Origin of the sequence: Microcoleus sp. B3-A4, assembly GCF_036705385.1 — a bacterium.
GTDB lineage: Bacteria > Cyanobacteriota > Cyanobacteriia > Cyanobacteriales > Microcoleaceae > Microcoleus.
In genome coordinates this window covers 1-115,343 of the sequence record NZ_JAUBUI010000010.1, presented here as the reverse complement: position 1 = coordinate 115,343, position 115,343 = coordinate 1, and the positions used below count along the sequence as shown (strand labels likewise).

General features: G+C 45.9%; 97 protein-coding genes and 2 tRNA genes. 53 read left to right on the top strand and 46 right to left on the bottom strand.

The features are described from left to right. Positions 1-38: 38 nt before the first annotated feature. Positions 39-725, top strand: a complete 687-nt coding sequence (gene bchM / locus QUB33_RS07655) for a magnesium protoporphyrin IX methyltransferase (protein WP_333349118.1) — start codon at positions 39-41, stop codon at positions 723-725. A gap of 260 nt (positions 726-985) precedes the next feature. After that, positions 986-1,378 (top strand): DUF423 domain-containing protein, encoded by a 393-nt coding sequence (locus QUB33_RS07650; RefSeq protein WP_039886547.1) that lies wholly within the window; start codon positions 986-988, stop codon positions 1,376-1,378. A 47-nt stretch (positions 1,379-1,425) separates the two neighbouring features. Here the strand turns inward: QUB33_RS07650 and QUB33_RS07645 are convergent, their stop codons facing one another. Further along, positions 1,426-2,520, bottom strand: coding sequence for a hypothetical protein (locus tag QUB33_RS07645; RefSeq protein ID WP_333349117.1), 1,095 nt, complete (start codon positions 2,518-2,520; stop codon positions 1,426-1,428). A gap of 884 nt (positions 2,521-3,404) precedes the next feature. On the opposite strand from QUB33_RS07645, the gene QUB33_RS07640 reads away from it, so the two are divergent. Further along, on the top strand, positions 3,405-4,838 hold the full coding sequence (locus tag QUB33_RS07640; protein WP_333349116.1) for a phosphoglucomutase/phosphomannomutase family protein: 1,434 nt from the start codon (positions 3,405-3,407) through the stop codon (positions 4,836-4,838). Positions 4,839-5,205: 367 nt separating this feature from the next. Then, the gene (locus tag QUB33_RS07635; protein WP_333349114.1) at positions 5,206-5,481 is read left to right on the top strand and encodes a LapA family protein; all 276 of its coding nucleotides are present in this window, start codon (positions 5,206-5,208) and stop codon (positions 5,479-5,481) included. 14 nt (positions 5,482-5,495) lie between these two features. Here QUB33_RS07635 and QUB33_RS07630 read toward each other — a convergent pair whose 3' ends face one another. The 3 genes from QUB33_RS07630 to QUB33_RS07620 all read right to left on the bottom strand — a co-directional run bounded on the left by QUB33_RS07630 (position 5,496) and on the right by QUB33_RS07620 (position 8,929). Next, positions 5,496-6,485, bottom strand: a complete 990-nt coding sequence (locus QUB33_RS07630; RefSeq protein ID WP_333349113.1) for a hypothetical protein — start codon at positions 6,483-6,485, stop codon at positions 5,496-5,498. A 154-nt stretch (positions 6,486-6,639) separates the two neighbouring features. Continuing rightward, positions 6,640-7,695: a hypothetical protein gene (locus QUB33_RS07625; protein ID WP_333349111.1), complete on the bottom strand. Its 1,056-nt coding sequence runs from the start codon at positions 7,693-7,695 to the stop codon at positions 6,640-6,642. A 559-nt stretch (positions 7,696-8,254) separates the two neighbouring features. Further along, positions 8,255-8,929 carry an Npun_F0813 family protein gene (locus QUB33_RS07620; protein WP_333349109.1) on the bottom strand — a complete coding sequence of 225 codons (675 nt, stop codon included), beginning with the start codon at positions 8,927-8,929 and terminating at the stop codon, positions 8,255-8,257. A gap of 941 nt (positions 8,930-9,870) precedes the next feature. On the opposite strand from QUB33_RS07620, the gene QUB33_RS07615 reads away from it, so the two are divergent. Then, positions 9,871-9,944, top strand: a tRNA-Arg gene (locus QUB33_RS07615). Between the two features lie 72 nt (positions 9,945-10,016). Here the strand turns inward: QUB33_RS07615 and QUB33_RS07610 are convergent. Continuing rightward, a complete protein-coding gene (locus QUB33_RS07610) occupies positions 10,017-10,163 on the bottom strand; it encodes a hypothetical protein (RefSeq protein WP_333349108.1) in 147 nt (48 codons plus the stop codon). A gap of 227 nt (positions 10,164-10,390) precedes the next feature. Between QUB33_RS07610 and QUB33_RS07605 the strand changes: the two genes are divergently transcribed. From QUB33_RS07605 to QUB33_RS07595, 3 genes are all read left to right on the top strand, one after another. Continuing rightward, positions 10,391-11,917, top strand: a complete 1,527-nt coding sequence (locus QUB33_RS07605) for a site-2 protease family protein (RefSeq protein WP_445299513.1) — start codon at positions 10,391-10,393, stop codon at positions 11,915-11,917. A 241-nt stretch (positions 11,918-12,158) separates the two neighbouring features. Further along, on the top strand, positions 12,159-13,109 hold the full coding sequence (locus QUB33_RS07600; protein ID WP_333349104.1) for a PIN domain-containing protein: 951 nt from the start codon (positions 12,159-12,161) through the stop codon (positions 13,107-13,109). Positions 13,110-13,361: 252 nt separating this feature from the next. Continuing rightward, complete coding sequence (locus tag QUB33_RS07595; RefSeq protein ID WP_333349102.1) at positions 13,362-13,922, top strand: hypothetical protein; 561 nt, start codon at positions 13,362-13,364, stop codon at positions 13,920-13,922. 286 nt (positions 13,923-14,208) lie between these two features. Here the strand turns inward: QUB33_RS07595 and QUB33_RS07590 are convergent, their stop codons facing one another. From QUB33_RS07590 to glpX, 3 genes are all read right to left on the bottom strand, one after another. Then, positions 14,209-17,229, bottom strand: coding sequence for a UPF0182 family protein (locus tag QUB33_RS07590; protein WP_333349100.1), 3,021 nt, complete (start codon positions 17,227-17,229; stop codon positions 14,209-14,211). Between the two features lie 223 nt (positions 17,230-17,452). Then, positions 17,453-18,745, bottom strand: a complete 1,293-nt coding sequence (locus QUB33_RS07585; RefSeq protein WP_333349099.1) for a glutamyl-tRNA reductase — start codon at positions 18,743-18,745, stop codon at positions 17,453-17,455. Positions 18,746-18,890: 145 nt separating this feature from the next. Then, entirely contained in the window at positions 18,891-19,928 is a 1,038-nt protein-coding gene (gene glpX / locus QUB33_RS07580; RefSeq protein ID WP_333349096.1) for a class II fructose-bisphosphatase, read from the bottom strand. A 485-nt stretch (positions 19,929-20,413) separates the two neighbouring features. Between glpX and QUB33_RS07575 the strand changes: the two genes are divergently transcribed. Then, positions 20,414-21,031, top strand: coding sequence for a CP12 domain-containing protein (locus QUB33_RS07575; RefSeq protein ID WP_333349094.1), 618 nt, complete (start codon positions 20,414-20,416; stop codon positions 21,029-21,031). 120 nt (positions 21,032-21,151) lie between these two features. Here QUB33_RS07575 and QUB33_RS07570 read toward each other — a convergent pair whose 3' ends face one another. The 6 genes from QUB33_RS07570 to QUB33_RS07545 all read right to left on the bottom strand — a co-directional run bounded on the left by QUB33_RS07570 (position 21,152) and on the right by QUB33_RS07545 (position 28,816). Then, a complete protein-coding gene (locus tag QUB33_RS07570) occupies positions 21,152-21,538 on the bottom strand; it encodes a VOC family protein (RefSeq protein ID WP_333349092.1) in 387 nt (128 codons plus the stop codon). Positions 21,539-21,689: 151 nt separating this feature from the next. Beyond that, positions 21,690-22,361: an SOS response-associated peptidase gene (locus QUB33_RS07565; RefSeq protein WP_333349090.1), complete on the bottom strand. Its 672-nt coding sequence runs from the start codon at positions 22,359-22,361 to the stop codon at positions 21,690-21,692. Between the two features lie 584 nt (positions 22,362-22,945). Then, positions 22,946-23,890, bottom strand: coding sequence for a UV DNA damage repair endonuclease UvsE (uvsE, locus tag QUB33_RS07560; RefSeq protein WP_333349088.1), 945 nt, complete (start codon positions 23,888-23,890; stop codon positions 22,946-22,948). Between the two features lie 236 nt (positions 23,891-24,126). Continuing rightward, on the bottom strand, positions 24,127-24,333 hold the full coding sequence (locus tag QUB33_RS07555; RefSeq protein WP_333349086.1) for a hypothetical protein: 207 nt from the start codon (positions 24,331-24,333) through the stop codon (positions 24,127-24,129). 365 nt (positions 24,334-24,698) lie between these two features. Further along, positions 24,699-26,351: an AarF/ABC1/UbiB kinase family protein gene (locus tag QUB33_RS07550; protein WP_333349127.1), complete on the bottom strand. Its 1,653-nt coding sequence runs from the start codon at positions 26,349-26,351 to the stop codon at positions 24,699-24,701. A 1,343-nt stretch (positions 26,352-27,694) separates the two neighbouring features. After that, positions 27,695-28,816 carry an IS630 family transposase gene (locus QUB33_RS07545; RefSeq protein ID WP_333349084.1) on the bottom strand — a complete coding sequence of 374 codons (1,122 nt, stop codon included), beginning with the start codon at positions 28,814-28,816 and terminating at the stop codon, positions 27,695-27,697. Between the two features lie 439 nt (positions 28,817-29,255). Between QUB33_RS07545 and QUB33_RS07540 the strand changes: the two genes are divergently transcribed. The 3 genes from QUB33_RS07540 to QUB33_RS07530 all read left to right on the top strand — a co-directional run bounded on the left by QUB33_RS07540 (position 29,256) and on the right by QUB33_RS07530 (position 31,576). Further along, positions 29,256-29,960 (top strand): DUF1003 domain-containing protein, encoded by a 705-nt coding sequence (locus tag QUB33_RS07540; protein WP_333349082.1) that lies wholly within the window; start codon positions 29,256-29,258, stop codon positions 29,958-29,960. Positions 29,961-30,103: 143 nt separating this feature from the next. Beyond that, positions 30,104-30,835 carry a cadmium resistance transporter gene (locus tag QUB33_RS07535; RefSeq protein ID WP_333349080.1) on the top strand — a complete coding sequence of 244 codons (732 nt, stop codon included), beginning with the start codon at positions 30,104-30,106 and terminating at the stop codon, positions 30,833-30,835. Positions 30,836-30,949: 114 nt separating this feature from the next. Then, the gene (locus tag QUB33_RS07530; RefSeq protein ID WP_333349078.1) at positions 30,950-31,576 is read left to right on the top strand and encodes a hypothetical protein; all 627 of its coding nucleotides are present in this window, start codon (positions 30,950-30,952) and stop codon (positions 31,574-31,576) included. 345 nt (positions 31,577-31,921) lie between these two features. On the opposite strand, the gene QUB33_RS07525 is transcribed toward QUB33_RS07530, so the two are convergent. The 3 genes from QUB33_RS07525 to QUB33_RS07515 are packed head-to-tail and all read right to left on the bottom strand — an operon-like array spanning position 31,922 to position 33,156. Beyond that, positions 31,922-32,245 (bottom strand): hypothetical protein, encoded by a 324-nt coding sequence (locus QUB33_RS07525; RefSeq protein WP_333349076.1) that lies wholly within the window; start codon positions 32,243-32,245, stop codon positions 31,922-31,924. Then, positions 32,217-32,918: an HNH endonuclease signature motif containing protein gene (locus QUB33_RS07520; RefSeq protein ID WP_333349074.1), complete on the bottom strand. Its 702-nt coding sequence runs from the start codon at positions 32,916-32,918 to the stop codon at positions 32,217-32,219. Before QUB33_RS07520 ends, QUB33_RS07525 begins: the two co-directional genes overlap by 29 nt. Beyond that, positions 32,911-33,156, bottom strand: coding sequence for a helix-turn-helix transcriptional regulator (locus tag QUB33_RS07515; RefSeq protein WP_333349072.1), 246 nt, complete (start codon positions 33,154-33,156; stop codon positions 32,911-32,913). Before QUB33_RS07515 ends, QUB33_RS07520 begins: the two co-directional genes overlap by 8 nt. A 125-nt stretch (positions 33,157-33,281) precedes the next feature. Here QUB33_RS07515 and QUB33_RS07510 point away from each other — a divergent pair, with 125 nt between their 5' ends. After that, positions 33,282-34,160 carry a DNA (cytosine-5-)-methyltransferase gene (locus tag QUB33_RS07510; protein WP_190661434.1) on the top strand — a complete coding sequence of 293 codons (879 nt, stop codon included), beginning with the start codon at positions 33,282-33,284 and terminating at the stop codon, positions 34,158-34,160. A 173-nt stretch (positions 34,161-34,333) separates the two neighbouring features. Here QUB33_RS07510 and QUB33_RS07505 read toward each other — a convergent pair whose 3' ends face one another. The 4 genes from QUB33_RS07505 to QUB33_RS07490 all read right to left on the bottom strand — a co-directional run bounded on the left by QUB33_RS07505 (position 34,334) and on the right by QUB33_RS07490 (position 37,472). Next, the gene (locus QUB33_RS07505) at positions 34,334-35,395 is read right to left on the bottom strand and encodes a mannose-1-phosphate guanylyltransferase (RefSeq protein ID WP_333220138.1); all 1,062 of its coding nucleotides are present in this window, start codon (positions 35,393-35,395) and stop codon (positions 34,334-34,336) included. Positions 35,396-35,419: 24 nt separating this feature from the next. Further along, positions 35,420-35,746 (bottom strand): hypothetical protein, encoded by a 327-nt coding sequence (locus QUB33_RS07500; RefSeq protein ID WP_333349069.1) that lies wholly within the window; start codon positions 35,744-35,746, stop codon positions 35,420-35,422. Positions 35,747-35,824: 78 nt separating this feature from the next. Further along, entirely contained in the window at positions 35,825-36,754 is a 930-nt protein-coding gene (locus tag QUB33_RS07495; protein ID WP_333349067.1) for a trypsin-like serine protease, read from the bottom strand. Between the two features lie 106 nt (positions 36,755-36,860). Beyond that, positions 36,861-37,472: a thylakoid membrane photosystem I accumulation factor gene (locus QUB33_RS07490; protein WP_333349065.1), complete on the bottom strand. Its 612-nt coding sequence runs from the start codon at positions 37,470-37,472 to the stop codon at positions 36,861-36,863. Positions 37,473-37,793: 321 nt separating this feature from the next. On the opposite strand from QUB33_RS07490, the gene QUB33_RS07485 reads away from it, so the two are divergent. Then, positions 37,794-38,696 carry an undecaprenyl-diphosphate phosphatase gene (locus QUB33_RS07485; RefSeq protein WP_333349063.1) on the top strand — a complete coding sequence of 301 codons (903 nt, stop codon included), beginning with the start codon at positions 37,794-37,796 and terminating at the stop codon, positions 38,694-38,696. 194 nt (positions 38,697-38,890) lie between these two features. Here the strand turns inward: QUB33_RS07485 and QUB33_RS07480 are convergent, their stop codons facing one another. Continuing rightward, on the bottom strand, positions 38,891-40,297 hold the full coding sequence (locus tag QUB33_RS07480) for a tetratricopeptide repeat protein (protein ID WP_333349062.1): 1,407 nt from the start codon (positions 40,295-40,297) through the stop codon (positions 38,891-38,893). A gap of 39 nt (positions 40,298-40,336) precedes the next feature. Then, positions 40,337-41,251 carry a tetratricopeptide repeat protein gene (locus tag QUB33_RS07475; protein WP_333349060.1) on the bottom strand — a complete coding sequence of 305 codons (915 nt, stop codon included), beginning with the start codon at positions 41,249-41,251 and terminating at the stop codon, positions 40,337-40,339. A 136-nt stretch (positions 41,252-41,387) separates the two neighbouring features. On the opposite strand from QUB33_RS07475, the gene QUB33_RS07470 reads away from it, so the two are divergent. From QUB33_RS07470 to psbM, 9 genes are all read left to right on the top strand, one after another. Next, positions 41,388-41,774, top strand: a complete 387-nt coding sequence (locus QUB33_RS07470; protein WP_333349059.1) for a DUF433 domain-containing protein — start codon at positions 41,388-41,390, stop codon at positions 41,772-41,774. 3 nt (positions 41,775-41,777) lie between these two features. Continuing rightward, complete coding sequence (locus QUB33_RS07465) at positions 41,778-41,969, top strand: DUF5615 family PIN-like protein (RefSeq protein ID WP_333349125.1); 192 nt, start codon at positions 41,778-41,780, stop codon at positions 41,967-41,969. A gap of 241 nt (positions 41,970-42,210) precedes the next feature. Next, on the top strand, positions 42,211-42,432 hold the full coding sequence (locus QUB33_RS07460) for a hypothetical protein (protein WP_333349056.1): 222 nt from the start codon (positions 42,211-42,213) through the stop codon (positions 42,430-42,432). Between the two features lie 154 nt (positions 42,433-42,586). Continuing rightward, positions 42,587-45,145: a sigma 54-interacting transcriptional regulator gene (locus QUB33_RS07455; protein ID WP_333349054.1), complete on the top strand. Its 2,559-nt coding sequence runs from the start codon at positions 42,587-42,589 to the stop codon at positions 45,143-45,145. Positions 45,146-45,363: 218 nt separating this feature from the next. Further along, positions 45,364-46,131: a methyltransferase domain-containing protein gene (locus QUB33_RS07450; protein WP_333349052.1), complete on the top strand. Its 768-nt coding sequence runs from the start codon at positions 45,364-45,366 to the stop codon at positions 46,129-46,131. A gap of 73 nt (positions 46,132-46,204) precedes the next feature. After that, entirely contained in the window at positions 46,205-47,590 is a 1,386-nt protein-coding gene (locus QUB33_RS07445) for a TIGR03279 family radical SAM protein (protein ID WP_333349050.1), read from the top strand. 141 nt (positions 47,591-47,731) lie between these two features. Further along, a complete protein-coding gene (locus tag QUB33_RS07440; protein WP_333349048.1) occupies positions 47,732-49,627 on the top strand; it encodes a TolC family protein in 1,896 nt (631 codons plus the stop codon). A 148-nt stretch (positions 49,628-49,775) separates the two neighbouring features. Then, a complete protein-coding gene (locus QUB33_RS07435) occupies positions 49,776-50,072 on the top strand; it encodes a 2Fe-2S iron-sulfur cluster-binding protein (protein ID WP_190733006.1) in 297 nt (98 codons plus the stop codon). 292 nt (positions 50,073-50,364) lie between these two features. After that, positions 50,365-50,478: a photosystem II reaction center protein PsbM gene (gene psbM, locus QUB33_RS07430; RefSeq protein WP_006631488.1), complete on the top strand. Its 114-nt coding sequence runs from the start codon at positions 50,365-50,367 to the stop codon at positions 50,476-50,478. A gap of 119 nt (positions 50,479-50,597) precedes the next feature. On the opposite strand, the gene QUB33_RS07425 is transcribed toward psbM, so the two are convergent. Next, entirely contained in the window at positions 50,598-51,449 is an 852-nt protein-coding gene (locus QUB33_RS07425; protein ID WP_333349124.1) for a universal stress protein, read from the bottom strand. 142 nt (positions 51,450-51,591) lie between these two features. Here QUB33_RS07425 and QUB33_RS07420 point away from each other — a divergent pair, with 142 nt between their 5' ends. The 4 genes from QUB33_RS07420 (at position 51,592) to QUB33_RS07405 (ending at position 58,271) form a co-directional block, all read left to right on the top strand. Beyond that, on the top strand, positions 51,592-52,092 hold the full coding sequence (locus QUB33_RS07420) for a YbgC/FadM family acyl-CoA thioesterase (RefSeq protein WP_190661416.1): 501 nt from the start codon (positions 51,592-51,594) through the stop codon (positions 52,090-52,092). Positions 52,093-52,234: 142 nt separating this feature from the next. After that, positions 52,235-53,299: a DMT family transporter gene (locus tag QUB33_RS07415; RefSeq protein WP_333349045.1), complete on the top strand. Its 1,065-nt coding sequence runs from the start codon at positions 52,235-52,237 to the stop codon at positions 53,297-53,299. Between the two features lie 22 nt (positions 53,300-53,321). Beyond that, positions 53,322-54,497: an ATP-grasp domain-containing protein gene (locus tag QUB33_RS07410; protein WP_333349043.1), complete on the top strand. Its 1,176-nt coding sequence runs from the start codon at positions 53,322-53,324 to the stop codon at positions 54,495-54,497. A gap of 306 nt (positions 54,498-54,803) precedes the next feature. Continuing rightward, complete coding sequence (locus QUB33_RS07405) at positions 54,804-58,271, top strand: right-handed parallel beta-helix repeat-containing protein (protein ID WP_333349041.1); 3,468 nt, start codon at positions 54,804-54,806, stop codon at positions 58,269-58,271. A 72-nt stretch (positions 58,272-58,343) separates the two neighbouring features. Here the strand turns inward: QUB33_RS07405 and QUB33_RS07400 are convergent, their stop codons facing one another. From QUB33_RS07400 to QUB33_RS07390, 3 genes are read right to left on the bottom strand one after another with little or no spacing between them, the layout of a single operon-like run. Next, positions 58,344-59,408 carry a DUF6282 family protein gene (locus tag QUB33_RS07400; RefSeq protein ID WP_333349039.1) on the bottom strand — a complete coding sequence of 355 codons (1,065 nt, stop codon included), beginning with the start codon at positions 59,406-59,408 and terminating at the stop codon, positions 58,344-58,346. Further along, a complete protein-coding gene (locus QUB33_RS07395) occupies positions 59,386-60,291 on the bottom strand; it encodes an alpha/beta hydrolase (protein ID WP_333349037.1) in 906 nt (301 codons plus the stop codon). The genes QUB33_RS07400 and QUB33_RS07395 overlap by 23 nt, the downstream gene beginning before the upstream one ends. 14 nt (positions 60,292-60,305) lie before the next feature. Then, positions 60,306-60,752: a SufE family protein gene (locus QUB33_RS07390; protein ID WP_333164065.1), complete on the bottom strand. Its 447-nt coding sequence runs from the start codon at positions 60,750-60,752 to the stop codon at positions 60,306-60,308. Positions 60,753-60,948: 196 nt separating this feature from the next. Between QUB33_RS07390 and QUB33_RS07385 the strand changes: the two genes are divergently transcribed. The 3 genes from QUB33_RS07385 (at position 60,949) to QUB33_RS07375 (ending at position 64,049) form a co-directional block, all read left to right on the top strand. Further along, positions 60,949-61,947, top strand: coding sequence for an iron ABC transporter permease (locus QUB33_RS07385; RefSeq protein ID WP_333349035.1), 999 nt, complete (start codon positions 60,949-60,951; stop codon positions 61,945-61,947). 90 nt (positions 61,948-62,037) lie between these two features. Beyond that, complete coding sequence (locus QUB33_RS07380; protein WP_333349033.1) at positions 62,038-62,823, top strand: ABC transporter ATP-binding protein; 786 nt, start codon at positions 62,038-62,040, stop codon at positions 62,821-62,823. Positions 62,824-63,143: 320 nt separating this feature from the next. After that, positions 63,144-64,049, top strand: coding sequence for an ABC transporter substrate-binding protein (locus QUB33_RS07375; RefSeq protein ID WP_333349031.1), 906 nt, complete (start codon positions 63,144-63,146; stop codon positions 64,047-64,049). Positions 64,050-64,205: 156 nt separating this feature from the next. On the opposite strand, the gene QUB33_RS07370 is transcribed toward QUB33_RS07375, so the two are convergent. Continuing rightward, positions 64,206-64,568 (bottom strand): hypothetical protein, encoded by a 363-nt coding sequence (locus QUB33_RS07370; RefSeq protein ID WP_333349029.1) that lies wholly within the window; start codon positions 64,566-64,568, stop codon positions 64,206-64,208. Positions 64,569-64,893: 325 nt separating this feature from the next. On the opposite strand from QUB33_RS07370, the gene QUB33_RS07365 reads away from it, so the two are divergent. The 3 genes from QUB33_RS07365 to QUB33_RS07355 all read left to right on the top strand — a co-directional run bounded on the left by QUB33_RS07365 (position 64,894) and on the right by QUB33_RS07355 (position 67,353). Further along, a complete protein-coding gene (locus QUB33_RS07365) occupies positions 64,894-65,625 on the top strand; it encodes a response regulator (protein ID WP_333349027.1) in 732 nt (243 codons plus the stop codon). A gap of 6 nt (positions 65,626-65,631) precedes the next feature. Then, positions 65,632-66,231, top strand: coding sequence for an adenylate/guanylate cyclase domain-containing protein (locus tag QUB33_RS07360; RefSeq protein ID WP_333349025.1), 600 nt, complete (start codon positions 65,632-65,634; stop codon positions 66,229-66,231). Positions 66,232-66,417: 186 nt separating this feature from the next. After that, on the top strand, positions 66,418-67,353 hold the full coding sequence (locus QUB33_RS07355; RefSeq protein ID WP_333349023.1) for a fused MFS/spermidine synthase: 936 nt from the start codon (positions 66,418-66,420) through the stop codon (positions 67,351-67,353). Positions 67,354-67,659: 306 nt separating this feature from the next. On the opposite strand, the gene ccmS is transcribed toward QUB33_RS07355, so the two are convergent. From ccmS to QUB33_RS07330, 5 genes are all read right to left on the bottom strand, one after another. Further along, complete coding sequence (gene ccmS, locus QUB33_RS07350; protein ID WP_333344223.1) at positions 67,660-68,091, bottom strand: beta-carboxysome assembly chaperone CcmS; 432 nt, start codon at positions 68,089-68,091, stop codon at positions 67,660-67,662. A gap of 155 nt (positions 68,092-68,246) precedes the next feature. Continuing rightward, positions 68,247-70,043: an ABC transporter ATP-binding protein gene (locus tag QUB33_RS07345; RefSeq protein WP_333349021.1), complete on the bottom strand. Its 1,797-nt coding sequence runs from the start codon at positions 70,041-70,043 to the stop codon at positions 68,247-68,249. Between the two features lie 102 nt (positions 70,044-70,145). Further along, positions 70,146-71,609 (bottom strand): RtcB family protein, encoded by a 1,464-nt coding sequence (locus tag QUB33_RS07340; protein WP_333349019.1) that lies wholly within the window; start codon positions 71,607-71,609, stop codon positions 70,146-70,148. A 453-nt stretch (positions 71,610-72,062) separates the two neighbouring features. Further along, positions 72,063-73,898, bottom strand: a complete 1,836-nt coding sequence (locus tag QUB33_RS07335) for an APC family permease (RefSeq protein WP_333349017.1) — start codon at positions 73,896-73,898, stop codon at positions 72,063-72,065. Positions 73,899-73,965: 67 nt separating this feature from the next. Further along, positions 73,966-74,805, bottom strand: coding sequence for a prephenate/arogenate dehydrogenase (locus tag QUB33_RS07330; protein ID WP_333349015.1), 840 nt, complete (start codon positions 74,803-74,805; stop codon positions 73,966-73,968). 38 nt (positions 74,806-74,843) lie between these two features. Between QUB33_RS07330 and QUB33_RS07325 the strand changes: the two genes are divergently transcribed. The 6 genes from QUB33_RS07325 to QUB33_RS07300 all read left to right on the top strand — a co-directional run bounded on the left by QUB33_RS07325 (position 74,844) and on the right by QUB33_RS07300 (position 81,681). Continuing rightward, positions 74,844-76,406 (top strand): pentapeptide repeat-containing protein, encoded by a 1,563-nt coding sequence (locus QUB33_RS07325; RefSeq protein WP_333349013.1) that lies wholly within the window; start codon positions 74,844-74,846, stop codon positions 76,404-76,406. Positions 76,407-76,502: 96 nt separating this feature from the next. Continuing rightward, positions 76,503-78,065 (top strand): pentapeptide repeat-containing protein, encoded by a 1,563-nt coding sequence (locus QUB33_RS07320; protein ID WP_333349011.1) that lies wholly within the window; start codon positions 76,503-76,505, stop codon positions 78,063-78,065. A gap of 80 nt (positions 78,066-78,145) precedes the next feature. Then, positions 78,146-79,675, top strand: a complete 1,530-nt coding sequence (locus tag QUB33_RS07315) for a pentapeptide repeat-containing protein (protein WP_333349009.1) — start codon at positions 78,146-78,148, stop codon at positions 79,673-79,675. 22 nt (positions 79,676-79,697) lie between these two features. Continuing rightward, positions 79,698-81,206: a helicase C-terminal domain-containing protein gene (locus tag QUB33_RS07310; protein ID WP_333349007.1), complete on the top strand. Its 1,509-nt coding sequence runs from the start codon at positions 79,698-79,700 to the stop codon at positions 81,204-81,206. A gap of 65 nt (positions 81,207-81,271) precedes the next feature. Continuing rightward, positions 81,272-81,484, top strand: coding sequence for a DUF2839 domain-containing protein (locus QUB33_RS07305; protein WP_333349005.1), 213 nt, complete (start codon positions 81,272-81,274; stop codon positions 81,482-81,484). A 125-nt stretch (positions 81,485-81,609) separates the two neighbouring features. Beyond that, positions 81,610-81,681: transfer RNA gene (locus QUB33_RS07300), tRNA-Val, on the top strand. Positions 81,682-81,797: 116 nt separating this feature from the next. On the opposite strand, the gene QUB33_RS07295 is transcribed toward QUB33_RS07300, so the two are convergent. Next, a complete protein-coding gene (locus tag QUB33_RS07295) occupies positions 81,798-83,405 on the bottom strand; it encodes a GmrSD restriction endonuclease domain-containing protein (RefSeq protein WP_333349003.1) in 1,608 nt (535 codons plus the stop codon). Positions 83,406-83,579: 174 nt separating this feature from the next. Beyond that, complete coding sequence (locus QUB33_RS07290) at positions 83,580-83,798, bottom strand: hypothetical protein (protein ID WP_333349001.1); 219 nt, start codon at positions 83,796-83,798, stop codon at positions 83,580-83,582. 139 nt (positions 83,799-83,937) lie between these two features. Between QUB33_RS07290 and QUB33_RS07285 the strand changes: the two genes are divergently transcribed. Then, positions 83,938-84,888, top strand: a complete 951-nt coding sequence (locus tag QUB33_RS07285) for a DNA polymerase beta superfamily protein (RefSeq protein ID WP_333348999.1) — start codon at positions 83,938-83,940, stop codon at positions 84,886-84,888. Positions 84,889-84,933: 45 nt separating this feature from the next. Continuing rightward, entirely contained in the window at positions 84,934-85,710 is a 777-nt protein-coding gene (locus QUB33_RS07280) for a nucleotidyltransferase domain-containing protein (RefSeq protein ID WP_333348997.1), read from the top strand. A 160-nt stretch (positions 85,711-85,870) separates the two neighbouring features. On the opposite strand, the gene QUB33_RS07275 is transcribed toward QUB33_RS07280, so the two are convergent. Both QUB33_RS07275 and cobJ read right to left on the bottom strand, forming a co-directional pair. After that, positions 85,871-86,659, bottom strand: a complete 789-nt coding sequence (locus QUB33_RS07275) for a hypothetical protein (RefSeq protein ID WP_333348995.1) — start codon at positions 86,657-86,659, stop codon at positions 85,871-85,873. Between the two features lie 526 nt (positions 86,660-87,185). Further along, on the bottom strand, positions 87,186-88,940 hold the full coding sequence (cobJ, locus tag QUB33_RS07270) for a precorrin-3B C(17)-methyltransferase (RefSeq protein WP_333348993.1): 1,755 nt from the start codon (positions 88,938-88,940) through the stop codon (positions 87,186-87,188). Between the two features lie 219 nt (positions 88,941-89,159). Between cobJ and bchH the strand changes: the two genes are divergently transcribed. Then, positions 89,160-92,984, top strand: coding sequence for a magnesium chelatase subunit H (gene bchH / locus QUB33_RS07265; RefSeq protein WP_333348991.1), 3,825 nt, complete (start codon positions 89,160-89,162; stop codon positions 92,982-92,984). 98 nt (positions 92,985-93,082) lie between these two features. Here bchH and QUB33_RS07260 read toward each other — a convergent pair whose 3' ends face one another. Beyond that, positions 93,083-93,739 carry a COP23 domain-containing protein gene (locus tag QUB33_RS07260; protein ID WP_333348989.1) on the bottom strand — a complete coding sequence of 219 codons (657 nt, stop codon included), beginning with the start codon at positions 93,737-93,739 and terminating at the stop codon, positions 93,083-93,085. A 326-nt stretch (positions 93,740-94,065) separates the two neighbouring features. Between QUB33_RS07260 and QUB33_RS07255 the strand changes: the two genes are divergently transcribed. The 3 genes from QUB33_RS07255 (at position 94,066) to QUB33_RS07245 (ending at position 98,191) form a co-directional block, all read left to right on the top strand. After that, entirely contained in the window at positions 94,066-95,751 is a 1,686-nt protein-coding gene (locus QUB33_RS07255) for an NAD(P)-binding protein (protein WP_333348987.1), read from the top strand. Positions 95,752-95,920: 169 nt separating this feature from the next. Then, positions 95,921-97,714 carry an N-acetylmuramoyl-L-alanine amidase gene (locus QUB33_RS07250; protein WP_333348985.1) on the top strand — a complete coding sequence of 598 codons (1,794 nt, stop codon included), beginning with the start codon at positions 95,921-95,923 and terminating at the stop codon, positions 97,712-97,714. A gap of 81 nt (positions 97,715-97,795) precedes the next feature. Beyond that, a complete protein-coding gene (locus QUB33_RS07245; protein WP_333348982.1) occupies positions 97,796-98,191 on the top strand; it encodes an SH3 domain-containing protein in 396 nt (131 codons plus the stop codon). A 116-nt stretch (positions 98,192-98,307) separates the two neighbouring features. Here the strand turns inward: QUB33_RS07245 and QUB33_RS07240 are convergent, their stop codons facing one another. Both QUB33_RS07240 and QUB33_RS07235 read right to left on the bottom strand, forming a co-directional pair. Next, positions 98,308-98,868, bottom strand: a complete 561-nt coding sequence (locus tag QUB33_RS07240) for a Uma2 family endonuclease (protein WP_333348980.1) — start codon at positions 98,866-98,868, stop codon at positions 98,308-98,310. 79 nt (positions 98,869-98,947) lie between these two features. After that, positions 98,948-99,925, bottom strand: a complete 978-nt coding sequence (locus QUB33_RS07235) for a hypothetical protein (protein WP_333348978.1) — start codon at positions 99,923-99,925, stop codon at positions 98,948-98,950. A gap of 63 nt (positions 99,926-99,988) precedes the next feature. Here QUB33_RS07235 and QUB33_RS07230 point away from each other — a divergent pair, with 63 nt between their 5' ends. After that, positions 99,989-101,185 (top strand): CapA family protein, encoded by a 1,197-nt coding sequence (locus QUB33_RS07230; RefSeq protein WP_333348975.1) that lies wholly within the window; start codon positions 99,989-99,991, stop codon positions 101,183-101,185. A 201-nt stretch (positions 101,186-101,386) separates the two neighbouring features. Here the strand turns inward: QUB33_RS07230 and QUB33_RS07225 are convergent, their stop codons facing one another. Beyond that, on the bottom strand, positions 101,387-102,136 hold the full coding sequence (locus tag QUB33_RS07225; RefSeq protein ID WP_333348973.1) for a cobalt-precorrin-6A reductase: 750 nt from the start codon (positions 102,134-102,136) through the stop codon (positions 101,387-101,389). 179 nt (positions 102,137-102,315) lie between these two features. On the opposite strand from QUB33_RS07225, the gene QUB33_RS07220 reads away from it, so the two are divergent. Beyond that, positions 102,316-103,134, top strand: coding sequence for a tetratricopeptide repeat protein (locus tag QUB33_RS07220; RefSeq protein ID WP_333348971.1), 819 nt, complete (start codon positions 102,316-102,318; stop codon positions 103,132-103,134). 129 nt (positions 103,135-103,263) lie between these two features. Here QUB33_RS07220 and QUB33_RS07215 read toward each other — a convergent pair whose 3' ends face one another. Further along, positions 103,264-104,052: a TIGR01548 family HAD-type hydrolase gene (locus QUB33_RS07215; RefSeq protein ID WP_333348970.1), complete on the bottom strand. Its 789-nt coding sequence runs from the start codon at positions 104,050-104,052 to the stop codon at positions 103,264-103,266. Between the two features lie 177 nt (positions 104,053-104,229). On the opposite strand from QUB33_RS07215, the gene QUB33_RS07210 reads away from it, so the two are divergent. From QUB33_RS07210 to obgE, 4 genes are all read left to right on the top strand, one after another. After that, entirely contained in the window at positions 104,230-104,541 is a 312-nt protein-coding gene (locus QUB33_RS07210) for a 30S ribosomal protein PSRP-3 (RefSeq protein ID WP_278187374.1), read from the top strand. Positions 104,542-105,069: 528 nt separating this feature from the next. After that, complete coding sequence (locus QUB33_RS07205) at positions 105,070-106,002, top strand: class I SAM-dependent methyltransferase (RefSeq protein ID WP_445299512.1); 933 nt, start codon at positions 105,070-105,072, stop codon at positions 106,000-106,002. A 583-nt stretch (positions 106,003-106,585) separates the two neighbouring features. Next, complete coding sequence (locus tag QUB33_RS07200; protein WP_445299511.1) at positions 106,586-107,314, top strand: Mo-dependent nitrogenase C-terminal domain-containing protein; 729 nt, start codon at positions 106,586-106,588, stop codon at positions 107,312-107,314. A 577-nt stretch (positions 107,315-107,891) separates the two neighbouring features. After that, positions 107,892-108,932 (top strand): GTPase ObgE, encoded by a 1,041-nt coding sequence (obgE, locus tag QUB33_RS07195; protein ID WP_333348966.1) that lies wholly within the window; start codon positions 107,892-107,894, stop codon positions 108,930-108,932. A 355-nt stretch (positions 108,933-109,287) separates the two neighbouring features. On the opposite strand, the gene QUB33_RS07190 is transcribed toward obgE, so the two are convergent. From QUB33_RS07190 to QUB33_RS07175, 4 genes are all read right to left on the bottom strand, one after another. After that, entirely contained in the window at positions 109,288-109,953 is a 666-nt protein-coding gene (locus tag QUB33_RS07190; RefSeq protein ID WP_333348963.1) for a DUF1295 domain-containing protein, read from the bottom strand. A 411-nt stretch (positions 109,954-110,364) separates the two neighbouring features. After that, complete coding sequence (locus QUB33_RS07185; protein WP_333348961.1) at positions 110,365-110,766, bottom strand: hypothetical protein; 402 nt, start codon at positions 110,764-110,766, stop codon at positions 110,365-110,367. A gap of 65 nt (positions 110,767-110,831) precedes the next feature. Then, positions 110,832-112,418 (bottom strand): serine hydrolase, encoded by a 1,587-nt coding sequence (locus QUB33_RS07180; protein ID WP_333348959.1) that lies wholly within the window; start codon positions 112,416-112,418, stop codon positions 110,832-110,834. Positions 112,419-112,709: 291 nt separating this feature from the next. After that, positions 112,710-113,498 carry an RNA methyltransferase gene (locus tag QUB33_RS07175; RefSeq protein ID WP_333348957.1) on the bottom strand — a complete coding sequence of 263 codons (789 nt, stop codon included), beginning with the start codon at positions 113,496-113,498 and terminating at the stop codon, positions 112,710-112,712. 90 nt (positions 113,499-113,588) lie between these two features. Here QUB33_RS07175 and QUB33_RS07170 point away from each other — a divergent pair, with 90 nt between their 5' ends. Further along, positions 113,589-113,744: a DUF2256 domain-containing protein gene (locus QUB33_RS07170; protein ID WP_333131300.1), complete on the top strand. Its 156-nt coding sequence runs from the start codon at positions 113,589-113,591 to the stop codon at positions 113,742-113,744. Between the two features lie 71 nt (positions 113,745-113,815). Beyond that, positions 113,816-114,751: an isoaspartyl peptidase/L-asparaginase gene (locus QUB33_RS07165; protein WP_333348955.1), complete on the top strand. Its 936-nt coding sequence runs from the start codon at positions 113,816-113,818 to the stop codon at positions 114,749-114,751. Positions 114,752-115,343: the final 592 nt, after the last annotated feature.

Genomic DNA, 115,343 nt, shown 5'->3' with positions numbered 1-115,343 from the left:
ATCTAACCGTTGGCAATAACTCAGCAGCAGGCAGATCGATGAATTTGGTAGACGACAAGACTATAGTTAGACAGTATTTTAACTCGACGGGATTCGATCGCTGGCAGCGAATTTACGGCGAGGGTCAAGTCAATAAAGTTCAGCTAGACATCCGCACCGGCCACCAGCAAACGGTGGATACAGTCATCAAATGGCTGCAAGCTGACGGCAATTTGCCCGGGCTTTGTGTCTGCGATGCTGGCTGTGGTGTAGGCTCTCTGAGCATTCCTCTGGCTGACGCTGGGGCAATTGTTTGCGCTAGCGATATCTCTGAAAAGATGGTAGCAGAAGCTTACGATCGATCGACAGCAGTTCCCGGCAAGCTCTACAACATCTCCTTCGCCGCCCAAGATTTGGAAGCTTTAACCGGCAAATTCCACACAGTGATTTGTTTGGATGTGCTAATCCACTATCCTCAAAATAAGGCGGCAGAAATGATCGCTCACCTAAGTTCGATCGCCGAATCGCGACTAATTCTTAGTTTTGCACCCAAAACTTTAGCACTCACCGCCCTCAAAAAAATTGGTGAACTTTTCCCCGGTCCGAGCAAAACTACTCGGGCTTACCAGCACCGCGAAGCTGATATTATCAAAATCCTAGACAACAATGGTTTTGTTATTAACAGAACAGCGATGACTAGCACTAACTTTTACTATTCTCGCTTGTTGGAAGCTGTGCGAAAATAGGTTAAAAATCTCCTCGGCAAAAAAGCTAATTTATTATCAGCCTAGGGTGCGCCCCGCGCACCTTCCCTTCCCAGAGTTACGACAGTGAACCTGCATACTCTGCGATTGCTTCGCGGACGTTCGCAATGAAAAGTAAGGCACGCACCCCGCACCTTCGATATCAACAATTAGATGTTTTTCCCTCTTCCCTCTTTCTTCTTCCCTCTTCCTTCTTCCTTCTTCCTTCTTCTTTCTTCCTTCTTCCCAATGCAATAAATATTATGTCAACATTAATTTTAATTCGCATTTTTATAGCAGCGGCAGCCGTATTCGGAGGTTTATCCGTTGCCGGCGGTGCTTTCGCCTCCCACGCTTTGAAAAATCAATTGAGCGATCGAGCTTTAACCATTTTTGAGACTGGCGCCCGATATCAAATGTACCATGCCCTAGCTTTATTACTCGTCGCTTTACTCTTGAGCCGCGCCCAAGAGTCTCAAACCTTTTTTGCAGTGGCTGGATGGGCTTTTATTGCCGGCACAATCATCTTTTCAGGCAGTTTGTACGCCCTGAGTTTGAGCGACATCAAATGGCTGGGCGCAATTACGCCACTGGGGGGAGTTGCTTTTATTGCCGGTTGGGGATGTTTGGCAGTCGCAGCTTTTAGTTTTAAATAGGCAATTGGTAAATTTGAGGCAATTCCCAATTCCCAATTCCCAATTATCTAATTTTCAAACACATCGCTGGAAAACATCTCAGTCAGAGTACGCAAGTAAGGTACAAATACCGTTAAATCTTCAGCAGGAAGCCGCTCGCATATTTCCCAAAATAAAATCAGCAGCATATCCTGCACTAACTCCCAACTTACATGAAGTTTGGGGTACAACATCACGCAAATTGGAAACAATTCTTGCTGTACGGGGTGAATGCTACCTTCCAAAACGCACCAGCACAAATAGCTTTGAAAAATCTCGACATCCCGGATACCAGAAATTTTAACCTCGCGATCGCTCAAATACCCGCTGCTGCTGCGGTATCCTTGATGCTGGGAACTAGCTCGATCGTACACTGCACTAGCAATCTGAGTCGTGTGCTGCAACAAATGCTGAACGGCTAATAGAGCTCTTGAATTCGGGGGCTGATTCGCCGCAGCCTCGTTAATCTCTCCGTAGGGAATGTGGAGGTAGTCGTCTACAACTTTTAAGTAGGGCGCAAATTCCGCTCGCTCTGAATCCGAAAGACATCCTAACAAGATTTTGCTAGTGTATTGAAACTCGATTGTCACAAATCCCAGCACTAACGGATCTGTCTCTGAGTATTTTCGCCTCACTTTGATAATATCTTTTCCCACCAGCACTGACAACCTGAAAACAGGTTCTCTATCCGCATAAGCGTCTATTGCTTTCTGATATAAGGTACGAGTGTCGGCGGAAATTTCTAAAGGATTAATTAAGCTCTTATCGATGCCGTGCCGCTTTATTTGTTTCCCTAAAAGAGCTTCTACTCTACTCCAAGCTATCTCGCTGGCTAATTTCAGGGTATCTGTCAATTTGTCAACTATTGGGGCTCTATTTCCCTCAAAATTAATTAAATCGAGGCTTGGGAGAATTTGGCGTGGCGCTTTCTTCTCTCGTGTCGCAACGGTACTGTAATATTTTTTTGCCCAGCTAACTGCGAAGGAAGAAACGCTGGCCCCTTTAGCTTTTGGGAGTTTGTCAGTGTCCGGTCGGGTAATACCTTGGGACGCCTGACTTGCGCCCTGTTGAAATTTGTCTGCGGCTGGTAAAGATTTTGAAGATATTTGTGAAATACCCGTCATGATAAACCTCGTTTTTTTATTAAGTCGCACCCGATCGATTCCCCTAATTTTTAACGTTGTTAACTACAATTTTCTGCATTTTTACGCTGACAGTCATCAGCCATTACGCTTAAAGCTATAAGCCATTTGGCTCGACTGCCTGCATCTTTTATAAGCTGCACGTTAATAACGTTATTTATTGTGCGATCGATCACCATCACCCTGTGATCGCGACCCCAATCTATTTTTTTGACGTATAAAGAAGGCTGGAAATAAATTTAATTTGTGTTAAAAACTGAGAATTAAAGTTAAGTCTGCTTAAAAAAAACTGCTGCTTGAAATACCTTATCTTTGTTTTGGAGCGCTTTGGTTGAGCGCCTTCGTTTCTTCAAGAAGCTAGGCTACAGCACGATCTAGGGGTGACTTTGGTTAATTTATTTCTATAGCTGAATTAGAAATGTATTTTTAGTCTGGCGATTGTTAGGAAACCCTAACAAATTTAACGATGGGCTTTTCTAAATAAAAAATTAAATTTGAGATGAGAATCAGATTTATGTGCATTTAGTTAATACCATTGCCAGGGCAGTTTTTTGCGATCGGTTTTTTAGCTTCCCCGTGAAGCGAAGCTATCCCGTAGGGAATCGCCCCCAATCGATCGCCGTCCATTCGATCGGCAAACCACCCTTCAAAATCGGAATTAGCGACTGAGTAGCCCTATCACTCCCACATTTTGCCAACTCTGAGTTTTTCGAGTCCTCTCCCGGAACCCGAAGCCTGTCTCTACAACGATAGGATGAGGTTGATGCGGGTCCCACGGGCGATAGATCCTCACAAACAGCACGGCCAGTACGTCTTTAAGGCTATGGCTTCGGGTAGGATTAGTAGGACGAGAGGAAGTGGATAAAATGAGCGCTAGCAGCAATTCAACAGAAATTAAGTTCGGAACCGATGGGTGGCGGGGGCTGATTGCCCATGACTTTACTTTTGCCAACGTGCGAAAAGTCACCCGGGCGATCGCCAGTTACCTAGAAACCGCTTACACCAAAGACCGCCCAGTTCTAGTCTCCTACGATACCCGCTTTCTGGCAGACGAGTTCGCCCGCACCTCGGCGGAAGTATTGGCAGATTTGGGATGGACGGTGAAAGTGGTCGATCGAGATTGCCCCACACCAGTCATCGCCTACAGCGCCAAGCATCTCAACTCCGCAGGAGCCCTGATGTTCACGGCTTCGCACAATCCCGCACCTTACTGCGGCATCAAATACATCCCCGACTACGCGGGCCCGGCTACCCCGGAAATTACTGATACAATTGTGGCAAATATTGCTGGTGCTTCTGATGCCCCAGCCAAAGGCAGCCACAACGATAAAATCTCCAGTTTTGACCCGAAACCCGAATATCTGAAGTTTCTTTATACTTTGATCGATGTGGAGCGGATTCGCTCTGCTAAGTTGAAGGTGAAGTACGACGCTCTCTACTCGACTTCTCGCGGCTATCTCGACGGCGTTTTGGAACACTGCGGCTGCGAGGTCGAAAGTTTTCATACCTACCGCGACGTGCTGTTTGGTGGTGGAATGCCCGAACCCAAGGGCGAACAGTTAGTTGAGTTGGTGGAAGCTGTTAAGAAGGATTCGGCGGATTTGGGTTTAGCTACCGATGGCGACAGCGATCGCTTTGGTATTGTTGACGAGTTGGGAAATGTCTTGACTCCAAATACTGTGCTGTTGCTGCTGGCGCGTCACTTGGTGAAGAATAAAGGCTTGACTGGGGCGATCGTCCGTACAGTCGCAACTACCCACTTGCTGGACAATTTGGCCGCCAAGTACGGTTTAACAATCTACGAAACCGCAGTCGGTTTTAAATACATCGGCGAAAAAATGCGGGAAACTGCGGTGCTCATCGGTGGCGAAGAATCTGGCGGTTTGAGCGTTTTGGGTCACATTCCCGAAAAAGACGGGATTTTGGCTGATATGCTAGTTGCTGAGGCGATCGCCTATGAAGGCAAACCGCTTTCTCAGCTAGTCGAAGAAGCCATTAAAGAAGCCGACGGCCCGCTGTACAACAAACGTTTGGACTTGCACCTAGAAGAAGCCCACAAAGCAGCCGTTTTGGAATCTTTTACCAAGAATCCCCCCACAGAAGTAGCAGGTATCGGCGTTAAGGAAATCGGCCGCAAAGACGGAATTAAACTTTATCTTGAAGACGGTGGCTGGGTACTGCTGCGGCCTTCGGGAACCGAACCCTTGATGCGCGTTTACATGGAAACCAATTCTGTGGAAAAAGAAAGCCAAGTTGCCCAACACATGGAAAAGGTAATTTCTCAGTTAGAACCTGTTTAATTTTTTACCTATTCCAACGGGGGTTTTTCCCCTAGCGCTTGGGATTGTGAGGTGCGCTTGGCGCACCTTACGTATTTTTGATAACTCTGGCAAAGCCTCTGAACATTAATCATCGATACTGGTGGGCCAGTTATATATGTGCAATACACTTGGATTTGTTTAAGTTTGGGAAGTGTAAATTTATTTATGTTTGTTTAATTTTTAATTAATTAAAAAAATTCTCTACTTTTTCCGTCTCTACTTGACTTTTCCCCTAATGTTATTCTATATTATTAAATAATGGGGTCTTTGCAAAAATAAATTTTTCACACATATTTCAATTATAAAACAAGTATACAAGTTAAATTATTAGCCTGTCAACCCGTTTATGAAAACAATTCCTCTGCTCGTCATTAGTTTTGTAGTAGCACTTTTAGTAAGCGCGATCGGCATTATCTCAGTGCAAAACGCAGCCCCAGTATCCTTAAACTTTATCTTTTTTCAATCGATACAACTGCCCGTAGGAGTAGTATTGGCAATGAGCCTGAGTGCAGGACTGATCGGAGGTGCGCTACTGCAACCGCTGTGGAATTTTTCAGATTCCCAAAACTCGCGTCCTAAATTTCAGGCAAATCCAGAAGAATCCGACACCGTACAATATTAAATAGATTTGATCCCTTAGAGGGAATATACCTGACCGTCAATCAGCAGCCGAGTAATTCCCTTAGCTCGCAAATAAGGCGCTGCTTTTTGCAGCATACTGCTGTCAGGAATCTTGAAAACCCTTTGATTGCGAGTAGCAAATCGGCGCGCCACTCGGTGATTGTCAAACACTGCCAGGGTTTTCTCGCGAATTTCCGCCGCCGGAATTTGACCCAGTTCGCCAAAAGCTTTTAGGGGTCTGGTGATTAACTCCGCTGCCCGATCGACCACCAAATAACAAATTTTGGGCAGAGATGCTTGGCTTAAAGGCAAAACTTGAATTTGTCCTGTACCCCGAAGCTCGATCAACTCGCCCGACGATAGTGAACCCAGGAGACTGCCTTCAAACAGAGAGTCTTCATCCTCTACATCTTCGTCGAAGTCGTCATCTAAATCGTCATCATCCTCATCATCCTCCTCATCCTCGTCGTCCTCGAAATCCCTAAAGTCTTCACCTGCCAGCAGCCCTTCTGCTGGCAGCATTGCCTTGAGTTCACCAGTCACAACAGCGCGGTGGCTTCGATCGGCAACATGGGCTGCTGGGGCATCTGGCACATCCGAAACCTCCAACTCCGACTCTAAATTCCCTCGAATTTCGAGTTCTGCAACTGGTTCAGGGACTGATTCAGAACGCTTTCGGATCGTCGGTCTCGAATTTGAGGCTGACTGCTGGACAGGAACTGACTCCGACAGGGGGACAGCTACAGGATCGATTTCGCCATCTGCCGACGACTCAGTAGTCGCCTCTGTCGCTTCAGAAACACTGCTGCGATCGGACAAACGCTTTTGTTTTTGCTGCACTAGAGATTCGTATTCCGGCTCCGACAAAGCACCCTGAAGGATGCGCCTCACAGTCGAACTGCTCACTCCGTAGCGCTTTGCCAGAGTGATAGTATTCTCGTTTGACTGTCGGTACAGCCTGATGAGTTCGCGTTTGTCTGAATCGGAGAGTTTTGTAGGCGTCATGCCAAGTTTCCCAGCAAAAAGACGTGAAAAGACGCAGGCTAGTAGTCAGCGAACTGTGATTTTTCATTTTCAAGTTCAAGCTCAGAGATGCCGACAATGGCAAAAAAGCTTTCGCGTCCCCATCGCTTGCCACAGCAACCCCTATATCAAATCGCTAGGCTGCGCGACGACTGCGCCTGCTCTGACGAGAGCGGGTTGAGATGTCATGTTCCAAGATAGCTCCAATCCCAAACAGAATGGCACTGAAAACAAAAAAGACTTCCAGCAAACTGCCGCTTTGATAAGTACCCTCAGTCTGAGTATCGCGCCATTTAAAGTACATATCTGCGATGTAAAGCGAAAAAGTTGCAGCCGCAATCATTCTCCAAGATTGGGAAAAACGTCCTCCCCAAAACGCCAGCAGCAATGCAGTAGCAATAATCAGCAGAAAAACGTCCCCAACGATGTAAAACAAATTGATTGCATAGGCGTAAGGCGACAGTTGCTTGTCCAGTGCCATCACCCATCCGGGAGCTTTGATTTCTGCTTCTTCTTCTTCGGGTGCTGATGCAGCATCGGTCGCGGCTGTTTTTGCCTGTAACTTAGACGAATTTTCCAAAGCAGGCGCTCTTCCTGTGGCAGTGGTTGCTGGTTCAGATTCTGTCACTACTTCTTGAGTGGCTGCCGGAGCCATTCCTAGCTGGGCCCTCCAAGAGTCTGGTGCAGCAACCCAAATAGCTACAGCAATCCCGAAGGCTGCAATTCCCGCTAACAAACCCCACTGCCAAATTTCTAGATTCAGCCGCTTGGAAGTCACAGCTACAACCATGCCTCCGATCAGTACCACATAGCTGCCCAGATAAAAGGCATCTGCTGGAGACACGTCCGGGTCTAAACCGAAATAGAGTTCCCAAATCCCGAACAGCACACCGGCTATGAAATAGAACAGCATCCCCAGACCTATGCCCAGCCAGACGTTGCGCCCGCTGACCATGTGCGGGCTTTGCCAGTTTCTAAAACAGACTAAAGCCGCTCCCAAGTATGCTCCGCATTCAAAAATAAAAGTGCCGATCGAGTACCAAAGAGGTAAACCCTCTTCTGCTGAGAGGGGGACGCTGAACAGCAAAAAGAACAGCAGCGCCATGACAGCCCAGACAATGCCCACAATCACTAGGGTCTGAGCTGACAGTAAAGATGAAGATGTAGATGACTTTTCTGAAGTGCTACTCATAGGGATTCCACGAGACCTAACTAGCGGTTGAACGTACCCCATCTCAATCTTTGATTAAAGATGAGGATTCTTTCGCCAAAAAACCTTAAAAAACCTCGATCAGACGCTTCCGGAATAACTGGCGTCCTCAGTGTGTCGTCGGGACTTTTGCCCTCGTACACTCTAGAAAGACTAAGCAAGAATAATATCTATTTACTAATTCAATAAATTAGTCGTTAGTCGATCTTGTACCCGGAAATATAATGATAGAAATACGGTATATGTCTCCACCCTTAAGGTTTTTACAGTACCCTATCTATCTCTGAAATTCTACCATCAAAGGTTGAGGTATCTGTTTTTTTGCTTTCACACTCCCCCACTCATATCAATAATTCTGGGTGGGGACTGCGATCGACACTGAGTTAAATTGCCAGACCATAGGTGGCATCCAAACCGAATCAACAATTTGGTCGATCAATACAAGTTGGCAATCCAACCTGTATATCCCCTACCCCCTACAGTGCAATTATCTAAGCTAAATTATCTCAATCCAATTGTCTGAGCAATTGTCAAAGATTTTCTATCCTGCGATCCACAATTTGTTGAGGGCTGATTGTTTCAACCAATCTAGAAACTGAGTCCGATCCGGGGCTGGCATATCTTGCAGCACATCGCTGACTCCCTCAGCGAAGTCCGTATTGCCAAAATATGATTTCCCCAAACGGTGGAGTTCTTGCAATAAGGTCTTGAGATGCTGCTCTTGCCAAGCAGGCACCTTGTGATTTTGCAAGGGACTAACGGTTAGCCAATTTTTGATCGCATCAGGGGAGTCTGCCTGGGGGAAGTTTCCCTGCTGAAATACCTTGGCGATATCTTTCTGAAACGATGTGGCTTGCCTTGCGCCTAAGAGGTCTTCTACATCGAAGTAAACAGCTTGGAGCAGCAGCAGACAACCCTGCGCGAACAGCGGTGATTTGGCTGCTTCATTACCTGCCGGTTCTTCACCGGCAAGCTGATCTAAACGGACTTTTCCCCAGACGCTATATCGATCCGGCTCTTCTAGCAGAACACAGGCTTTGCCTCGGTTGTCGGTTAAGTCCCGCCACAAGGCTCTGGCGTCTTCTGCTTGCTTGCCGTTGAAGGCGCTGATCAGGCGAAAAGTCTGCCCCTGATAATTGAGAATGGGAATTTGTTGATCCCGTTTTGGGTGTTGAAAATTGGTTATTTCAACATCCTGCCGTTTCAGAATAAACATGACACTGCGATTTGACTCCTGTCATGGCCGAGGTGCTGTGCTTTTGACACTCCCGATGCCTAAAGGCGAAGGGATTCTTGATTCAGCGAGTCCACTTAAATTAGCAGGATTGCTCCCGATCACCTAGAGATGGTTCTCTCCTCAAGCGTTCCGATACTCTTTTGCTAACAAATGCTAACAAATATCTGAGCTGAGATTGTCTCTCAGCCTGAGCGTATAAATCAATGCACGAAGGAAAATCCCCCGCGCACAATTTACGACTGCTGTACTGGCAACGCTTGATTTTCGCGCTCGTGCCGAGCGGGCGATTGACTGTTTTGCTTTGATGCCGTAGAGGAAGCTTATATAGAGGCTCCGTACCATCAGGGATTTTCACCTGAGTCTTTCAATCCTAGTTCTACCACATTTTTATCAAATATCAAGTCGAGCAGAATGTTAGCAAACATAACTAAACATCAGCCAATTAGTCATTCTGTCTCAACTCATACCTAAAATCAGGGAACGAGCTCTGGTTTTTCGGTAATGCGGTCAGCGTTTTAGGCTTTGCCACTAGGGGATGTTAACACAACCAATAGAAATCTGGGAAAAAGCACCTGTAACTATTGTGCTGTCTGAGTTCCGTCTTAATTGGGAGAGAGATCGGATCGACCAAATAGTTGGGTTTCACCTCGACCTCTAAATACTTTACCCGAGTTCACGTCCTACCTAGTTTTGATTGTAAATTTACAATTGTGCTGTTTGCAGGTGTGTCCCTCCAGCTTTTGTCAGATACAGTCTTGGAGGCACAGACACTCTCATAACCTTGGTTTTTTTTCCCGAACCATCGCGCTGCACGCCATATTTTTGTACATCACAGAGCTTTCTGCGTAAGTCATCACATAATTTACTTGCTCGATCGCACACTGCACCGATACAATAATGTTGTTAGCGATTTTTGAGTTGGGTGCGTAACTCAGTTGGATAGAGTAGCTGCCTTCTAAGCAGCGAGCCGCAGGTTCAAGTCCTGCCGTACCCGTTACACAAATTTAATGATCTCAAGGGTTTTAGCACTTTTATACCGCCAAGGAAACAGAGGCTGAGATCTTATTTACTTGGGATTTGTTTCCGATGCCCGAATCCGAAACAAATCCTTACAAAAGCCCCGCCTGTCAAACTCGGCGAATCTGCCTGCTTCTGGGCGATCGACACTGCTACCCTTCTGAGTATAGGTTTGCCCCAGCCGATGTGTTATCATAAAAAGTCTATTGTGTCAATAGCATAGCTCCTGCGATGTTCAAACAGCACCAGCAGCAGGTTGTGGGCCGAGTAGCCCTCAGGGGTTATCCTTAGTAATCAGGCTAGTTTCCGATAGGTTTGGATATGTTCCCAACAACTCTATTTCATATTCCCCATAATTTAATGCTATTACTCGACCGCAGCGCGATCGACCGATTAAAGCCCCTATTGGCGCAAGCAACCGGAATGCCTCTAGTTGCATCGGAAAATACGGCAACAATTGCGCTCGTATTGGTTGCTCTGGGAATTCTGGGTTGGGGATTTTATCGCGCCAGACCTTTTGGCAAACTGGGAATTTTGGCTTGGTTGCAATCTGTTGCGCTGATGAGCCCCTGGCTGCTGTTCTTTGGTTTGTTCGCCGCCGGAATTTACCTCAATCTAGTGGCGGTATTGTTGCTGCTCGTGGCATCCACGGGATTGTACATTTATCTGGGGCGGCAATTGCGTAAGGCCGCATCGGATGCAGTGCTGCCGCGCCCGGATGCTGTTGAGGTAAAGTCTCAAAGCGATGCTTTCTCGGCTCCTGACTCGCAGGGAACACCAGGCCCAGAAACCATTAAGATCGTGACATCCTCGCCTGCGAATAAGGAATCAGAAATAATTCCCGTTCCAGTTGAAGACCTCAAAACAATTAAAGGCATCTTTGGGATTGATACTTTCTTTGCCACAGAAACGATTCCCTATCAAGATGGGGTAATTCTCAAAGGCAATCTCCGGGGAGACCCCGAACAAGTACACTCACGTTTGACGGCAAGTTTGGAAGAAAAATTAAACGATCGCTACCGCCTATTTTTAGTAGAAAATCAGGACGACAAGCCCGTAGTTATTATCTTGCCCAGCACCAACGACCCGCAGCAAACAACCGTGTCTCAAAAAATCCTAGCAGTCGTGCTGCTGCTGGCAACAATTGCTACTAGCTTAGAGACAGGCGGTTTGCTGCTAGGTTTCGATTTCTTTAACTCGCCGGCTAGATATCTAGAAGTTCTGCCAATTGCAGCCGGAATTTGGGCGGTTTTAGGCTCTGGGGAAATTGCTCGCCGAGTGCTGGCAAATCGGTACAAGGTTGGCTTGAGTTGGCCGTTTTTTATACCAACTTTGCAGATAGGTTGTTTTGGAGCGATCGACCGTTTTGAGTCGCTGCTGCCCAACCGTAAAGTTTTGTTTGACATTGCTTTTGCCGGGTCAGCGGCTGGGGGAATAGTTTCTCTGCTAATGCTAGTAACGGGTTTGCTGCTGTCTCACCCGGGCAGTTTGTTTCAAATTCCCGCAGAATTTTTCAAAGGATCGGTTTTGGTGGGAACTTTGGCAAAAGTGGTTTTGGGTTCGGCGTTGCAGCAGCAGATTGTTGACGTTCACCCGCTGGTAGTTATCGGTTGGTTGGGCTTGGTAATAACGGCGATTAATTTGATGCCGGCGGGACAGTTGGACGGGGGTAGAATCGTGCAAGCAATCTACGGTCGGAAAATAGCCAGTCGCACTACTTTGGCGACTTTTGTGGTGCTGGCCATCGTTTCTTTAGTTAATCCTTTGGCTCTGTATTGGGCGATCGTGATTCTGATTTTACAGCGAAATCTGGAGCGGCCGAGCCTCAACGAGCTGACTGAGCCTGACGACGCTCGCGCGGCTTTGGGTTTGCTAGCTTTGTTCTTGATGATTGCTGCGCTGTTGCCGTTGACTCCGGCTTTGGCCGGCCGTCTGGGAATCGGGAACTAACAGCAGTCGGGCCTCTTTGGTAATAGGCTGTTGGGTTGCGGTAAATTAGTGGAATCTAGGAATTGAGCGATCGAACTGGGGAACTGAAGGGCGATCTGGTTCCTAACTACTAATTTCCAATTAATACCCGCGCCCAGGGCAATTTATCTACTACCAAAAGTTGATTTTTTTATAACCCAAAATTTGTTTAAACTTGAGCGATTAAGTTTAAATAACTTATCTGAGCCTCTAGGATAAAGTCATGGCTAATCAACTTCCTCCTGTATTGGTAACTTTTGATGCAGATGTTTTAATGACTGGTAGAACCCAAGTGTGGCAAGAATATGCCAAGGTGGGAACTTGCTATATCCCGGAAGTAGTGTACGACGAAATAGATCGTCTGACAGGGCAAGCGGTGGAAAAAGCTCAAGAGCAAGTAGCGAGAGAGTTTATGCGATTTTTTGCCGACAGTGGCTGGATTGCAACTGACGCTCAGGAAACACACCGAGCTCTCGAACCTTCGATCAAAAATCAAAGCAAGCCAGCAATGCTCGTGGTGGCCACGGCTCAGTGCGTTTACGGTTTGGCGACCGAACACCCGGAGGCATTGGTGATTTTTGTTTCCAACAGCCAGCCTCTGCTGAAGCGGCTGGCTTCTGTAGGCGCTACGAATCTCTGCGGGATTACCGGGGCGATGCTGTTAAATTGGGCGAGGAAAGGAGAACGCCCGCCGGCGGCGACTCAGCAATTGCAAAGTTTGATGCGTACCCTCGCCGAACGCAAATCGGCTCAGCGCCCTAACAGCAGAATTCAGGATGCTGCTGTAGGCAAAACGGGGGCTTCAGCTAGCCAGTTAACGGGAACCCGCGGCGCTTCTGAATTGAAGTCGGCTAGCAGTTTTACTAAAACTAATAAAACGGGTTTGACTGAGAAGCGCACTGCGAGTTCGCGCCCCAAAACGCCGCGGCGCAGCCGCGAGGAGTCGAGAGATTACGAGCCGGCTGTATATCGCATAAAACATATTACACCTCCGAAAAAAAGGGGTGGCGGTTTTCTGTCTAGCGCGTTCAATTTTTTGGGAGCGTTATTTTTCTTGACGGTAGCGGTTGGTATTTTGTGGCGAGTGTTCGATGTTAGGGGTTTTAGAAAAACTTTTGTGCCGGCTCTCCCGCAGCCTGTGCAACAATTTGTTAAGTCGATCGACCCTAAATAATCTGGTTTTCTCAAAAGTCTACCTTTAGATCCGGTTGACTTCTGCCTTCGGTCATTGTTAATCTTGCACCTTCGGAAACTGGGATAGTACGCTTGGTTAACAAATCGGTTCGCTCCCCTAAATATAGCGGTAAGCTCCTTGTGGCGCACCCTACGGTTAGAGTTCCTGGCCTTAGTCTGCTGGGAATTTTCAACGGCTACTATCACAACAGAAGATGAACGCTTCACTTTAGTGTTCTAAAAATCCATCGTCATGCTGAACGGGAACAAAATAATTAGTGGATTAGCACTGGCTTTTGCGGGTTTTGCTTATGCTTTAGTCTTTTTTTTTCTTCTTCCCTTCAGACAGTACGATTATGCAGCGCCACTTGGGGCAATAGCAATGGCGATCGCCCTTACTATTGCAATGAATGGGCTACTATCTGCATCTTTGCTAACTGGGTGGAGTTGGGTGGCTGCATTATTTGGTTTTCAGGTAGTCCTCCTGTTTTTTGGTAGCGTGTTTCTGGAAGATGGGCTATACCTGCCAAATTTGTTGTTTTTTGGAACTATGAGCGTAGGATATACGAGCGCTTATACCAGTTTTTCACAACAAAAAACACTCGTAATTGTGGGTTTATGTACAGCGTTTTTCCTAGCTTCAATGTACTTTTCTTTGATTGGCGGCTATGCGATCAAAGGCAAAAATCCCTTTCAGGGTTCTTCTACCCAGATGCTGCGGTTGTTGAATCAAAGGGTAGAAATTATCACCGACCATCCCAAACAATTGTATTTGAATGGCAAAACTGGCGAGCTCACGGATATTGGTCGTTAGGAGGCGACAGTGAAACTAGATTCTGGAGGAGACGAGAGATTGATGTGGCCCTATGTCGATGTTTGGTGGCAGGATATCGAGGCGGCTAGCGAACAGAAATCGCAGTAATTTATATCGTTTCCGGTTGCATCGGAATAATAAAATCGAGTCAACACTTAACACTCAACCATCCCGTTTTTCGACCCAGAGTCAACAGTCAACTGCCAACAGTCAACTGCCAACAGTCAACAGTCAACAGTCAACAGTCAACAGTCAACAATCATGAGGAGTGCAACCGGAATTGATATCATTCACTCTTTAAAGCTGGTTGAGTTCCTTCTACAGGTCGCACAATTGCTGGTTTATTGATAGATTGTTGCTGAAAAAGTGCCTTCAGTGCCAAGTCAAGATTTTCTGCCATGACGATGCGGTTTTCGCAGACAGCAATAACTCTGATTAAAGTTGGTAAACTATTGCGTTCGGCTTCTAAGTAAAGAGGTTCCACATAAAGTAAAGATTGTTCAATGGGAATTACCAATAAATTTCCTTGAATTGCTTTTGAACCCTGGCGATTCCAGAGAGAGATTTGTTCGGAAATAACCGGATCTTGGTTAATTAAAGCTTCTATTTGTTCCGGGCCGTAAACTAATCGCTGTTTGGGAAATAAATACAGCAGCAATTTTCCGTACTCGCTACCATCCGATCGCCCTGCAATCCAAGCAATTAAATTGTTGCGACTTACTGGTGTAAATGGAAGCAGCAAAATAAATTCTTCGGCTTTTTCAGTTGGCAGCTTCATAATCAAATAATACGGTGCTACGGGCTGCTGTTCGCTGCCATAAATTTCATTGGGAACTCGCCACAAATCCTCCCGATTGTAAAATACTTGCGGGTCTTCCATATGATAAGTTAGCAAACGTTCTGATTGAATACTCAACAAATCTACTGGATATCTGATATGTTTGCGGAGAGCCGGAGGCATTTTGTCAAGGGGTTTGAAGAGTCCGGGAAAGATAGCAATCCAACTGTTAATAATCGGATCGGATGGATAGGCAACGTAGAAGTCAACCGACCCGTTGTACGCATCAATTACTACTTTAACGGAGTTGCGGATGTAGTTAAACTGATGATTTTCTGGGTCAGAATAGGGATAGCGATCGCTCGCTGTATAGGCATCGATAATCCAGTAAAGATAGTTGGGAGATTTATCAGTGGCCGAGGGTGAAGGTTTAATCTCGTTGCCATTTTCATCTTTTTCTTTTTCTATATCATCATTGCTAAGATTGGCGTTCGCTACTACTAAATACGGGTCGGAATCGTAGCGCAAAAAAGGAGCGATCGCCCGGACTCTTTTATTAATATTTCGACGGTACAGCAATTTAGTTTCTGGCGTAAAATTGCGCGTCAGCGCCATTTGCCAATTTTTGAGATAATTAGCAAACAGGCAGCGCCGCCACATAGAACCGATCGCAATTCCGCCCCTACCCCTGTAAGTGTTGTAAACATTGTCTTCGCCGCTGGGATAGTCGAATTCTTCGACTTTTGTGGGCGCCATCGCGTCTGTATCGGTAATTTCGCCGTAGTAAATTCGCGGGTAGCCGATCGGAATACTGGCCCGAATTTGATCGCTAGTTACTTCCAAAGCAGTCTCTCCTTCCTGGGCTGCAACTCCAATATCTTTGACGAAATAATCGGGTAAACCGCCGACACCGACTGTATTTACCGGAGAAAGAGTAAAGCCGTAACCGTGAGTGTAAACCAGGTGCTTGTTCACCCAAGTTTGAGCTTCGGGGGCAACTGCTGTGTAATCTAATTCCCGCGCTGCCAGAAACACTTGTTGGCTTTCAGAATCTCCTTTTTTTGCTTTTTCATTTTTGATTGTGTAGCGCTCGATATCGGCATCAGGAAATGTATAATAGGGTCTGATTTGCTGTAACTGTCGGTTGGTTTGCAGCAGCGGTAGCTTGTCCCACAGCCGGATGTTGCTAATAGTAAGTTTATTTTTTTCTAAGTCGGCATAAGTAAGTTTTCCGGCGGGATCGAAAGTTTTTATTTCTATATTGTTGAGGTCAAAGGCTTCTTGAGTAAAGGCAATACTGCGCTGAATGTATGGCTTTTCCCGTGCTAATTCGTTGGGTTTAACTAGCAGTAGCTGCACAATGGTGGGCAGCAGCCAACTTCCCAAAAAACTTAAAGTTAGCCACGCTAAAATAATCTTTTTTATGAGTTCATTTTTTATTTTGAATGGGTAAACCTGGCACAGCATCAAAACCGCGATCGCCCCCGCCAAAATACTCAAAAATCCATAGCAGGGCAGCCGCACCGTCACGTCAGCATAATTTGCCCCGTAAGTAACGTCTCCCCGCGCATACAGCAATGCGTAGCGCCCTAGCCAGTAGCGAAAGGCGGTGGCTAGCATAGAAGCTGCACCCAACCCGTACAAGTGCCGCTGCTGCGATCGAGAAAACCCCAAAAATCTCCCTTGGCTCAGGCTATTTCCAGACAGCAAATATGTTAAAGCACAAGATACTAAACTGTACAAAAATACAACTGTCATCCCGAATCCTAGCAAATCTAAGATTGGCAAAATAAATACATAAAAGCTAATATTTTGATTGAAAAGAGGGTCGGTTGTGTTAAAATTAATAGGGTGAAAATATTGCAAAACATTTGTCCAGCGACTGGCGAAAATAAGCCCGATCGCCAAACTGATAAAAATGGCGCTCGCCCGCAGCCAAAAATCAGGCTTAATTACCACAGCTAACATTGTCCCCAGCAGCAAGCCCAACTGCCACCAGCGAGAAAATAGCTGCACTGCTATTTGTTGGATTGACTCAATTCCCAATTGCACTGGCGGTGCAGGCAAATTGCCAGCGATACCAAAATAGGTGAGGCTGTTTGCAGCTAACAGCCCGCAGTGAATTAGTGTCAAAGCTGCGATCGAACTCAATCCGAATACCGTTAACAGCAACCACGAAAAGGTAATTTGGGATTTAGCAACAGGTAATTCGTAATTCTTCCCGCTATTCTTCCCCGTTTTGTTCGCACTCAGTGAAGCGAATAGCGCCCCCGCAACTGGCGATTTCATTTCTTCTGCGGGGTGTTGCAGGCGGCGGGCTAAAGCCAAATTTCCGAGCAAAAAGACAGAAGAAACAGCAATTGCGATCGCCCCCAGCCACCCTTGAGTTTTGAGCTTTAACAGAAAAACCTGAAGATATCCAACTTCCTGAAACCAGAGAATTTCTGCCGCAATGCGGGAGGCCAACTCCAAAACCAGCCACAGCCCTACAATCAGTAGGATTATTTGATAAATTCGCCTATTAGTCATTAGTTATTAGTCATTAGTTATTAGTCATTAGTTATTGGTTGAATAATAACTAATCTCAGGTTCAAGCAATTGCCCCTCCCGAACGATACTTTTTCCGCAAGAGTGGGAGGCATTTTTATTCATGGTAATTGACTGGACATAATCTGACTCCTGCTTTCCTGTCAACTGCCAACTGCTTTCCTGTCAACTGACTAATGACTAATGACCAATGACTAATGACAAACTAGCTGTACTGCTGATTGACATCCACATCCAAATTAAACAGTGTTTGCAAAGTTTGCATCGCTTGCCGCCGCGCCTCAATATCCTGCTGAGCGCGCAACTGTACCATCGGATCGTGCAAAATCTTATTCACAATACCCCTGGTTAAAGATTCAATCACATCTTGATGTTTCTCCGAAAATTCCGCACCCAGACGCGATAAAGCTTTTTCTAACTCTTGTTCCCGAATCAATTCTATCTTATCCCGCAAACAGCTAATAGTAGGAACAGTTTCCAGACTGCGCCACCAGAGATCGAAAGCCTCTACTTCCTGCTCCAGCAAGCCCTGAGCTTCCATTGCCATTTTGCGGCGACTTTCGTGATTTTGAGCTACCACTGCTTTCAAGTCGTCCACATTAAACGATCGCACATTAGCGAGTTCGTTCGCATCCGAATCAATGTTGCGTGGCACAGAAATATCCACCAACATCAAAGGGCGATTCGGGTCTAAAACCGATTCTAATTTAGCTTTATTTAACAGTGGCTCGGTAGCTGCCGTACTGGTAAAAACCAAGTCCGAACTGGCAATTATCTGCATCATTTCCGAGAGCTGATACAGGTGCAATTCAGCATCTTTAAACTGACCGGCCAACTCCAGGGCGCCACGCACAGAGCGGTTAACGATCGAAATATGGCTAGCTCCTTTTGAGAGCAAATGCTGTACCAAAAGCCGCGACATTTTGCCAGCACCGATAATCGCAATTTTGCTGCTTGCTAAATGCTGACCCTTCATTTGAGCCAATTCTGCCGCCGCCGAACTGATAGAAACTGCACCGGTACCGATGCTAGTTTCCGTGCGAACTCGCTTCCCTGCTGTGAGAGCTTGCTTGAACAAGCGCTCTAAAATTCTGCCTACACCTTTGTACTGCTGGGCGAGTTTGTGAGTTTGTTTCACCTGAGCCAAAATTTGTCCTTCTCCGAGAACCAAACTATCGAGGCCAGAAGCCACTCGCATCAAGTGCATCACCGCATCTTCGTGCAGCAAAATAAACAGGTGAGGACGCAAAGACTGCAAAGGAACTTTACTGCATTCTGAAAGGAACTGAATAACCTCTCGCACACCCGGTTCCGACTCGCTGGTAACAATATAAATCTCTAAGCGGTTGCAAGTGCTGAGGATGGCAACCTCTTGAATGTGCGGGTAGCCGCGCAATTGGGCGATCGCCGCTTCAACTTTCTGTTCTGGAATGCTCAATTTTTCGCGAACTTCTACCGGCGCTGTTTTGTGGCTGAGACCTACGACTGCAATATTCATATCTGTGATTTGTCACTATTTCTTTCTTAGTTGTTAACAGTCACCTGTTATTAGTTCTTAGTTTATCGCTAATTGCTAATCACCGGTGACTGTTAACCGTTAACTGTTAATTGTTAACATTTAACTGTTAACCACTAACTAATCACTAATTCAATTGCAAAGATTTCGGATGGTCAAACATATGGATTGTATCCACAAACCGAGCAGTTTTCGACTGAGAAGAAATTACCAAACTTTCAGTGCGAGCGCCGCCGCCAAAGAAGCGAACTCCATCCATCAGCGTTCCGGGGGTAATCCCGCAAGCTGCAAACAGAACTGTTTCTCCAGATGCCAGCTCTTCAGCATTGTAAATCTTGTCTGGGTCTGTGATGCCCATATCTTTCAGGCGGGCGATATTGCTCTCTTTGCTTTCGCCGATCAAACCAGTTTTGACAACTGCTGGATCGTAAATTAACTGTCCTTGGAAGTGACCGCCCAAGCAGCGCATTGCTGCTGCTGAAATCACACCTTCGGGTGCAGCGCCAATACCCATAAGTGCGTGGATGTTGGAACCAGAAAACGCGCAAGAAATCGCTGCCGAAACGTCGCCGTCGCTAATCAGCCGAACTCTTGCACCCGCTTGCCGAATTTCATTTATTAAATCTTTGTGTCGGGGGCGATCCATGACCACCACCACCAAATCTTCAATACTGCGGCCGAGACAATCAGAGATAATTTTGAGGTTTTGAGTGGGCGTTTTGCGAATATCTACATGATTCTTAGCAGCCGCAGGAGCAGCCAATTTGTTCATGTAGAAATCCGGTGCCGCAAACAAACCACCTTTTTCAGAGATTGCCAAAACTGCCATCGAACCGTTTTGACCGTAAGCCACGAGGTTAGTACCTTCGCAGGGGTCAACAGCGATGTCAATTTCGATCAATTCATCTATGTTGCAGACATCTTTGGCATCTTCGCGGGTACAAATACCTACTTGTTCACCGATGTAAAGCATGGGTGCGTCATCGCGTTCGCCTTCGCCGATCACGATGCGGCCGCGCATATGAATTTTGTTCATGCGCTCCCGCATGGCTTCTACAGCCACTCTGTCGGCTTCATCTTTCTCGCCTTTGCCCATCAAGCGAGCGGAAGCTATGGCTGCCTGCTCAACTACTTCGATAATCTCTAAACCGATTACATTGTCCACGAACTAGATCCTCCCAACTGCTGATGCGTGCCTTGTGCTCTTTTGCACTCCCAGCAATCAAGTTTATCAGAGGCGGGGATCTGTGCGAGCGCAAGCAGTTGCTTAGTTTGTGTTAACTTTTGCTTCTTTGAGACTGGGGCTGGAAAATCTGATCCCAACAAGCTCAAATCGATCGCCCCCATTAGTTCACTCTTGCTGGGGCACTCGCACGCTGGCCCCGTCTGAACTGGAACTGGCGGACTCCGGAGGTTCCGGGGAATCGGCTATTTCAGGTAACTTGTCATCCCGAGTGGCGTTAAAGGTTTTATGATTAGTTTGCGATCGCACGATTTCTCCGAAACCCGGTTGCTGACCGGATTTATCGTTACTAAACCCAATATTTTGGTATAAACCGGGTTTCTGAGGGTAAGTCTTAATGATGACGAATCAAATGGACAGCCGCCAATCGGGACGCACTAGACTTTATAAGTAGGAAGCAATAAAAAATGATGATGAAAGCCCAAGATATTATGACCACAGAAGTTGTTACCATTCGCGGCTCAGCAACTGTAGCTGAAGCAGTCGCGATGATGAACGAACTGTGTTTGCGCGCTTTAATTGTGGAACGCCGCCACGAACAAGACGCCTACGGCATTGTGACGGAAACGGATATTGTTTACAAAGTAACAGCCTACGGAGTAGACCCCCAGAAAGTCCGCGTCTTCGAGATTATGACCAAACCCTGCATCACGGTGAATCCAGACTTGGGCGTGGAATACGTGGCGAGGTTGTTCGCCAATACCCGAATCCGCCGAGCTCCGGTGATTAAAGACAAACTGCTGGGCATTATTTCGGTAACGGATATCTTGACAAAAAGTGATTTTGTCGAGAAGCCAAAAAGTGTTTTATTTGAGGAAGAAATCGAACAGGCGATCGCGGATGCCAGAACTATCTGTGCCGAGAAAGGTGCTACTTCTAGAGAGTGCGCGGTAGCGTGGGATATTGTAGAGGAAATGCAGGCTGAGGCTTCTCACCAGCGATCGATGAAGCTTGAAAAAACGGCTTTTGACGAGTATTGCGAGGAAAATCCCGAGGCTGCTGAAGCGCGGATTTACGAGAGTTAATTTAGTTATTAGTCATTAGCCATTAGTTATTAGTTATCAACTCTTATTTATGGATTGATAACTAATAGCTAACGATCGGAAATAGCTTTTTTTCGGCTCGCCTCACGAAAAATAAAAATCTTAAGTGTTTGGCTCTGTCATACAAAACACGTTCAGCTTATTCCCATCAAGATCCCGAAAATATCCCGCATAAAACCCCGGCAACACGCCTCTTGGCCCTGCAGGTCCTTCATCCTTAGCCCCAAGTTCGATCGCTTTGTTATAAACTAAGTTGACTTTTTCGGGACTGTCAACTTGAAGAGCTATCATTACTCCATTGCCAACAGTTGCTCTGTTACCATCAAATGGTTTTGTAATAGCAAGTGCTGGTCCATTGGGAGAAACACTCCATGCGATAAATCCGTCGAATTCCATGAATCGTTTAGCGCCAATTTCAGCAAGCAAAGCATCATAAAACTTTGCTGCGCTTTGAATATCGTTGCTACCGAGTGTAACGTATCCGATCATATTTTTTGTTTTCTAACTGATGTTAAGATTAAAAAAATGTTTGAGCAAATAACAACTGAGTTAAACTGATCCTTAGAAAACCAAAGTCTACAGCTCAAACATCATTTTAGATCATAACTCAAACTATCTCGGTTTTGTCCGGTCCAATGATTTATTGCCGATCGCTAATACATTCGGGAGTGTCTCTACTTGGACTGTTGACGATCGCACTTACCGCCTTTGCTTTCATGGCTTCGGAAGCATAGGGCTTTAACAGGGGCAAAACTTCCTGAGCATTTTTAACAGAAGGATCTAGCCACTGTTCCCAATCGCTGTCGGGGAGTATCACTGGCATTCGATCGTGCATTGGCTGCACTGTTTCGTTAGCATCGGTAGTAATTATACTGCAAGATACAATGTTTTCTTTTTCTGGAGATTCCCAATTTTCCCACAAACCGGCAAAAGCAAAAGGTTCGCCGTCTGCCTTTTGAAAATAGTAAGGCTGTTTGTTCTTTCCCTGCTGTTGCCATTCGTAGAAACCGTCAGCGACTATCAAACATCGCCTGTGCTTGATTGCGCTGCGAAAAGCAGGCTTTTCGGCTACAGTTTCCGATCGCGCATTGATCATCTTGCTGCCCATTTTCATGTCTTTTGCCCAACTTGGAATCAAACCCCAGCGCATAAATTGAAACTGTCGCTGCATTTTTTTTGTTTCAACTGTTACTGTGGCAACTGATTGAGTTGGGGCGATATTGTATCGCGGTTCGATGTCGGGAACTGCCGAAAGTTTGAAGAATTCGGCTATGATTTGACCTGAAGTAGTTAAAGTGTATCGTCCACACATAATTTATAGTTGGTAGTGAAATACCTAGCACTGACCTTCGGTGAGCGTGTAGGCTTCGTGTCTCATTTGCCGTTGCTCTGTTGGGTATCCCATTACTGGGTATTCGTCACCTAAGACGATCCGAGTCTTACACAGCATCTCTGGCTTTTGGGCCTTTATCCCCTTCCTAGAGGAACCCACGCAGTCGCCCTGTTTCCCAAGGCAAAAATCTTTCTTCGTACAACAAACTTGGGTTATCTTTTTCGGCAGGGCGTTACCTTACCAACCAGCGGTCTGTTCTTTCCCCCTTTCTCTCGCTAGTTCCCTTGGTAAGCATATTACTGCTACTGTGACCTTTTGTTTGCAGCCGAGTGGGTGGGTCGCAACCACTTATATCATACAGGTTTCTGTTAGAAAATCCGAGAATTGTAGATTTCTTTATAGACCTTGCTCGGCTTATATCCCCGCGCTAAACGGAGTACCGTTATAGCGGGGGACTTACGCCGATTGAGTTAACAAAAAGGTAGATTGGGATTTACCCGACCCGGCGGGGCGGGTTTTCGAGATTATGCGTGTTAGGCAAAGATGGTTTGTCAAACCCGTCCCTACGAGACACTGCTAAATTGGGGAACATTCGCAGACAACCATTCGGCGCGCAACTTTTCAATAGCTAATTCTTTGAATTTAGCTTCTACTTCAATCCAAGGAGCCTGATAATAACAATTAGGCATTTCTGTAATTACATCGCTGTGGCGCGGGTCGGCAAAAAATTCTCTGCCATTTGATATGTGTACTAATTGCGATTCAGGAACCGACCAAGTTGTGCGGGCTGCGGCGAACATTTCGGCAACGCTGGGATCGTCGTAACTTTCTAAATGTTCGTGAATGACGTGGTGGTGGGCGTCAAAAACCATTGGTACGCCGGTATCGAGACAAACTTCTAAAATTTCCGAGGAACTGTAAGCGTATTCGTCATTTTCAAACGTTAAGCGCGATCGAATTGATTCTGGCAAGTCGCGGATGACTGATTTGAGCTGCGAACTCCGATCGCTCTTGCCGCCGTGAATGTTCATCAGTGCCTGGGGCGATCGGGGCTGTCCCAACATATCTAAAATTAAAGCATGAGTGGCGAGAATTTTAATGCTGTTTTCAACCACAGAAAGCTTGTCGGAACTTAGGACGACAAATTGATCTGGGTGGAGTACCAAGCGGATGCCCAAAGAAATAGCGCGATCGCCCGTAGTCCGCAATTCCTCAGTCATGGAGTGTAGCACTGCTTCCCCCAAATCTGTATCTGCAAAAGGGAACAGTGCAGAAGTCATGCGGTAGAGCTTGATCTGATTAGCCAAACAGAAGTCGATCGCTTTGTCAAGCCGCTTTAAGTTGTCTGCATAAAGCTCGCGCAATACTGTTTCTTGTTCAGTTTCCGAAAGCTGTAAAAGTCGCTTCCGCGTCACAGTGCGAAAGCGAACTGCATCGGATGTTGTAATGCAGACTAATCCCAATTCCGGCCATTTTTCCTGTTCCACTACTTGGTTAATCTCGTTCATTTAGCAATAATCCCTAACTTTAATTTTATTATGTTAAATAGGTTTTTCGTAAGGACTTGAGTTTTTAGTCTTGAAGTTTTTAGGTACTACTGAACCTGCCTAAAGAGTCCGGCAGAGATTGAAATCGCTGGCGGACTCTGGAAGTGCAAGATGTAATTAGTACAAACCTAATTCTTATCAAACCTCTAATCAACCGCGTCGCAGATAGCATATCGATGCCAATTTAATCGATATAACTATTGCTGTTCTTCGCCAGACTCAGCCTCTTCGCCGGGCCGCGCGGTGGCAACAGGATTTTCCTTTGCTTCGTTATGGAACGGATAACCGGATGTTTCTTGATTTAGCGGATCAGCGGGTTGGTCGTCAGGGGATGTAATTTGACCGTTAGTGTTGGTATTGGGTTTTGTGGAAGAGCCTTTATGGCTGGCGTGACCGCTACTCATCTTTGTTTCCTCATTTAGGTTTATGGAACAATTTCTAGCTTAGACTTAGCTGCTGCGGGCGATCGCCTATCTTAAGTCAGAGATGTTGCTTAATAGTTGAGGATGCTATATAGCTATCCTTGCAGGAGTCGTAAATTTTTTACCCCACCCCAACTCTCCCCCAACTCGCTCGCTCGGGAGTAAGAAATTCACAATTGATGCAAGGATTGCTATAGAAATCCTCGCATCAATTGTAATATCTTTCTCTTCTCTTTTCAACATTGGCTTCAATAGCATTTTCGCGGTTGGTTCACAAAAAAAAGCCTGTTTCACGTTTCCCGAAACGATTGTTATATCTGCTAATTTTCCCAATTTCCCCTTTTCAATCAACTCCGCAAACGCCCTGACCTGAGAATGCTAATAACTAACCACAAACCCAAAAAACTCGCCGCCCCAAACAAACCCGTGCTCAGAAAAGATAGCTGAGGAGTTTGTGCGTTAGAAGAAATAATTGCCGCCCCCACAATCAGCGAACCCACGACAATACTAAAAGAAAGTCGGTTCGCAGAATCCCCCAGAGTGCGGCGCAGTGGGTCGAGTTCTTTTAGGGTCAAGTTCCACTTCAAAGTTTCCGAAGTAACTCGGTCTAAAAGCACTTCCACCTGTCGCGGAGATTGCAAAGATAAGCTTTTGAGATCCAGGGCAGTTCTCAGCAGAGCTTGGATCGGATCGTCTCCTAATAACTGACGCCGAAACATATCGGTCATCAGGGGCTTGACCTGCTCTACAATATTAAATCTGGGATTAAAAGAGCGCGCCAGTCCTTCCAAATTAGCTAGAGTTTTTGCATACAAACCGAGATTGCTGGGCAGTCGAATTTTATTTTTGCGGGTGATTTCCAGCACCTCATAAAAAATTTCCGACAAGTTCATTTGCGACAAGCTTATATTGTAATACTTGCGGAGCATTCGAGCCAAATCGTTCTCTAGATTAACTAAACTTGTCGGCTGAGCAAATTCAGCCATTTCCAAAGTTAATTGAGCGCAGCGCTGAGCGTCTAAATCGACAATTGCCAGCAACATTTCTGTCAAATTCTGCTGAGTGCGCGGGTCTAATCTGCCGACCATGCCGCAGTCTAGCAGGGCTATGCGGCCATCTTTGAGATAAAATAAATTGCCGGGATGCGGGTCTGCGTGAAAGAATCCGTCGATATACAACTGCTGGAAGAAAACGCGGCAAAGCAGGGTTGTAATTTCTTCGCGTTCGGCATTTACATCTCCTTTTTGGCGAATTCCTTGCAAATCGCCTAACAAAATTGGGACTCCGTTCAGCCACTCCATTACTAAGAGTTTTTTTGTAGTCAACTCCCAGTTAATTTCTGGTAGGACAACTTGTGTGGGGTCAAACCATTTACTTTTAGATAAATTGCGGCGCAGTTCGTCTGTGTAGCTGGCTTCTTGAATGAAGTCTAGTTCTGCACGCAGGGCGATCGCAAATTCTTCAGCTAAGGCGACAATATCGTATTGTTGACCGAAGTCTGTGAGCATGACAAGTTCGGCCAAACCTCGGAGCACGGCGATATCTTGTTCGATGACAATATCAATACCGGGGCGCTGAACTTTGAGGGCGACTTCGCGACCGTCTTTTAAAGTAGCTTTGTGGGTTTGGGCGATCGAACCTGCGGCGACGGCTTCGGTGTTAAATTTGGCGAAGGTATCTTCGAGAGATTGTGTGAGTTCCTTGCGGACGATAACTTCTACTTGCGACCACGGTACGGGCGGCACTTCCGCTTGTAGCGTGGAGAGGATTTCGATGTAGCTGGCCGGTAAAAGGTCGGGACGGGTGCTCAGCAATTGTCCCAATTTGACAAAAACTGGGCCTAATTCGACGAGGATGTTGCGGAGAACTGCTGGAGTTGGGAGACTGGGTGCGTCGGTTTTGCGGCCGGTTAGGAGGCTTTTCATGTAGTCCCAACCGTTGCGGAAGACGACCTCTAGAATTTCTCCTTTGCGAGAAGTGTTTTGAACTAGGCTAAACAAGGGGCCTCCGGGTCGATCGGGTTTAAGGGCTATATAACTACTAGGATAGCGCTGTTGACCGGGCTGACCAGTGTCTTGGGGAATAACTTGGGCGAAAGCGTGCGATTCCCTACGGGATAGCTTCGCTTCACGAATTTTGGGGTGTGGGGGCGATCGGTTTTTGGCTTTGGCATTACTCCTCATAGTAATATACATTTAAAGCATACATAACATTTTTATAATTAAAAAATTATACGTCAATAAATTTAATTATGTAAGTAAAGTAAATATTCAAATGTAGAAAAAGTCAAAACGATGAGTGCAGTTGATGTAACATTTACAATTTCTGAGTCGAGTAATCAAGGTTTAGAATAGTGGGAAGTATCTACGAGTTTGCGGTGTGATTCGGGATGCACAGAAGCAGCCGCATGAAATAGTTGCTATGTTGCGTAAAGTAAACTCTAATCTTTCTCCAGTATCAACCCTACTATAGCCATCCTCGCATCATTTGTGAATTTCTTACTCCCTAGCGAGCGAGTTTGGGGAGGGTTGGGGTGGGGTAAAAAATTTACTACTCCTGCAAGGATTGCTATATCTCAGTGTGGTTCAGTTGCCAGTATCCTCACTTTAACTGTCTCATGTACAGCATTTATTGTCGTACTACAGCGGTTAGAAGAAATTGAACAACGCTTGAAGCGAATTGAGGATAAAATAAACCTGAGTTTTTATGCTGATTTCCGTGCGAATCTCAAATCTGCACAAAATACCTTTACAAGGAAAAATTATGATAACCGCAGAGCGTTTGAATCCAGGCTGTTTCGGGGTTGAACCCAGCTCAAGCGATTTATAAAGATTACACTCTTATACCAATTTTTTATGAGGCTGCATAGAATCAGATCCCCCCTAGCCCCCCTTAATAAGGGGGGGACAAGATTCCGCTCTTTCGTCCCCCTTCTTAAGGGGGATGCGAGGGGGATCAAGATCTGTATAACTTCAGATTAAATTGGTATTACAGCATTTGATAATCAGATACAGCTTGCCGATCAATATCTTTCTTCTTTGTTTTTAGCTTAGTTAGGTGAAATCCTTTGCTACTTAGAGTTAGAAGAAATCGAAGTGGCACCGAATTGTATACAGAAAGGAAAAAATATTTGGCATCCCTTAGTTATAAAATATATTGAAAAGATGTTGCCCCATGTCGATTCCGCAGAGTGGAATAAGTTTATTGAGACACAGCCTAAAGTATTTTTACCAGAAAGGGACGGGCGATTAAATAAAATCCCCATCAAGTGGGAACAATTGTGATATCCCATTTAGGCAGGATTTCGGAGCGATGCCAGAACCGGAGGTACTGTTCTAAGCTGCTACGCAGCTAAACCGGATAAAATAGCATTGCCTTTATTTTTGATTTTTCGATCCCATTTGATAACCATTTCTCCTTCATTTAATAATCTGTGTAGTAATTCTGACAATTCTTCTACTGACTTAAACAGTCGATGTGCTATATATTCTTTCGCTGAATGCCAGACCAATTCAATCAAATTATAATCGGGGCTGTAAGGTGGCAAAAATTCTAAAATAATATGAGGCATTTCGGCTGATATTTGGCTCAGAATATCTTTCTTTTTATGAAAACTAGCATTGTCTAAAATAATTACAATCTTCATTCCAGATTCGGCAAATTTTTCAGCTTGATTACCCAGTTCTCTCCATTCTTGAACTAGCGAATCATTTAAGGCATTAATTTGCTCGTAAAAGGTATTCGAGTCTCCTCTTTTTATCACAAAATTTAACCTTTTTTTGTCATGATATCTCAACCCACCCATGATATTTACTCTGCCTCTTTTCCTTTGACCTGTGATTTGTTTTCGACTGCCTTTTTTACCCCAACTTTTTCTTCTTATCACTCGTAAACTGAATCCACTTTCATCCCAAAACCATACCTGTAAAAGTTCTGGGGTTTCTTTTGTTATTCTTAAATACTCAGATAGCTTCTGTTTAAATACTTCTCTTTCAATGGGATTTTGTTTGTCTTCTAAACTATATTTAGCCCAAATATAAACGTATTTTTTTTTATGTAGTATCCTGGATATCTGGGAACCACTCAATTTAATTCCTGTGACTTTTTCTAAATATGTTGCTAGTCTGGCTGCCGTCCATCTCCCAAATTCATATCCATATTCTGCCGGAGCTTTATCAATTGTATTTATCAATATTTTTTCATACTCTGGAGTGACTTTGCGAAAATTTCCTGGGCTTCTTTTATCTAAAAAACTCTCCAAATTATCGGGGTCGCCATGAACTGACCAATCAGCTACTGTTGTGTAAGCAATTTCCATAAATTCACTAATTTCTCGATAGGTCTTTCCGTCATTTATTAGCAATAAAATTAGAACCTTTTCCCTCACGTAATTATCCTCAGACTCTTTTAGTAGTTTAACGAGTCTCTGTTTTTGATTTTGAGATAGATGGTTTTTGGCTGGCATACATTATAACTAATGATCGCTTATCTTATATTTATATTATACAATCTAGCTGCGTATCAGCTTAGTTCCTGAGATGGAGCCTTAATCCCCTTTTCATAGGTCGTTTCTAGCAAATGTACAATTGGTTTGAGTTTCTTCCACGTCATATTTGCAGACGAGTTGACCGAGTAAGGCAAACGAGAATTGTCTGCCACTGAGTATCACGGTCATCTGCTGGGATGGGTTCTAAACTTCTAGCTTGGCAGCCTCTGGATACAATACCCATCTTGACTTTGGCTTTAGTATTTCCCAACAAGTCTATAAATTGAAGTGATTGATTTGATAAAAAAGAACATTTGCTCTTATGAGTGGAGTTTGACTAAAGTAAAGGCATCAAAGAAAAACGCCAGCGAACATTAACCAGTCAGCTTCAACTAGACATTCACCCGTGAGGTTTGCCATGAAATCCACTCTTTCCAACAGCGTTAACGCCAACATGAAAACCGCCAGCCATCAAAGGCCTTTACAGCTTACCCCTCAAAAACCAGAGGAAAAAGCCTTAACTCGCGGGCAGCAGTTAGCAGATACCCTAGCAGCGAAAGTGGGTTCGTGGCCCTTTTTGATTGGACAGACAGTAGTCCTCGCCGGGTGGGTGGGCGCGAACCTGACACCGGGCATTCCTCACTGGGATCAGCAGCCGTTCATTCTCCTCAACTTAGTATTCTCCTTTGCCTCTGCTTACACTGCACCGATTGTGTTAATGAGTCAAAACCGCCAGTCGGATGCCGAGCGCGAACAAAATCTCTACAATCATCGAGTTAATCTCAAAGCTGCTCACGATGTGGTACTACTGCACGAAAAGCTCGATCGATTAAGCCACCACATTCCTGACTTAATGGAAAAGCTCAATCAGCAACAGCAGTCTGTCAGTCCCATCAAAGAGATGGTGATGCCAGCCCCCGTTAAAGCAATTACCGAAGTTAATGAAGCTGCTAAACCGTCTGTTTCTGATCGGAAGCAGACGGCTGAGGTTCCCATACTACTTCCCCAAGTATTTAAATCGAACTTTTACTCATCAAAATATGCAGAAGTGATGCCAATTTCACTTCCAACTCAAAAGCCCTCAACACATTCGGTATCCGCGTTAAGCTATTTCAAGCTGTGAGAAGCGACGTTACTACTCAGTGAATGAGAGCGTCACTCTAGCCAATCAGTTAATTAACATTTTTAACCAAAAAAACACCTTAAAATCAATTAATCTCCGGCACTATTCCAGCAATCCTACCATCACAATCTAGGCAGTTATATATGAACCCCTTCATTACCGCTATTTCCACAGGTGTTACAGCTTTCACCGCCACAAATTTAGATGATATTGTCATCTTGCTGCTGTTTTTCTCCCAAGTCAATGCTGTTTTTCGACGGCAACACATTGTTACAGGACAATATCTTGGGTTCGCAGCACTGGTGCTGCTTAGTCTTCCTAGCTTCTTTGGCTGTATGATGGTGCCTCGCCCTTGGGTGGGGATGTTGGGGTTAGTACCAATTGCCATTGGAGTCAGCCGCCTGCTAAATCGAGATACAGAGGCTGATGAAAATACTGCTACAGATTCGCCTCCATCCACTATTTTTGCTAGTCTTTTATCCCCACAAACTTATACTGTAGCTGCGGTTACATTTGCTAATGGAGGCGATAATGTGGGGATTTATGTCCCATTGTTTGCCAACTGCACTTGGGATAGCCTGCTAGTGATTCTGAGCGTCTTTTTCTTGCTAGTGGGTGTCTGGTGTTATGTGGCGTATCAACTAACTCGCATGAGCGCGATCGCGACCCTACTTGTCCGCTACGGTAATTCCCTTGTTCCCTTCGTTCTAATGGGTCTGGGTACGCTGATCCTGCTCGATAGCCATACTCTAGAAGATCGCGGTTTAACGGTAGTTACTGTAGCTATCAGTTGCTTGTGGCTGCTGACATTGCTTAAAGACAGTTATCTATCGTTAGAGACTGCACCTCAAGTCGAAAAAATTGAGGTAAACTAGGGTTCAAGTTTCCTCCACTTTGCTGAAGTTGAAAAATAAATAATTTATAACTTCAGCAAAGTGGAGGGGTTTTCTAAGAACAAACTCTGATTTCTTACACAAAGGATAACAAAAATGAGCAAGTTTTTCAAAGTAATTCTGGTGGCTTTAGTGCTTTTCGTAAACTTAGCTGTAGCTCAGCCTTCATTGGCCGGCAAAGATTTCACAAAGGGGGCTGACTATGCGGAAGTGACACAGGAATTGAATCAACTTTTGTCAGCTCAGAGCGATCCTTCGACTGCGGGTTATACGCCTGAACAGTACCAACAGCGGTTGTCCGAATTGCAAATGCAGAAATACGTGATCGAAACTGCTAAAAAGCGGGCTCAGTGCCGTAATCAAACCGGGCAAACGCTGGCAGTTTATGCGAATAAGCCGAAAAAATCGCCCACGCAACTTTATTTCCTGGCAGCGGGTGAGGTTACAGATGATGATTGGGATTGCGATGGTATTTACGTGCCAGCAGAGACTCAAGCTACTTTAGGCCCGACGGCTCAGCCAGTTTCTTTGGCTGAACCGGTTGCTATTAAGGTTGTAGATGGTACGCAGCTAATTGCTACAACAAATGCAGCAACGGGTGGTATTCAATTGAATGTTGCCCCTGCTAAAGTTTTTAAAGCGGGTGAGACAACTTGGACTTTGCCCTCGTTTTCCCAGGCCCAGATTAATGCACAAGTTCCTACGCCGGAACTGATTGATTAATCCTTCTTGAGGAACGGTTAATTGTTGGGGACTTGGGAAAAAATAAAGTCCCAGGCAGAATAGAGGAGAGGCAATGCCACCATTGGCGATTGTCTCTCCTTTTTAGATCGCAAAAAAGCCAGAAGATGCTGAGTGATGCAATGATTCGCGACATTCCTCGATGCAGCCCAAAATTTAACGGGAAGTCGCCAACGAGACTTCATGGCGAAAGTCGCCCCAGACGACTTGGGAGGGTGAGCCCGTCAAGCCGAAACGATGTTTGGCTGGAATCGTCATAGTGTGCAACTCGGATTGCCAAAAGTCGGCGAAGGGGGATTCTGTATACTCAGGACTTACGCAGGCACACTACATATAGTGTGCCGAAAAAGGGTGATGGCGTTGGGTTCTCGCCCGTGCTCGCGTTTTTTCTGCGACAACCACGCGTTTCATGTCGCCCCAACCGTTGCGGAAGACGACCTCTAGAATTTCTCCTTTGCCAGAAGTGTTTTGAACTAGGCTAAACAAGGGGCTTCCGGGTCGATCGGGTTTAAGGGCTATATAACTACTAGGATAGCGCTGTTTACCGGGCTGACCAGTGTCTTGGGGAATAACATGGGCGAAAGGGTGCGATTGAATTTTGGGGTGTGGGAGGGGATGGTAGTTAAGTTTTGCTGTTAAAGTAGCTTTCAATTATTTGCCTTAACAAAGCTTCTGAACTCATTCCTTGTTGAATAGCAAGTGCCTTAATTCTTTGGATGTCAGAAGCCGAGATTTTAATTGGGGCAAAAGTTTCAGGAAATGCCCAGGGGCAATGTGTACACTCAAGTTGGCATCCTCGACAGGCCGTGCTTTTAAAGTTATTGCATTCTGCACATAGCGGTTGCCAATTATCCTCTTCATTTCCTCCTCCTCTCAAGCGCGGAATTTTATGATCTCGATCTAATCTGACAAGAGGCGCTTGTCTGCCACACACTGCACAGCGATCTTGATATTTAAGCAAAATTTTCTGCCAAAAAGCCTCACTGAGTTTGATTCTCTGTTCGCGTTTTGGACTAATTTCTATGCTGAGTAGCTGATATCTTGTTTTGCTGCCACTACCAAATCTAACTATTCCCAAAAATCCTTCTTCCCCTTGCAGCTCTCGTATGCGTCTAGGAGTATCTGCGTAAGGTTCTCCTCTAAAATTGTTAATAACTTGACGTAAATGTGATAGGGGAACTACTGGCCCTGGAATGCTGTGACCGGGAGGCCAAAGCGTCTCTAAAATTAATCTGTAATAATTTATATTGGCTGGCTTGGTGCTTGCAAAGCCAGCGCAAGCCTCTGTGATCCACTGTTCGCGGTTCGCCCCCATCTCAGTCATGGGAGTTTGCCTCATCTCCGCGTAAAAGCCACTCTGGAGTTACTTGCAGCAGACGCGCGATCGCATCTAGCTCAAAATCTTTAACACCACGCTTCTGACGCTCTATCTCTGAAATGTCAGACTGATCCAGCTTAATGTGAAAGTCTACATCAATGGCTGCGGCTAGATCGCTCTGCCCCCATCCGAGTTTTTCACGAGCCTGCTTGATTCGCGAGCCGCTAATATTAGCTTCGCCCATCTGATAAAGATGTTTTTAAACTACGATTGAGGATGATATCTTGTGGTGTAGCAGTTTGGTAGACGATTTTCGTCTACCAAACTGATTAAGTCTACAATCTGTGTAAATAAAGAACTATCATTAAAATGCGAGTTGCGTCATTTTTTTCAGGTATTGGCGGTTTCGATCTAGGCTTTGAAAAAGCGGGAATGAATGTCGTATTTCAATGCGAAATAGATAAATACTGCCAACAAATATTAAAACGTCACTGGCCTCAAGTACCGATTTATGAAGACATCAGAACCCTCACACACTCAACTATCCCTGCCGCTGATTTATGGTGTGCAGGATGGCCCTGCCAAGACCTTAGCAATGCCAACACAGAAAGAAAAGGACTTTCAGGAGAAAGAAGCGGACTTTTCTACAAATTTATGGAACTTGTTGCAGAAATTCAGCCAGCGTGGTTGGTCTTGGAAAATGTGCCGGGGCTGCTCTCGGCAGAGCAAGGAACCGCTCTTGAGGTCGTTATCGACACGCTGGAAGCGCACGGGTATTTGGGGGGATGGCTATCGTGTAACGCTCGACATACGGGCTTACCTCACGACCGAGACAGAGTGTTCTTTATTGCCAGTTTTAGATCGCAACGTGCCTGTAGAATCTTTACTGACAGCGGCGAATTGTCTGGGGATTCTGCGGCGCGAAAATCGAGGAGGAAGGAAACTCGATCGAGTGTTTGTGAAGGCATTATCGGAGACACTCCGCTTGTGGTACAACGTCGCGGCGGCTTCGGGTATACCTTGGCAAAAAGCGTCTGCCCCACGTTACGCGCCCAAACTGGAGGACATCAAGGAGGCCATTCAGACAGACCAATACTCTGTGGCGAGAAACTTGACTTGGACAGAATGGGAAAAGCTGATGGGATTTCCTCCAGGATGGACGGTCGCCGAGGGAGACTCCTTGGTAATGCCGTTGTGCCAGGAATTGCCGAATGGATTGGACGAAAAATCTTAGAGATTGATTCGTAATTATAACAAACCGCTTTCATCGCCGAGAACGTAGAGGAAGAAAATACAGAGAATAAAGAAGTTCGTAGTAAAAGCTTTAGTCTTTGCTTGGGCTTTGGGTAATAAAGGACTAAAGTCCTTACTACAAACGAAGTTTTCAGGACTTGGGTCAGCGGTATTTGGTCGTACTTACATCACAACAAATCTTTCAACTTGTCATCTTCTCCCAACACCTTAATTACCTGTTTAATCTCCTGCGTCCTGTCCTTTTTCACAATCAAAGTTACGTTGCCATCTCTGACAACTACCACATCTTCTAAACCAATGGTGACAATAACCTCGTTCTCATCGGCTGCATAGAAAATGCCGCCTTTGGTGTCAATCCCGACGTGTTTTGCTAATTCCACATTCGGTTTGTCTCCTTGCAGCAAACGACCGATCGCATTCCAATCTCCCAAATCGTCCCAGCTAAAGCCTACGGGCAGAACACAGGCTTTTTGCGTCTTCTCCATCAGCGCGTAATCGATGCTAATCTTCGGCAATTCGGAGTAAGCAGCGGCACCTTTGGCCTCTAAAGCTGCCATCATTTCCGGTACATGATTTCGCAATTCTGTCAAGACAGTTCCGACTCGAAATACAAAAATGCCGCCGTTCCAACTAAACTTGCCGCTGGCTACAAATTCTTCAGCAGTTGTGCGATCGGGCTTTTCGGTAAACCTGGCCACCCGATAGGCCGGAAAACCCCCAAAACTGCCAATTTCCTCGCCTTGTTCGATGTAGCCGTAGCCGGTGGAAGCATAACTCGGTTTTACTCCCAAAGTGGCGATCGCATCCTGATTTTTCGCCAACTCCGCTGCCGCCTCCAAAGTCTTGACAAACTCCTCGGGTTCCCCAATCCAGTGATCCGCCGGGAAAAAACCCACCACCGCATCCTCACCGTAACGCTTGGCAGTTTCTATAGCAGTCCAGGCCACCGCCGGCGCAGTATCCCGGCCTTCGGGTTCCGCCAGCAAATTCTCAGGAGGTAAAAGCGGCAACTGTTCCCGGACTCCCGCAGCCAACATTTCCGACGTTACCACCCACAAATCGTCCCAGCCGTTACCTAATGTTAATAGTCTTTCTGCTGTAGCTTGCAGCAAACTCTTGCCGCTACCGTCGAGACTCAAAAACTGCTTGGGACGCTGCTTGCGGCTGAGAGGCCAGAAGCGTTCGCCTTTACCGCCGGCGAGTATTACGGGAATTAAGGTTTTGGTCATGGTTTGAAGTTTAAGGGTTCTGATCTATTTTGCTCGACAGCTTATAATTATGGAGAGAATTGTGGCTGTCTGCGGGTTTTGGGGGGGAGGTATATTTTTGGGAAAAGTGCGTCTGTTGGTGGGTGTAAAAATCGAGGGGTTAATTTTGTCGGCTGTAATCCAGTTTCTGTAAGGGTTTGATGGCCATTTCCGGACAGGTTTCAGACCTGAAGAAGCGATCGCCCTGACTTGCCGGAAAATGCCTAAATTCCTATCTAGGGCTTGAAACAGAAGCGGGATGGGAAGATCGACGATCGCACTCAGAAACCGGGTTTTTTTGCTAGCATACTTCCGAACTCGTACAAACGGCAAAAAACCCACCTTCTTTGATTTTGATGCCTATTCCTCTTAAGATCTTCAAAACTCAGCCGCAATTAACCCAAAACCCTATCAGGGATTTTTTGTCACTCGATCGATCCAACTTGCATAAAATGATACCCGCGTGTCGCCGGAAATTTCCCCAAAACTGCCATTATCGTCAACTTTATCAATATCGCTGATGTTTGTTTTGAAAAATCCCCGATCGCTATAACCCCAAGAACTAATCCCCGCAATCTTCCCGTCAACAAACGAAGGCCCGCCCGAATCTCCGCTAGCGGTAGCTATCTCATTTTTCCCCAAACCCCGATCGCGCAACCTCGGAAAATGCCTCCCCAAAGCATCGTGTTTGCTAGTTCCCGCGTCAAAATCAAAGATTAATTGACTTCCCAAAACCAATTCTGACATATCTGATTCTGTCGCATCTTTCAAAACATCAATTAAAGCATCATAGCGATTCTGTCCGCTATATCTTTTCGCCTCAGCATTAGAATCTTCATCTTGTCCCTTTGCACCTAAACCGATATATCCGTATCCAACTTTTGTCAATACTTTCCCAACTTCATTTTTATTTCTATTTATCTCGTACTGTTCGATACTTGGCGGCGCGGCTTTTTTCAGCTTCAAAATAGCAATATCGTTGCCAACTTCCGATTCGTAACCAGTCCAGCCCGGATGGATATAATATTTGCTAACGGGGATGCTAACTTCACCGCTAGGCAATTTAAAAATTGCTTTAATTGTCGTTTCAGCAGGAACCTTAACTCCCCCTTCATTCAGACAGTGGGCCGCCGTGAGAACGTACAACCCTCCCGTTAGCAGCGAACCAGTACAGGAAGCGGAATCGAGATAGGCTACGCCTGTATATTGATTTAAAGCTAAAGGTTTGCGGGAACTGCTGTCAGAAAAAGCGCTAATTATGGATCGCCCCACTCCGGCAGTTTCTAAAACTAAAAATACCGTCACAACCGCGATTAATAATATTTTGATTCCTGACTTCATTTTTGATAGTGAATTCGTTGGAGAGCTAATCGAGACCTGACTTTTTCACTAAGTCGGGTCTCGCGAGTATTTCGTTTGTTGAAATTAGCTTACTTATTGCAACATTTTACTTCGATAATTCAACATTAAGTTCGTTCACCACGCGGCGTTTGAGCGGGATTGATTTTTCCCGGGGCAGCAAATCAAATACTTTCCGAAAAGCATCATCTACCTGTTCAAATGGTATTTGTCCTTTCTCATTAAAAACTACTTTTCCCGATTGGTCGAGGATGAGAGTTTGAGGTACAAAACCTTCGTAATAATGGCTCGGTTCGGTGAGTTCCGGTGACGGTTTGGGAGGCAAAGAGTCAACTGTTATCGGCATAAAATCGGCTGCCCGGCCGTAAAATTCCTGGAGTTGAGAAACGACGATCGCATATTGCTTGGAGTCGCTGCTGTCGTCAGTGTAAAACACTAACAGTACGGGTTTATGGCGTTTGAAAGAATCTGCAAGCTTGATTTTAGGAGGAACTAGGGAACCGTTGCCGGCGTAGAGGGAAAATATTGTACCGTCGAAGCGATCGTCTGTGAGAGTTGCCAAAGCTGGCGCCGTACCGCTTAGCAGTATCAAGCTAAGTGCGATCGCGACTGTTAAAAGACTCGCTGACAAGATTCGCTTCAGCAAGCCCAGGCCAGAAGCAGGAGTAACAATTGAATTTTTGTTCTCAGGAAATATCATAGGTTGTTGGCAGTGGCTGTAAGGAAAGCGAAATCAGATGCAAAAACTTTCCTAAGTTTATCAGCAACTGTATGCAAATGTTCCTGAGTAGGTTAACGTAGTTTCGGATAGACTATGATAATTTGCTTGTTGTAGCGATCGACACGGTGATTCTACCTATCCAAAAACACTATTTGCCATCGGTTTTTCAGGGGCGGGCTGGAAGTGTCTGCGCCACAATGAAATTTATTTGTTGCGGGCTGGGCTTCTAGCTTCTGAGAAGGGTGCAAGATGTTAAATTCCACTCATAACTAGAAACTGACAACTGGGAACTAATAACTAATGATAGCTTTGCTTGACACAATCCTCGCCCAAACGCCCGCTGCTGATGTTTCCGGGCCTGCTCAAATCAATCTGGTGCAGGCGATTATTTTAGGGATTGTACAGGGATTAACAGAGTTTTTGCCCATCAGCAGTACCGCTCATTTAAAGGTAGTGCCGATCGCCCTAGGATGGGGCGATCCGGGGGTTGCTTATACTGCTGTAATTCAGTTGGGCAGTATTGTGGCAGTGCTTTGGTATTTCTGGAAAGACTTGACAACTATAACTTTGGGTGCTGTAGATGCAGTGGTGCGGCGCGACTACAAATCGCATGAGTTTCAAATGGCGCTGGGAATTATTTTGGGAACAATACCTATAGTCTTTTTTGGGCTGCTAATCAAGGCATTGATTCCCGATTTTGACAACTCGCCACTCAGGAGTTTGGCCAGTATCGCCATTGCTTCGATCGTCATGTCGCTGCTGTTAGGAATAGCAGAAAAAACTGGCAAGCGCAATCGCACTTATGAAAAGTTAACTGTCTCAGACGGCATTTTTATGGGATTAGCTCAAGCAATAGCCTTGATTCCGGGGTGTTCGCGATCGGGTTCCACTCTGACAGCAGGATTGTTCATGGGATTGGAAAGATCCGCCGCCGCGCGGTTTTCTTTTTTATTGGGAATTCCGGCAATTACTGTGGCTGGATTAGTCGAATTGAAGGGTGCTTTGGGAGAAGGAATCAGCGATGCTGGAGTTGCAGCTTTGATAGTGGGCACGATTTCGGCTTTTGTGTTTTCTTATTTGTCGATCGCGTGGCTGCTCAAGTTCCTGCAAACTCAAAACACGTGGGTGTTTGTGTGGTATCGGCTGGCTTTTGGCGTGGCTATTTTAACGGCGATCGCAGGTGGGGCCGTGAAAAATATTTAAAAGATAAATCCGATAGCAGTAGGAGCGACTTATGTCGCTCTGAACTCGGTATATATAATAACGAAAAAAAAATTAAATTGTCTGATTCCGATAATCTTTAATTAGATCCCCGACTTCTTAAAAAAGTCGGGGCTCGGGGTATTCTATTGTTTAGCGATTAATAGTGCGATCGACCTTTGGGGAGTTTTTGCAGTTTATTGAAGTTTCCTCAAATTGTTAAGGGCTTTTTGATAGTTATCTTTATCACCTTGCTGCTGAAATAAGTCTGCTGCTTTCTGAAAGTCTTGCATCGCCCCGGGCTTGTCTCCCCCTTCAGCGCGGGCAATTCCCCGGCTCAAGTAGGCGCCGGCTAAGTTAGGATCGATTCGCAAAGCTGCATTGTAATCGGCTACAGCACTTTGCGTGTCTCCTAAACGAAAGCGGGTAACGCCCCGGTTTAAGTAGGCACTGGCAAAGTTAGGATTAATTTGCAAAGCTCGATCGTAATCGGCTATAGCACCCTGCCTGTCTCCTGAGTCATCGCGGGCATTCCCCCGGCTAGTGTATGCTTCGGCAGAGTTAGGATTGATTCGCACAACTTCGTTAAAATCGGCTACAGCACCCTGATTGTCTCCTGAAACATAACGGATAATCCCCCGGTGGTAGTAAGCAAGAGCATCGTTAGGATTAATTCGTAAAACTTCGTTGAAATCGAGGATCGCACCTTCCTTGTCTCCTAACTCAGAGCGGGCAAGCCCCCGGTTGCCGTAGGCTTGGAATAAGTTAGGATTAATTCGTAAAGCTTCGTTAAAATCGGCTACAGCACCCTGGTTGTCTCCTGAAACAGAACGGATACTCCCCCGCTGATAGTAAGCAAAAGCATCGTTAGGATTAATTCGTAAAACTTCGTTGAAATCTGCTACAGCACCCTGGTTGTCTCCTAAATCAGAGCGGGCAAGTCCCCGGTTGCCGTAGGCTTGGAATAAGTTAGGATTAATTCGTAAAGCTTCGTTAAAATCCGCTACAGCACCTTTGTTGTCTCCTAATTTAGAGCGCTGTATTCCCCGGTTGTTGTATGCAGAGGCATAGTTAGGATTAATTCGCAAAGCTTCGGTGTAATCGGCGAGTGCACCCTCGTTGTCTCCCAAACGAGAGCGGGTAACTCCCCGGTTGTAGTAGGCTGAGGCATCGTTGGGATTAATTCGTAAAGCTGCGTTGTAATCGGCTATAGCGCCCTGCCTGTCTCCTGAGTCATCCCGGGCATTCCCCCGGCTGGTGTAGGCTTCTACATAGTTAGGATTAATTCGCAAAGCTTCGTTGAAATCGGCTACAGCACCCTTATTGTCTCCTAAAGTATAGCGGGCATTTCCCCTGCCGTTGTAGGCTTCTGCATAATTAGGATTAAGCGCAATTGCTTGAGTGTAAGCGGCTATAGCGCCTTGATAATCTCCTTTTTCATACTTTTCCTCACCCTGAATAAATAAATCCTCAGCTTTGGGCGCAGCAGCCACAGAGGCACTCGGAACCTCAGCAGAGATAGCGAAAACAGGGGTTGGTTGTGCGATCGCACTTATTGCAACTGCACCAATCAACGCAATGGAAATTTTGTGAGAGAATTTCATAGATTTTACCTGTCAATAAAAAAAGAGATTTGTTGCAGTTCATTGAAGTTTTTTCAGATGGTTAAGGGCTTTTTGATAGCTATCTTTATCTCCTTGCTTCTGATATAAGTCTGCTGCTTTCTGAAAGTCTTGAATCGCACCCTGCTTATCTCCTAATCCACGGCGGGCAAGTCCCCGGTTGTAGTAGGCATTAACATGGTTAGGATCAATTCGCAAAGCTTGGTTGTAATCGGCTAAAGCACCCTGCTTGTCTCCTAACCTAAAGCGGGCAAGTCCCCGGTTGTTGTAGGCCAAGACATAGTTAGGATTAATTCGTAAAGCTTGGTTGTAATCGGCTACCGCACCCTGCTTGTCTCCTAAGTCATCGCGGGCATTTCCTCGGTTGTAGTAGGCTTTGGCATAGTTAGGATTAATTCGTAAAGCTTGGTTGTAATCGGCTACAGCACCCTTGTTGTCTCCTAATTTAGAGCGGGCATTTCCCCGGTTGTGGTAGGCTTGGGCATAGTTAGGATTAAGCGCAATTGCTTGAGTGTAAGTGGCTATAGCGCCTTGATAATCTCCTTTTTCATATTTTTGCTCACCCCGAATAAACAAATCCTCAGCTTTCGTCCCTGCCGCCAAATCTGAGTTGGCAATCTTAGCAACGCTGTACTTTTGACTGTTGGTAAACTCTACAACTGTTAAGTCAACTTTTGGCAGTTTTTTCAAGGTAGCGTCAGCATCACTCCCCTGCTTCAGAGTGAATCGCAAAGTCCTATTCGTACAAGTATCTTGTTGATTAACAGCAGCGCACACCACGGGTTCTGGATTCAGAATCCCAGTGTTAATATATTTGAGAGTACCGTTGCCGAACCAGCTATTATTTCCCGCACGGCTGGGTTGACAAAAGAGCGCTGTTGTGCTGGCAGAAACAACTAACCCTGTCAGGAGTCCCGTCAAAATTTTGAGTTTCATAAATACATATTTTTGATACATCCTCTCACAGCCAAGCTAAATTCACAACCCAGAACTGATCCTGATTGTAAAGGCGATCGACTTTAGCAAACTGCTATGCTAAAGAGAGAAAACTAACACTGCCATCAATCTCAAAATGCTACTTGTTCCTACGGCTGGACCAATTCTGCTGGTGGCTGATGCAAACGGTGTGATTCGCGTTAGCAGAAGCCGCGTCACCCTAGATACACTCATTACAGCTTTTCTTGAAGGATGCACAGCAGAAGAAATCAGGGAACAGTACCCGTCTCTTCAAATTTCCGATATTTATTTTGCGATTGGCTACTACTTGCGACACCAATCCCAAGTTAACGCTTATCTGATGGAAAATCAACGTCTTGCCGGAGAAGTTCAGCAGGAAGCAGAAAGGCGTTTTAACCCAGTTGGAATACGCGATCGCCTATTAGCAAGACGCCACCAAAAAGGGTGGTTTTACTTACTGCGATTCTTGGCAGACGACAACTTTAACAATCAGATGGTCTGAGGTATTCTGCAGCGGAATCCAGACGTTGATATTGTCCGCGTTCAAGATATGGGGTCGATCGAAGCAGACGACCCAACTGTCTTAGAATGGGCAGCGCTGCAAGGGCGCGCGGTACTAACTCACGATGTAGCAACGATGACCAACTTCGCCTATGAGCGAATGCAAGCAGGTCTTGCGATGCCAGGGTTATTTTAAATCAGTCGCCGTGTTTGCGTAGGTTTGGCGATCGAGGAAATTTTGCTAATAGCTGAGTGCAGTCTGGAAGGAGAATGGGAAGGGCAAGTGCGATTTTTACCTTTACGCTAACGAGCTTAGCAAACTATGTCAATACCGAAAAAAGGAACAAGAAAAATAATTGTTGATAGGGAGCCTTTCATCTGGCTAATCCGAAGACAAGCTACTTATACGCAAGCAGACTACGGTTGCGGAAATCTTCATGTTGGTGTCGAACACGCTGAAAAACCGGGCGGGCGTGTTAGTTATCCTAACCGATCGACCTCATCCTCAATGTTGCGGTACTAACGAAGTGAAACCAGTAAGACCCTCTGATGTAGCACAATGGATACGGCAAGCGGTGCGACTCGGATGGCAGCCTCGGCGATCGGGAATCACTTTTAATGTGCAGATTGCAGGAGGACGTGCAGAAAAAATATATTAGAGCGGGGAGTGTCGATCGGCTATGCTGAAGACAGAAAATTAACACCCCACTCAAACTCAAAATGCTAGTCGTTCCCAGCAGTTAATATTGATGTAGCACAAAAATATATATTCTACACCAACTACCACGATTCGGCTTTCGCCGACGCTAAGCGATGTCTACCGAAACATTAGTTAACTGGCTCGAACAAAGTACCGAATTAGGCATATTATCCCGCGAGATTTTACAGGCGATCGCGCGTGAAATGGAAATGGCAACTTTTCCCGCCGGATTTCGAGTGGTAATTGAAGATACGCCTGTCACTAATCTCTATATTTTAGAACGGGGACAAGCCGATCGCTACCGCAGCAAACAACCGGGATTAATGTGGGCGAGTAGTTTGTTGCCGGGGGCGGTCGTGAATTTATCTGCTCTCCAGCGATCGCAACCTGCGGATAGTCGAATTATTGCTCGGACAGAGTGTCAATTTTGGGTAATTAGTGCCGATCGCTGGCGTGGTTTGCTAGAAAGATATCCACGGATCGCCGAAGCCTACGCTCAACGTTTGGCGGCGAAATTAGAACAGCTAGAAGCAGAAATTGCCTACGAACGAGAGCGTCAAAATGCTCTCCGCAGCTATCTAGTACCTAGGGCGAAACGAGGAGTCATTGGCAATAGTCGTTATGCAGTGAAATTGCGCCAACAAATTCGCACGGCATCGAGTGACAGCCGATCGGTATTAATCTCTGGCGAACCTGGTTTAGAAAAAGATAATTTAGCTGCTTTAATTCATTTCGGTTCCCATCGCCGCAACGAGCCAATTATTCAGATTAAAAGTGCTTTACTTCAGAGCAATGGAGCGGAATTATTCGGGCGGTTGGGCGGCAAACCGGGGCTGTTGGAATGGTTGGGAGAAGGGACGTTAATTTTAAATGACGTGCAAGAATTACCCGCTCAATTATGCCCCCAAATTCAGCAATTATTAACCGAGGGAACCTATACGCCAGTTGTCAAGGAAGGACAAATACCGCGACCACCGCGTTCTAGTAAGGCCCGGATAATTTTAATCTCAGAAATTGTGCAGCCCAAGCTAGATAAGCTGACACAACACAAAATTACAGTCCCATCCTTGCGGGTGCGAAAAACAGATTTAGAGGCACAAGTCAACTATTATCTCAATATCATTGGTCGCAAAAAGAAATTAGTCAAGCCCCAAGTTACACCGGAAGCAATTCGCCGCTTACAAGCCTACGATTTTCCAGGTAATTTGCAGGAATTGCAGGGAATGGTCGATCGCGCCTTAGTTCAAGCACAGGGGAGTCAGGTATTAACGGAAGAAGTGTTTTGGGCCCAGGCAGCGAAAAAACAAAAGTTTCGGCTGAATTTATTAAATATTTATCCAAAATTTCGGCAATTTTTACGGAGCGATTGGTATCCCGATCGCGTGAATTATTGGTTTACCACCTGGGTGTTTGCATTGGTGGTAATTATCCTGTTTGTTGCTCCCCAAGATCGACAACATAATTTTGCTCTAAATATCTTTTGGGCGTGGTGGTGGCCGTTAATTTTATTATTATTCCCCATCATCGGGCGATTGTGGTGTGCTTTTTGCCCTTTTATGATTTATGGAGAAATCGTCCAAAAACTATCGCTAAAAATTTTCCCTCGAACTCTCAATAAATGGCCGCGCCAACAAGCCGAAAAATGGGGTGGCTGGCTTCTATTTGGACTATTTACTCTGATATTTTTGTGGGAAGAGTTGTGGAATTTAGAAAATACCGCCTATTTATCCAGTTGTTTGTTGTTGCTCATCACCGCCGGAGCGGTAATTTTTTCCCTAATCTTCGAGAGGCGATTTTGGTGTCGTTATTTATGCCCGATCGGGGGAATGAATGGATTATTTGCTAAACTCTCAATTATCGAACTTCGCGCCCAACAAGGAACCTGCGCGGCGGAATGCAGCACCTACCAATGTTACAAAGGCGGCCCCGGCTTGGGGGAAGGATTAACTACTAATGGCTGTCCGATTTATTCCCATCCCGCCCAATTAACCGATAATAAAGATTGCGTGTTGTGCATGACTTGCTTGAAAGCTTGTCCGCATCGATCGGTAGAATTAAATCTGCGCCCTCCCGGCATCGAATTATGGACTACCCACGTTCCTCACAGTTATGAAGTTGCCCTGTTATTTCTATTATTAGGCGGTATTTATCTGCATCGCTTGCCGGAGATAAATAGTTGGTTGGGGCTGGGCATCAATTTAGAGCAATTTTTACCTCATTTAGGACTGTCGATCGCAGTGTTAATTATCCCGCCGATGATTCCCCTAATTGCCTACGCAATCATGCAGGCAATTTATCGATTGGGACAAGCAGAAGCCATGCCATTTACAACCTACAAACCCCTCTCATTTGTCTCTCTCGCCTACGGTTATTTACCCTTAGTCTGGGGCGGTAGTTTGGCTCACTATTGGCGATTAGGTTTGCAGGAAGGCGGTCGAGTGATTCCTGTAGCTTTTGCCACTTTCGGACAAATTAGAGACGATTTACCGAGTTTTATTGGCGATCCAGCGGTGATTAGTTTCTTGCAAGGTTTAACTTTGATTGTATCATTATTAGTTACAATATTTGTAACTCAAAAAATTGCCAAGCGCTCAATTAAATCTTTGATTCCACAACATTTAGCGAGTTTGTGCCTGATGCTGAGTTTGTGGTATGCGATCGTAGGAACCTGAGAGTGACTATGCGCGATATATTACTTTGAGTTTTAATTTTTTACTCGCTCTGACCAATTTAAGAGCAGGCTTCTTGCTGACAGGTACAGGAAAACACCATTACAAAGATGCCAGAGGAAATGAGTCCCTAGTGAAAACAAAGGGCAAATTGCCCGATCGCCAAATTCAGCCTAGACAAGTTAAACTGTAAACATTCTCCGCTAGCCACATCCTAAACTATGACCGCACATCAGGAATCCATCATCGACCAGTTCACTCGTCAGGCAATTCCCTTCTCTAAATTGTACGCTCACACAAATCAAGAGTCTCTGTACCTGCTGAGAGAAATGACGAGTGTATCTGAAAAAGACACAGTTTTAGATGTTGCTTGCGGTTCAGGTATTGTTAGTTGTGCTTTTGCGGAAGTTGCCAGTCACGTTACTGGCATTGATATCACACCAGCGATGCTCGAACAAGCCCAGATTCTTGCTCAACAGAAAAACTTGATTAATCTGTCCTGGCAACAAGGAGATATTGAAACACTACCATTTCCCGATGCTACTTTTTCTGTTGTTCTGAGTCGTTACGCTTTCCATCATTTTTTGCAGCCAGATGTTGTTCTATCAGAGATGGTTCGCGTATGTCGTCCAGGTGGTCGAATCCTGATTGCTGATGTTGCTTTGCCACCGGATAAAGTGAATGCTTATGACCGGATTGAGAAGTTGCGCGATCCCTCTCATACTCGCGCCTTGACTCTGGAAGAGTTTCCAAAATTAGTCGCAGATGCCAATCTTCAAAATGTTAAATTGGCTTTTTACAAGGTAGAACTTGGGCTAGAACAACAGTTAGCTGCTTCTTTTCCCAACCCCGGCGATGACCAGAAAATCAGAGAAATTTTTAGAGAGGATATTGGTGTTGATAGTCTCGGAATTGGCGCGCATTTTCGAGGCGAGGAAATTCATTATGCGGTTCCAATCGCTGTCATAGCTGGCGATAAAAGAGCCTAAGTTTTATCAACTCAAAACAAGTGTAACAGAGTCCCACTAATAACAAATAACTAATTGGGACTCACTAATAAATATGAGCGAATTATCAACCCGACCAGCCCTAATCACCAAAGTTATCCCCGACAGCATCGGCGCCGAAATCGGATTTGAAGCAGGAGACTCAATCGTCGCCGTCAACGGTCAAAAACCCCGCGACTTGATCGACTATCAATTCCTGTGCGCCGATGAATTTCTCGAACTAGAAGTTTTAGATGCCAAAGGCAAAACTCACAAGTTAGAAATAGAAAAAGAGTATGACGAAGACTTGGGAGTGGAATTTGAAACTGCTCTTTTTGATGGACTAATCCAGTGCAACAATCGCTGCCCTTTTTGCTTCATTGACCAGCAGCCTCCGGGAAAGCGCGAAACTTTGTATCTCAAAGATGATGACTACCGCCTCAGCTTTCTTTATGGTAGCTATCTCACTCTCACAAATCTGACTCAAAAAGAGTGGGACAGAATCGAACAAATGCGGCTTTCTCCTCTCTATGTTTCGGTACACGCTACCGAACCGGAAGTACGAATTAGGCTGTTAAAAAATCTCCGCGCTGGCAAGATTTTAGAACAAATCACATGGTTTCAAGAACGCCGCTTGCAAATTCACGCTCAAGTAGTTGTTTGTCCCGGTATTAATGATGGGGAACATTTAGAACGCACTTTGTTAGATTTGGCAAAGTTTCATACCGGAAATATTCCCGCTGTAGCATCGGTAGCTGTAGTGCCGGTGGGTTTGACTCGCTTTCGCCCAGCAGAAGATGAACTGATCGCAGTAACTGCGGAAAAAGCGCGAGAAGTAATCGAGCAAGTGCAGAAAATTCAAGTGCTTTTAAGTAAAGGAAAAGGCGGCCAAAAGGCGAAAAAGCAGAAGTCTAAATCGCGCTGTATTTGGCTAGCGGACGAGTGGTTTTTAATAGCTGGTTTAGATTTGCCGTCGGCTGAAGATTACGAAGATTATCCGCAAATTGGTAACGGTGTCGGTTCTATCCGCCAGTTTATCCAGCAGTTTGAAACGGCTTTTGAAAAGCTGCAACCTATGCAAGTCGAGCCAGAGCGCAAGTTAGTTTGGGTGGTGGGCAATGCTGTAGAAAAAGCTTTTGAGCCGATCGTACAACAACTAAACCAAATTCCCGGCTTGTCCGTCAACATGGCAGCACTGTGCAGCAACTACTGGGGACAAACTATCACTGTCACGGGTTTGCTGACCGGGCAAGATTTGCTGGAAGCTTTGCAGGGGCGAGACTTGGGAGATGGCATCCTGCTGCCGTCGGTGATGCTAAAACAGGGGGAACCGCGTTTTCTAGACGACATGACCCTCGAACAGCTCGCCAGCTCGCTGAAAACCCGGATTTTGCCGGTGAGCGGAGTAGAGGAACTAATCTCGGCGGCGATCGGTCTGGCAAATGCTGAAGTTAAATTCTAAATTTTGAATCGAACATTCAAAAGTTAAGATGAGTATGGTAATTGTGACTTGTAACCGTCGAGTTCAGGCTACAGACTAGAAACTTGAGACCTCAATCTTGCTCTAAAATTGTCTCTAGGATTGCAGAGTAATTAAAAAATTATGCGTGTTTTTCGTCAAATCATCGTAGTCGGAGTGGGCGCTGCAATTACTTTCAGCAACGCCGCACAGAGTGCTTCAGCACAGACTCCTGCTCAACCTCAGGACAGTTCCGCCCTTAGCAATCAGCTCGAATTAGGGCAGAATGTTCGATCGACCTCGAACACAGCGGCAGAATCAGCATCAGAGGCCGAACAGTCGATCGCCCTTAACCCTCAAACCTCCAAGTCTCAGCAACCAGGGGGAGCCAGGATCGCATCAACTACCCCAACCGGGCCCGAGCAAGCATCAAAGCCTCAACAGGCTGCTCCGGCTTCCCCATCAACTCTGTCTCAGGCCGGTTCGACGCCTCTAAGAGGGTTGGAACCGACAGACGCTCAGCAGCCTTCCCCGAGCAGCCCCAACAATATTCCTGTGCCCAGTTCCCCGGTACCCATTCTCCGGGGCACTCCGAACGAAAGTTTCCCCCCTCTCCCTCCGAGGGGTCTGTTAAACACCAATCCTCCGGCTTCCCTGGAACCCAACCCGAATCCGCTGCTGTTTCCGACAAACCCCGAGGATGTCAGGATCGAGCAAACTGAGTCAATTACCTTGCAGCAGGCGATCGACCTCGCCCGCCGCAACAGCCAAGTTTTGCAAATCGCCGGACAGCAAGTGGAACAAAGCAGAGCAGCTTTGCGCGAACAGCAAGCTGCTCTTTATCCAGACCTGAATTTTCAAATGGACGCCAGCCGTTCAATGACTGCTGGCGGAGAACTCGGAGTCCGGCGATTGCAGCGCCAGTTAAACTCTCGGGCTAACGGAACCGGGCAGCCCGCCCCCCAAGCCGGCACAAATTTCGGCAGCAACAGTCTCAACAGCACTTTGCAGTTGAGCTACGACATCGATTTGTTCGGAAGACGGCGCGCTAACATCCGCGCGGCAGAGGAACAGGTGCGCCTTCGGGAACTGGATGTGGAACGCCAAGCCGAGGAACTGCGCTTCGACACTGCTGAGGCTTACTACAACTTGCAAAACGCGGACGGACAAGTTGCCATCCGCCAAGCTTCGGTGAGAAATGCCGAGCAAAGTTTGCGGGATGCCGAAGCCCTGGAACGGGCAGGGGTGGGAACCCGGTTTGCTGTGTTGCAGGCTCAGGCAAATTTGGCTAACGAACAGCAACAACTGTCAGTAGCCCGCCGCGATCAGCGAGTTGCCCAGCGGCGTCTGGCTGAGATTTTGAATGTCAGCCAGTCGGCGAACTTGACAGCGGCTGACCCGGTAGAGGAAGCGGGCGTTTGGAGGCTGTCTTTGGAAGAGAGTATCGTGCAGGCTTTTAGGAATCGCCCCGAGTTGGAACAGCAGTTGGTGCAGAGGGATATCAGCAAGCAGCAGAGGCGAGCTATTCAGGCGGGGCGTTTGCCTCAACTGAGTGTTGGGGGTAGTTACAACGTGCTGGGGCAAGACCCTGACGACCCGGACCCGTTTGCTGCTCGCGGCTGGGCCGATGGTTATTCGATCCGGGCGAGTCTGACTTGGAGTATCTTCGATGGGGGCGCGGCGAACGCCAGGGTGAGACAGCGGGATGCTGATATTACGATCGCCGAAAGTCGATTTGACCAACTCCGCAATCAGGTGCGCCGGGAAGTGGAACAAGCTTATTTTGGCTTAGAGTCGAGTTTTGAGAATATCGAAACTTCTGAGGCGGGGGTTTTGCAGTCGAGGGAAGCTTTGCGTTTGGCGAGACTGCGGTTTCAAGCGGGCGTGGGTACTCAGACGGATGTGATTCAGGCGGAAACTGATTTGACTAGGGCTGAGAGAAACCGATTGTCGGCAATTATCACCTACAACCTGGGACTTTCGTCTCTCCAGCGGTTTGTGAGCAATCTTCCGACTAATAACCTCTCCGATGCTCCTTGAGATTGGGTTGGCACGATTCCCTACGGGATAGCTACGCTCGCGCGCACCTTTAATCACAAAGGCAATTAGACATCGGCTATTAAACGTCCGACACATTAGTTAATATTTTGTAATAGAGTTCCATGTCAACTGCGTTAAGGAATCGGCAATGGCCAACATCAAGTTTGTGAAGGAAAATCAGGAAGTCATCGCAGCAGACGGAGCCAATTTGAGGCTCAAAGCTCTAGAAAACCGCATCGATTTGTACACGTTTTCGGGAAAGATGATGAATTGCGGGGGCTACGGTCAATGTGGCACCTGCATTGTAGAAATTGTCGAGGGAAGTGAAAATCTGTCGCCCCGCACTGACTTTGAGAACCGCAAGCTCAAAAAAAAGCCCGAAAACTATCGGTTGGCTTGTCAAGCTACGGTCAACGGCCCGGTGAGTGTGAAGACTAAACCGTGACTCTCAGAAGGCAGAAGGCTAGAGATGCTTTTATGCAGAAGGAAAGAAAAATTCAGAATCCAAGAATTTTGTTTTTTTTTCCTATTTAACTGTATAATCATTCCTTTTGCCGACCTAGGAAAAGAAACGTGGTTTCTAGGAATAAAAGGTTGGGCTGTCAGGCATCCAGACAGAAACCGGGTTTCGACGCTTGTCTGCCAGTCCTCCTTCTATCTTCGAGTTTGCCTTTCGCCTTTGAGTGATATCCTAGTTGTGTGTATTTTCCTATTTTCCGATAGAGGCGAGCGTCTTCATGGAAGTTAACGATTTAGGGTTTGTGGCAACCATTCTGTTTGTATTGGTTCCCAGCGTTTTTCTAATCATTCTGTACATTCAAACCGCTAGCCGTCAAAGCAGAAAAGATTAGCAACTGCTGCTATTTCTGTCTGGCTTTGCTGCTTGCAAAAAAAGCGCCAACAGCTTTTTGCTGAGGCGCTTTTTTTGTTAACTGTTGAGTGTTAGCTGCTCGCTCTTAACGATGAGATTCTAGCCGACTGTGCGGGCTAGCAAGACGGGACAGTTGGCATAAACTCGCACATAGTCTGATAGCGAATTTCCCAGGAGTCGATCGATATCCACAAAGTTTTTGGCAACGTTGGGTCGCCGATCCGGGGAACCGAGCACCAACAAATCAGCATTCAAGTCATCTGCAATTCGACAAATTTCTTCCCCTGGCTTGCCTGTAGCACTAACGCAGCGGTAGCTAACTCCCATTTGTTTCGCTAGTGCTACTGCTGGAGCTAATACGGGGTCTTTTTCAGCACTTGCTGTTAAATCTTCGCTGGCTTTTCCCGTCAAATCTTTAGTGACGTGTACTAAAATTATCTCTCCGCCACTGGCTTCTTTGACCAAAGATAGCGCAAGCTGCAATGACTGTTTGGCAGCTTCTGATTTGTCTACCGCCACCATGACGCGCTTGATTTTTTTGACGTAGATGTCGTCTTTTACTAACAGCATCGGCCGGGATGTTAGCTGGAAAACGTACTGGCTGACTGAGTTTTCCAAAATCGATTGCAGCCGTCCGAGTCCCCGGGAACCCATAATTACTAAGTCGGCTTGTTCTTCTTCTGCGACTTGGCAAACTGTTGTTTTCGGATCACCCTGTTTGAGCCGGGGATTGACTTTGCTGGGATCTATTTTCAAAGACTGGACTGCTTGTGCTAAAATCTTGCCTCCTTCTTCCAACTTGGCTGCCATGCCCTCGGATGTTACTTGCGGCGGCACGACGTGCAAGACAGTGACAGAGGCTTTTTGCAAGGAAGGGATGTCCATCAACATATTAAACATCTCTTCGCACAAGCCGCGACCGGCGACGGCTACTAAAATTTTTTCTATCATGGTTTGGGCGGTAAAAATAGTTGAGTTTTCTTGCGCGACGCTCTGACTAGGGCGTTTGTACTCTAGTGGCTTAATGTCAAGCATAAGCCTGAAGTTTGCTTTATGATTTGTAGAAATGTAGCGTTTTGGAACAATTTGTAACGTGTTAGAAAACGATCGAACTCAACCAGAACTCGCACCGGCTGGTGCTATTCAAAATCGGCGCGGGATTGACTCGGAGGGCTGGTTTGAATATTTGGTGCGAGTGTATCCTCACCATACTGACTACAGCGGTGTGGTTTGGCACGGGACTTATCTGGCTTGGATGGAAGAAGCTAGGGTGGAAAGTTTGCGCTCTCTTGGCATCGAGTATGCAGACTGGGTGGCGCAGGGTTTGGAATTGCCCGTGGTGGAACTTTCGCTGCGCTACCACCGGGCTGTACAAATGGGTCAATCTGTGGCAGTCAGAACGCGGATCGCTGCTACTGAGGGTGTGCGGCTGCTTTGGGATTACCAAATTCGATCGGCTGATACTCAGGAGTTATATGTGACAGCACAGGTAACTTTGGTTGGTGTCGATCGAGACAAGAACAAGATTATCCGGCAATTGCCGCCGGCGCTCAAGGAGGCTTTGACAAGGCTTTCTGTCAAACCTTCAGCCTAAGCTGCTGTTAACTCTAAAAAATAGTTGGTGCAGCCCTAGTAAGTAGAGTGCGTGACTTTTGAGTCACTCCATTCGTCGCCCAAATTTTCTTTGGTCACGCACCCTACACAACTGCCTTCTGCCTTCATTGGAACTTTTAATAATGTCAAAAAAACTGGGATTGCCCGAGCAAAATATTGAACTTCAGCGCAGTAGTTGGGAGGATAATGAGTTAAACTCTGTCTTAACAACTGAAGAAAAGACAAGTATTGTTTCTGGAAGCCCGGAGACTTTAAAAAATGGTGAATTAGCTGACAGTCAAGGTAGATTTTGGGCGATCGCATCGCTGTCGGCGGCGCTGCTAGCGGTGTCGCTGGCTGCGATTTTTATTAGGTTGAGCGAACGGGAAATCAGCCCGAATGCTACTGTTTTTAACCGTTTGTGGATAGCAACTGTAGTATTTGGAGTGTGGAATGGTGCGGGTGCTGCGCGTCGCCGAATGTCTGGGGAACAAGTTGAAGAGCGATCGAACTACACTCTGCAGGATGTGATGCTGTTAACAGCCGTAGGCGTGGTTTCTTCTGCTTCTGTGGGTTTCTGGGCCTGGTCACTGAGTCAGACTAATGTCGCTAATTCTACTGTACTGCGAAACTTAACTCCTTTATTTACTACTTTGGGGGGATGGCTGCTGTTGGGGCGGCGCTTTGACAACAGGTTTTTGGTGGGACTGGCGGTGGCTTTGTCCGGCGCAATTGCGATCGGAATCGACGATTTGCAAACGGCGGGAGACACTTTTGTCGGCGACATTGCTGCTCTTTTATCGGCGATGTTTTATGCAGGAAATCTGCTAATTTCAGAACATTTGCGAACCAAGTTTCCGGCAACAACTATATTGATATGGCGATGTTTCATTGGCAGTATATTGTTTTTGCCACTCGTTGTGCTTGCGGGCGATCGAGTTTTCCCTTATTCTTGGCAGGGATGGCTGACTGTAATTGCTTTGGCGGTGATTTGCCAAGCTTTCGGTCAGGGACTACTTATCCACAGTCTAGGTCGTTTGTCGTCGGAATTTGTAGCTTTTTTCCTGCTGCTAGAACCCGTAATTACGGCTATTATGGCTTGGGTGCTGTTTTCGGAAAGTTTGAGCTTGTTTAATTGGTTTGCTTTTTCTGTAGTTTTGGCTGGAATATATTTGGGTAAATCTAGCGGTTCGGTCGCTAAAAAATGAAACAAAAAGGAAATTTTTTTAAATGATTCCCCGCTCAATTAACCGGAATCGCTGGCATTATGACTTTAGTTTGCTGCCTCAATATTTGGAGGTACTCTTTGCTAAATTGCGGATTGCTGTGGTGTTCGGCGGCGACTGCGATCGCCCCGGAGCAGTGATTTACAAAACTCACAACCCGCGCGCTTGGAAGAGTTACGAAGTCGTCGCCCGCGAGATTGCTAAAGCATTAGCAGAAATTGGCTTTAAGCACGTCTTTGTCCTACCTGACGACATGAACTTGCCGGAAGAACTCCAACAAAAAAATATTCATTTAGTGTGGCTGAATACTGGTGGAGTCCAGGGCTACAATCCTGTTTGTCACACTCCCGCATTATTAGAAATGTTGGGAATGCCTTATGTCGGTCACAATCCTTTAAACAGTTCAACGTTAGATAATAAACACGCTTTTAAACGGGAACTGCAATCTGTTGGAATTAAAACCGCTCCGTTTATGACTTGGCATCCTTCTCAAGGAATTTTGGAGCCTAATTTGCATCCGCGTTTTGCCCTTGCTTTTGGTGACTATCAAGGGCCGTTTGTTGTTAAACCAGTATCCGGCCGCGCTTCGCTGCACGTTCATTTTGTAGATAAGATTGAGAGTTTGTCTCAGGCGGTTGCGGAAGTTCACCGAGACACTCACAATACTGCTTTAATTGAAAAGTATTTGCCTGGACGAGAATTTTGTGTAGCGGTCTGCGGCTATGTTACTTATGCTAAAGGCCGATTTGATAGAAATACAAAACCCTTTGCTTTTTCGACTGTGGAGCGGGTGCTGGAGCCGGAAGAACGCATCTTTACTTCTATGGATAAAAAGGCGATCACGGCCGACCGAGGACGGTTAATGGGTGGTGAGGAACCTGAACTAAAACAAGAGTTAATTGAGTTAGCTAGAAAAATTTATTGGGAGTTTAGTTTGAACAGTTTGGTGCGGATTGATGTCAGGAGTGATGGGAATGGATCACTTTATGTTTTGGAAGCAAATCCCAAACCGGATCTGAAACACCCTGGGGAAAACGTGACGAGTTTGGTAGCTTTAGGTTTGGCGGAATACGGAATGAGTTATAACGATTTAATTTTTAGTTTACTCGCGGATAGGTTGGATTATTTGCTGACTCAGCATATCGAAATTATTCCTCATATTGTGGATTTGCTTCATTAATCGGACTTGCAGGGTGGGCTGCACCTTACATTTAAACAAAAGGGATTTGTAAAGAAATATAAATTGTTGGGCCAAGTGAACACAGGCTGGCAAGTTGTGATAGTTTTGAGTAATATCAATTCCGGTTGCACTCCTCATGATTGTTGACTGTTGACTCGGAGTCGCAAAACTGAATGGTTGATTGTTAACTGTTGAGTCGATTTTATTATTCCGATGCAACTGGAAACGAGATAAGATAGCGATTTGTGGATGTCAATTTTTTTGTCAGGGGCAAAAAAGCTCAATTTATATTAATTAGAAAAACAAATGCAAGCATTACTTTTATTTATAGGATTTGGAGGCGGGGCATTAGTCTGCTGGCTAATTTTGCAGAAGCGAAATTCACGCAATTTGGTGCGGATGCAGGGTTCGCAGGAGGCTATATCGAATTTGGCGGCTCAGTTGGATGCCCGAAATTCGGAATTGCGGCAAAAGGTTCAGAATGAAAATAAGTTAAATTCTGAATTGTCCCAGTTGCAAAGTCGGTTTGAAGCCGTGACTCGCGAGCAAGATATTTTAAAAAATCAAGTGTCGGAAATGGAAGGATTTTTGGCAGGAATTGCCCAAGATCGATCGCAAATAGATTCTCTGATTGCTGATTTGCAGTTTCAGCTAGAAAATGCTAAGCAAGCTGAGTCGCAGTTAGCCGAAGTGGCAGAACTTAAATATCAGTTAGAAGTTGGGGAGCAAGAGCGATCGCAGCTTAACGCTCAATTGCTGGAAAAGCAAGCAGAATTAGAGACAGTTGATGCAGAACGTTCTCAATTTCAGGCTCTGCTGTCTGAATTTGAGACTCAGTTGGAAACTGCTACTCAAAGCAGATTGCAGGTACAGTACCAGTTGTCAGAAATTCAAATTAAGTTCGATCGCTCCATTGAAGAGCGGCAACAACTTCAGTCTCAACTGTCTGGTTTGCAAACTCAACTGCAATTAGTCGAAGCAGAGCGATCGCAATTTACTTCGGAATTGTCAGAGCTACAAGCTCAATTGGAGAGTGCAGAGCAAGAACGCGAAATACTCAACTCTCAATTGCCGACCGCTCGCGAACAAGCACAGCAACCTCCATTTGAATTATTAGAACTGCAAACACAGTTAGAAGCCGCTAATCTGGATAAAATGCAGTTAAACTCTCAAGTTCATGAACTACAACTTCAATCCGAAATGGTTGTTTTAGAGCGAGAGAGACTGCTGGCTGAGTTGTCAGAATTGGAGTCTCAGATACATCGCAAGGAGGGAGATAACTCGCAACTTCAGTCTCAGTTATCAGAACTGCAAGCTCAATTAGAAACTGCTAACACAGAACGCTCGCACCTTTATTCTCTACTCTCAGAAATTCAAAGTCAAACCGAGACAGCAAGCCAGAATCAAAATCAACTTCAATTTCAAATCTCCGAGTTAGAACAACAGTTAGAAAGTGTGGGTCAAAGTCGCTCTGAATTGGAAGCTCAGCTCACTTCTCAAATCTCGGAATTCCAAACTCAAACCGAGACAGCAAACCAGAATCAAAATCAACTTCAATCTCAAATCTCCGAGTTAGAACATCAGTTAGAGAATGTGCGTCAAAGTCGCTCGGAATTGGAATCTCAGCTCACCTCTCAAATCTCACAATTGCAAAGTCAAATCGAGACAGCCAATCAGAATCAAGCTCAACTTCAATCTCAAGTATCCGAGTTAGAAAATCACCTAAAGAGTGTGTATCAAACTCGCTCTGAATTAGAAATTCAGCTAGAAAGTGCTAACACAGAACGATCGCACCTTTATTCTCAACTCTCGGAATTCCCCGCTCAAATCGAGACAGCAAATCAGAATCAAGCTCAACTTCAATCTCAAGTATCCGAGTTAGAAAATCAGTTAGAAACTCTGCGTCAAAATCGCTCTGAATTAGAATCTCAGCTAGAAACGGCTAACAGAGAACGATCGCACCTTTATTCTCAACTCTCGCAATTGCAAAGTCAAATCGAGACAGCCAATCAGAATCAAGCTCAACTTCAATCTCAAGTATCCGAGTTAGAAAATCAGTTAGAAACTCTGCGTCAAAATCGCTCTGAATTAGAATCTCAGCTAGAAACTGCTAACACAGAACGCTCGCACCTTGATTCTCAACTGTCGGAATTCCCAGCTCAAATGGAGACAGCCAATCAGAATCAAAATCAACTTCAATCTCAAATCTCCGAGTTAGAACATCAGTTAGAAAGTGTGCGTCAAAGTCGGTCTGAATTGGAATCTCAGCTTACTTCTCAAATTTCGGAATTGCAAAGTCAAATCGAAACAGCTAATCAAAATCAAACTCAACTTCAATCTCAAGTATCCGGCTTAGAAGCTCAGCTAGAAAGTGTGCGTCAAAGTCGCTCGGAATTGGAATCTCAGCTAGAAACTGCTAACACAGAACGCTCGCAACTTTATTCTCAACTGTCGGAAATTCAAAGTCAAGCCGAGACAGCAAACCAGAATCAAAATCAACTTCAATCTCAAATCTCCGAGTTAGAACAACAGTTAGAAACTGTGCGTCAAAGTCGCTCCGAATTGGAATCTCAGCTCACTTCTCAAATCTCGGAATTCCAAACTCAAACCGAGACAGCAAACCAGAATCAAAATCAACTTCAATCTCAAATCTCCGAGTTAGAACATCAGTTAGAAAGTGTGCGTCAAAGTCGCTCGGAATTGGAATCTCGGCTCACTTCTCAAATCTCGCAATTGCAAAGTCAAATCGAAACAGCTAATCAAAATCAAACTCAGCTTCAATCTCAAGTATCCGGCTTAGAAGCTCAGCTAGAAAGTGTGCGTCAAAGTCGCTCTGAATTAGAATCTCAGCTAGAAACTGCTAACAGAGAACGATCGCACCTTTATTCTCAACTGTCGGAATTCCAAAGTCAAATCGAGACAGCAAACCAGAATCAAGCTCAACTTCAATCTCAAGTATCCGACTTAGAACACCAACTAGAGACAGTTTATCAAGAACGCTTGCAGCTAACATCGCAACTTTCCGAAGCGGGCTCACGACAATCTGAGCATTTTGACTCGAAGTCAGGGCAAATTGAAGCATCTACTTCTGATCCCAAAGTTTTGAAGAGTCAAAAATTTGTTGTTTCTCAGCAGGGTGAAGGCGATTATACTACTATTAGCGAAGCGCTGAAAAATGCAGCACCGGGTACGCGCATTGACGTGCATCCAGGCGTTTATCGCGAAAGTCTAATTCTCGACAAAGCGGTAGAAATTATCGGCAGCGGAGAGGTCGATCGCATTGTGGTTGAAAGTATCAACTCGAACTGCATTAAAATGGCAACTGATACTGCTTTAGTGCGCGGTTTAACGCTGAGATCAACTGGAAAATATTACGCTGTAGATATTCGCAAAGGCGAGTTAATCATAGAAGACAGCGATATCACTTCTGCGGACTATTCTGTGGTGGGAATTTGCGGCCCCGATGCAAATTCTACCCTCCGCCGCAGTCAAATTCATGATGGGGTATGGAACGGAATTTTTATATCCGATAATGCGAAAGCAACGGTGGAAGATTGCAGTATTTTTGACAACGGCAGTTTGGGAATAGGTGTCGGATTGGGAGGAAAATTGATCGTGCGCCGGTGTCGGATTAATGGTAATGAAGGTGAGGCGATCGCCGTTTACAGAGATGGCATTGCTACCGTGGAAGATTGCGATTTAACGGGCAATGCTGGGGGTGCTTGGCGCATTGCAGATAACGGATACTTGAAGAGCCAAGGCAATCAAGAATAGAAAAAGGAAGAGGGAAGAAAATTCCCAATTAGCGATTCCCAATCCCCGATTGCCAATACCCAATTACCAATTCTAAATGCCTAACAATCGAGCTGGATTATGTTTCGTCATTAAATCAATTTCGTGCGGAGAAATGCCTTCATTTATCAATTTTTCCACAAATAATTTGTAACCTTCCGCCGGCAAAGGATCGGGTTTTCTTCCCAAATCTGTACTCATAACAAAATGCTCTGCTCCGATTAGTTTAATCGCTGCTGCCATCTTAGTAATAGAAACTTGATGCCAGTTTGTGTGTGCCTCATCAGCGGCATTTTCTCCCATCAAATCGTTCACAAAGGCGAGTTCTAAGAAAGCTCCGGCTGCGGCGGCTGCTTGCATATTTTCTAGAGACAAGCCTGGTACATCCGCCATTGCGTGGGTAATCAGGATGTTTTTAATGTTGAGCAGGTTGGCTTCACCGACAACTGCCATCACCTCTTCTGAGGAAATATGACCGGTTTCCAATATCAAATTCTCTTTGGCTACAATCTTCAACACCGCTGCTGTTTCCGGTAAAACCTTGCCATTTTCCGCAACTTTAATCCCCCTTCCCGGCTTGTGAAAAACCTGCAAGTGATGCTCAGCATCAACCGTTGGCAGCCACACTACTTTACCGTATTTGCCGCCGATGCGGTGCATTGCGTCCACAGCGTCGGGATTAATTCCGCCTACCGAATGATTGAGAACAACTCCCCCGAAAACTTCGATTTGTGGTACTATTTTATTCACCAAAACTGCCCGCGCTGCTGTGCTGGCATAATGATTTTTCAATACAACAGCTTTCATGTGCGCCCCAGCAGCTAATTTCGCTACTTCAAAATCATCCAACCGGCGGGGAATCACATCAGGAGAAGAATGAATGTGAAAGTCGATCGCACTTTCAATAATACTCTCTTGTGAATTAGCAAACGGCGGCTTTCCCACAGCATACAGTGGCAAAGGAAAGGAAGAGAAAACCAGCCAAAATACCGCTGTTATTCTTATGATGTAAACCGCCCAGTTAACCGCCGAATATAATTCGGGGCTACACAAACAAAGTCCGCCTGCGCGGACTGAAGAATTGGATTTAAATAATTTATAGAAAAGATTGAAGCGCATTTGCTAAAGCTTCTGCATTTTCTTCGTGCATACCCAAAGAACCAGGAATAACTCGCGATTCAACACCCGGTAATTCCGTTAATGCTTCCATTTCCGCCTTTGATTTGGGCGGCGCATTTTCAGCAATTACAACCATCACCGGCACTGCTAATTGTTGAAATTTATCTGTAAATTCCGATCGCACTTTTGCCGTATCTAAACCACCAGTCACAAAGGCAGCGGAACCGTACCTAGCACCGGGTTTTTGCGTCACTTGCCATTTGCTTTGGATGAAATCGGGCGTGACTTTAGCTGCATCAACATAGACGTGGCGGCGGTACATCAAACTGAGGAATGACGGCGCAGTGTTGAGTTTGTATAGGAATTGTCCCACTAAGGGCGATCGTACTAATTCTCTCACAATTCCATGCCACCCGCTTTGCTGTTTGCTCATCGTCGGCAAAGGCCCGCGCCAAGTCGGCGCAGCTAAGACAATCTTTGACCAAACATTGGGCTGTGATTCCGCTAATTGCATCACATAACCCGCAGCGTGACCTGCTGCAACTACAGCAACAGGACTATTAAAATTTGCCTCAACAAAATCCTTTAGAAATTGATGGTATAATTGCGGTTGATAGTCGGTTCGCGGGCGATCGGATTCGCCGAAACCCGGCCAATCTAAGCTCAAAACTTGAAATTTAGGAGCTAACAATTCTGCTAAAGGACGCATTTCTTCTCGCGTCGAAACCGTACTGAAAGCCGGCAGCAGCAATACAGGATTTCCCTGTCCTCTGGTTTCGTAAATAACTTTGATTTGCGTTTCTTTCCAATTCCAGAGATATTGTTGTACTGCGACGGGGTAGTTGCCAGAACCTGATTTTGTTAAATTTGTAGTTTGAGTCATGGCTGTTTATTCTTTTAATTTGCTTCGGCTTGCTTGCTCACTTCGCAAGCAAGGGCTTTGTTTCTCATCATTTGAAAGATGTTGTAAAATCCGTTAGCGCGGGAGGGTGTCAGGCTGACATTCAATCCCGTATCTTGAATAAAATCTGGGGTAACGCTGACGATTTCAGCAGGCGTCAATCCACTCAAACCTTCCACCAGCAAGCCAACTAATCCTTTGACTAACTGAGCGTCTGAATCGCCTTGAAACAATACTTTTCCTTCTGCCAAATTTGCAGTAACATAAACTTGCGACGCGCAGCCAGAAACTTTGTTTTCCGGCAGTTTGTCGCTTTCGGGAAATGCTGGGAGTCTTTTGGCATACCACAGCAATTGTTCGTAGCGCTGTTTGGGATCGGAATGTCGCTGAAAGCGCTGAACGATTTTAGCTAGGGCTGCGGGTAGCGCGGTGTTTGCGGACATGATTCACTCGTAGCGGTTTACTTCGTTAATATTATACATTTAATTTTGGCGGCGGGTGCGATCGCCTGCTCATCTCCTCCCACTGAAGCCGTCTTCAGGTGAATTCGTTATTGTTATTGTAGTTAACGAGTTCGAGCGTTAAAAACGGAGGAAATATAGTATTTCGTGCTGTTAATGAAGATTGTGGTGTAATGTAGTGAATCTGCAAAAAATCTGGCTAGAATATCGAGTTTTTCAGGCAATTGCATTCTTAGGATTGGGTTTGCTGTTAACCATCGTTCTTTCGCTTTCTTTTGGTGCGGTGCCGATGAGTACAGATCAATTGTGGCAAGCATTTCTGCACCGAGGTGATACTGTCAATCAAACTATTTTCTGGGAATTGCGTTTGCCCCGAGTTGCGGCAGCGCTTACGGTTGGTGCGGCTTTAGGAATGTCGGGGGCTTTGCTGCAAGGGTTACTCCGCAATGGTTTAGCCGATCCTTTTGTATTAGGAATTTCGGCGGGTGCGGGGTTGGTTGCGATTACCATGCTGACTTTGGGAATATTTCAAACTTGGGTGCCTTTGGCGGCTTGGATAGGTGCTATTTTAACTTCGATGCTGGTGTACTTTTTGGGAAAAACTAAAACGGGGATTTCCGTCGAACGTTTGGTTTTAGCCGGTGTGGCTGTGAGTTCTCTGTTTGGGGCAATACAAACTACACTGCTGCTGTTAGCTGAAGACAGCCGCTTGCAAGCTGCTTTGAATTGGTTGATCGGCAGTTTGAACGGTCGCGGTTGGTCGGATTTGCAGGTGGCTGCACCTTATATTTTGGCTGCTTTGCTGTTAGGATGTTTTTTGGGTCGATCAATAAATTTGCTGGCTTTGGGCGACGATTTAGCTGTTGGTTTGGGGGTTTCGCTGGTACGATCGCGCTTATTGATTGGGGGTGTTGCTACTTTGCTAGCTGCGAGTGCTGTCAGCATCGGCGGATTGATTGGTTTTGTGGGATTGGTTGTGCCTCACGGGGTGCGTTTGTTGGTTGGTAATGATTATCGGTTTGTATTGCCACTGAGTGCGATCGGCGGTGCTTGGGTGTTGACTTTTGCTGATTTTTTGGCTCGTTTGGGTGCGGTAGAATTGCCTGTGGGTACGGTTACGGCTTTGTTGGGTTCTCCGCTGTTTGTCTGGCTGCTTTATCGGCGTTCTAGTTATTAGTCATTAGTCATTAGTTATTAGTAACCAATGCCCCATGCCCCATGCCCCATGCCCCATGCCCCATGCCCAATTACCCATTACCAAAATATCATGTCTTTAGAAATTAAAAATTTAACTGGTGGTTACGGCGAAGTTGCGATCGCCCACAACATCACTTTATCTTTACAACCTGGTGAGTGGTTGAGCCTCATCGGTGCCAACGGTTCTGGTAAGTCTACTTTCTTGAAGTTAGTTAGCCGCATCCTAACTCCACAGCAAGGAAGTGTGTTGCTCGATGGCAAGGCAATTCATACTCAACCTGCTGCTGTTGTCGCTCAAAAATTAGCGATTTTGCCTCAGCAGCAAACAGTACCGGAAGGTTTGACGGTAAGGCAATTAGTTAGTTTGGGGCGTTCTCCTCATCAGGGTTGGTGGCAGTGGGAATTGAGCAAGGAAGATGCAGAAAAGGTGGAAGTTGCTATCAGTCAAACTGGGATTGAGGAATTTCGCGATCGCCCCGTCGAACAACTCTCAGGAGGCGAACGCCAGCGCGCTTTCCTCGCCTTAGCTTTGGCTCAAAATCCGCAAGTTTTGCTATTAGATGAACCTACTACTTATTTAGATATTTGTTATCAGTTGCAATTGTTAGAGTTGCTTAACAAACTAAATCTAAAACACAAATTGACGATCATTACGGTGCTGCATGAAATTAATTTAGCTGCTAGGTACAGTTCGCGGATTGCCATGTTAAATAAAGGGGAGCTTTTTTGTGTAGGAACTCCCGCAGACGTTTTAAATCCTGATAATTTAGCTAAGATTTTTGGCGTAGAAGCTATCATTTTAGAAACTTCTGTAGGCTTGCAGATTTGTGCGATCGCTCCCACTCTTCACACTTAATAATTTTATGATAAGTATAAGTTTGCCCTCGCACTAAGTTCTCAAGTTATTCATAATTATTTCAATTAACTTATTGCCACAATCCGCTGTTCGATATGAGTGCCACAGGCTTTAAACTATTTCCTAGTCTTGATTCCCCAGGGTCGAATAAAAGTTAAAAGATACTTAAAAAATCAGAATTCCGGCAATAAATGCGGTTTTTTATACAAAATCTACCGTAAACTATTGATATTTAAATCATTAAGCGCTAAAGTGCGATCGAACTTCCCGTCAATTCTGCCTCAACCTGGTTTAAACTCGCTGTAACTCCCGCCTAAACTATGTACAAAACTTTTTTTTCTCGTACCGTTATCCTGTTGCTGAGTTTAGCATTTACCGCTTGCTCCGCCGCCACTTCACCCCAAATTCAGCAATCAACTCCTGCTGGTTCGCCAGCCAATCAACTACAAACAACTAACAGCGAATCAGCACAAAAAGTTGTAGCTTTAACACCTTTAACCGCCGATATTATCCATCAACTCGACCCAACCAAACTTGTAGGAATTCCCGGCAGCGCATTAGTCAGCAGCAACCCCAAATTTACAGGGATTACCGCAGTCACTGCCGAACGCACCCCTCCCAATTTGGAAAAAATCATCGCATTGAAACCGGATTTGGTCGTAGGTGCGTCAGGATTTCATGACCAAACCATGCAAAAATTGCAGCAGCTAGGAATAAAAACTTTACTCACTCAAGTTGATAGCTGGAAATCCCTAGAAGAGTTAACAATAACTTTAGCTAAATCCCTCAATACAAATCCCGAACCTCTGTTAAAACGCTACCAAACATTTTTAGCAGACATCCCGAATCAAAGCCCCGGCACTTTAGTTTTGGTAAGCAGACAACCGATTTTATCGCCCAATAAAAGCAGTTGGGCTGGAGATTTGCTGGGTAAGTTTAACGTGAAAAATGTCGCAGCCCAATTGCAAGGAGATAGCCCCGTTCGAGGCTACGTGACGCTTTCAGCGGAAAAGATTTTAGAGGCTAATCCCGAAGTAATCATTTTAGTCGATCGGGGAGAAGGAATTTTAGACCAATTTAAATCTGATTCATTTTGGAATCAACTAACTGCCACAAAAAATAATCGAGTTTACGTTTTTGACTACTACGGATTGGTCAACCCAGGCAGTATCGAAAAAATTGAGCAAGCAACTGCTCAACTTAAACAAGTTCTCGCTAAAAAGTAGAGATCCGGTTTTGAGAGATAAAAAATCTCTAGAAATGATGGAGCAAATTGACTACAATTTCTCTAAAAGTGAGAAAGCTAAAGGCACTTAAAAGCGCGCAGCGATCGGAAACCAGGTTGTTGAGACTGACTCCCAATGCTGTTTGATCGATCGGCCTCAAGTCAGATCCAGAGGTGGCAAACCGCGCAACTGCCGCAGCGCATTGATACACGACTGGCAGTCGCAGCCAAACAGCGCCGCCGCCGCATCGCTTTCTTCTTCCGAAAAATCCAGCATCGCCACCCGTTCTTCACCCGGGCGCTGCCAAGTAATTCTCGGCTTAGAAGCCACAGCAGCAGACTTGCCAGGAAGCCGCACGCAAGTCAGACGCTGAGTGTGGGGCGATCGCACGCATTGAGGCGAATCAGCCGATTGGCTTGGTGTTTCGCCAATTTGAGCGGGATTTGCGATCGCGCTCAAAGACATCACAGATCCAAACAGCGTCGGACTTACCAATAAAGTGAGGAGCAATCGATTCATTTGTCGTCCTTAAGAACTTCAACGTACACAGTAGCCGATTATCTGTTGCAATTCAACAAGGTTTTCGTCCGAAATCAGTACATTTTGCCGCTATTAAGACTTAAAAGCCGAATATTTACCGCCTAAACCTCGAATAATTGTCCGCCTATTAGCAACCAGCTTTTTCTGATAAGTATCACCTTCGCTTCCCAGTTTAAGATTTGTTGCAATTTTAGTAAGTTTAGCTTGCCAGTGATAATAAATTCATCCTATGCGGGTAAACTGATTTCAGCAAAGACAACTCGAAGCAGCGAACAAGTTTACCTCAGAAACCAGGTGGGGCGTGATGAGTACAGTTTTAGTGGTGGAAGATTCCCGTAGCCAGCGGGAGTGCATTTCACATCAGTTGAGATGCAGTGGATTGAATGTAATTCAGGCATCTGACGGTGTGGAAGCGCTGGATAAAATTGAGAAAAATTGCCCTGATTTAGTATTATTAGATGTCATAATGCCCCGTCTGGACGGCTACGGGGTTTGTCGTTTAATTAAAGCTAATCCCGAAACTCGGAACATACCGGTGGTATTTTTAACAGGCAAGGGACAGCAGTTAGCTTTATTTGCGAGGTTCCAGGGCGATCGCGCCGAGGCTTATGTTAGCAAACCTTGGCAGCCGAGGGAACTTTTGGCAACGATCAAAAAAGTTTTGCTCAATGCCAATATTAAGTTCGATCGAGCTTCAGCCGACGCTTGGACAGAATACGGAATTTTAAATTTAAGTACAGTCGAACTGTATCAAAGCCATGCCGATGCTTGGACAAAATACAGCGCCCAAATTATTAAATTGTACGATTCCAGCTTAGCAGCTTTCGAGCAAGCTTTGACAATTGAACCGAGTCACTCGAATGCAAACAAGTATCGCAACCGAGTCCAGACAATCCGGGCAATTTTGATGAAAAAATTAGAGCAAACTAAACCCTGCAAAGTGTGCGATTATTATTACGGTAAGGATGGCATCAATTGTGCGGTGCATCCTGCTGGCCGCCCTCAAGAACAGTGTCGCGATTGGGAATTTAATTAAACTAAAATGAAAACAAATAACCGCGCTAACTTGGAAAAGTTGCTGCAAGAAAGAAACGAGCATCCCGAAAGAATGGCGGAAATTGATGAAAAAATTAATGCCAATTTCCGCAAAAATTACGCAATTTTAGTAATGGATATGTCGGGATTTTCGCGCACGACAGTCCGATACGGAATTATTCATTTTTTGGCAATGATTCACCGGATGCACGGAATTGTCAAACCGATAATTTCAGAATACGGTGGCACTGTAGTTAAGGAGGAAGCAGACAATATTTTTGCAGTTTTTACTGATGTAAAATCAGCGGTGGAAGCTGCGATCGACTCTTTGAAACAAACGGGGGCTGTCAACACGACTCTGCCGCCGGATATGGATATTTACCTCTGCATTGGTATTGGCTGTGGCGATGTTTTGATGCTGGAAGGAGAAGATATGTACGGATCGGAATTTAATTTGGCATCAAAGCTGGGAGAGGATTTGGCGGAACGGGGAGAGATTTTGCTCACCTCAGCAGCCTTTGAAAAGTTGGAAGGTGACAAGGAAGACTGGGAAAAAGTGGAACTTTCGGTTTCAGGTTTGGAGTTGGTGGCGTACAAGCGGCTGTAATCGGCTGAATTTCTGTTGTGTTCTCGTTTTTGGCCCGGCTGGAAAATGAGAACATGACTTGCGCCAGCCTTCACTAGAAACCCGGTTTCTTCGCAGATATCGGGCGACTCAGCCATTTTGGTAGAAACCGCGTTGATGAGGCTATATTCTTAGAGAATATCGAATTTAAATAAAATTTAAAATCAGATGATTGAGGAACACAAAACTTGGCAATCTATTAATTTATCCGCTATTGGACAGCGGCTGGCTTGGCTACAGCAACAGCCAGACAAAGTTATTTTTTGCAAAGAGTCTGGTGTTCACTATGTTGCAGTCACAAAAGAGCGATCGCATATTAAGCTATCTTTAGTAGAAAAAGTAAATCGGCAAACAGATTTACTGCAATCTGTTTTCGATTTCAACAACCCTTTACATCTAGTGTCTGAATATACTCAGGCTATGATGTTGGGTTTAGTGTGGCAAAGCCTACCTCAAAGAATCTATATGGCTGGATTTGGCGGCGGCAGAATTCCCTTAGTTTTGCACCACTATTTGCCGGAGACTGTTATAGAATGTGCGGAGGTCGATCCGATCGCGATCGAAGCAGCTACACAGTGTTTTGGGGTAAAATTGGACGATCGGCTGACTGTAACAATTCAAGACGGTCGAGAGTATTTAGAGCAGCAAAAATCAGATACTCAGTACGATATCATTATGATCGACGTAGCTTTTGGCAACGGCTACTTTCCGCACCGCCTATCCACAAAAGAATTTTATCAAATCTGCGAAAAACACTTGTCAAACGAGGGAGTTGTGGTAGCAAATCTGCTGCACAGAGATCAGTTTTATGCAGAAAAAATCACGACTTTTCAAAGTGTGTTTTCTCAAGTGTGCGTGTGTGTTTGCCAGGAAAGTAATAGCATTTTGATTGGTAGCAACAGCCAGATTTTGGAGAAAGATGAGATTGTTGCTAAGGCAAAATATTTGCAAGATAGCTATCAATTTTCCTTTCCATTAACAGACAGGGCGCTTGAGGTAAAAGTAGGTAGAGAATTGACGGAAGCTGTACCTACTTTAGACAAAGCTCAAATTTTTCATGACGATTCGCCGCCCGCTGGTTATTTTGATTGCTGGTTATTCTGATATCTATAATAAGTCCCGGTTTACTCTTTGTGGAACAGGCATCTTGCCTGTTGCTGATACGAAGTTGAGCTCACTCAGGGATTGAAAGAGACTGCGGGATGAAATTGCCCTCTGAGTGCGATCGGATATAACCATCGACAATAGGGCAACTGAGGACACGGCATTGCCGTTTCCCTACCCCAACATAATCAATCTTCATCGATAAGAGATATAACCCTCGCCCGATTAATTGTAGGAAAACCGCACGGCGTCGTCTCCTGACTGTAGGTAATATCAATTCCGATACCACCGGATTTGATATTACTTCTATTTCATATATTCAACCATTTGCTGTTCCAGCTTAGCCAACAATGTATCAACATCTGTTGCAGCTTCCTCAAAACAAACAGGAGGCTCAGGCTTAGGTTCAAAAAGAATCAACTTAATTTGACCTTCCCCGATCGCCAAAATCGCCACTTCCTTCTCAGGCTTGTGAGCGTTCAACACACCTACAACTTCCTGAATATGACTTTTAACTTGACGGTTCAACTCCTCAACCGCCTCTTTCTTACAATACACAAAACGCGCAGTTTCTGCAATATCAATTGCTAAAATCTCCTCGCTTTCCTCTCCCCTTTCCAGAAATAGTCCCCAAGCCAAAGCAGCCAATTCATTTTGATTAGCTTTCACAAATTTATCTAACTTGCGGCTCCAGCTATTTTCGTTGGGTTTGGACTCAGGGCTATCAAATAAAAACATTTTCTCTTCTTGTTTGTATAAACTAATATTTTACAGTCAGCAGTCAGTAGTCACTTGGCAGTTGGCAGTTGGCAGTTGTCATTAGTTACCCATGCCCAATGGCCCATCCCCAATTACAAATTAGCAATTCCCAATTACCCAAAACCGCTGCGTTTCTATCTTATACCAGATTGCACGCGCCAGAGCGCCGCATAAATTCCGTCCTGTTCGATCAGTTGTTCGTGCTGCCCCGATTCTACCACCAGCCCCTCTTCCATGACACAAATGCAATCGGCATTGCGGACAGTAGAAAGACGGTGGGCGATCGCAATTGTAGTGCGATTCTTGGTAATCCGTTCGAGCGATCGCTGAATTGCCGCCTCAGTCTCGTTATCCACCGCTGAAGTAGCTTCGTCAAGAATCAAAATCGGCGGATTCTTCAAAACAGCCCTCGCAATTGCAATTCGCTGCCGCTGACCCCCCGACAATTTTTGACCGCGTTCCCCTACAATAGTGTTGTAACCGTCCGGCAATTGCGCGATAAACTCGTGCGCCTCCGCAATTTTCGCAGCATTTACTATCTCTCGATTGCTTGCCTCAAAACTGCCGTAAGCAATATTTTCTGCCACCGTACCGTGAAACAAAAACACATCTTGACTCACCAATCCGATCGCTCTCCGCAAATCTTTTAAATTCAGGTTATTTAATTCTATACCGTCGAGATAAATATTGCCATGCTGTACCTCGTACAGCCTCAATATTAGCTTCACCAACGTACTTTTGCCTGAACCAGTAGCCCCAACAATCGCAGTAGTTTTTCCCGCCGGCAGAGTCAAAGAAAAATACTGCAAAATCGGTTTTCTTTGATTATAAGAAAAGGTAACATTTTTAAATTCCAACTCACCCTTAATCGAACTAACCGGCCGCCGAATATCACCCGTGTGAATTGCGATCGGAGTATCCAACAAATTCATCACCCGATTAGTAGAAGCCATTGCGCGCTGGTATTGATCCAGAGTATCTCCCAGGCGAGTCAGCGGCCACAGCAACCGCTGGGTCAAAAACACCAAAACGCTGTAAGTTCCCACAGACAACCGGCCCGCCACAACCTCCAAACCCCCCAAAAATAGTGTTGCAATAAACCCCAAGAAAATCACAACCCGAATCAGCGGAATAAAAGCTGCCGAAAGTACGATCGCCCGTCGGTTGCTTTCGCGGTAAGCTTGACTTTGTGCTTCGATGCGCTGAATTTCATAATCTTCCGAAGTAAAACTTTTAATAGTAGTAATTCCCATCAAATTATTCGACAGTTGCCCGTTCAGAAAACTCACCTTTTCCCGCACATCAGCATAGAGAGGAGCGAGGCGATTTTGAAAGGCGATCGAGCCCCAAATAATAAAAGGTATCGGCAGCATTGACAGCCCAGCAACAAGAGGAGATGCAGCAAAAAAAGCTGCACCAATCACAACAACCGTTGTCATTACCTGAATTATCTCATTAGCGCCGTCGTCCAAAAAACGTTCGAGTTGATTGATATCATCATTGAGAATAGAAATCAAACCGCCCGTGCTGCGTTCTTCAAAATAAGCTAATTCTAATTCCTGCAAATGGCTGTAAGCTTCCAGACGCAAATCGTGTTCAATATCCTGAGCCAAATTGCGCCACAAATAATCATAGGCATATTCAAAAAGAGATTCCAACGTCCAAATAATCGCGCTCAAAAAAGTGATAATGGCTAGTTGCCAAAAGACATCTTTTATGCCCCACTGAGCGAGGATAGAATCTTGCTGTTTCACCACCACATCAACGGCAATACCAATTAATGCTGGTGGCGCTAAATCAAAGAATTTATTCAGCAGCGAACAGATACTTGCCAGCCAAGCTTTCAGGCGGTAGCGACGCCCGTACTTCAGCAGCCGCTTTAGGGGATGGACAGGTTTTGATGGATTTGGTGATGCTTGAGAATCATTCATAGGGCATGGGGCATCGGAAATAGGGACGAGAATTAAAAATTAGTAGGGTGCTCCGCGCGCACCTTACCCTTGTTTAATTTTTAATTCTCAAATGCCCCGTTCCTAGGCTTTAAACGTTAACACTGGCTTCATTTTAGCGACTACACCAACTATTTGCGCCTCAACCTGAACGTCAATTACTGGTTGAATTGGCTTGTAAGCGGCCGGTGCTTCTTCGATTCTGCGTTCTTCGCGCCAGGTAATGCAATCTACGCCGGTTAATCCCAAAGCGGAGTCAGTTTTGTCAGCACCTTTGCGACTCATATCGAAGCGCGATCGCGCCCTTCCTGCACCATGAGAAGCCGATCGCAAAAATCGATCGTTCCCCTTCCCAACCAGCAAATAAGACGGCGCGCCCATCGAACCCGGTACAATTACAGGCTGACCGGAATGTGCGGGACAAGCGCCTTTGCGCGTTACCCAGCCGGCACCTTCACCTAAAGTGATATTGTGAGGCAAATCGTATACTAAGGGAGCTTCGACATCCCCGAAAACTTGTCGCAAACGCCAGCGCAGAAGTTCTGCTAGCAGCAAACGGTTGATAAAACCGTAGTTAGCGGCGGTTGCTTCCGCTTGCAGGTAGCTGCTCACAAGTTCGGGATTTGCTGCCACAGACAGCGGGAAAAGCCTGGATTCAGGATGTTTCAGAGTTTTCGGCCAGGCGTCGCAAGCTCGATCGCGCCACATTCCGCCGATGTATTTGCCGACATTCCGCGAACCCGAATGAATCATGAAAGCGATTTGTCCCGATCGAACTCCCCAAGCATAAGCCGTAGCCTTGTCCACAACTTCCTCAACCACTTGGATTTCGACAAAGTGATTGCCACCACCGATGGTAGCTAACCCGCCATCCCTGACTAAGCCGTCATTTGGGACTAATTCTTCGGGAGCCCATCTGACATCGCCATTCATGGAACCGCCGAGGAAAGTGCGATCGCACTCTGTGGCCAACTGCTCGAAATCCGAATTAGCCGCGCTGCCGGTTGCCTCGTCTGGCATAGCATCCAGCCATCCGGGAATCCCGTGTTGGAACATCGCGCGAGCAGTTTTTCCAGTCATGCTGACATCGCGAGTACCGAAGAAATAATCGCCTTTGAGCAATTCTACAAATCGATCGCGCTGACTGAGGAATTGTTCGATCGACAAATCCGCAACGTGTAACCGCATCCCGCAGTTAATATCGGAACCGAGAGCCGCCGGAATCACCATTCCTGCTGTTTGGACGATCGAGCCGATCGCCACCCCCGCATCCCCCGGATGGAAGTCAGGAGTAGCGATCGCGCGGCAAACGCAGCCGCCTTGAGGGTGTCGAACATTCGCCAAATTTGCTAACTGTTTGAGCGCCTTTGCTTCCACAGGAAAATCCTCTGGGAGCAAAACTTCTGCTGTTGTGGCACTGGCATCTTGCCAGTGTTCTTTCAGAGAACTATTGAGACAAATCGAGTAGACTTTATTGTCGTAACTAACATCAAGACCTTGCCGAGACAAAGCTCGCAAAAGCCTGTTCAAGTTTTTTGGCTGCTGCATAAATAGTCTGATGCGGGTTGTATAGCAACCCCCAAAAGTTGAAGAGATTTTTTATGGAACAAAAGACTTGGGTTCAGCAGCCGCAATCTTTTTCAAGATAAGTTGAAAGGCAACTTTTCTAATGACTCAACTTCTAACATATCATTTTTGATATGTCAACCCTTTCAGTGATTTTTTAATAAATATATAGCGCTCCTAAATCATTTGTGAATTTCTTACTCCCTCCCCTTACTAAGGGGAGGGCTGGGGTGGGGTAAAAAATTTACGACTCATTTAGGATTGCTATATATGATTTACCAAGCGGTGTCAGAAACCCGGTTTCTGCCTCGAAAAATCGCATCCAAACCAAAGAATTTGCGAAGAAACCCGGTTTCTTTTGCCAGCGCGTCCGACCGCATTCCAGTCTTCATTGCGAGGAAGTAGGGGCAATCGCCCGTGGTTGCCCATCCCTACTTAAAGAAAATACCTAACCGTTGTTACAACCCGACTTTTTTTAGCCCGCAAAGCCGCTTTCAAAAAGAAAGCAGTTTGATTGTGCAGCAGTCCCTCCCACCAATTTCGCGTCACAAAAGCCGGAATGATCAGCGTTAAATATACTCCCGGTCGCTGCTCTTCAAACAAAGTCAAAAAGTGAGTCAAAGCCTCACCAACAGAACGGTAAGGAGATTCCAGAATTTCCAAAGGAATGTCTGACTGCAAATCTTTCCAAGCTAATTGTAATTTTTCTCGATCGGTCAAACCAATATCCACGTGAACTGCCACAACTTCATCAGCAATTAAACGCGCGTAATCAAGGGCCTCGAAAGTTCCCCGGTGCAACTGCCCGACTAACACCACTGCCGGATGTGTTACCGTCTTAACTCTAGGTCTGGGAAGATAAGACCTCGGTTCTATTCCCTGAATGCTCAAGCGAGCCGTTACATACCGATAGTGTCGGCGAATAGCTAAAAATAGACTGACTACGATCGGAATAGTTACTACGACAACCCAAGCTCCCAAAAGGAATTTTGTAGCGAGAATTACAGCCAAAACTCCCGTTGTTGCCACTGCACCAACACCGTTCATCACAGCACTAACTTGCCAACCTTTACCTCGTTCCTTAAACCAGTGAACTACCATTCCAGATTGGGAGAGAGTAAAAGAAGTGAAAACTCCAACCGCATACAGGGGAAGCACCGCGCTCGTATTGCCTCGAAAGATGATAATTAAAAGAGCAGCGCAGAAGCTTAGCAGATTAATGCCATTAGAATAAACCAGTCGATCGCCCAACAGCGACAATTGCCTCGGCAAAAACCCGTCCCGCGCCAAAAAATAACAAAGTCGCGGAAAATCCGCATAACTCGTATTGGCAGCCAACAGCAAAATCAACAGAGTTGCTGCCTGCAAATAGTAATAAAATATACCGACACCAAAAATCTGTTTTCCCAACACAGAAAGGAGCGTTTCATGTTCGCTAGGAATCACATGATAAATATTACCCAAATAACTAATTCCCACAAACATCGCTCCCAGAATGACCGCCATATAGGTCAAAGTCAGGCTCGCATTTTTCCATTCAGGAGGCTTAAAAGCCAGCACACCGTCTGATATGGCTTCAACTCCTGTCAGGGCCGTACAGCCCGCCGCAAAGGCGCGCGCCAGCAGAAATAATCCCAAAGGTTCCTTAGCCGGAATATTTTCTAATGTCGGCAAAACGTGACCAGTTGCCTGTTGATATAAACCCGTGCCAATCAAGATAAAAATTACGACGATAAACGCATAGGTAGGAACCATAAATATATTGCCAGATTCTCGCACGCCCCTGAGATTGGCAAACATGACTAAGACAATAAAAAATAAGCACAGTTCCACTCTATAGGGTTCCAGTCCGGGAAATGCTGAAGTCAAGGCTGCCACCCCAGCCGAAATACTGACTGTTACAGTTAAAATGTAGTCAATCATCAACGAAGCCGCTGCGACCAAACCAGGATAAATACCCAAGTTTTCTCGCGCTACAATGTAAGCGCCACCGCCGTTGGGGTAGGCTTTAATTGTCTGTCGGTAAGACAGCGCCACGATCGCCAACAGTAAAATAATAATTCCAGAAATAGGCAGCGATAAACTCAAACTGCTACTCCCCGCTAGTAATAGCACGAGCAGAGTTTCTTGAGTAGCGTAGGCAACAGACGAAAGTGCATCGGAAGCCAGAACAGCTAGTCCTGCAGCGTTGCTCAGGCGTTCGTGAATAGATGCACTGGTGGGGAGAGATTCACCCAGTAAAAATCGCTTGAGCCGAGAATAAGTGTACATTGAAACTCAATATATAGGCGTCCACAAATCATAATCTAGGCGGGAACCGTTTTAAGTAATTTTTGGCTCACAATTTGTAATTCTGTCTCGCTTGTTGAGTCAGCTTCAGCTTGTGTTCGAGAGCTTGCCAATTTTCGGCTTCGATATCGCTGATGAACTCATCGAGACTGTCGCGGTAAATGGAGAGCGATCGCAACAATTCCTCTCGATTGTACTTTGCCACCATCACTCCCAGCTCGGGATTGCCGCCCCCGACCCGGCTCGTATCCCGAAAACCCGAACTCGCCAAATGTTGGGCTAAATTAACAATATCCCGATCGCCCTCTCGATCGCACGCAGCAACCAGCGTCGCGCTCGCCATGAGCGGCAAATGAGAAATCCAAGCCACAGCTCGATCGTGCTCTTCGGGTTCACATCGGTAAACTTTAGCACCCAGCAACCGCGCAATTTCCTCAACCTTATCCACCGCAAGCGCCGGCGTCTGAGCCTGCGGCGTCACCACATAAGGCCGGCCCACAAACAAATCCGGCACCGCCGCCTCAATCCCGCTTTCAGCAGTCCCCGCCATCGGGTGTCCCCCCACAAAATTAGGCCACAGAGGAGACACAGCCTGCACTATGGGTGTTTTTACAGAACCGACATCCGTTACAATAGTATCAGGGGAAAGATAGGGCACCAACTCTCGGACGATCGGCTCGATCGACCCCAGCGGCGTGCAAATAAAAACTACATCGGCTGCTGCCATGAGAGACAGGTGTATGCTGGCTTCATTGACAACACCGCGAGCTTGCGCCCGAGAGCAAGTCTGCTGCCGACTCGAAACGCCAAAAACATTAAACCCGCGCGCTCGCAAATCCAGCCCGATCGAGCCGCCAATTAAACCCAGTCCTACAATACCGATATTCATAGCAATAAAATGGGGATATTTGATACGGTGCCGCCCCCATGACAGTCGAGGAACTCCTGAAAAAATATGCCGCCGGAGAAAGAGATTTTGCCGGAATCAACCTGACTGAGGCCAACCTCAGCGGCGTCAACTTGAGCGGAGCCAACCTCAAGGGTGCGAATCTGAGTGTAGCAAACCTGAGCGGAGCCAACCTCAGCAAAACCAACCTCACAGGTGCCAAACTCAACATTGCCAGACTCAGTGGCGCCCATCTAGGCGGCGCCGACCTCACAGACGCCGACCTCAACGTCGCTTACCTAGTGCGAGTTGACCTCAAAAAAGCCATACTGATAGGAGCGAAACTGATCAGAGCCGAACTCATTCGAGCCGAACTCAGCGGCGCAAACCTCAGCGGCGCAAACCTCAGCGGTGCCACCCTCACCGAAGCTACCCTTCGAGGAGCCAACCTCGCTCAAGCCAACCTTCGAGGCGCTCATCTCAGTGGCGCGTGCTTGACAGAAGCCAACCTCGAACAAGCCAACCTCCAAGGCGCCGACCTCAGCCGAGCCGACCTCAGCGGCGCAGACTTGCGAGGCACAGAACTGAGACAAGCCAACCTCACTCAAGCCGTACTCAGCGGCGCCGACCTCAGCGGCGTCAATTTGCGCTGGGCAATCCTCAGCGGCTGCAATCTCCGCTGGGCCGACCTGAGCGAAGCCAAATTGAGCGGTGCCGACCTCAGCCGAGCCGACCTCTGTCACGCCGACCTGTCAAATGCCAGTTTAGTTCACGCCGACCTGACAAATGCCTATCTGATCCGCGCCGACTGGATTGGAGCCGACTTAACCGGAGCCACCTTAACCGGAGCAAAACTCCACGCAGTTTCGCGGCTCGGCATCAAAACCGAAGGCATGACCTGCAAGTGGGTCGATCTGAGCCCCAACGGCGACCACAGTCAAATTTACTGGTTGAACTCCGGAGGAACCCACGAATTTTTTCACGAAACCTTGCCCACAGTTCGGATTGTGATTGACTCGCCCTTAGACCAAGGCGCTCATTTTGCCCTAGCAGCAACTTATTACCAAATTGCCCAACAATACCCGAGTTTAAGTCAGCCTCCCACGATCGAAGTCAGCTCCAGGCGCACCGTACTCGCCTTTAAAATGGACAGCGACGATAAATTATTTGCCACCGCTTACGTTGCCATCATTCCTTTTAACGACGCCGCCATCACTCAAAAAAACCTGATCGCTTTGATGAAAATGATTCAATCTCACGATGCAGGCAAACTTAACGTCAAAGAATCTAAACACGTCCAGTTATGCAGCAAAGCTCTCAACCAAGCTATTAGCAAAGTAGACCAAATCAAAATTTCCAGTTCTTTTCCAAAAATCGGCGAAAGCATCAATTTTTTTCAGATTCCTACACAGATGATCTTAATTAATTCGCGCGACCAAAGACTCAGCGTATATCACCACCCAGGCTTCGGCAAGCGCCTGATTAAAAAATACGATCCGAGCAACTCAACCTCGGGTAAGTTAGCCGAAAGCACAAAATTAGGTCAAGCTAATATCACTAGCATTTTGGATTTCATAAAAGGCTTCCACAATATAGATGTCTAGGTATATTGCATCAAGTTACAAAAAATGCTTATTCTAGTTTAAAGGTTGGCGCAACAAAGCTTTGTTCTAGCTAACACATCAGGGAAATTGAAAAGCATGGATGCCCAAGAACTCATCACCAAATATGCCGCAGGAGAAAGAGACTTTACTGCTATCCTGCTTTGCGAGGCAAATCTCAGCAGGATCGATCTCAGCGGGGCTAATTTCAGTGAGGCAATCTTGAGCCTGACTAACATGAGCGGCACCAATTTGTCAAACGCCAACATGAGAAAAGCCAAACTCAATGTTGCCAGACTCAGCGGTGCCAATCTCTACAAAGCCAACCTCAGCGGCGCTATCCTCAACGTGGCAAACTTGATTCGAGCCGACCTCAGAGAAGCCCAACTCGTCGAAGCTACAATGATCAGATCCGAACTGATCCGAGCCGACCTCAGCAGTGCCAACTTGACCGGTGCAAATCTCAGCGAAGCAGATTTGAGAGAAGCAACCCTCAGAGAAGCCAATCTAGAGCAAGCCGACCTCAGCGGGGCTCACCTGAGAGGCGCTTCCCTAATAGCGGCCAACTTGGAACGGGCCAACTTGCACAGAGCCGACCTCAGCAGGGCAGACTTGCGAGGAGTCAACCTCTGCAATGCCGAACTCAGACAAGCTAATCTGTCTCAGGCAAACCTCAGTGGCGCTGACTTGCGAGGCGCTAATCTCCGGTGGGGTGACCTCAGCGGAGCGAACCTGAGCGGTGCTGACCTCGATGAAGCGAGATTGAGCGGTGCCAACTTGTACGGGGCAAATTTGAGCAATGTCAACCTGTTGAACGCTACTCTGGTACACGCGGATTTGACTCAAGCGAATTTGATTCACGCTGATTGGGTGGGCGCAGATTTGACGGGGGCGGCTCTGACGGGGGCAAAAATTTACGCGGTGTCTAGGTTTGATGTCAAAGCAGATGACATTACCTGCGATTGGGTTGACCTCAGTCCTAACGGCGATCGCAGCCACATTCAGCGCTTTACCCCAGAAGAATCTCAAAGGTTTTTCAATGCTACACCGCCGACAGTTCAAATTATTGTCGATCGACCCCTCGACCCCGATGCTAACTTTGTCCTTGCAGCTACCTACCGCCAAATTGCCCGTCAATACCCTGGTTTGAGCCATCCTCCCAGTATCGAAGTTAATTCCAGACGCACAATCATATCATTTAAAATAGAGCAGGACGAGGAACTATTTCCCACAGCTTTCGTTGCGATTATTCCCTTTAGTGATGCAGCATTTACTCAGAAAAATTTGATTACTCTGATCAAGATGATTCAACCCCAAAGTGGTAATAATCTGGGCGTCCGAGTCTCAAATATGGTAGTGCAATTAAACGTAGCCCTGACCAAAGCAATGAGAAAAATAGGGGAAATGAAACTTCAGCCGATTCGCCTCGATCGCGAACCGATGTCAAGTTTTTTCCAATCGCCTACCCAAACTGTACTGGCTAACTCCAGCGCCGAAACTTTGATGATTCACTATCACCCAGATTTTGGTAGAAACTTGACAAATTTGCCCGGAGTCAACAAAACGTCTATCAGTCCTGCAATTAAAGCCCAAAGATTTACCACGCCGCCGCTAAATACGGTCATTGAGTTTGTCAAAAGCTTTTATCAGCTCGGTGAGTAAATACTATAAATTAATTTGATATCATTTCTATTCATGCCATATAAAAGTTAGAAAATTGCCATTTCATTCAAGTAAAAAAAATGCAAGCTGAAGAACTGCTCAAACGATTTGCACTCGTCAAGAGATACACAGAAGGTGACAGAGATTTCACAGGAATCAACCTGAATGAAGCAAATCTCAGCCGCATCAACCTCAGCCAATCAATTTTAAGGCGGGCTAGCTTATTTGTCACCAACCTGAGCGGCGCTAACTTGAGCGAAGCTAACTTGAGCGAAGCTAACCTGAATGTGGCGAGACTCAGTAGCACTAATCTTTCGCGGGCAATCTTAAACGGGGCTACTATCAACGTAGCAAACTTAGTGAGAGCCGATTTAAGTGCAGCTCAATTAATCCGAGCATCCCTGATTAGAAGCGAATTAGTCCGCTGCGAACTCAGCAAAACTAACTTCAGCGGCGCAAACCTGACTGAAGCAGATTTAAGAGAGGTAAAACTGACGGAAGCTAACCTGTGCGGTGCTAATCTTTCCGGTGCAAATCTCAGAGGTGCTTCGGCTGCTTCAGCTAACTTTCAAGAAGCTAACTTACACGGCGCAGATTTGACTAAAGCAGAACTTAGCGGCGTCAATTTGAGCAATGCTGATATGAGGCAAGCTTCCTTGCAACGGGTGAATCTCAGCAGTGCAAATTTGAGAGGAGCTAACCTCAAATGGGCGGATTTAACGGGAGCTAACCTCAACGGCGCCGATCTGAGCTTTGCTAAATTGAGCGGAGCTAACCTTAACGGAGCAGATTTAAGAAATACTAATTTAGGAAGTGCTAGTTTCGTTCACGCTGATTTGACAGAAACCAATTTGATTAATGCAGATTGGGTGGGCGCTGATTTGAGGGGAGCAACTTTAACAGGAGCAAAACTGTATTTGGTTCCTCGATGTGGCATCATCGCAGAGGATATTACTTGCCAGTGGGTTGACCTCAGCCCCGCAGGCGATCGCACTCAGATTCAACAATTTAATTCGCCGTCAGAATCGAGAAAATTTTTAAATCACACGCCTGGGTTAGTGCAAATTGTGGTTGACGCACTTTTAGACTACTCAGCAAACAGCACTTTAGCAACAGTTTACAGCGAAATAGCTCGGCATTACCGGGCAATGAATTTTCCTCCTAATATTGAAGTCGGCTACCGCCGCACAACTCTAACTTTTAGATTTGAGAGCGATGAGCATTTATTGCCAGCAGCTTTTTTAGCGATTCTTCCTTTTAAGGATGCTGTACAAACTCAGAGAAATATTATGGTTATCGGCAAAAATATCGAAAGTCAAAATTTGGAAGAGAAACGAATAGTGCAGTTGCGTAAAGCATTGAGTACAGCTACAAATAAATTAAATGAGTTGATAAATTTTGTCTCTAATATATCACGGGTTAGTCAGCCTACAAAGTTTTTTGAGTCACCGACCCAAACTATTTTAATTAGTTCGGGACAGGAGAGTTTGATGGTGAATTCTCACGGGAATTTTGGGAAGGGAGGTGCAACTCATCAGGACAGTAAATTCAGTTTGCCTCTCGGTCAAAAAGTAGTTGATTTTCTGGCCAGTTTTGATTATGTTGAGTGAGAAATGTCAATTTTAAAACCGATTGATTGAGGTAGAAGTCCACAACTCATTGCTCCGCTTCCTGCGATCGCACTCCGAGCCGCACTGGCCCCACCATTTAACGATGGCGCGGCTCGTGGCGCGGGCTTTGCGCTTGGGGCGCAGCGCTCTGATCCAAACAGGGCTTCCTGCTGGAGCTTACCAACAGCGGTATCGAGTCAGTTATTTGATGCCGATTTTGATGTGGCCCGAGCCTGTGATTTTAGTGGCGCCGACACCGCTGATCGAGCATTTGAGAGCCGTGGAAATTCCGCGTTTGCAAGAGTGGCTGCAAACAGAGGGGTCGATCGAGACTTATTCCGATAATGCCACTGGGCGAGGATTGATGCTAGCCGATCCAGAGTCTTGGCTGGCGGCTCGCTTTGCGGGGAATTCGGAACTTCACAGGAATATTCCGACAATTATTGACGGTGTGGATGACTTGGAAGTTTGGACGCGCCAGCAATTGACGGCAGGTTTGCAACCGGCTGATTGGAATGATTTAATGCAATCTCAGCCTTTGGAAGCCGATGCAATCCTCCAAGGGCGGGTAATGCTAACGCGGGCTTTCTTTAAGCATCCGGCGAAACCAGAGGAGTGCTATTTGCTGGAAACCGCAGAGCAAAATATTTTGCAGGGGCTGTTTGAAACGATCGAGCCAAACCCCCTAATTCCGGCTGCTTGGAGCAATTTTTGGCAGCGGTGGGAAACAAACGGAAAACTGCGGTGGGCGGAAATTCATCGGGAGGCTGGGTCATTTTCTCTGTACTGCGCGCCGGTGCAGGTGGCTGAGGTTTTGAGCAAAATTTGGGATTGTCAGCCTGTGGTGTTGATTGGGGGGGCGGTGGATGTGGAACCGAAGGCTCCGATCTTCCGGGAAATGTTGGGGCTTCCAGAATTGACGAGCGTTAAGTTTTCGCCCGATCGACAAAGCGAATTAATTCAACTGTACATTCCCAACTGGCTGCCGCTGCCAAATACGCCGGAATTTCAGGGTGTTTTAATAGAAGAAATTCGGACTTTGCTGTTGATGAGCGCGTCGGTGGCGGGTTTAACTGTGCTGATTGTTGGTGATGTACCGCTGAAGGCAAGGCTGGCGGCGATTTTGGCTTCTGAGTTCGGTTCTCGCGTGCAGGTAGAAAAGACTGATGTGGGCGAGAATGCGATTTTGGTGACGGGGTGGGAGTTTTGGCGGGAACATCAGGGGGAATTGAGGGCGCCTCACTTGCTGGCGATCGCAACTTTGCCGCTACCTTCTTTGGAGAATCCTTTGGTGACGGCGCGTGTGGCTTATTATAAAGAACGGCGCAAGGATTGGTTTCGGTTGTATTTGCTGCCGGCGGCGCTGAATGAATTGCAGCGGGCGATCGCGCCGGTGCGAGAACGTCAAGGGGTTGTGGCGATTTTCGACAGCAGGGTGATTCACCGCAGTTATGGACAGCAGGTTTTAGCGGCTTTGAGTCCTTTTGCGAGGATTGATTATTTGGATACGACTTGGCTGACGCAGGCTTGAGATGACCTGTTGGCGTATAATTTTGTTAGGTATCCAGTTGAAATCTAATTTAGTAGACAAAGATTATGGGTGAATCTAAGCGTCGCAAAGAGTCGATCGGCGACGAATACGGTAAAGAAGAACGCATCGTTCCCTGGCTGCCAATCACGAAAACCCAAAGCCAAGATTTTGTGAAGTGGACAAGTCGGGGAAGCTGGATCGGGATTGGCCTTTTGGCGGCTTGGTGGATTGTAGTGCGGTTTGTCGGCCCAGCGGCGGGGTGGTGGCAGGTTAACTGATGCCAGACTCGACAAATGCCTGTATTCTTGGCATTGTGTCGAGTTACACTCGGAAACCAGCGGCTGATTTTTTAGGAAAAATTTAGTTGCGAATTTGGACTTGGTATGGTATCTTAATTATCTGCGGGCAATTAGCACAGTGGTAGCGCACTTCCTTCACACGGAAGGGGTCACAGGTTCAAATCCTGTATTGCCCATTTAAATTATTTTCTGATCCCTTAAGGGCTTAATGTTTTTCGTCTGACCTAGAATTCCATGCTATCCCATACTTGTTGTCATAGGGGGTAAAGACATTGACTTCTATGTGTTTCCGCTACAATGGTTCAACTGATTTTCCTACTAAATTTTTGATAGTGTTAATTAAAAGTTCAAGTCTTAATTCTATAAATTTATTGTAGTCATCATGTAAGCATGCCTCATAAGCCTCTGTACTTATAAAATTACTAGCTAAAACCTCATCTAAATCAGAACCCAAACTTGTCTTTAGCGGATGGAAATACTTCGAAGGTTTAGAGTCAGAAATTTTTCTATTGTTGTCTAAGCTGAGCATACAAATGTTGGTATGCATATTAATACGCTCCGACGGTTCATTAAGTCTCTTTAAGAAATTTATAGGAAATATATGATGGTATTCATACTTATTTGTAACAGCCAATGCTTTATAAATATCAATAGATGAACCATCGAGTAAGCTTTTGGGTTTGTTGCTAGCCAGTAAAAGTGCAAAAGTTTTACTGGATGCCTTCTTTAAGGTAAAGGGTTCAGAAAAAATAGCTTTATAGTTGATTGGTTGATCTATTTCTAAAAATTGAATTTCACCTTCAGCAAATTTTCTGATTTGATTTAACGCTCCTCTAACTAAACTATAGTTAGAAGATCTAAAATAACTACTAAAAGATGTATGCCAAAACCATCTCTTCAAAACATTTCTTTGATTAAGTGTAGGATTTGGGCAAATACCAAAAAATTCCACTAACAAAGTTAGCTGTAAGTTATAAGGAACATAAGCATTAGAGGCTAACGGTAATTCAGATGTCAGAAAATCTACCGCTAGTTTGTAGGAATTGATACATTTTTTTACAGACTCTTGAAGTTGTAATGACTTGAGGTTTCTAAGCTTATCTATATCGTCTTTAAGTATTCCAAATCCAGAAGTGGCAGATATATTTTTAAGAATTTCACCATCAGAAACATCATCAAATTTTTTGGGTTCAAGAGATTTTCTTACAGCATTCATCCCATCGTTCAAGTCAAAGCTGCCACTCCAAGTAGCAGCTCTCATCAAATCAACTATAGTTAATGCACGCCCCGTACTATTAATCCTCTCAAAAATCGGTGCTACTTCATTGAGACTCATGTCTTTTATAGTAACAGCCGCAATTTTGTAATCTTTTATGGTTTGCAAAAGTCTTTGTGCGTTTTCTTCATACTTTTCCTTGTTAGGATGTGATTCAAAACGCCTACATTGATTAATAAAATCAAAGGTTCCTGATAATTTGTTCATTGGAAAATGCCAAACTTCTTGGTAAGTTTTAGGATAAAAAAACTGTTCTTTTTCCAGATCGAAGCAAATATTCCATGTACTATTTATATCTGTTCCATTCCAATAAAGGGCGCCACAAAGAGTAGAAAGTCTTTGTTGTCCATCTAGTAAATAATTTACAGGGTACTCTTCTGCTCTTTGATTAATTTCTAAATCACCTATTTTATGTTCACTGGCTAGTTTCTCATTAGTGAACCAAAGCAGAATACTACCGATAGGATATCCCTTATAAACGCTATCACACAAATTTAAGATATCCGTTCTATTCCAAACAAAAATTCTTTGGAATTTAGGCAATTTTATATCACCAGCTTTGACTCGTTGAACTAATTCCTCTATTCGCAGAATCTCAGGCTTAGGGTCTTGACGTCTTAGCATAAGAATGTTACTATCCTTGTTTTCTAGCGTACTTCCAAATCTATTAGCACAATCTATGCTTCTATCGATTGTAGGCGTGACCCTGAGTTTTGACAAAATCAGGCTATCGAGTCACATCTTCTATGATAGATTCAAACGTCCCCGGTTTTGCCCCATCCGTCCGAATTTCCAGCTTCAAGTGTTCCACCTTATTCGTAAAGGTCGCGCCACCACGTCCATCCCCGCCACAAACCGCAGCAACGGTGCAACCTGAGTGCTGAGGAAATATATTTTACCCTGAGTCAGATACCGCCCCCACTCATCTTTGTGGCCAACCTCCATAATATCTTCCCACTTTCTCCGCAGCGTAGCCCGATTGCTGACAGTGCGCTCTAATTCCGTATACTCCACCACTTCGCGGAACTGGTTGTAAATCGATCATGAATTAGAAACTGTTCAACAAGGCAAAAACAGCCGATCGCCCAAAACCATTTCTATACTACACATATGCTACACTAACATTGTAGCTCGTGTATCCGCAGGAGGTTTCCTCATGGCAAATGCCAATATTCCTCAAAATTTCAACTTAATCATCCCCGCAGGAACCCAAATTGTCACCAAAATCGAGGTCAAAAACCCCGCCAGTGACCAATCTTGGAAACCGGGATTAGTAGGCGTCATCGTTCAATCGCCTACGGACAATTCCCACGCATATTTAGTCAAACTCCCAGACGGAACACAAGTTAGTCTGCGGCGGCACGAAGTCAGTATCCGCAAGCAGTTTCAGAGCGAAGGATTGCAGTCAGGAGGAGATTTTCTTGCAGAATACAACCTCTATGATTCTGTAATTTACCGCTGCATTCTTGGTTCGAGAGCCTACGGTCTTGATAACGAGCAATCCGATACGGATAGACGCGGGATTTACCTGCCGCCGGCAATACTTCATTGGTCGCTTTACGGCATTCCAGAACAATTGGAAAACAAGGAAAATCAGGAATGCTATTGGGAACTGCAAAAGTTTTTAGTTTTGGCACTAAAAGCTAATCCAAATGTGCTAGAATGTTTGTACACGCCTTTAGTAGAAACTGTTTCTCCTGTAGCACAAGAATTGCTGGAAATTCGGGAAATCTTTCTTTCTCAATTGGTTTATCAAACTTACAATAGCTACGTTTTATCTCAATTTAAAAAAATGGAGCAAGACCTTCGCAACACCGGGGAAATTCGTTGGAAGCACGCGATGCACTTAATTCGCTTGCTGCTGTCAGGAATTACGGTGCTAAAGGAGGGGTTTGTACCCGTTCGCGTGCAGGATTATCGATCGCAACTTTTATCTATCCGCAACCAAGAAGTATCCTGGGATGAGGTGAATCGCTGGCGGTTGAGCTTGCACGGTGAGTTCGATCGCGCTTTTGCTGCAACTAAGCTGCCAGAACGTCCTAATTACGAGAAAGCGAACCTGTTTTTGATTAAATCTCGTAGAGGTGCGATCGAAATCGGATCTTGAAATCGCTTCTTGTGAAACAAAGCCCGCCTGCATGGACTGGAATAAATGACAGAATACATCTCGAATCTCGCCCAAATTATCTCCGTTCAACCTTATCCGCTGCTGTTTGCGACTGTCAGCGGTTCGCATTTATACGGCTTTCCTTCCGCAGATTCTGACTTCGACTTGCGGGGAGTACACATCTTGCCGCTACCGAAAGTAATTGGACTAATTTCTGGAGAAGAAACAATCGAAGTTTCGGAAGTTCGGGAGGGAATGCAACTCGATTTAGTAACTCACGACATCAAGAAATTTTTTGAGATGCTGTTGAAGCGCAACGGCTACGTGCTAGAACAACTGTATTCGCCGCTCATAGTTTACAGTACAAAGGAACACGAGGAATTAAAGGATATCGCCTCTAATTGCATTACCAAGCACCACAGCCATCACTATCTCGGTTTTGCTAAAACTCAATGGAAATTGTTTGAGAAAGAACGCCCGCGTCGGGTTAAGCCGCTGCTGTACGTTTACCGGGTGTTGCTGGCTGGGATTCACTTGATGCAAACCGGGGAAGTTGAGGCGAATTTGGTGAAACTTAACGAGAAATTCCAGTTGTCGTATATTCCTGATTTGATCGATCGCAAGCTGGCTGGGGAGGAAAAATCTGTGCTGGAAGATACAGATATAGAATTTTATCAGCAAGAGCGCGATCGGCTAATTAATGTATTAGAAGAGGCAAGTTTTACAAGTCATTTGCCGTCAAATCCTAATGCAAAGGTTGCTCTTAGCGACTTTCTGGTAAAGGTGAGGATGTCATCTCTAAGCTGTTCCACCTTTAATTAGTCTTTAGTTTAGCAAGCACCCTACATATTAGTCGTTTGGTGCGCCAAAGAGCACAGAACCTCCGGTTCAGCACGCATCACTACCAAAGAAACCTGGTTTTTTATCCTGATTAAAGACCTGAATACAGTATTTTCGTCCATCCAACCCGCTTTCAAGTGATTTACTTGGATAGCTTTCTGTTTGCTGGTTCGTTAAGGGCAGGTATACCCATAGTTTGATTCTCGGTAACTTCTGTGTTCTTTCCTGGTATGTAAATATTCCAACTTACGCCGCCTAAATATGTCTTGATATATGAAATCAAGGCGTGGATAAATACAACGATGCCCAGCATTTCTAAAAACTCTTCAAGGGTCGTTACTATCACGTAAAATAGATGATTCCCCGGTCCCGTTGTATAAACTATGTATCCCGCTAGCATTTCCATTCCGATTGCTCCTCCAATATAAAGAGCGCCTGCTGCCACAAACAATTTTCTTGTAGAAACCGGAAGGTGGAACAGAAACTTACTGTAGGATAAGAGAAATATCGCTACTAGAAAACCCATCGGCACAACCCAACTAAAGTAAAGAAATCCTGTAGCATTTACCAGGCTTCGCATCGGGTTAACAAGCTTTTCGTGCCATTGACTCACTTCGTCTAAAGATAGATATAAAAAGATGAACGATAAAATTGTCCAGTGATGCTTGTAGCGACAACTATCCAAATTTTTCGCATGGGCGATCACACCCAGCAATAGAGAACCAAACAGCAATGCCAAAAATGAGTAGAAGGTTGGAATGTTCCCCTCGTGATCAACGTTGAATTTGTTTGCCAAGAAGTCTCTAGACGGGTAATCCGGCAAAAAATACAAAGTCATCTGACTTAAGAAAGATAGTACAACTAGACCGACCACCACTCGAAGCAGCAACTGGGTTACAGCTCCTGGATTTAGAGGAATTTGGAATTTCATGTTCTCTTAACCGTTCTATTAACCTTTGGTTAAAGGTATGTTATCATAAAAATCTTTTTCTCCTATATCTACAGACATAGAAAACTCATCCTGGTGAAAGCGCTCTTTTTTTACCGTAAGATTACCGTAAGGTTAAGGAATTGAGCAGAGATCGATCGCCCTTAATTTTATTATGGCTAGATAAAAAACTCTTTGTTTCGTGAGATGTAAATTAGATATCTCCCCAAATGAAGCTGAAATCCTTACTACGGTTGAGTCTAACTCTAAATTCTATCGATATCTGCCAGAGAAACTCGGCTTCCGGAAGCCGAGATCTTTCAGTACCGAGGATTTCTGTAATCAAAGGCGCTCACCGATCAATCTCAGTGAAAACCATGAGATGAAATAAGAGGTCGATCGCGATCGCGTGATTCGCCGCCATTTCTTAAACTAGAGTTCCCCCAGCGAGATCAAAATATCTCCTTGTCAAAGTCCATTAGCTTTCAGTCAATTGCTTATTTCTTAAGTTTTTGCTGCTTTGCTTTACTTATTTTTCGTACCTGCGCGGCGTATAAACCCAAACATCTCCATATTTGCGGGGAATAATCCGAGTCTGACTCGAACCGACAATAACTAAAGTTCTCATGTCAGCGTCTTGCGGCTGGAATTCGCCGAGGGTGCAAACCCGCACAGATTGACCGGGCCGGCCGAGGTTTCGCCCTAGTACGACGGGGGTTTTAGGATCGCGACTTTGCAACAAAATCTCGATCGCTTTTCCGAGTTGCCAAATCCGCTGTTTCGAGATGGGATTGTAAAATGCCATAACTAAATCGGCAGCAGCCGCAGCCGCAATCCGCTGTTCTATGACCTCCCAAGGCTTGAGAATATCCGAAAGCGAAATCACGCAAAAATCGTGTCCGAGGGGTGCTCCGATCGCAGCAGCGGCCGCCTGCATGGCTGAAATGCCTGGTGCCACCCGAATATCGATGCCTTGCCATTCGGGTTTGGCATCAAAGTCGATCGCCTCAAACACCGCTGCAGCCATCGCAAAAATACCCGGATCTCCCGACGAAACGACGGCGACAGATTTGCCGGATGCTGCTAAATCTAGGGCAAAACGCGCGCGATCGATCTCTTCGCGGTTGTCGGAATCGTGCCGCTTTTGTCCTTCCCGCAGAGTTCCGGCTAAGTCGAGATAGAACTTGTAACCCACCCAATCCGTGGCTTCGCGCAGAATTTCCTTAACTTCCGGGGACATCCAGGGCGCGCCTCCAGGGCCCGTACCGACGATCGCCAGTTTGCCGCGGCTAATTCCGATCGCCCTAGCATCAAAGGGTTGGGCGGCCAGGGCGATCGCGCAATTCAATGCGTTTGGGCGATCGGACTCGATTAAGTGACTGTTGGCACCGGCTGCTGTCAAGGCAATTTGTGCGGTCTTATTTTCGATGAATTCAATTGAGTCTAATTCGACAAGTTCGGAGAGATTGAAAAAGCGGACGGGGACTTTAAAATATTGTGAAACTGCCTCAAGTGCCGGATTTCCCATTTCATCTTTTAATGCAAAGAATCCCGCAACAGAAGCTGGCGCTAAACCTGCATTTTTCAAGGCTTGCTGGACAAATGAAACCGCTATTTCCGGCTCAATATTGGATAGCTTCGTGAGTGCAACTGCCACAATTTGCGGATGGTAAACTAAACAATCGGGCGTTGGCGCAATTGCTTTTTCGGTGACGCGGACCGTCAATTTTGCGTCGGGGGCGATCGGCAAATTGCTCTCGGAAAGCCAGCTTGCAGCCCCTTCTAGGCGTACTTTTGCCCCGGCGAGCAAATTTGAAATAAAAGTCTTCGCGTCCTCTGGATTCGCTAAATAATAGCCTTGGGGAGGACTCAGCAGCGCGGTGCGAAACCGGATATCTCCGGTTGTGGTAATTGCAGGTTGTACGCCGAGGGCTGCTGCAATCTCTCTGGCCAAATCGTTAACGCCGTGCAAACCGCCCAGCAGCGGTACGACGGCGCTTCCGTCTTCTGCGACGGCTAAAACTGGCGGTTCGGCGCGTTTGTCTGACAGCAGCGGGGCGAGGGTGCGGATGATGATTCCGGCGGCGCAGATGCCGATGATTGGGGTTTCTGTTGCAAATAATTCCCGCAATGTTTCGCCGAAGTTGCTAAAGTTGATGTCTGTGTCGTTCGTGCGATCGATTAAACCGTAAATCTGGGAACCGGGAAAATGTGCGGAGATTTTTTTGGCGATCGGCTGGCTGTTTTGACCTAAGATAACTATTGCGGGAGGAATTAGATTCACGGTTTTAATTATGTGTGTGCTTGGAGTGGTTTGATTATTTTAATCTTTTGTTACTTTCAGAATAAATATTTGACGAACCGCGAAGGCGCGAAGGGCGCGAAGGAAGAGTAAGAAGTGAAGCAAGAAGTTTTTCTGTTTAATTATTGGCACAGGCATCTTGTCTGTGAATCTCTGCGATTAGTTTATCATTAAAAGACGCAAATATTTCGAGGTTGGGCTGTGAAACGCATTGTCTTAATTGCTGGGTTTGAATCTTTTAATGCCGATTTGTACCGCAAAGCTGCCGAGTTGGCTGTTTCTGGCTGTCAGGGATTGGAAGTACGGGTTTTTAGCGATCGCGCCCTCGCAGACGAACCCGACGCTGTAGCGGCTGCCCTCGCGAATGCTGATGTGTTTTTCGGGAGTTTGCTGTTTGATTACGATGCGGTAATGTGGCTGCGAGAAAGGGTGCAAAATATTCCGATTCGCCTGGTTTTTGAGTCTGCTTTGGAATTGATGAGTCTTACTCAAATTGGCGCTTTTAAAATTGGCGACAAACCGAAGGGAATGCCGAAGCCTGTTAAGTTTATTCTGGATAAGTTCAGCAATGGGCGAGAAGAAGATAAGCTGGCTGGTTATATCAGCTTTTTGAAGGTTGGGCCGAAATTATTAAAATATGTGCCGGTGCAAAAAGTGCAAGATTTGCGTAACTGGCTGATTATTTATGGTTACTGGAATGCGGGCGGTGCGGATAATGTTGTCTCGATGTTTTGGATTATTTCCGAAAAGTATTTGGGGCTGAAGGTTGGAGAAATTCCGCCGCCTGTGGAAACTCCCAATATGGGTTTATTGCATCCTGATTATAATGGTTATTTTGAATCGCCTCGGCAATATTTGGATTGGTATCTCGGTAATCAAAGTGCTAGGGGCGGGCAAGATGCCCGTTCCACAAAATTTGGAACCAATGGGTTCCAAAATTCATATCAAGTAAAATCTCCTGTTGTGGGCATCTTGCTTTACCGCAAACACGTTATCACCAAGCAGCCTTATATTCCTCAATTGATTCGCTATTTTGAAGATGCGGGAATTGTGCCTTTGCCGATTTTTATCAATGGCGTTGAAGGCCATGTGGCGGTGCGGGATTGGATGACTACTGCTGATGAAACTGCGCGGCGAAAACAAGGCAATATTGAAACTCTTTCTCTTTCTAAAGATGCTGTGGAAGTTGATGCGATTGTTTCTACTATTGGCTTTCCTTTGGTTGGCGGGCCTGCTGGTTCGATGGAGGGTGGAAGGCAGGTGGAAGTTGCTAAGCGCATTTTAACTGCTAAAAATGTACCTTATTTTGTGTCCGCACCTCTGCTGATTCAGGATATCCATTCTTGGACTCGTCAGGGGATTGGAGGTTTGCAAAGTGTGGTATTGTATGCTTTACCTGAGTTGGATGGCGCGATCGATCCTGTTCCCCTAGGCGGTTTGGTGGGTGAGGATATTTATCTGGTGCCCGATCGCGCCAAACGCCTGACAAGTAGAATTAACAATTGGGTGAAATTGCGGCAAACTCCCCCATCTGAAAGGAAAATTGCGATTATTCTCTACGGGTTTCCTCCCGGTTACGGTGCGGCGGGTACGGCCGCTTTATTAAATGTACCGAAATCGCTGCTAAATTTCCTGCACAAACTTCAAGCAGCAGGTTATACAGTTGGAGAAATTCCGGCTGACGGTGAGGAGTTAATTCGCAGGGTGAAAGAGGCGGATGATGCAACCGCAGATGCAGGCGGATTAACGCGGATTAACGCAGATCCTGAGGGAGTTTACGGCAATACTGTTAATGTTAAAACTCTGGAGAAATGGCTGGGCTATTTGTTAACAATTCGTATAGAAAAACAGTGGAATTCTCTGACTGGTACGGGCATTAAGACAGACGGCGATGAGTTCCAAATCGGTGGCATTCAACTGGGGAATGTTTGGATAGGTTTGCAGCCGCCTCTGGGAATTTCGGGCGATCCGATGCGCTTAATGTTCGATCGCGATTTGACGCCTCACCCTCAATACGCTGCTTTTTACAAGTGGCTGCAAAATGATTTGCAAGCTGATGCTGTGGTTCACTTCGGAATGCACGGCACTGTTGAATGGTTGCCGGGATCTCCTCTGGGAAATACTGGCTATTCTTGGTCGGATATTCTGTTGGGAAGTTTGCCGAATCTTTATATCTATGCTGCCAACAATCCCTCGGAATCGATGTTAGCAAAACGGCGCGGTTACGGTGTTTTGATTTCTCACAACGTGCCACCCTACGGTCGCGCTGGCTTGTACAAGGAATTGATGGCTTTGCGGGATTTGATTGCGGAATATAGGGAAGATACTGCAAAGAATTATGTGCTGAAAGAGGCTATTTGTAATAAAATTTCAGATAGCGGTTTGGAGGCTGATTGTCCGTTTGATGAGGCTCGAAAGTTGGGTATTTCTTTTAGTTTTGAGACGGTGGGAATGTTCAGTGCTGATGCTTTTAACCGCTATCTGGTGAAGCTTTACGAGTATTTGCAGGTGGTGGAATGTCGCTTGTTTTCTTCGGGTTTGCACGTTCTTGGGGAACCGCCTAATTCTGAGGAAATGACCTCTTATCTTGAGGCTTATTTTGGGGAGAGGTTATCACAGGAACAGGTGCAAAAACTGGTTTTTGAAGAAAATGAACCGCAGAGGCGCAGAGGGCGCAGAGAGGAAGAGAAAGAGGGGTTTGATGGGGTTTTTGAGGAGGGTTTGTTGGTGCGGGATTTGCTGTTGCAAACGACGGATGAGTTGACTAATCTTGTGCGGGGTTTGAATGGGGAATATATTCTGCCGGCACCGGGTGGGGATTTGTTGCGGGATGGGGCTGGGGTGTTGCCCACTGGCAGGAATATTCACGCTTTAGACCCTTATCGGATGCCTTCTCCGGCTGCTTATGAAAGGGGGCGGGAAATTGCTCGGAAAATTATTGAGAAGCACCTTGAGGAACAGGGGAATTATCCTGAGACTGTGGCGGTGATGTTGTGGGGTTTGGATGCGATTAAAACGCGGGGCGAATCAATTGGAATTCTGCTAGAATTGGTGGGGGCTGAACCTCTAAAAGAAGGTACTGGCCGCATTGTTCGCTATGAATTAAAACCGTTAGCTGATGTCGGTCATCCCCGGATTGATGTGTTGGGAAATCTTTCGGGTATTTTCCGTGATAGCTTTGTGAATATTATTGAATTGTTGGATGATTTGTTTGTGCGGGCGGCGGATGCTGATGAACCGGAGTCGGAGAATTTTATCCGCAAACACGCTTTAATTTTGCAGGCAAAAGGTGTGCAGAATTATTCGGCGAGGTTGTTTTCTAATCCCGCTGGGGATTTTGGTTCTTTGGTTAACGATAGGGTTGTTGATGGTAGTTGGGAATCGGGGGATGAGTTGGGGAAAACTTGGGAAAGTCGCAATGTTTTTAGTTACGGGAGAAAGGACAAGGGGGAAGCGAGGCCGGAGGTTTTGACTCAGTTGTTGCAAGGGTGCGATCGCATAATTCAAGAAATTGATTCTGTTGAATACGGTTTGACTGATATTCAAGAGTATTATGCAAATACTGGCGGTTTGAAGAAAGCCGCAGAAAAGCAGCGCGGAAAAAAAGTCAATACCAGTTTTGTCGAAAGTTTTTCTAAGGATACAACTCCGCGCAATTTAGAAGATTTGCTGCGCTTGGAATATCGAACTAAGTTGCTAAATCCTAAGTGGGCTAACGCGATGGTCAATCAAGGTTCGGGCGGCGCTTATGAAATTTCGCAGCGCATGACGGCGTTAATTGGTTGGGGCGGAACGGCTGATTTTACTGATAGTTGGGTTTACGATCAGGCTGCTGATACTTATGCTTTGGATGAAGAGATGGCGAAGAAGTTGCGGGAGGCCAATCCTGAAGCTTTTCGCAATATTGTCGGCAGAATGTTGGAGGCTAACGGGCGAGGTTTTTGGCTGCCGGATGCGGACAAGTTGCAGCAGTTGCGCGAGTTGTACGAGTTAACTGATGAGAAGATTGAAGGGGTGACAGTGTAGTTTTTTTAATATAAATATTTAGGGGCGGGCTAGAAGCCCAACCCCTACTCCCCACAATAGTTTCAAAATTTGTCAGGTGCAAGTTAGAGGCGTGGCTATTAAATCCCCCGATCGCCCTGCGGTTTTGCTACAGGAACGGACGGTTTATTGTTTGGAGAATTAAAAGCTCGATCGACCATATCTCCAAAGGGAACAAACTGCGGTGCAGACGATTGACCTCCGGTTCTGAAAGTTGTCACGGGCCCGCTGCCGTCTTGGGCAAAATTAATCAATCTCGTTAAAGCATCACCGGGATTTTTAGCATTGCGCTTGTCTAGGGTGAACAGCAGATTTTGAGAGTTGCAGCGCCCCCGTCCGTTCACATAACAAACTACGGGCAAATTATTAACAATTCCTGTTGTTAACTGCAAGTTGCTCAATCTTCCGCCACTCTCGGCAACAGCTTTGGTCAATCTATTGGAAACAATTTGACAGCGCTGCCAAGGTGTATATTCGCGGCCGAACTCGGTAGATTTCCACAGAATCATTGGATCAGTCGTGACATTTCCGCGCCGCGCAATTGTAACAAAATTCCGACCGGAAGTAACGCACTGAAAAGTGGTTCTAGTGCTATTCCAAGAGTTGCTGGGAGCTGCTTGCACTTTGCTTGCAAAGGCGACAGTACCGGCGAAAACTAAAGCGGATGCTAATAAGGGTGCAGTCAATTTCATAATAACTCCTGCCGCTAAGGCAGCTAAATTTATGTAGGAAGTCATAGTTTTAGGGACAGGGCAGTGTCCTGTCCCTGCCTATTCACATTCTGCTGGTTGGCTGTCGCACCCGGATACTTTTCAAATCTTAAATTAGGTTAGTTGCACCTTATATCTGTAGGTACAGGGCACTGCTGTGTCCTTGTTTCAAAACTTGTGAACGCGGCTTTAGAGACACGGCACTCTCCTTTCCTTGTTCCAAAACTTCCAGACCACGGCGACACAAGTTTCCTAGATAGTCTTTTTAGCTACATTCTGCAAAGCCAGGAGAGTCAACAATGGTAAGTAAAACTACAAGGACAGCTCCGAAATTGGCTGGCAAATAACTTTTTATGAAACCTCGAATCATTGTTTGCGGGTTGGGCCACACGGGACACAAGATTTTTTGTTTGTTGAGACAGCAAGGAGCGATTGTGGTTGGTATTAGCGATCGCCCAATTCGCGGCGAAACTTCTGATGTGCTTGTCGGCAACTTGCAAGCAGCTTCTACCTTGTTGGCGGCTGGCATTCAAAATGCTCACACTTTAGTAATTGCAGCAGACGATGATGCTGTGAATTTGGCAATTTTGATGCAAGCGAGGATTCTCAATCCTCAGATTCGCATCATCAACAGATTGTTCAATACTAGCTTGGGCGACAGAATTGACCACACTTTGCCCGCTCACACTTCCATGAGTGTTTCATCATTGGCGGCTCCGGTTTTTGCCTTTGCGGCTCTCGGAAATCAGGCGATCGGACAGTTGCGTTTGTTCGATCGCACTTGGCCGATTCACGAAGAATATATCGATGAAACACATCCTTGGAAAAATCGCAAACTGAGCGATTTGTGGGACGATCGATCGCGAATGTTGATTTATTATCTGCCGGCTGCTAACAAAACGGATTTAGTATCGGCGGTGCTTGCCGATCGGCAGTGTCAGCAGGGCGATCGGCTAATTGTTGCCACTCAGCCGACTATCCACAGCCCCCAAAAAACTTTAACTCAAAAACTGCTCAAAACATTAAATAAGCTGCACAGATTTCAGCAGCACAGCCAAGCAGCAGTAATTGTTGTACTGACGCTGCTGTCAATGATTGCCGTTGCTACTGCTACCTATATTTGTGTTGACGATAATATCTCAATAGTCGATTCTCTCTATTTCTCAGTAGGGATGATTACCGGAGCCGGAGGTCATGAAAAAGTAGCCGAACAAGCTCCCGAAAGCATTAAACTATTTACCGTGGTCATGATGTTAGTTGGAGCCGGCATCATCGGCATCTGCTACGCACTGCTCAACGATTATGTATTGGGAACTCGCTTTACCGAATATTGGGATGTGGCGCGAGTTCCGCAGCGCCATCATTACATTATCTGCGGACTCGGAGGAATGGGTATCCAAATTGCTAAAGAACTGCACACTAACGGTTACGATATTGTGGTGATCGAGCAAGATCCGAACAGCAGATTTCTGAGCACGGCTCGCTCAATGAAAATTCCGCTCATTCAGGGAAGTGCCAGTTTGCCCGCAACTCTGGAAGCTGCTAATGTTAAGCAAGCGGCAGCACTTTTGGCGGTAACTAGCAGCGATATGTCTAATGTCGAAATTGCCTTGAGCGCTAAAGGGTTGGCACCAAAACTATCAGTTATAGTCCGCAATCAAGACCCACATTTTGCTTTAATGGTGCAGCAAGTTTTTGAGTTTGAAGGAGTTTTGAACCCGACGGAATTGGCGGCTCCTGCTTTCGCGGCGGCGGCGATTGGAGGTCGAATTTTGGGCAACGGAATGACTGCTGACAGTCTGTGGGTTTGCTTGGGCACTTTGATTACGCCAAACCATCCTTTCTGCGGCCACCGCATTCAAGATGCTGCTAAGTCTGCGGATTTTGTGCCTCTTTATGTGGAAACTAAGTGTCAAACTCTCCACGGCTGGGATTTGCTGAATTGTTGTCTGAGTACGGGGGATGTTTTGTATTTGACGATGCCGGCGAATAGGTTGGAGCAACTGTGGAGAACGCCCTCTGAATTAATTAAAACTTAATGGTTTTACGCGGGAATTTATATTGCCGATCGCTCAATTGCAACTACAAACCTGATAAAATAGATTCTGTCTAGTAAATAAGACGTACGACTAATCCTCTGAAATCCGGTTTCTTAGGGCAAGTTCTAGTATAAATAATCAACAGGCTCTCAATTAGTTGCGATTTAGAATGAGAAAATTTTTAGGATTAGTTGTGTTTGGGATGATCGTGGCGATCGCCTCTGTAGCTGTCGCCGCTCAACCTTTGTTCGTCGCTTATCCTCCAAGTAACCACAAAACTACAGCAGATCGCATCTTTTTTATCGGTACAGCGCCCGCACCGGGACAAGTTTTAGTAAATGGCAACCAAATTTCGCGCACCGCATCCGGGCACTTCGCCCCGACTTTTCCGCTGCAACTCGGCGAAAATGTCTTTACATTGCGTTACGAAAATCAGGAAGTCAAAATTAAGGTGACGCGCGAGTCGAATCAGCCGGAAGTCCCTGTAGGATTGGCTTTTGCTAAAGATTCTCTGACGCCAAAAGTCGATGTGGCGAGTTTGCCGGGGGAATATATTTGCTTTGGGGCGATCGCACCTGCCAATGCTCAAGTTTCGGTAAAATTGGCGGGCGTTACTATTCCTTTAAAAGCGCGATCGCAAGTCGAACTACCAGACAACAAATCTGTACTGTTAGGTGAAAACTCCCCGATCAAAAAAGGCGGCAGCCAACAGTATCAAGGCTGCGGTAAAACCCCTGAAAACGCCCTCTCGTCTAAGGGAGAAACAGTTGATTTAGGCGTGCCATCGTTTGAGCTAACAATGAACGGTCAAACTATCAGCCAACAAGGTACTGGCAAGATTTCTATTCTGTCTCCGGCGGATTTAGAAATAGCAGAAGTAACGGCAGATCCGGGTGTTGCCCGAACCGGGGCGAGTACAGATTTTTCTCGGATGACACCGCTGCCGAAGGGAACGCGAGCAACAATTATCGGGCGCGAGGGAGAATGGCTCAGACTCGATTACGGTGCTTGGATTAAAGCAGCGGAAGTGCGAATTGTCAAGGATACAGTGCCTCCGCGATCGATTATTCGCAGCGCCAGCTCGCGTCAAGTTTCCGGCTGGACAGAGGTGTTATTTCCCTTAGAAACACCCGTCCCAGTCACCGTGCAGGAAGGAGAACGCACTTTCACTTTAACCCTGTACAATACTACCGCTCAAACTGACATTATTCGCCTCTCTGATGACCCGGTAATTTCGCGTTTGGAATGGCAACAAATCGCGCCCCAGCAAGTACAATATACTTTTAATCTCAAATCTGCCCAGCAGTGGGGCTATAAATTGAGATACGAGGGCACAACTTTAGTGCTGTCTTTAAAAAACCCGCCGGCGAATACAAGCATGATACCTGTGTCGCAAGCAAAACCGCTGTCGGGAATTAAGATTCTCATCGATGCGGGACACGGCGGGCCGGAGGATGGAGGTGCTGTGAGTCCAGTGGGAATTAGGGAAAAAACAGTAGCTTTAACGGTGTCGAAATTGGTGCAACAGGAATTGGTAAATCGGGGCGCAAATGTGCTAATGACGCGGGTTGAAGATGTCGATTTGGATTTGCCACCCAGAGTGGAAATGATTCAAAAAGAAGAACCTGCGATCGCAATTTCAATTCACTACAATGCTTTGCCAGATAACGGCGACGCGATTAAGACTAAAGGCGTCGGCGCTTTCTGGTTTCACCCGCAAGCGCACAGTTTGGCAATGTTTTTGCACAATTATTTAGTTGCCAAGTTGAACCGTCCGAGCTATGGTGTATTCTGGAACAACTTAGCCATGACTCGTCCTGCCGTGGCTCCATCTGTTTTAATGGAATTGGGATTTCTGATCAATCCCGAAGAGTTTGAATGGATTGTGAATCCGACAGAACAGAAGAAGTTAGCCGAGGCGATCGCCCAAGGTGTTACCGAATGGTTTGCCTCTGTCAAATAATAGTTAGTAGTAAGAACTGAAGTCATTCTCAAAAAGTTCATAGTCAGGACTTCAGTTCAGTCAATCCAAGGAAATGAAATAATGCTAATTTTTACTCAATCAAAAGCCTTTTTTATTGCAGCCGTCGTTGCAAGTTTTAGCTTCTCACTTTACAGCTTTCCTGTTTTCGGCAAGCAGCAAAGCCTTGCTCCCGCAAAAGCAGAAGCTTTAAAAAAGCAAACTCAATGCTCGTTTATTACGGGTAATGGCGGCGCTGTTAACATTCGCAAAGGCCCGGGCACTAAGTATCCCGTTGTTGCTAAACTAAAATTGGGAGACGGAGTTAGGGCTGTCAGCAGACAAGGTAATTGGGTGAAAATTGCGGCCAGATCTTCGGGAAATCCTCCTAATGAAACTTTTACAATCCTTGACGGTTGGGTGAACAATCAATTTATTAATGGCTGTTCCGAAGACCAATTTGACAGGTGGCGGCAATAGGCGATTTGGTTTGTAGTAAGGACTTTATTCCTGAGTTTAGATGATGGCTAAAGTCCTCATTAGCAACCCAACCTGGACATTTTTAAAAGTAGTACAAAAAAGACGATCGCCCTGATTCATTGTTGCATTCTCAACCAGCTAAACACCTGTTCGGCAATGATATTCAGGGAAATCATTTCGGGCACAGGAAGGACATCGCTACCTTCGCAGAATTGCGGTTGTTGGTTGGGCAAAAACGCTAAAATTGATCGATCGTCTGGATCGATTAGCCACCCCAACTGACAATTATGTTGAAGAGAGTGAATAATTTTTCTACTTACGCGATTTGATCTTTGCTCTGGTGACAGGATTTCGATCGCCCAATACGGTGCAATTACAACTTCACCCAACGGTTCGCCACTGTCATCAAATTGAATCTGTTCCCACAATAGTACCGCAATATCTGGAACAATCGATCGACCGCCAAAGGTACACCGCAACTCTGGAAAGGCATAAGCTATCTTTGGAGTTTCCGTCACCTGATTAATTTCGTTGCAGGCTTTGGATTGCAATCGGCTGTGCTTTATTTTCGGCAGCGGTTTTTGGATAATCTCCCCCTCACTGTATTCGCTGGCCGGTTTGGTTTCTGGCAGTTTCAGAAATTCTTCCAAGGTGAGGCGCCCAGTTGCGATTGCCATAAATAAATTCCTCAATTCTACCTATCTTCAGTGTAAGCAAAAAAAATATTTGTCTTGCCTAAAAATTGTGTTATCTCGCCTAATTTTGCGGAACAATCTGCTGCTTAAACTCAAACAAATTAGGATTTTCCGGGTCATAAAAAGCCCGCAACCAATGCACGTTTGGAGAACCAAAAGTTTCAACTCTAGTAAAATTTTTCATTCTCGGTAGTTGAGTCTCATCGGTAAAATGGGGTAAAGGTTTATCGATGCGAAAATAGTGAGTATCGCCGTGGACGAATACAACCTGCCCTGGGAAAGTGCCTGTTTCTGTTTCCAGAGTTGCGATAAAATCGTTGTAGCCGCTTCTTCTTTTGTCCGTCGGATCGAGTTCAAATCCCGGATTAGCCTGTGCAACTAACACAATTCCTTTGCTGTTGCTGCGTTTGGCTAAAGCAAAACATTCTTTGATCCAGGCTAAGTTAGCCCAATTGCGATCGGCATATTCTGCATCTGCTTCGGGAGTACGGCCAAAATTGTTGTTGCTTCCCGGCATATTAATCGCCAAAAACACAACGCCATGATAAATCCAGCGAACATTTTCGCGGAATTTAGCAAACTGCGGATTTTCGCTTTGACGGGTGAGAGTTAAGGTGCGCTTTCCCAAACTTTGATTACCCTGGTTGAAAATTTCCCGCAGTTTAGCGAGTCTTTCTACTGGATCATAACTACCGTTATTTGAACGGTGGCAATCCGTCCATTCATTATCACCATAGGCAAGAATAAACGGTATCTCAAAATTGTCAAATAACTGCTTGCGGCTGACAAAAGTTGCATCATCGCAGACACTAAAACCGTTTTTAATGTCGCCGTCGTGGACGACAAACGCTGCGGGCGATCGATTTATATCTGCAATCAAACTCGGAAATTTTGCTTCCTGTTCGGCACTGTAGGGCAAATCGCCAATTAAGGCAAATTCAAAAGGTCTATCGCCCGAAGTTTGAGCGTAAGTCAAAACACCAAAAGCTGTAATTGATACAAAAACAATAAAGGCAATAATTAAATAGTTTTTTTTCATTTTTTGAGTCGTAACTAAATTAGTTATGATACCATATAAGCCGACAAATCACTCTCAAAAATCATGGATTTTCGTCGGTTGCTCTCGCTAATGGCCATGCTTTCGATCGCAGGCTGCAATATCCAAACGCCACAAACCAACACACAGCCTACAGAAAGTCGATCGCCAATAGCAGCCCCTGTTCCCCCCAAACCAAAGTCTGAGATCAAAGAAGCGAAACTAATTGCTGTCGGCGACATCATGATGCACAGTACCCAAACGCGATCGGGCTACGACGCAAAAAAGAAAACATACAATTTTGACAATTTCTTCGCACCAGTTAAAAGTATCCTGTCAACAGGCGATTGGGTGATCGGAAATCTCGAAACACCTTTAGCGGGGGAAGATGCTCGCGGATATACGGGATATCCGCTATTTAACGCACCGGCTCAATTAGCGGATGCGGCTAAAAAAGCTGGATTTAATATCTTGACAACGGCAAACAATCATGCTTTAGACCGTGGAGAAAAAGGAGTAATTAGGACGATCGCCAATCTGAGCGATCGGCAAATTGCGTTCACAGGAACAGCCACATCAGCCGCCGAGGCTTCACGCACTTTAATCAGCACCAAAAACAACATTTCATTAGCCAAGCTAGCCTACACCTACGGCACAAACGGCATTCCAATACCCAAAGGCAAAGATTACTTAGTTTCCCTAATCGACGAAAAAAAGATAGTCAAAGACATTGCCAAAGCCCGAAAACAAGGAGCAGATATTATCGCAATTTCCCTGCATTTTGGCGATGAATATCAGCGACAGCCAAACCCCCAACAAAAACAATTAGTGGAAAACCTATTAAAAGCCGGTGCAGACATCATTCTCGGCAGCCATCCCCACGTCGTCCAACCTTACAAAATTTTTAACTTCCCCGGCAAAAATGGGAAAACCCGCAAAGCTGTAGCAATTTATTCAATGGGAAACTTCATTTCCGGTCAGAATAAAAAATATACAGACTTAGGCGTAATTTTGCAAGTAAATATTCGCAAAAGATTTCCAGAAAAAACTACAGAAATTACCAGCATCAAAACCATTCCGACTTGGGTACACCGCTATACTCAGAACAATAAAACCAACTATCGCGTTTTACCATTAGAAACAACTGTCACCCAGAAAAAAGATGCACTGCTAGCAAGTTCGCAGTATCCTGTTTTAGCAAAATATTTGCAGGATATGAACAATCATCTTAACTCTTTGGAGAGTCAGAAAAAATCTAAGTAATGGGGTATTCGAGGCAGAGCCGACCCATTTATATTTTCTGGCAGAACCTGGAAGGAAGTTTATGTTTTGTGAAACAGGCATCTTGCCTGTTAGTAACCTTTGGGGGCGGGCAAGATGCCCACCCCACAAAAAAATTGATGTCTTGTAAAACAGGCACCTTGCCTGTTACTAAAATTGATGCAAGATGTGAGTAAAATTAAATTAATTCAATTGCTCCCTCAGCCAAGCGATCGCCCCTTCAACCTCAGCAACCTGCTCAACATCGGGAATCTGCGGCCGCTGCACCATCACCACGGGAATGCCCAGTTCCCTAGCCGCGACAATTTTCGCATAAGTAGCAGAGCCCCCGCTATTTTTACTAACAATTGTATCAATCTGATATCCTAATAGTAATTGCCGCTCGTCTTCCAATGAAAAAGGCCCCCTTGCTAATAACAATTTACCGTTAGGTACAGGAGTATTTAGTGCAGGAGGATCGATCGCCCGCATCAAAAACCAAATAGCATCCAAACCCGCAAACGCAGCCAACTCCTGCCTACCAATCGTGAGAAACACCCGCTGAGACTGCCCTAATAAAGCTTTTGCAGCCTCCGAGTGGCTGGCAACTTCAATCCAGCGATCGCCCTCCACAGCCTGCCAAGCTGGACGCACCAGCATCAAATAGGGCACATTGCATTCAGCAGCAGCAATCGCAGCATTGGCAGAAATCTGAGCCGCAAACGGATGAGTAGCATCAATTAACAAGTCGATCGGGCGATCGAGCAAAAACTGCGCCAGCCCAGCCGCCCCACCAAACCCTCCAATTCGCACCGTACCCGTTTTGGGAGTAAAAGGCTGTTGAGTGCGTCCTGCTAGCGAAGATATCACCTCTATTTCAGCAATTTGAGACGCTCTTACCGCCAGTTCCGCAGCATCCCCCGTCCCGCCCAAAATTAGCAACCGTTTTTTCACCAAATTCTCCCTAACTTATTGAAATTTTAGATTTGAGATTTTAGATTTGTAAATGACTGATGAAATAAGGGTTCGGAGGTTGCCTACAGTCACATCATTTTTTGAAACTGGTACTATCCAAGCAACGCCCGCAATTTCGGTTAATAATATGTTTAGTAAAGTTTAAACTGCCAACAACGATGATTCGCTCACTTTTGACATTTTTTACAGTATTAATTGTAACCGGGTTAATTTGGTTGGGACATATCGCGCCCTCTACCGCACAAGTACAACCAACAGATATCGCCACTCCCGAACAGGAACTGGCAGAACTCGTTCAAAAAGCTTTTGAAGCTACAAATGAAGGCAAATTTCCCGCCGCTGAAACTTTTTGGACTCAAATTATTGACAAATTTCCCTCACAAGCCGCCGCTTGGAGCAACCGAGGCAATTCTAGAGTCAGCCAAAACAAACTACAAGCAGCTATTTCCGACTACGAAAAAGCGATCGAACTAGCTCCCGACGCCCCCGATCCCTACCTAAACCGCGGCACCGCGTTAGAAGGTTTAGGACGCTGGGAAGAAGCGATCGCCGATTACAATCACGTGCTAGAATTAGACCCCAAAGATCCAGCCGCATACAACAACCGAGGCAACGCCGAAGCCGGTTTAGGAAAATGGGAACCAGCAATTGCCGACTACAGCAAAGCCTTTGAATTAGCCCCCGAATACGCCTTTGCCCGCGCCAATCACGCCCTCGCACTTTATCAAAACGGGCAAACCAAAGAAGCAATTCGCAACATGAAAAATATCGTCCGCAGATACCCCCAATTTGCCGACATGAGAGCCGCCCTCAGCGCCTGTCTTTGGGAAGCAGGAAAGCGTGGCGAAGCTGAGAGCAATTGGGTAGCTGCGGTTGGCCTCGATCCCCGCTACAAAGACCTCGATTGGGTTGCCAACAACCGCCGCTGGCCACCAGTTGTAGTCAGCGCCTTAGACAAATTCTTGCACTTGAAATAATCTTAAAGGGAATGTTGACTGTTGACTGTTGACTGTTGACTGTTGACTGTTGACTCAATTTTATTATTCCGATACAACCGGAAACGATATCATTGGTTATTTGTTATTTCGACAACTAACAACTGACAACTAACAATTAACTAATTCTCGAATCCGCGCAGCCGTCAACTCTTCGACATTCCTGAAAACCGCTGCTGCACCAGCAGTTTTCAGCGCTGCAGCATAAGCATCGCAGCGCACAGAATCATCCAAAACATGAGGGGGCAAAATTCCGATTCCCAGCCAAACCCGATTTGGTTGCACTTCCCGCGCCTTCACCACCGTGTAAATATCGGCAACCGTATCTCCCGCGTAAATCACGGGCAAATTTTTTTCTAAACCGTGCAGGTTTTCCAACTGTTCAATTGCCGCGAAAAGTCCAGCCGGATCGGGTTTTCCCGGTGCATCTTCCATCGCCACCAACACAGGGGAATTTAAACTCAGTTTTCCTGATAAAACATAACCAGCTTCATCCCGCATCGCCCCGCTAAAAAAGCCCCAAAAAATACCTCCCACTGTTAAATTTTCCAGGTAAGCCGGACTTAACAACAGCGGTTCGCTACAAATGTAACCAGTCCAATTTTTCTCATCGGGCCCGCGATAGCGACTTTGGAAAAAAGCCACTAATTCGTCATAGTTGAGAGCGAGTTCGTTTCTCGATCGCCCAATCCCCTCAAAATAACGGCAAACTAACTCGAAAGACGCCTGCCAGTCATTATTCCACACTCCCTCAGACTTCAGAGAGTCGATATCGAGAGAATTCGGGCGAAAAGCACCCGCCGTGAAATGCTCCACCGCATCCGCGATCGCCCGCCGATAAGAACCGGACACATCCCGCACCACACCGTCAATGTCGAAGACTACAATAACTCTGTTCACAACTTAACCATCCTTGTACCTAGGGCGCGTGAGAACCCAAATTTTATCTGTTCCCAGCCCCTGAGTGGCGCTAAAACCAGCCGCGCCACAAAAGTTTTCATGGCCGATGACCAATTATCGAACAGAGTGTGCTACGCTTAGCGATTGTAGAAATTTTTAACAAGTTCGATCGGAACCCTGGAGGTTTGCTTGTCCAAGTTCATCTTAAAAGTTCTCTGGCTAGAAGAGAATGTTGCCCTCGCCGTTGACCAAGTTGTCGGCAAAGGAACTAGCCCGCTGACATCCTACTTTTTCTGGCCTCGCAAAGATGCGTGGGAAGACCTCAAAAACGAACTCGAAGCCAAACACTGGATTGCTGATAACGATCGCGTCGAAATCCTCAACCAAGCGACAGAAGTAATCAACTACTGGCAAGAAGAAGGCAGACGGCGCCCGATGACTGAAGCTCAGTCAAGATTCCCCCAAGTGACTTTTACCGGGAGCAACTAAGCCCAGCTTTAATTTGCTACCCATATACATTGCCTGTTATGGCTGACGAGGGGAAGGAGAGAGGGGAGAAGGCGAGAGGATTTGACGCTTTTTCCACCTCGCCGTGAAACATACAATTTAAATGCGCTACAGCTTATATTGATACTAACTCCGATTTTGGGACCTACTCGGGTTTTGGGCTTGGTCGATTTGAGATTTGAGATTTGAGATTTATCCAAAATAAAGCTCTCAAATCTAATTTGATAGAGTCTAAAGAGACTAAGCAACCAAACCAAATAAATCTAAAATCGGCTTTTTTATACTCTTGAATTGTACAGTCAGCTCTCAACAGCCTTCCCTCTGACTAATGACTAATGACTGATAACTAATGACTTCTTCGCGGAATCTATGGGCGCCGAAAGTACAATCAACCAGACCGAACAGCTACCGCTGGTAGTAAATCCCGACATTCTCCAGCAAGCTATCCTCTACAAAATTAATACTCGCATAAACGCTCGCGGAGAATTAATTTTTCCCTGCGTACCGGGAATGCTAAGCCACTATCTCAAGTCGATAGAAAAGCTATTTAGCACTCTCGACAGACCCCTGCCCGAAGACCGCAGAGACGAACTCAGCAAGCTTTTAGCCACCAAGTTAGAACAAGGCTACCGCACCTCCACAGCATCGATGTTGATTCTGCAATACGAGTCAGTGCAGCCGCCGCAAACCGGTTTAGCTTGCAAAGTCATTGTTACTACCTCAACAGTTGGAGAACAGTACAAAAGCTGGGTAGATACCAGAGAACCTCCGCTTTTCGGCTCTCATCCAGACGCAAAATTGATGGCAACGGCTGCTAAATTGGGTACACCCGATCGAGTGCGGATTTTGGACGTGGGGGCTGGTACCGGCCGCAATACGTTGCCCCTGGCGAGATTGGGCTATTCTGTAGATGCGATCGAACTAGCTCCAGCTTTTGCAGAACAATTGAAAGCAGCAGTAACAGCCGAAAATCTTCCCGTGACAGTGACTGAAGGCGATGTGCTCGATCCCTTAATGCGGATGAAACCTGCCCGCTACCAGTTGGCAGTTGCCGCCGAAGTCATCTCACATTTTCGAGACAGCGATCAAGTACGGCTTTTCCTAGCTAAAATGTGCGATTCCCTGTGTCCCGGAGGTCTGTTGCTGTTCAGCACGTTTTTAACCGTCGGCGACTACCAGCCAGATGCCCTCGTGCGACAAGTTGCCCAACTCTCCTGGTCTACTTTATTTACGCCTCAAGAACTCGCCACCGCAATGGAAGGGTTGCCCTTAGTCCAAATATCCGACGAATTGGTGTTTGAGTACGAACACCACCACCTGCCGGAAGGAGCCTGGCCACCGACCCCTTGGTTTCCCAGTTGGGCCACCGGTCGAGATGTATTCCCGATGGCAAACGCACGCCCGCCAATGGAATTGCGCTGGATTTTGTGTCGCCGAAGTTAAAAAAAATCGGTCATTTCTAGACGGACACAGCAATCAAAAGCTTTTATCGGCGGTTAAATTTTCCTCATATATTTTTATTTCAACAGCGTAAACCCGCCTCGCTGTTAATATTGTGCTGCCGGCACAGAAAAATTTACAAAAATATATATTAAAATGTAAAGAGAGCGAAGTTGATCGCCGCCTGGGTGAGAAACCCAGTGTCTGATTAGATCCCACGCTTGCCAACCTTTTACTTCTTGCGAAAAATTGGGTTGCTAAGGGCAATCGGGCTTGAATAAAAGTCGATCGCCATCTCAATGGGTGCAACTAGAGTTAAGATGAATTCAACAAACCTATTCCTCGCGATAGATGACTTTTTAGGGAATAGGATTAGCCAATAGATTAGCTCGCTAGTCAGCGATGCTGCTGAGAAACAAATATGCTTTTAACACATCCACTACAAGCGTTTGGAGCAATCTTCAGGCACCAACCTTCCACAAATAGATCATCCATCGACCAAAAAACCAGTAAAAATTATTGGGAGGGGAATATTGAGCCCGCTGTAAACGAACAAATTGACTGGTACATCCAAGTGGAAATGCTAATGAGTAACGCTAAATCTTCCTGCACCAATGAAGAGATTACTGCTTGGCTGCGGGGATTGCTGACAATTGCTTGGGCAGACGGCAACTTTGACGAAGACGAGCAAAAAATGATTGCAAATCTAACTGAGGATGAACTCCACCCGGTATCTTTTGAGGCGGGTTTTGAACCGATTGCCCCAGAGGAATTAGTCGCTGTGTTAGGGAAAGACACCGCCAAAGGCGAGGATTTTTTGAGGACAGCAGTCATGGTAGCTTTGGCAGACGGTACATACTCGCTCAGCGAAGACGAGGTAATCTATAAGTTTTGCACAGCTTTGGGTCAGAACGTCGAGGTGATCGAAGCTCTGCGACACACCATCGAAGACAGCAAGTGCGATCCGCAGGGACCCAGCAGCCAAATAGTCTTTGATGCGAATGTCGTCCCCGTAGTCGGAACACCTCTTTCATCTCGGCTACCTAAACCTCACCACAAAAATGTCCTGCAACCCGTCAAAGACTGGCTTGACGCCTGGGAAATTCACGACCCAAAATTGGCACACTTTGTCTGTAAAATTATTCCGCCCCAGTGTCCGTTTGAGCGAGATGTCGTATTATTTGGTCGCAAAATCGTCCACATTCCGGCGATGTGCCAGATTAACCCGCTTTACGAACAGTTAGTCGGGATGCGCTTTCGAGCTCTCTGCTATTTGGCAGATGAATGTAAGGAAGATGTATCGTCCTATTGTTAAAAGGAATGGGTAATTGCTAATTGGTAATTCATTCCAGGGCGCAGAACCTCTATCTGTAGGATGCGCCCATAAGCACCTTACCGCTATAATTAGCACGTTAAATCAGTATTTGCAGAACTCGTGTAATTAGCAATTACTAATTTTCAGGAGAGTATTTTCGATGATTTAGAAACCTATTTTTGGCACTAAAAAATAGTTTGACAGCTATTCACACCTGAGACAAACCCAGTTTATTCTGTTTTCGTGCGTGATTCCTGCTAATAATATAAAATCGGCTTTTATTATACTAATCAAACAAAACTCTTGGTATCATCCTCAACTTCTTATACAGATTATTAAAAGATTTCGGAGCCGGACACGGCAGTGCCGTTTCCCTACAGATGCTCAGGTACAATCTCTCATTCTGCACTACTTTTCAGAATTGGTAAAATTCTATTTTTCCGGCAACTGTAAATCGCGACTAAACTTGGATGTCGTGCGCCGACGCGGACTAAAGGCAAAGACGAATATGGTACTTGCATCTGGTATAATAATAAGTAATGACTATTGACACTCACTATTGACTACTGACTAAATTATGCAATTTATCGATCGAGCAGATATTCAAGTCGCAGCCGGCAAAGGCGGCGACGGCATGGTAGCTTTTCGCAGAGAAAAGTATGTACCGGCGGGCGGGCCCAGTGGTGGCACCGGCGGGCGGGGCGGTTCTGTGTTTATGGTGGCGGTGGAAAGTCTGCAAACGCTGCTAGATTTTCAGTACAACCGGATTTTTAAAGCCGAAGACGGGAAGCGTGGCGCGCCGAAGAATATGACGGGGGCTTCTGGGGACGATCGCACGATCGAAGTTCCGTGCGGTACAGTTGTTTACGACGCGGAAACTCAGGCAATCTTAGCAGATTTAGTAACGCCAGGACAGACTTTTTGCGTTGCCCAAGGCGGCAAAGGCGGTTTGGGGAATAAGTGTTTTCTGACCAATTCTAACCGCGCTCCAGATTATGCGATGCCGGGAAAAGAAGGAGAACACAAATTTTTGCGTTTGGAACTGAAGCTATTAGCTGAAGTGGGAATTCTCGGGATGCCGAATGCTGGCAAATCCACCTTAATTTCTGCTTTGTCTGCAGCTCGCCCCAAGATAGCAGATTATCCGTTTACAACTTTAGTTCCGAATTTGGGCGTAGTCAAAAAACCGACTGGCGACGGTACGGTGTTTGCAGACATTCCGGGATTGATTGAAGGAGCTCACGAAGGCGCGGGTTTGGGTTACGAGTTTTTGCGGCACATTGAACGGACTCGGTTGCTGCTGCACTTGATCGATATTACGGATGAAGATCCGATCGCCAATTATGTCACAATTCAGGAAGAATTGAAGGCTTACAGGCGTGGTTTAGCCGATAAACCGCAGATTTTGGCTTTTAATAAGGTAGATGCGATCAACCTCGAAAGCGAAGAAATCGGTAATTTAATCAGCCGACTTAAAGAAATTAGCGGCGCTCCTGTTTTGTTGATTTCCGCCGTTAGTAGACTTGGATTGGATGAATTGATGCAGCAAGTTTGGCAGAAACTCGACGAGATGAACGAGAAAGAGGCGGCAGAACTCGAAGCCGTCGCGAGTGTTTAATCGCTTTCTGGTTCCTGAAATTTCAGTGAATGGGTAAGTGTTTTTTTGAGGGGGTCAAATCTTTCGGCTGTAAAACTGGTGCGGCAAGGGTTTGAGCCTCTGTGTCTTGAAAAACGATCGTTTAAAAGTATCTACCGACTGCTTTAAATCGCCTACAAGCGTGACGGTGAAAGTTCCCAAAGGGGTATGGGGCAATCGCTAAGGCTGTGCGGCAAAGGCGGGAAATTTATTATTAGAAGCTTTATCTTATTTTGTGGATATGAGTTGAGCTGCATTCAGGGCATTTCCTACAAAATTGCCTTATTATCCCTCATGAACTCATCTTGTAATTCCGCAACGCCCTAACTTACTATTTTTAACCAACTTTCTCCTCTAAACTGTCTTTTTTTTGTTCGAGAGCTGTTGATACAAATAGTCGAGGTAGTAAAAGTCCAGACCTAGTTTTGTAGTCGGCAAATTCAGGATATCGTTCGAGTGAACGCTCTTTTTTTATCATGTTAGGGATAAACATACCAGCAATAAAAGCTGCCAGAATTAAAAAAGGTAGCCAGTGCTGAACTAGCATCGCAAACGATCCGTAGATGAGGATTTCTCCTAAGTAATTCGTATTGCGCGATCTGGCAAAAAATCCTTCAGTTATTAGTCCCGAACGGTACTTAAGGGTGTAATACTTCTGTGCATCAGCAGTATAGTGTAGAAAGACACCGATAATATTTAGGGAAATTGCTGCTGCCACTAACGGCAGAGGTGGTTGTGACCCACTGCTAATCAAAATAAAAGGTGCTACCCAATAGAGGCTAACTACCACAAAGCCGAATATTCCCATTCCGACAGAGATTTCTTGTTCCCACTGTTTATCTGGATATATCTGGTCTTTGAGCAGCCACAACAAACCATAAGTACCGTGCAGGGCGAGATAAACCCAAGCACCCAAATTAAAATTTTGGTAAATGAACATCAGTGTCAAAATAAATGGAAAGCTGAGTCCTTTGTGCAGATTGATAAAGTGCTTGGTTTTCATAGCTTTTGTTAATCTCGATCTAGTAAACTCAATCTCTGTTTATATTACACTTTTTTAGATCTAACTACTGATCACGAGCAAACTTATCAATCTGCTTCTATTTTGCCTGACGCGGTAACAAGCAACTTGAAAGCGTGACCGGAGTGCCCTCGTTCGTTTATTTGACAGCTCCCGCTCTCGGGTTAACAAAGAAAATCGAGCGCGAGATCAGTACCGAAAGAATTTTGCGCGGATCACCCGCGACGAAAGCTTAATCAATGATTTCTCTAATCGGGCGATCGGTATTTCACAAGTTCAGTCCTGGACGCATCAACACCAAGAAACCGGGTTTTTTACCGTTTCTGGGGCTGTAACAAACTATTTCGTGAAAAACCCGGTTTTTGAGTACCGGTGAGTAAGCCCTAAGTATTGTTAAATTCCGTTTGAGTCGCGAATTTGCCCGTTGTAATCGACTCTCACCCTCCCATCTTGGGAAACCGTAACAACCGTTTCTACAGTAAAGACAGACGAACCAGGCTTGGAACCCTTAAAAGTAAAAGTCCAAGTTCCATCGCCATTGTCAACGAACGGCGATTCCTTAGAAGTACCGTGCATCGAAGCTTCAGCTCGATAGTTGCCTAAACCCCCATTAGCCCTTTCTGCTGCTTGACGAGCTAAGTTTTTTGCCCGATTGAGTTCGATATTATTGTTGATCGCTCTCACGCCGTCGGTCTCATATTCAGGAGCAGGATTAGCATTACTCAAGGAGGGGGAGACTACAACGGATAAAGTTGAGAGAGCTACCAGACAAGCAAGGCGGATGCTTAGTTTCATAATACAAACTGATTTATAGTTTGATAAAGTCTACGAGACTTGTCCGAAAAAACCCGGTTGAATTTTCAATTTTTAATTTTGACTTGTGAATCGTCTGGCATTTCTCCACCGTTCAAATAACGGTAACTCATCCGAGAAATATCCCGAATCAAGGTTTGAGCTGGCTTCTCCGTTTCCGGCGAATGCTTCACCATCACCGCCACTAAATAACGCTTACCGTTCGGCAAATCCACCATCCCCGCATCCGCTAGCATTGTATCAATGTTGCCGGTTTTGTGAGCAATAACTGAACCTTCGCCTAAACCCTTGGGCAGCAAAGAATCATTTTTAGTTTGGCGCATGATTTGCAAAATGCGATCGCGCGATTTCACCGATACCAAATTACCCCGATCGACCTGGGCTATGATATTAATCAAATCCTTCGGACTGGTAGTATTAGTTCCCTCCAAATCTGGCAAATTCTTACGCAGAACCGTGGTACTCAAACCCCAATTTGCAAAATTCTGATTTAAAACCTCAGCACCTCCCAACAACTCAATCATCATATTTGTCGCCGTATTGTCGCTGACAACAATCATCTTTTGGGCAACTTCCAAAGCCGAATACTTCTTGCCAGGAGCCTGATCTTGCATATCCCCTGAACCGCCGACAATGTGTTCGGGCTTCAGCGTCAGCATCTGATCTAACTGTACTTTGCCCTCATCTACTGCTTGGAAAAAAGCTACTAAAATTGGCACTTTAATTGTGCTAGCTGAAGCAAAAGCAGTATCCCCATTAAAATTTAGGTAGCTTCCAGTATCTAAATCCACTAGAAATATTCCGGCTGTCAAAGTAGGATTTTCTGTTGCTAAAACCTGAACTTGCGTTTTCAAAGCTCCTAATTCTTGATTCAGTTGCAGCACTTCTGGGGCTGCGGGTGCCGCAGATGCGCTATCGGCGGGGTTGTTCTGCCCTGCGGTGGTTTGTTCTTCTGCCGCTACAGTCGATGCTCGACTCACAGCATTTACCACAGACAGCAGCGTCCCGCAAATCACCGCTATGCCAACTCCCAAAATCACCAAGCGAGTAGCATACACCAACGGCGGTACGCTTCGAGGTGCAGAGCGTTTACCCGGTCTCGGACTCGCTTGTGGGCGCGGTTTAGGCACGGGGGGTTTTTTGGCATCTGGGGGGATTACCGTGTCTTGAATGCGAACTGGGGGCGAAATGGGACGACTTCCACGGGTTGCAGGGGTAGTGGCAGTTGGGCTCTGGCTGTTGGGATTGCTGGCGATCGAACTCACATTTTCCCGCTCCAGATTCGGCTCCGGAAACTCGAACATATCGACAGCAGCGAGGCCTTTTTTCCCTGGTTGGCGAGTCTTCGACTGCGGAGTTTTGGTTCTGGGTTTTCTAGGGTTAATTGCCGATCGGGGATCGGATAAAAAGTCTTGTGTAGTAAATTCTTCCGAAGATGTGGGAGAATTGGCTCCTCTTCTGCTGCCGCGACCCTGTTGCAGTGGCAAAGTCGCAGGTTCGGGCGATCGAATTTCTGAATTGCCGTTTTGCGGTTGCGAAGGGCGACGGCGGCCCGAGTTGCCAGACTGGCTTGCTTTGCCGGACTTAGGCTGCTTTGAGCCGGAGTTGGGAGAGGATATCGACGAAGATATCACCGATAATATCGATCCTTTGGGAAACCGCTCTGCCACGTCTTACTCCTTCATCACTACTGTAAATTTCAAGTTTAAGATTTTTCAGCTTGCCAGCCAATCAATTTTAGATTTTAGATGTTAGATTTGCCCCAGAGGCTGCATGGTATCAGCAACCAAGTTTATTGCTCGCAAATTATCGCAAAGCTTAGGTTTTTAGTCAAGAAACCCTGTTATGAAGGTGACAAGTGGGGGCAGGAAAGTTCTCTGTGAAAAAAATCCTCAATCTCACATCCCCAATTATCAGCATTTCTCCTAGCTATCCGTTGGATTTTCCGGCAACGCCCCATCCAGAGTATCAGAATTTGCCTCTGGTGGGTAAGTTTTGATTGCCCATTCTGTTTGGCGGAGGACGCCCCGCAGCATGGCGACTTCATCAATTGTCGGATAGGCTCTGTTGTACAAACGCCGAAATTTTTCCATCCGGCTTGCGGCTGTGTGCTGCTGCAAATATCCTATTTTGAGTAACAGCGTTTCTAGTTGCTGGTAATACCCCTCTAAATTTTCCAAGGGAGCCGATTCCTTCTGGTCACTGACAACTGACAACTGACAACTGACAACTGACTTGTATAGTTCGTAACAGCAGATAGCGACTGCTTGGGCGAGATTTAGGGAAGTGTAGCCATCGCTGCTGGGAATGCGGATCAAGCGTTGAGCGCGGTTTAATTCGGCATTGGTCAAGCCGCAGTCTTCTCGGCCGAAAATTAGGGCGCTGGGGGCTTCAAGGAGCCAAGGCAAGGCATCTGCGGGTTCTTCTAGTTGTGTTGGCAACGATCGACAATCATCCCCTGTAGTTGCGATCGCCCTGACACACCCAACCAAAGCAGCGGGCAAACTCTCGACTACTTTGACCGTTTCCAATATGTCGGCCGCGCGAACAGCCATCAGTCGGGCTTCTTCCCCTAAATGATCGCACTGGGGATTTACCAAAACTAATTGGTGCAAACCCATATTTTTCATGACGCGGGCAACTGAACCAACATTTAATGGGCCTGCAGGTTCGACTAAGACGATTCGGATGTTGGCGTCGGCCGTTTCGAGCATTTTTATTTGGGGAGGTGTTAGGCAGAAATTGGTTGTTTTGTTTGTTTTGATTAAAATTTAATCACTAACTAATGTAATGTCCAAATTAGCATGGCCAAGCAACGATCGAAATCTGATTTACCGACAAAAATGTGCCCCGTGTGCGATCGACCTTTTACTTGGCGCAAAAAATGGGCTGACTGCTGGGATGAGGTCAAATACTGCTCCGAACGTTGTCGTCGCCGCCGTTTTGCGGCTCAAGATTAAGAATTTAGGGCAAGTTGCTCGATCGAAGCTAAGATTGCAAAGGAAAAATTTTAGGTATTAGGTTATAAATTATGGCATCGCAACAAGTGCAACCAAAGCTAGTTATTCACGGCGGTGCGGGCAGTTCTCTACATAGTAAAGGCGGAATTGATGCGGTGCGGAAATCGCTTTACGATGTTTTGGAGGAAGTTTATCCGCTGCTGAAAGACGGTGCAAGTGCCGTAGATGCAGTGGTGCGGGGCTGCCAATTGTTGGAAGATGACCCGCGATTCAATGCCGGTACTGGTTCTGTGGTGCAGTCGGACGGTCAAATTCGGATGAGTGCTTCGCTGATGGACGGTTTGATGCAGCGTTTCAGCGGGGCGATTAATGTTTCTCGCGTTCAACATCCGATCGAACTTGCTCAATTTTTGCAGCATTCGGACGATCGAGTTCTCTCTGATTTTGGTTCGGCGGAATTGCTGCGAGAACTTCAATTGCCGATTTACGATCCGATGACGGATTTGCGTTTGCACGAGTGGATGCAGGAACGCCAAGGCAATTTTAGTAAAGCAATGGCTGACGTGGTTGCCGAACCGGCCGGTATGGGTACTATCGGAGTCGTAGCTTTGGATGTGCATGGACGCTTGGCTGCTGGGACTTCGACTGGTGGCAAGGGTTTTGAGCGCATCGGGCGGGTTAGCGACTCGGCGATGCCGGCGGGAAATTACGCCGCTGAAAGTGCGGCGGTAAGCTGTACGGGGATTGGCGAGCACATTATGGACGAGTGTTTGGCCGCGCGAATTGTGGTTCGGGTGACAGATGGTTTAAGTTTGAAAGCTGCTTTTGAGCGTTCTTTTACTGAAGCTGACGAGCGCCAACGGGATTTTGGCGCAATTGGAATTGATGCTAGCGGGGCGATCGCTTTCGGCAAAACTAGCGAGGTGATTTTGGGTGCTTTTCACAACGGTATGGAAATGGGCGATACTTTGGAAATGGGCAAGGGAACGCTGATTTTTATTGCTTAAAAGGCCGATATAAATTATCAGTCTGCGGTTCAGATACCCGGCTTTTTGAAGAATTCGGGTATCTCGCTCGGCGTTAGTTTTATATCAAATCTAATGGCATCCGAATGGATATTACCCACAGTCAGGACACGCCGCCGTGCCATTTTCCTACAATTCATCTGCCGATGCTTACTCCCTTCCCGCCCAAAGAATATAGATAGAGGTAAAATCAAAAAAAGGGAGTAAGAGAAATGAATCTTAGTCAACAATTGCGGTAGGTAAGCCTAGAGAAAAAGCAGTGGCAACGACTGTACTACAAGAATCAGCAATCCTATATCAGGCAAAGGTTATCGGCAATTAGGCATCTAAGTGAAGGAAAAAGTCGTGCAGAAGTGACGAAGCTATTAGGCTGCACAGATATAACATTTGCAAGATAGGTCAAAACGTACTTAGAAATCGGGTTAGAGGGAATAGTCCAACCAATCAAGCACCAGGTAAAATCAAGACGGGAGCAAGAAAAACGGCAAAAATTAAAGCTGGGGGGGTGACAAAGAGAGCTAAGAGCTAGGCCTAATCTGAGTTACAGCCCTCATCCCCCGTTGATAAAAGTGGC

Excerpts from the sequence above, each read along its gene's own strand:
- bchM (WP_333349118.1), top strand. The coding sequence starts at position 39 with ATGAATTTGGTAGACGACAAGACTATAGTTAGACAGTATTTTAACTCG.
- QUB33_RS07650 (WP_039886547.1), top strand. The coding sequence starts at position 986 with ATGTCAACATTAATTTTAATTCGCATTTTTATAGCAGCGGCAGCCGTA.
- QUB33_RS07645 (WP_333349117.1), bottom strand. The coding sequence starts at position 2,520 with ATGACGGGTATTTCACAAATATCTTCAAAATCTTTACCAGCCGCAGAC.
- QUB33_RS07640 (WP_333349116.1), top strand. The coding sequence starts at position 3,405 with ATGAGCGCTAGCAGCAATTCAACAGAAATTAAGTTCGGAACCGATGGG.
- QUB33_RS07635 (WP_333349114.1), top strand. The coding sequence starts at position 5,206 with ATGAAAACAATTCCTCTGCTCGTCATTAGTTTTGTAGTAGCACTTTTA.
- QUB33_RS07630 (WP_333349113.1), bottom strand. The coding sequence starts at position 6,485 with ATGACGCCTACAAAACTCTCCGATTCAGACAAACGCGAACTCATCAGG.
- QUB33_RS07625 (WP_333349111.1), bottom strand. The coding sequence starts at position 7,695 with ATGAGTAGCACTTCAGAAAAGTCATCTACATCTTCATCTTTACTGTCA.
- QUB33_RS07620 (WP_333349109.1), bottom strand. The coding sequence starts at position 8,929 with ATGTTTATTCTGAAACGGCAGGATGTTGAAATAACCAATTTTCAACAC.
- QUB33_RS07610 (WP_333349108.1), bottom strand. The coding sequence starts at position 10,163 with ATGATAACACATCGGCTGGGGCAAACCTATACTCAGAAGGGTAGCAGT.
- QUB33_RS07605 (WP_445299513.1), top strand. The coding sequence starts at position 10,391 with ATGCCTCTAGTTGCATCGGAAAATACGGCAACAATTGCGCTCGTATTG.
- QUB33_RS07600 (WP_333349104.1), top strand. The coding sequence starts at position 12,159 with ATGGCTAATCAACTTCCTCCTGTATTGGTAACTTTTGATGCAGATGTT.
- QUB33_RS07595 (WP_333349102.1), top strand. The coding sequence starts at position 13,362 with ATGCTGAACGGGAACAAAATAATTAGTGGATTAGCACTGGCTTTTGCG.
- QUB33_RS07590 (WP_333349100.1), bottom strand. The coding sequence starts at position 17,229 with ATGACTAATAGGCGAATTTATCAAATAATCCTACTGATTGTAGGGCTG.
- QUB33_RS07585 (WP_333349099.1), bottom strand. The coding sequence starts at position 18,745 with ATGAATATTGCAGTCGTAGGTCTCAGCCACAAAACAGCGCCGGTAGAA.
- QUB33_RS07575 (WP_333349094.1), top strand. The coding sequence starts at position 20,414 with ATGATGATGAAAGCCCAAGATATTATGACCACAGAAGTTGTTACCATT.
- QUB33_RS07570 (WP_333349092.1), bottom strand. The coding sequence starts at position 21,538 with ATGATCGGATACGTTACACTCGGTAGCAACGATATTCAAAGCGCAGCA.
- QUB33_RS07565 (WP_333349090.1), bottom strand. The coding sequence starts at position 22,361 with ATGTGTGGACGATACACTTTAACTACTTCAGGTCAAATCATAGCCGAA.
- uvsE (WP_333349088.1), bottom strand. The coding sequence starts at position 23,890 with ATGAACGAGATTAACCAAGTAGTGGAACAGGAAAAATGGCCGGAATTG.
- QUB33_RS07555 (WP_333349086.1), bottom strand. The coding sequence starts at position 24,333 with ATGAGTAGCGGTCACGCCAGCCATAAAGGCTCTTCCACAAAACCCAAT.
- QUB33_RS07545 (WP_333349084.1), bottom strand. The coding sequence starts at position 28,816 with ATGCCAGCCAAAAACCATCTATCTCAAAATCAAAAACAGAGACTCGTT.
- QUB33_RS07540 (WP_333349082.1), top strand. The coding sequence starts at position 29,256 with ATGAAATCCACTCTTTCCAACAGCGTTAACGCCAACATGAAAACCGCC.
- QUB33_RS07535 (WP_333349080.1), top strand. The coding sequence starts at position 30,104 with ATGAACCCCTTCATTACCGCTATTTCCACAGGTGTTACAGCTTTCACC.
- QUB33_RS07530 (WP_333349078.1), top strand. The coding sequence starts at position 30,950 with ATGAGCAAGTTTTTCAAAGTAATTCTGGTGGCTTTAGTGCTTTTCGTA.
- QUB33_RS07520 (WP_333349074.1), bottom strand. The coding sequence starts at position 32,918 with ATGACTGAGATGGGGGCGAACCGCGAACAGTGGATCACAGAGGCTTGC.
- QUB33_RS07515 (WP_333349072.1), bottom strand. The coding sequence starts at position 33,156 with ATGGGCGAAGCTAATATTAGCGGCTCGCGAATCAAGCAGGCTCGTGAA.
- QUB33_RS07510 (WP_190661434.1), top strand. The coding sequence starts at position 33,282 with ATGCGAGTTGCGTCATTTTTTTCAGGTATTGGCGGTTTCGATCTAGGC.
- QUB33_RS07505 (WP_333220138.1), bottom strand. The coding sequence starts at position 35,395 with ATGACCAAAACCTTAATTCCCGTAATACTCGCCGGCGGTAAAGGCGAA.
- QUB33_RS07495 (WP_333349067.1), bottom strand. The coding sequence starts at position 36,754 with ATGAAGTCAGGAATCAAAATATTATTAATCGCGGTTGTGACGGTATTT.
- QUB33_RS07490 (WP_333349065.1), bottom strand. The coding sequence starts at position 37,472 with ATGATATTTCCTGAGAACAAAAATTCAATTGTTACTCCTGCTTCTGGC.
- QUB33_RS07485 (WP_333349063.1), top strand. The coding sequence starts at position 37,794 with ATGATAGCTTTGCTTGACACAATCCTCGCCCAAACGCCCGCTGCTGAT.
- QUB33_RS07480 (WP_333349062.1), bottom strand. The coding sequence starts at position 40,297 with ATGAAATTCTCTCACAAAATTTCCATTGCGTTGATTGGTGCAGTTGCA.
- QUB33_RS07475 (WP_333349060.1), bottom strand. The coding sequence starts at position 41,251 with ATGAAACTCAAAATTTTGACGGGACTCCTGACAGGGTTAGTTGTTTCT.
- QUB33_RS07470 (WP_333349059.1), top strand. The coding sequence starts at position 41,388 with ATGCTACTTGTTCCTACGGCTGGACCAATTCTGCTGGTGGCTGATGCA.
- QUB33_RS07460 (WP_333349056.1), top strand. The coding sequence starts at position 42,211 with ATGTTGGTGTCGAACACGCTGAAAAACCGGGCGGGCGTGTTAGTTATC.
- QUB33_RS07455 (WP_333349054.1), top strand. The coding sequence starts at position 42,587 with ATGTCTACCGAAACATTAGTTAACTGGCTCGAACAAAGTACCGAATTA.
- QUB33_RS07450 (WP_333349052.1), top strand. The coding sequence starts at position 45,364 with ATGACCGCACATCAGGAATCCATCATCGACCAGTTCACTCGTCAGGCA.
- QUB33_RS07445 (WP_333349050.1), top strand. The coding sequence starts at position 46,205 with ATGAGCGAATTATCAACCCGACCAGCCCTAATCACCAAAGTTATCCCC.
- QUB33_RS07440 (WP_333349048.1), top strand. The coding sequence starts at position 47,732 with ATGCGTGTTTTTCGTCAAATCATCGTAGTCGGAGTGGGCGCTGCAATT.
- QUB33_RS07435 (WP_190733006.1), top strand. The coding sequence starts at position 49,776 with ATGGCCAACATCAAGTTTGTGAAGGAAAATCAGGAAGTCATCGCAGCA.
- psbM (WP_006631488.1), top strand. The coding sequence starts at position 50,365 with ATGGAAGTTAACGATTTAGGGTTTGTGGCAACCATTCTGTTTGTATTG.
- QUB33_RS07425 (WP_333349124.1), bottom strand. The coding sequence starts at position 51,449 with ATGATAGAAAAAATTTTAGTAGCCGTCGCCGGTCGCGGCTTGTGCGAA.
- QUB33_RS07415 (WP_333349045.1), top strand. The coding sequence starts at position 52,235 with ATGTCAAAAAAACTGGGATTGCCCGAGCAAAATATTGAACTTCAGCGC.
- QUB33_RS07410 (WP_333349043.1), top strand. The coding sequence starts at position 53,322 with ATGATTCCCCGCTCAATTAACCGGAATCGCTGGCATTATGACTTTAGT.
- QUB33_RS07405 (WP_333349041.1), top strand. The coding sequence starts at position 54,804 with ATGCAAGCATTACTTTTATTTATAGGATTTGGAGGCGGGGCATTAGTC.
- QUB33_RS07400 (WP_333349039.1), bottom strand. The coding sequence starts at position 59,408 with ATGCGCTTCAATCTTTTCTATAAATTATTTAAATCCAATTCTTCAGTC.
- QUB33_RS07395 (WP_333349037.1), bottom strand. The coding sequence starts at position 60,291 with ATGACTCAAACTACAAATTTAACAAAATCAGGTTCTGGCAACTACCCC.
- QUB33_RS07390 (WP_333164065.1), bottom strand. The coding sequence starts at position 60,752 with ATGTCCGCAAACACCGCGCTACCCGCAGCCCTAGCTAAAATCGTTCAG.
- QUB33_RS07380 (WP_333349033.1), top strand. The coding sequence starts at position 62,038 with ATGTCTTTAGAAATTAAAAATTTAACTGGTGGTTACGGCGAAGTTGCG.
- QUB33_RS07375 (WP_333349031.1), top strand. The coding sequence starts at position 63,144 with ATGTACAAAACTTTTTTTTCTCGTACCGTTATCCTGTTGCTGAGTTTA.
- QUB33_RS07370 (WP_333349029.1), bottom strand. The coding sequence starts at position 64,568 with ATGAATCGATTGCTCCTCACTTTATTGGTAAGTCCGACGCTGTTTGGA.
- QUB33_RS07365 (WP_333349027.1), top strand. The coding sequence starts at position 64,894 with ATGAGTACAGTTTTAGTGGTGGAAGATTCCCGTAGCCAGCGGGAGTGC.
- QUB33_RS07360 (WP_333349025.1), top strand. The coding sequence starts at position 65,632 with ATGAAAACAAATAACCGCGCTAACTTGGAAAAGTTGCTGCAAGAAAGA.
- QUB33_RS07355 (WP_333349023.1), top strand. The coding sequence starts at position 66,418 with ATGATTGAGGAACACAAAACTTGGCAATCTATTAATTTATCCGCTATT.
- ccmS (WP_333344223.1), bottom strand. The coding sequence starts at position 68,091 with ATGTTTTTATTTGATAGCCCTGAGTCCAAACCCAACGAAAATAGCTGG.
- QUB33_RS07345 (WP_333349021.1), bottom strand. The coding sequence starts at position 70,043 with ATGAATGATTCTCAAGCATCACCAAATCCATCAAAACCTGTCCATCCC.
- QUB33_RS07340 (WP_333349019.1), bottom strand. The coding sequence starts at position 71,609 with ATGCAGCAGCCAAAAAACTTGAACAGGCTTTTGCGAGCTTTGTCTCGG.
- QUB33_RS07335 (WP_333349017.1), bottom strand. The coding sequence starts at position 73,898 with ATGTACACTTATTCTCGGCTCAAGCGATTTTTACTGGGTGAATCTCTC.
- QUB33_RS07330 (WP_333349015.1), bottom strand. The coding sequence starts at position 74,805 with ATGAATATCGGTATTGTAGGACTGGGTTTAATTGGCGGCTCGATCGGG.
- QUB33_RS07325 (WP_333349013.1), top strand. The coding sequence starts at position 74,844 with ATGACAGTCGAGGAACTCCTGAAAAAATATGCCGCCGGAGAAAGAGAT.
- QUB33_RS07320 (WP_333349011.1), top strand. The coding sequence starts at position 76,503 with ATGGATGCCCAAGAACTCATCACCAAATATGCCGCAGGAGAAAGAGAC.
- QUB33_RS07315 (WP_333349009.1), top strand. The coding sequence starts at position 78,146 with ATGCAAGCTGAAGAACTGCTCAAACGATTTGCACTCGTCAAGAGATAC.
- QUB33_RS07305 (WP_333349005.1), top strand. The coding sequence starts at position 81,272 with ATGGGTGAATCTAAGCGTCGCAAAGAGTCGATCGGCGACGAATACGGT.
- QUB33_RS07295 (WP_333349003.1), bottom strand. The coding sequence starts at position 83,405 with ATGCTAAGACGTCAAGACCCTAAGCCTGAGATTCTGCGAATAGAGGAA.
- QUB33_RS07285 (WP_333348999.1), top strand. The coding sequence starts at position 83,938 with ATGGCAAATGCCAATATTCCTCAAAATTTCAACTTAATCATCCCCGCA.
- QUB33_RS07280 (WP_333348997.1), top strand. The coding sequence starts at position 84,934 with ATGACAGAATACATCTCGAATCTCGCCCAAATTATCTCCGTTCAACCT.
- QUB33_RS07275 (WP_333348995.1), bottom strand. The coding sequence starts at position 86,659 with ATGAAATTCCAAATTCCTCTAAATCCAGGAGCTGTAACCCAGTTGCTG.
- QUB33_RS07260 (WP_333348989.1), bottom strand. The coding sequence starts at position 93,739 with ATGACTTCCTACATAAATTTAGCTGCCTTAGCGGCAGGAGTTATTATG.
- QUB33_RS07255 (WP_333348987.1), top strand. The coding sequence starts at position 94,066 with ATGAAACCTCGAATCATTGTTTGCGGGTTGGGCCACACGGGACACAAG.
- QUB33_RS07250 (WP_333348985.1), top strand. The coding sequence starts at position 95,921 with ATGAGAAAATTTTTAGGATTAGTTGTGTTTGGGATGATCGTGGCGATC.
- QUB33_RS07245 (WP_333348982.1), top strand. The coding sequence starts at position 97,796 with ATGCTAATTTTTACTCAATCAAAAGCCTTTTTTATTGCAGCCGTCGTT.
- QUB33_RS07240 (WP_333348980.1), bottom strand. The coding sequence starts at position 98,868 with ATGGCAATCGCAACTGGGCGCCTCACCTTGGAAGAATTTCTGAAACTG.
- QUB33_RS07235 (WP_333348978.1), bottom strand. The coding sequence starts at position 99,925 with ATGAAAAAAAACTATTTAATTATTGCCTTTATTGTTTTTGTATCAATT.
- QUB33_RS07230 (WP_333348975.1), top strand. The coding sequence starts at position 99,989 with ATGGATTTTCGTCGGTTGCTCTCGCTAATGGCCATGCTTTCGATCGCA.
- QUB33_RS07220 (WP_333348971.1), top strand. The coding sequence starts at position 102,316 with ATGATTCGCTCACTTTTGACATTTTTTACAGTATTAATTGTAACCGGG.
- QUB33_RS07205 (WP_445299512.1), top strand. The coding sequence starts at position 105,070 with ATGCTAAGCCACTATCTCAAGTCGATAGAAAAGCTATTTAGCACTCTC.
- QUB33_RS07200 (WP_445299511.1), top strand. The coding sequence starts at position 106,586 with ATGAGTAACGCTAAATCTTCCTGCACCAATGAAGAGATTACTGCTTGG.
- obgE (WP_333348966.1), top strand. The coding sequence starts at position 107,892 with ATGCAATTTATCGATCGAGCAGATATTCAAGTCGCAGCCGGCAAAGGC.
- QUB33_RS07190 (WP_333348963.1), bottom strand. The coding sequence starts at position 109,953 with ATGAAAACCAAGCACTTTATCAATCTGCACAAAGGACTCAGCTTTCCA.
- QUB33_RS07185 (WP_333348961.1), bottom strand. The coding sequence starts at position 110,766 with ATGAAACTAAGCATCCGCCTTGCTTGTCTGGTAGCTCTCTCAACTTTA.
- QUB33_RS07175 (WP_333348957.1), bottom strand. The coding sequence starts at position 113,498 with ATGCTCGAAACGGCCGACGCCAACATCCGAATCGTCTTAGTCGAACCT.
- QUB33_RS07170 (WP_333131300.1), top strand. The coding sequence starts at position 113,589 with ATGGCCAAGCAACGATCGAAATCTGATTTACCGACAAAAATGTGCCCC.
- QUB33_RS07165 (WP_333348955.1), top strand. The coding sequence starts at position 113,816 with ATGGCATCGCAACAAGTGCAACCAAAGCTAGTTATTCACGGCGGTGCG.